The organism is Curvibacter lanceolatus ATCC 14669 (assembly GCF_000381265.1).
GTDB classification, from domain to species: domain Bacteria; phylum Pseudomonadota; class Gammaproteobacteria; order Burkholderiales; family Burkholderiaceae_C; genus Curvibacter; species Curvibacter lanceolatus.
Genome location: NZ_KB906253.1, coordinates 726,598 through 837,822, shown reverse-complemented (window position 1 = coordinate 837,822; position 111,225 = coordinate 726,598). Strand labels below are relative to the sequence as shown.

Annotated in this window: 106 protein-coding genes and 1 pseudogene (2 of these 107 cut by a window edge); 53 read left to right on the top strand and 54 right to left on the bottom strand. The window is 65.3% G+C overall.

Annotation, left to right across the window (positions count from 1 at the left end):
• Positions 1-557, bottom strand: the 5' portion of a protein-coding gene (locus F624_RS0104065) for an aliphatic sulfonate ABC transporter substrate-binding protein (protein WP_019572988.1). 439 nt of this gene lie to the left of the window's left edge; only the first 557 of its 996 coding nucleotides appear in the window; its start codon is at positions 555-557; its stop codon lies off the left edge, out of view.
• Between the two features lie 223 nt (positions 558-780).
• Between F624_RS0104065 and F624_RS0104060 the strand changes: the two genes are divergently transcribed.
• Genes F624_RS0104060 through F624_RS0104050 form a run of 3 tightly spaced genes read left to right on the top strand, consistent with a single transcriptional unit; the run spans position 781 to position 4,030 of the window.
• Entirely contained in the window at positions 781-1,773 is a 993-nt protein-coding gene (locus tag F624_RS0104060) for a sulfonate ABC transporter substrate-binding protein (protein ID WP_019572987.1), read from the top strand.
• A 37-nt stretch (positions 1,774-1,810) separates the two neighbouring features.
• Positions 1,811-2,764: an ABC transporter substrate-binding protein gene (locus tag F624_RS0104055; RefSeq protein WP_019572986.1), complete on the top strand. Its 954-nt coding sequence runs from the start codon at positions 1,811-1,813 to the stop codon at positions 2,762-2,764.
• 51 nt (positions 2,765-2,815) lie between these two features.
• Positions 2,816-4,030, top strand: coding sequence for an acyl-CoA dehydrogenase family protein (locus F624_RS0104050; RefSeq protein WP_019572985.1), 1,215 nt, complete (start codon positions 2,816-2,818; stop codon positions 4,028-4,030).
• Positions 4,031-4,160: 130 nt separating this feature from the next.
• Here F624_RS0104050 and F624_RS0104045 read toward each other — a convergent pair whose 3' ends face one another.
• Together F624_RS0104045 and F624_RS0104040 are read right to left on the bottom strand one after the other, a co-directional pair.
• A complete protein-coding gene (locus F624_RS0104045; RefSeq protein WP_043425471.1) occupies positions 4,161-4,841 on the bottom strand; it encodes a Crp/Fnr family transcriptional regulator in 681 nt (226 codons plus the stop codon).
• A gap of 223 nt (positions 4,842-5,064) precedes the next feature.
• On the bottom strand, positions 5,065-5,763 hold the full coding sequence (locus F624_RS0104040; protein WP_019572983.1) for a response regulator transcription factor: 699 nt from the start codon (positions 5,761-5,763) through the stop codon (positions 5,065-5,067).
• 49 nt (positions 5,764-5,812) lie between these two features.
• Here F624_RS0104040 and F624_RS33240 point away from each other — a divergent pair, with 49 nt between their 5' ends.
• On the top strand, positions 5,813-7,921 hold the full coding sequence (locus F624_RS33240; protein WP_019572982.1) for a sensor histidine kinase: 2,109 nt from the start codon (positions 5,813-5,815) through the stop codon (positions 7,919-7,921).
• Here the strand turns inward: F624_RS33240 and flgL are convergent.
• The 11 genes and pseudogenes from flgL to fliE form a co-directional block, all read right to left on the bottom strand.
• Positions 7,903-8,640, bottom strand: a complete 738-nt coding sequence (gene flgL, locus F624_RS0104030; protein WP_019572981.1) for a flagellar hook-associated protein FlgL — start codon at positions 8,638-8,640, stop codon at positions 7,903-7,905. The genes F624_RS33240 and flgL overlap by 19 nt on opposite strands.
• A gap of 13 nt (positions 8,641-8,653) precedes the next feature.
• Positions 8,654-10,033 carry a flagellar hook-associated protein FlgK gene (gene flgK / locus F624_RS0104025; protein ID WP_019572980.1) on the bottom strand — a complete coding sequence of 460 codons (1,380 nt, stop codon included), beginning with the start codon at positions 10,031-10,033 and terminating at the stop codon, positions 8,654-8,656.
• Positions 10,034-10,091: 58 nt separating this feature from the next.
• A complete protein-coding gene (locus tag F624_RS36450) occupies positions 10,092-10,184 on the bottom strand; it encodes a flagellar basal body rod C-terminal domain-containing protein (protein ID WP_019572979.1) in 93 nt (30 codons plus the stop codon).
• Positions 10,168-11,085: a flagellar hook-basal body complex protein gene (locus F624_RS36445; protein ID WP_051107287.1), complete on the bottom strand. Its 918-nt coding sequence runs from the start codon at positions 11,083-11,085 to the stop codon at positions 10,168-10,170. Before F624_RS36445 ends, F624_RS36450 begins: the two co-directional genes overlap by 17 nt.
• Before the next feature lie 15 nt (positions 11,086-11,100).
• A complete protein-coding gene (locus tag F624_RS0104010; RefSeq protein WP_019572978.1) occupies positions 11,101-11,784 on the bottom strand; it encodes a flagellar hook capping FlgD N-terminal domain-containing protein in 684 nt (227 codons plus the stop codon).
• A gap of 4 nt (positions 11,785-11,788) precedes the next feature.
• Positions 11,789-12,208 carry a flagellar basal body rod protein FlgC gene (flgC, locus tag F624_RS0104005; RefSeq protein WP_019572977.1) on the bottom strand — a complete coding sequence of 140 codons (420 nt, stop codon included), beginning with the start codon at positions 12,206-12,208 and terminating at the stop codon, positions 11,789-11,791.
• A 3-nt stretch (positions 12,209-12,211) separates the two neighbouring features.
• A complete protein-coding gene (flgB, locus tag F624_RS0104000) occupies positions 12,212-12,574 on the bottom strand; it encodes a flagellar basal body rod protein FlgB (RefSeq protein ID WP_019572976.1) in 363 nt (120 codons plus the stop codon).
• A 14-nt stretch (positions 12,575-12,588) separates the two neighbouring features.
• Complete coding sequence (locus tag F624_RS0103995; protein ID WP_019572975.1) at positions 12,589-13,365, bottom strand: flagellar motor protein MotB; 777 nt, start codon at positions 13,363-13,365, stop codon at positions 12,589-12,591.
• Positions 13,362-13,820 (bottom strand): annotated as a pseudogene (locus F624_RS0103990) (MotA/TolQ/ExbB proton channel family protein); the annotation flags it as partial. The pseudogene F624_RS0103990 and the gene F624_RS0103995, both read right to left, overlap by 4 nt.
• Positions 13,821-13,897: 77 nt before the next feature.
• On the bottom strand, positions 13,898-15,610 hold the full coding sequence (gene fliF, locus F624_RS0103980; protein ID WP_019572972.1) for a flagellar basal-body MS-ring/collar protein FliF: 1,713 nt from the start codon (positions 15,608-15,610) through the stop codon (positions 13,898-13,900).
• 34 nt (positions 15,611-15,644) lie between these two features.
• Complete coding sequence (fliE, locus tag F624_RS0103975; protein ID WP_019572971.1) at positions 15,645-15,962, bottom strand: flagellar hook-basal body complex protein FliE; 318 nt, start codon at positions 15,960-15,962, stop codon at positions 15,645-15,647.
• A gap of 431 nt (positions 15,963-16,393) precedes the next feature.
• Between fliE and F624_RS0103970 the strand changes: the two genes are divergently transcribed.
• Positions 16,394-17,584, top strand: coding sequence for a hybrid sensor histidine kinase/response regulator (locus tag F624_RS0103970; protein WP_019572970.1), 1,191 nt, complete (start codon positions 16,394-16,396; stop codon positions 17,582-17,584).
• Positions 17,585-17,591: 7 nt separating this feature from the next.
• Here the strand turns inward: F624_RS0103970 and F624_RS0103965 are convergent, their stop codons facing one another.
• Positions 17,592-18,491 (bottom strand): helix-turn-helix domain-containing protein, encoded by a 900-nt coding sequence (locus F624_RS0103965; protein WP_019572969.1) that lies wholly within the window; start codon positions 18,489-18,491, stop codon positions 17,592-17,594.
• A gap of 319 nt (positions 18,492-18,810) precedes the next feature.
• On the opposite strand from F624_RS0103965, the gene F624_RS0103960 reads away from it, so the two are divergent.
• From F624_RS0103960 to F624_RS0103930, 7 genes are read left to right on the top strand one after another with little or no spacing between them, the layout of a single operon-like run.
• Complete coding sequence (locus tag F624_RS0103960) at positions 18,811-19,647, top strand: FliM/FliN family flagellar motor switch protein (RefSeq protein ID WP_031254000.1); 837 nt, start codon at positions 18,811-18,813, stop codon at positions 19,645-19,647.
• Positions 19,648-19,657: 10 nt separating this feature from the next.
• Positions 19,658-20,026, top strand: coding sequence for a FliM/FliN family flagellar motor switch protein (locus tag F624_RS0103955; protein ID WP_019572967.1), 369 nt, complete (start codon positions 19,658-19,660; stop codon positions 20,024-20,026).
• Between the two features lie 10 nt (positions 20,027-20,036).
• Entirely contained in the window at positions 20,037-20,804 is a 768-nt protein-coding gene (fliP, locus tag F624_RS0103950; protein WP_019572966.1) for a flagellar type III secretion system pore protein FliP, read from the top strand.
• 1 nt (position 20,805) lies between these two features.
• Entirely contained in the window at positions 20,806-21,078 is a 273-nt protein-coding gene (gene fliQ / locus F624_RS0103945; RefSeq protein ID WP_019572965.1) for a flagellar biosynthesis protein FliQ, read from the top strand.
• 18 nt (positions 21,079-21,096) lie between these two features.
• The gene (gene fliR / locus F624_RS0103940) at positions 21,097-21,876 is read left to right on the top strand and encodes a flagellar biosynthetic protein FliR (RefSeq protein WP_019572964.1); all 780 of its coding nucleotides are present in this window, start codon (positions 21,097-21,099) and stop codon (positions 21,874-21,876) included.
• A complete protein-coding gene (gene flhB, locus F624_RS0103935) occupies positions 21,873-22,997 on the top strand; it encodes a flagellar type III secretion system protein FlhB (RefSeq protein WP_019572963.1) in 1,125 nt (374 codons plus the stop codon). The genes fliR and flhB overlap by 4 nt, the downstream gene beginning before the upstream one ends.
• A gap of 33 nt (positions 22,998-23,030) precedes the next feature.
• On the top strand, positions 23,031-25,130 hold the full coding sequence (locus F624_RS0103930; protein ID WP_019572962.1) for a flagellar biosynthesis protein FlhA: 2,100 nt from the start codon (positions 23,031-23,033) through the stop codon (positions 25,128-25,130).
• On the opposite strand, the gene F624_RS32135 is transcribed toward F624_RS0103930, so the two are convergent.
• From F624_RS32135 to F624_RS0103900, 6 genes are all read right to left on the bottom strand, one after another.
• Positions 25,111-26,187 (bottom strand): hypothetical protein, encoded by a 1,077-nt coding sequence (locus tag F624_RS32135; RefSeq protein WP_019572961.1) that lies wholly within the window; start codon positions 26,185-26,187, stop codon positions 25,111-25,113. The two genes, F624_RS0103930 and F624_RS32135, sit on opposite strands and share 20 nt — an antisense overlap.
• Positions 26,188-26,343: 156 nt before the next feature.
• On the bottom strand, positions 26,344-27,231 hold the full coding sequence (locus tag F624_RS0103920; RefSeq protein ID WP_031253997.1) for a flagellin N-terminal helical domain-containing protein: 888 nt from the start codon (positions 27,229-27,231) through the stop codon (positions 26,344-26,346).
• Positions 27,232-27,476: 245 nt separating this feature from the next.
• The gene (locus F624_RS0103915; RefSeq protein ID WP_019572959.1) at positions 27,477-28,142 is read right to left on the bottom strand and encodes a methionine ABC transporter permease; all 666 of its coding nucleotides are present in this window, start codon (positions 28,140-28,142) and stop codon (positions 27,477-27,479) included.
• Complete coding sequence (locus F624_RS0103910) at positions 28,123-29,301, bottom strand: methionine ABC transporter ATP-binding protein (RefSeq protein WP_019572958.1); 1,179 nt, start codon at positions 29,299-29,301, stop codon at positions 28,123-28,125. Before F624_RS0103910 ends, F624_RS0103915 begins: the two co-directional genes overlap by 20 nt.
• Positions 29,298-30,122 (bottom strand): MetQ/NlpA family ABC transporter substrate-binding protein, encoded by an 825-nt coding sequence (locus tag F624_RS0103905; RefSeq protein WP_031253989.1) that lies wholly within the window; start codon positions 30,120-30,122, stop codon positions 29,298-29,300. Before F624_RS0103905 ends, F624_RS0103910 begins: the two co-directional genes overlap by 4 nt.
• A 159-nt stretch (positions 30,123-30,281) precedes the next feature.
• On the bottom strand, positions 30,282-31,283 hold the full coding sequence (locus tag F624_RS0103900) for a TauD/TfdA dioxygenase family protein (protein ID WP_084679398.1): 1,002 nt from the start codon (positions 31,281-31,283) through the stop codon (positions 30,282-30,284).
• 306 nt (positions 31,284-31,589) lie between these two features.
• On the opposite strand from F624_RS0103900, the gene F624_RS0103895 reads away from it, so the two are divergent.
• The 6 genes from F624_RS0103895 (at position 31,590) to F624_RS0103870 (ending at position 39,011) form a co-directional block, all read left to right on the top strand.
• Positions 31,590-32,831, top strand: a complete 1,242-nt coding sequence (locus F624_RS0103895) for an acyl-CoA dehydrogenase family protein (protein WP_019572955.1) — start codon at positions 31,590-31,592, stop codon at positions 32,829-32,831.
• A 50-nt stretch (positions 32,832-32,881) separates the two neighbouring features.
• Entirely contained in the window at positions 32,882-34,213 is a 1,332-nt protein-coding gene (locus tag F624_RS0103890; protein ID WP_169426541.1) for an acyl-CoA dehydrogenase family protein, read from the top strand.
• A gap of 65 nt (positions 34,214-34,278) precedes the next feature.
• The gene (locus F624_RS0103885; protein ID WP_019572953.1) at positions 34,279-35,682 is read left to right on the top strand and encodes an LLM class flavin-dependent oxidoreductase; all 1,404 of its coding nucleotides are present in this window, start codon (positions 34,279-34,281) and stop codon (positions 35,680-35,682) included.
• Positions 35,683-35,971: 289 nt separating this feature from the next.
• Entirely contained in the window at positions 35,972-37,042 is a 1,071-nt protein-coding gene (locus F624_RS0103880) for an ABC transporter substrate-binding protein (protein WP_019572952.1), read from the top strand.
• A gap of 26 nt (positions 37,043-37,068) precedes the next feature.
• A complete protein-coding gene (locus F624_RS0103875) occupies positions 37,069-38,154 on the top strand; it encodes an ABC transporter permease (protein WP_031253984.1) in 1,086 nt (361 codons plus the stop codon).
• Positions 38,148-39,011: an ABC transporter ATP-binding protein gene (locus tag F624_RS0103870; protein ID WP_084679397.1), complete on the top strand. Its 864-nt coding sequence runs from the start codon at positions 38,148-38,150 to the stop codon at positions 39,009-39,011. Before F624_RS0103875 ends, F624_RS0103870 begins: the two co-directional genes overlap by 7 nt.
• 24 nt (positions 39,012-39,035) lie before the next feature.
• Here F624_RS0103870 and F624_RS0103865 read toward each other — a convergent pair whose 3' ends face one another.
• Positions 39,036-40,235, bottom strand: coding sequence for an aminotransferase class V-fold PLP-dependent enzyme (locus F624_RS0103865; protein ID WP_019572949.1), 1,200 nt, complete (start codon positions 40,233-40,235; stop codon positions 39,036-39,038).
• Between the two features lie 168 nt (positions 40,236-40,403).
• Here F624_RS0103865 and F624_RS0103860 point away from each other — a divergent pair, with 168 nt between their 5' ends.
• From F624_RS0103860 to F624_RS35680, 5 genes are all read left to right on the top strand, one after another.
• A complete protein-coding gene (locus F624_RS0103860) occupies positions 40,404-41,453 on the top strand; it encodes an amino acid ABC transporter substrate-binding protein (RefSeq protein WP_019572948.1) in 1,050 nt (349 codons plus the stop codon).
• The gene (locus tag F624_RS0103855) at positions 41,450-43,387 is read left to right on the top strand and encodes an ABC transporter permease subunit (protein WP_019572947.1); all 1,938 of its coding nucleotides are present in this window, start codon (positions 41,450-41,452) and stop codon (positions 43,385-43,387) included. Before F624_RS0103860 ends, F624_RS0103855 begins: the two co-directional genes overlap by 4 nt.
• Positions 43,388-44,060: 673 nt before the next feature.
• Positions 44,061-44,309, top strand: coding sequence for a hypothetical protein (locus tag F624_RS0103850; protein ID WP_031253978.1), 249 nt, complete (start codon positions 44,061-44,063; stop codon positions 44,307-44,309).
• Positions 44,306-45,058 (top strand): ATPase, encoded by a 753-nt coding sequence (locus tag F624_RS0103845; RefSeq protein ID WP_031253977.1) that lies wholly within the window; start codon positions 44,306-44,308, stop codon positions 45,056-45,058. Before F624_RS0103850 ends, F624_RS0103845 begins: the two co-directional genes overlap by 4 nt.
• 68 nt (positions 45,059-45,126) lie before the next feature.
• On the top strand, positions 45,127-45,522 hold the full coding sequence (locus F624_RS35680) for a M48 metallopeptidase family protein (protein ID WP_031253975.1): 396 nt from the start codon (positions 45,127-45,129) through the stop codon (positions 45,520-45,522).
• A 1-nt stretch (position 45,523) separates the two neighbouring features.
• Here the strand turns inward: F624_RS35680 and F624_RS0103835 are convergent, their stop codons facing one another.
• The 6 genes from F624_RS0103835 to F624_RS0103810 all read right to left on the bottom strand — a co-directional run bounded on the left by F624_RS0103835 (position 45,524) and on the right by F624_RS0103810 (position 52,082).
• Positions 45,524-46,531: a fumarylacetoacetate hydrolase family protein gene (locus F624_RS0103835; RefSeq protein WP_019572943.1), complete on the bottom strand. Its 1,008-nt coding sequence runs from the start codon at positions 46,529-46,531 to the stop codon at positions 45,524-45,526.
• Positions 46,532-46,571: 40 nt separating this feature from the next.
• Complete coding sequence (locus F624_RS0103830; RefSeq protein ID WP_019572942.1) at positions 46,572-47,387, bottom strand: SDR family NAD(P)-dependent oxidoreductase; 816 nt, start codon at positions 47,385-47,387, stop codon at positions 46,572-46,574.
• Between the two features lie 4 nt (positions 47,388-47,391).
• On the bottom strand, positions 47,392-48,396 hold the full coding sequence (locus F624_RS0103825) for a Bug family tripartite tricarboxylate transporter substrate binding protein (protein ID WP_019572941.1): 1,005 nt from the start codon (positions 48,394-48,396) through the stop codon (positions 47,392-47,394).
• 218 nt (positions 48,397-48,614) lie between these two features.
• Positions 48,615-49,523 carry a helix-turn-helix domain-containing protein gene (locus F624_RS0103820; RefSeq protein WP_019572940.1) on the bottom strand — a complete coding sequence of 303 codons (909 nt, stop codon included), beginning with the start codon at positions 49,521-49,523 and terminating at the stop codon, positions 48,615-48,617.
• Positions 49,524-49,622: 99 nt separating this feature from the next.
• Positions 49,623-50,987 (bottom strand): type II toxin-antitoxin system HipA family toxin YjjJ, encoded by a 1,365-nt coding sequence (gene yjjJ / locus F624_RS0103815; protein ID WP_019572939.1) that lies wholly within the window; start codon positions 50,985-50,987, stop codon positions 49,623-49,625.
• 75 nt (positions 50,988-51,062) lie between these two features.
• Positions 51,063-52,082 carry a DNA-binding protein gene (locus F624_RS0103810; RefSeq protein ID WP_019572938.1) on the bottom strand — a complete coding sequence of 340 codons (1,020 nt, stop codon included), beginning with the start codon at positions 52,080-52,082 and terminating at the stop codon, positions 51,063-51,065.
• Between the two features lie 108 nt (positions 52,083-52,190).
• Between F624_RS0103810 and F624_RS0103805 the strand changes: the two genes are divergently transcribed.
• From F624_RS0103805 to F624_RS0103795, 3 genes are all read left to right on the top strand, one after another.
• Positions 52,191-53,285, top strand: coding sequence for a site-specific integrase (locus tag F624_RS0103805; RefSeq protein WP_019572937.1), 1,095 nt, complete (start codon positions 52,191-52,193; stop codon positions 53,283-53,285).
• Positions 53,286-53,646: 361 nt separating this feature from the next.
• Positions 53,647-53,949 (top strand): helix-turn-helix domain-containing protein, encoded by a 303-nt coding sequence (locus F624_RS0103800; RefSeq protein WP_019572936.1) that lies wholly within the window; start codon positions 53,647-53,649, stop codon positions 53,947-53,949.
• A 10-nt stretch (positions 53,950-53,959) separates the two neighbouring features.
• Positions 53,960-55,318: a HipA domain-containing protein gene (locus tag F624_RS0103795; RefSeq protein ID WP_019572935.1), complete on the top strand. Its 1,359-nt coding sequence runs from the start codon at positions 53,960-53,962 to the stop codon at positions 55,316-55,318.
• Positions 55,319-55,541: 223 nt separating this feature from the next.
• Here F624_RS0103795 and F624_RS0103790 read toward each other — a convergent pair whose 3' ends face one another.
• From F624_RS0103790 to F624_RS0103770, 5 genes are all read right to left on the bottom strand, one after another.
• The gene (locus tag F624_RS0103790) at positions 55,542-56,543 is read right to left on the bottom strand and encodes a Bug family tripartite tricarboxylate transporter substrate binding protein (protein ID WP_019572934.1); all 1,002 of its coding nucleotides are present in this window, start codon (positions 56,541-56,543) and stop codon (positions 55,542-55,544) included.
• Positions 56,544-56,669: 126 nt separating this feature from the next.
• Positions 56,670-57,833: a porin gene (locus tag F624_RS0103785; RefSeq protein ID WP_019572933.1), complete on the bottom strand. Its 1,164-nt coding sequence runs from the start codon at positions 57,831-57,833 to the stop codon at positions 56,670-56,672.
• A 114-nt stretch (positions 57,834-57,947) separates the two neighbouring features.
• Entirely contained in the window at positions 57,948-58,883 is a 936-nt protein-coding gene (locus F624_RS0103780) for a LysR family transcriptional regulator (RefSeq protein WP_019572932.1), read from the bottom strand.
• Between the two features lie 118 nt (positions 58,884-59,001).
• On the bottom strand, positions 59,002-59,349 hold the full coding sequence (locus F624_RS0103775) for a RidA family protein (RefSeq protein WP_019572931.1): 348 nt from the start codon (positions 59,347-59,349) through the stop codon (positions 59,002-59,004).
• 148 nt (positions 59,350-59,497) lie between these two features.
• Entirely contained in the window at positions 59,498-60,427 is a 930-nt protein-coding gene (locus tag F624_RS0103770) for a delta(1)-pyrroline-2-carboxylate reductase family protein (protein ID WP_019572930.1), read from the bottom strand.
• 263 nt (positions 60,428-60,690) lie between these two features.
• On the opposite strand from F624_RS0103770, the gene F624_RS0103765 reads away from it, so the two are divergent.
• Positions 60,691-62,445, top strand: coding sequence for a DUF1800 domain-containing protein (locus F624_RS0103765; RefSeq protein ID WP_084679396.1), 1,755 nt, complete (start codon positions 60,691-60,693; stop codon positions 62,443-62,445).
• A 12-nt stretch (positions 62,446-62,457) separates the two neighbouring features.
• Positions 62,458-63,852: a DUF1501 domain-containing protein gene (locus F624_RS0103760; protein ID WP_019572928.1), complete on the top strand. Its 1,395-nt coding sequence runs from the start codon at positions 62,458-62,460 to the stop codon at positions 63,850-63,852.
• A 22-nt stretch (positions 63,853-63,874) separates the two neighbouring features.
• Here the strand turns inward: F624_RS0103760 and F624_RS0103755 are convergent, their stop codons facing one another.
• From F624_RS0103755 to F624_RS0103730, 6 genes are all read right to left on the bottom strand, one after another.
• Positions 63,875-64,288, bottom strand: coding sequence for a phage holin family protein (locus F624_RS0103755; RefSeq protein WP_019572927.1), 414 nt, complete (start codon positions 64,286-64,288; stop codon positions 63,875-63,877).
• Between the two features lie 86 nt (positions 64,289-64,374).
• A complete protein-coding gene (locus tag F624_RS0103750) occupies positions 64,375-64,824 on the bottom strand; it encodes a CHRD domain-containing protein (RefSeq protein ID WP_019572926.1) in 450 nt (149 codons plus the stop codon).
• Positions 64,825-64,948: 124 nt separating this feature from the next.
• Entirely contained in the window at positions 64,949-66,283 is a 1,335-nt protein-coding gene (gene gudD / locus F624_RS0103745) for a glucarate dehydratase (RefSeq protein WP_019572925.1), read from the bottom strand.
• Between the two features lie 122 nt (positions 66,284-66,405).
• The gene (locus F624_RS0103740; protein WP_019572924.1) at positions 66,406-67,443 is read right to left on the bottom strand and encodes a LacI family DNA-binding transcriptional regulator; all 1,038 of its coding nucleotides are present in this window, start codon (positions 67,441-67,443) and stop codon (positions 66,406-66,408) included.
• A 64-nt stretch (positions 67,444-67,507) separates the two neighbouring features.
• Positions 67,508-69,262 carry a methyl-accepting chemotaxis protein gene (locus tag F624_RS36205; protein ID WP_031253967.1) on the bottom strand — a complete coding sequence of 585 codons (1,755 nt, stop codon included), beginning with the start codon at positions 69,260-69,262 and terminating at the stop codon, positions 67,508-67,510.
• 163 nt (positions 69,263-69,425) lie between these two features.
• Positions 69,426-70,325: a GGDEF domain-containing protein gene (locus tag F624_RS0103730; protein ID WP_019572922.1), complete on the bottom strand. Its 900-nt coding sequence runs from the start codon at positions 70,323-70,325 to the stop codon at positions 69,426-69,428.
• Positions 70,326-70,546: 221 nt separating this feature from the next.
• Here F624_RS0103730 and F624_RS0103725 point away from each other — a divergent pair, with 221 nt between their 5' ends.
• A complete protein-coding gene (locus F624_RS0103725; protein ID WP_019572921.1) occupies positions 70,547-71,116 on the top strand; it encodes an HD domain-containing protein in 570 nt (189 codons plus the stop codon).
• A 52-nt stretch (positions 71,117-71,168) separates the two neighbouring features.
• Here the strand turns inward: F624_RS0103725 and F624_RS0103720 are convergent, their stop codons facing one another.
• Positions 71,169-71,780: a DUF938 domain-containing protein gene (locus F624_RS0103720; protein WP_031253964.1), complete on the bottom strand. Its 612-nt coding sequence runs from the start codon at positions 71,778-71,780 to the stop codon at positions 71,169-71,171.
• A gap of 337 nt (positions 71,781-72,117) precedes the next feature.
• Here F624_RS0103720 and F624_RS0103715 point away from each other — a divergent pair, with 337 nt between their 5' ends.
• Positions 72,118-72,852, top strand: a complete 735-nt coding sequence (locus F624_RS0103715) for an alpha/beta hydrolase (protein ID WP_245573545.1) — start codon at positions 72,118-72,120, stop codon at positions 72,850-72,852.
• Positions 72,853-72,875: 23 nt separating this feature from the next.
• Here F624_RS0103715 and F624_RS0103710 read toward each other — a convergent pair whose 3' ends face one another.
• The gene (locus F624_RS0103710; RefSeq protein ID WP_157443292.1) at positions 72,876-73,292 is read right to left on the bottom strand and encodes a hypothetical protein; all 417 of its coding nucleotides are present in this window, start codon (positions 73,290-73,292) and stop codon (positions 72,876-72,878) included.
• A gap of 220 nt (positions 73,293-73,512) precedes the next feature.
• Here F624_RS0103710 and F624_RS36200 point away from each other — a divergent pair, with 220 nt between their 5' ends.
• The 4 genes from F624_RS36200 (at position 73,513) to pal (ending at position 75,966) form a co-directional block, all read left to right on the top strand.
• Positions 73,513-73,644, top strand: a complete 132-nt coding sequence (locus F624_RS36200; RefSeq protein WP_019572917.1) for a hypothetical protein — start codon at positions 73,513-73,515, stop codon at positions 73,642-73,644.
• Between the two features lie 235 nt (positions 73,645-73,879).
• Positions 73,880-74,716 (top strand): DODA-type extradiol aromatic ring-opening family dioxygenase, encoded by an 837-nt coding sequence (locus tag F624_RS0103700; protein WP_051107286.1) that lies wholly within the window; start codon positions 73,880-73,882, stop codon positions 74,714-74,716.
• A gap of 105 nt (positions 74,717-74,821) precedes the next feature.
• Positions 74,822-75,280, top strand: coding sequence for a MarR family winged helix-turn-helix transcriptional regulator (locus F624_RS0103695; RefSeq protein ID WP_019572915.1), 459 nt, complete (start codon positions 74,822-74,824; stop codon positions 75,278-75,280).
• Positions 75,281-75,426: 146 nt separating this feature from the next.
• Positions 75,427-75,966 (top strand): peptidoglycan-associated lipoprotein Pal, encoded by a 540-nt coding sequence (pal, locus tag F624_RS0103690; protein WP_031253962.1) that lies wholly within the window; start codon positions 75,427-75,429, stop codon positions 75,964-75,966.
• 207 nt (positions 75,967-76,173) lie between these two features.
• On the opposite strand, the gene map is transcribed toward pal, so the two are convergent.
• On the bottom strand, positions 76,174-76,968 hold the full coding sequence (gene map / locus F624_RS0103685) for a type I methionyl aminopeptidase (RefSeq protein ID WP_019572913.1): 795 nt from the start codon (positions 76,966-76,968) through the stop codon (positions 76,174-76,176).
• Positions 76,965-77,219 carry a ParD-like family protein gene (locus tag F624_RS0103680; protein WP_019572912.1) on the bottom strand — a complete coding sequence of 85 codons (255 nt, stop codon included), beginning with the start codon at positions 77,217-77,219 and terminating at the stop codon, positions 76,965-76,967. Before F624_RS0103680 ends, map begins: the two co-directional genes overlap by 4 nt.
• 451 nt (positions 77,220-77,670) lie before the next feature.
• Here F624_RS0103680 and F624_RS33230 point away from each other — a divergent pair, with 451 nt between their 5' ends.
• A complete protein-coding gene (locus F624_RS33230) occupies positions 77,671-81,039 on the top strand; it encodes a bifunctional diguanylate cyclase/phosphodiesterase (protein WP_019572911.1) in 3,369 nt (1,122 codons plus the stop codon).
• A gap of 31 nt (positions 81,040-81,070) precedes the next feature.
• Here F624_RS33230 and F624_RS0103670 read toward each other — a convergent pair whose 3' ends face one another.
• From F624_RS0103670 to F624_RS0103655, 4 genes are all read right to left on the bottom strand, one after another.
• Positions 81,071-82,162: a GTP pyrophosphokinase gene (locus F624_RS0103670; RefSeq protein WP_019572910.1), complete on the bottom strand. Its 1,092-nt coding sequence runs from the start codon at positions 82,160-82,162 to the stop codon at positions 81,071-81,073.
• 145 nt (positions 82,163-82,307) lie between these two features.
• Complete coding sequence (locus tag F624_RS36195; RefSeq protein ID WP_019572909.1) at positions 82,308-84,020, bottom strand: methyl-accepting chemotaxis protein; 1,713 nt, start codon at positions 84,018-84,020, stop codon at positions 82,308-82,310.
• Positions 84,021-84,184: 164 nt separating this feature from the next.
• Positions 84,185-86,953 carry a diguanylate cyclase domain-containing protein gene (locus tag F624_RS0103660; protein ID WP_019572908.1) on the bottom strand — a complete coding sequence of 923 codons (2,769 nt, stop codon included), beginning with the start codon at positions 86,951-86,953 and terminating at the stop codon, positions 84,185-84,187.
• A 377-nt stretch (positions 86,954-87,330) separates the two neighbouring features.
• Positions 87,331-87,603 carry a hypothetical protein gene (locus F624_RS0103655; RefSeq protein WP_019572907.1) on the bottom strand — a complete coding sequence of 91 codons (273 nt, stop codon included), beginning with the start codon at positions 87,601-87,603 and terminating at the stop codon, positions 87,331-87,333.
• A gap of 294 nt (positions 87,604-87,897) precedes the next feature.
• On the opposite strand from F624_RS0103655, the gene F624_RS32130 reads away from it, so the two are divergent.
• Positions 87,898-88,650, top strand: coding sequence for a restriction endonuclease (locus F624_RS32130; protein ID WP_019572906.1), 753 nt, complete (start codon positions 87,898-87,900; stop codon positions 88,648-88,650).
• Between the two features lie 325 nt (positions 88,651-88,975).
• Positions 88,976-90,052 carry an MBL fold metallo-hydrolase gene (locus F624_RS0103645; RefSeq protein ID WP_019572905.1) on the top strand — a complete coding sequence of 359 codons (1,077 nt, stop codon included), beginning with the start codon at positions 88,976-88,978 and terminating at the stop codon, positions 90,050-90,052.
• A 36-nt stretch (positions 90,053-90,088) separates the two neighbouring features.
• On the opposite strand, the gene F624_RS0103640 is transcribed toward F624_RS0103645, so the two are convergent.
• Complete coding sequence (locus F624_RS0103640) at positions 90,089-90,802, bottom strand: YebC/PmpR family DNA-binding transcriptional regulator (protein ID WP_019572904.1); 714 nt, start codon at positions 90,800-90,802, stop codon at positions 90,089-90,091.
• A gap of 280 nt (positions 90,803-91,082) precedes the next feature.
• Between F624_RS0103640 and F624_RS33225 the strand changes: the two genes are divergently transcribed.
• On the top strand, positions 91,083-91,790 hold the full coding sequence (locus tag F624_RS33225) for an SRPBCC family protein (protein WP_019572903.1): 708 nt from the start codon (positions 91,083-91,085) through the stop codon (positions 91,788-91,790).
• The gene (locus F624_RS0103630) at positions 91,787-92,032 is read left to right on the top strand and encodes a DUF2789 domain-containing protein (protein WP_019572902.1); all 246 of its coding nucleotides are present in this window, start codon (positions 91,787-91,789) and stop codon (positions 92,030-92,032) included. The genes F624_RS33225 and F624_RS0103630 overlap by 4 nt, the downstream gene beginning before the upstream one ends.
• Positions 92,033-92,042: 10 nt before the next feature.
• Here the strand turns inward: F624_RS0103630 and F624_RS0103625 are convergent, their stop codons facing one another.
• Positions 92,043-92,981, bottom strand: coding sequence for a LysR family transcriptional regulator (locus F624_RS0103625; protein WP_019572901.1), 939 nt, complete (start codon positions 92,979-92,981; stop codon positions 92,043-92,045).
• Between the two features lie 194 nt (positions 92,982-93,175).
• Here F624_RS0103625 and F624_RS0103620 point away from each other — a divergent pair, with 194 nt between their 5' ends.
• Positions 93,176-94,315 (top strand): alpha-hydroxy acid oxidase, encoded by a 1,140-nt coding sequence (locus F624_RS0103620; protein WP_420536244.1) that lies wholly within the window; start codon positions 93,176-93,178, stop codon positions 94,313-94,315.
• Positions 94,316-94,384: 69 nt separating this feature from the next.
• Positions 94,385-95,395 carry a tripartite tricarboxylate transporter substrate binding protein BugE gene (locus tag F624_RS0103615; protein WP_084679392.1) on the top strand — a complete coding sequence of 337 codons (1,011 nt, stop codon included), beginning with the start codon at positions 94,385-94,387 and terminating at the stop codon, positions 95,393-95,395.
• A gap of 30 nt (positions 95,396-95,425) precedes the next feature.
• Here F624_RS0103615 and F624_RS0103610 read toward each other — a convergent pair whose 3' ends face one another.
• The gene (locus F624_RS0103610; RefSeq protein WP_019572898.1) at positions 95,426-96,421 is read right to left on the bottom strand and encodes a Bug family tripartite tricarboxylate transporter substrate binding protein; all 996 of its coding nucleotides are present in this window, start codon (positions 96,419-96,421) and stop codon (positions 95,426-95,428) included.
• Positions 96,422-96,447: 26 nt separating this feature from the next.
• Positions 96,448-97,671 carry a M20 aminoacylase family protein gene (locus F624_RS0103605; RefSeq protein WP_019572897.1) on the bottom strand — a complete coding sequence of 408 codons (1,224 nt, stop codon included), beginning with the start codon at positions 97,669-97,671 and terminating at the stop codon, positions 96,448-96,450.
• Between the two features lie 163 nt (positions 97,672-97,834).
• Between F624_RS0103605 and F624_RS0103600 the strand changes: the two genes are divergently transcribed.
• A complete protein-coding gene (locus F624_RS0103600; protein ID WP_019572896.1) occupies positions 97,835-98,809 on the top strand; it encodes a LysR family transcriptional regulator in 975 nt (324 codons plus the stop codon).
• Positions 98,810-98,873: 64 nt separating this feature from the next.
• Here the strand turns inward: F624_RS0103600 and F624_RS0103595 are convergent, their stop codons facing one another.
• Positions 98,874-100,160: a gallate dioxygenase gene (locus tag F624_RS0103595; protein WP_019572895.1), complete on the bottom strand. Its 1,287-nt coding sequence runs from the start codon at positions 100,158-100,160 to the stop codon at positions 98,874-98,876.
• 297 nt (positions 100,161-100,457) lie between these two features.
• Here F624_RS0103595 and mgrA point away from each other — a divergent pair, with 297 nt between their 5' ends.
• The 11 genes from mgrA to F624_RS0103540 all read left to right on the top strand — a co-directional run bounded on the left by mgrA (position 100,458) and on the right by F624_RS0103540 (position 110,611).
• The gene (gene mgrA, locus F624_RS0103590) at positions 100,458-101,501 is read left to right on the top strand and encodes an L-glyceraldehyde 3-phosphate reductase (RefSeq protein ID WP_019572894.1); all 1,044 of its coding nucleotides are present in this window, start codon (positions 100,458-100,460) and stop codon (positions 101,499-101,501) included.
• A gap of 40 nt (positions 101,502-101,541) precedes the next feature.
• The gene (locus F624_RS0103585) at positions 101,542-101,727 is read left to right on the top strand and encodes a hypothetical protein (RefSeq protein ID WP_019572893.1); all 186 of its coding nucleotides are present in this window, start codon (positions 101,542-101,544) and stop codon (positions 101,725-101,727) included.
• A gap of 286 nt (positions 101,728-102,013) precedes the next feature.
• Positions 102,014-102,988 carry a Bug family tripartite tricarboxylate transporter substrate binding protein gene (locus tag F624_RS0103580; protein ID WP_019572892.1) on the top strand — a complete coding sequence of 325 codons (975 nt, stop codon included), beginning with the start codon at positions 102,014-102,016 and terminating at the stop codon, positions 102,986-102,988.
• 155 nt (positions 102,989-103,143) lie between these two features.
• Positions 103,144-103,689 (top strand): ABC transporter ATP-binding protein, encoded by a 546-nt coding sequence (locus tag F624_RS0103575; protein ID WP_157443290.1) that lies wholly within the window; start codon positions 103,144-103,146, stop codon positions 103,687-103,689.
• 161 nt (positions 103,690-103,850) lie between these two features.
• Positions 103,851-104,831, top strand: a complete 981-nt coding sequence (locus tag F624_RS0103570; protein ID WP_245573544.1) for an AraC family transcriptional regulator — start codon at positions 103,851-103,853, stop codon at positions 104,829-104,831.
• A 100-nt stretch (positions 104,832-104,931) separates the two neighbouring features.
• The gene (locus F624_RS0103565; protein WP_019572889.1) at positions 104,932-105,492 is read left to right on the top strand and encodes a carboxymuconolactone decarboxylase family protein; all 561 of its coding nucleotides are present in this window, start codon (positions 104,932-104,934) and stop codon (positions 105,490-105,492) included.
• Positions 105,489-106,625 (top strand): acyl-CoA dehydrogenase family protein, encoded by a 1,137-nt coding sequence (locus tag F624_RS0103560; RefSeq protein WP_019572888.1) that lies wholly within the window; start codon positions 105,489-105,491, stop codon positions 106,623-106,625. Before F624_RS0103565 ends, F624_RS0103560 begins: the two co-directional genes overlap by 4 nt.
• An 8-nt stretch (positions 106,626-106,633) precedes the next feature.
• A complete protein-coding gene (locus F624_RS0103555; protein ID WP_019572887.1) occupies positions 106,634-107,440 on the top strand; it encodes an ABC transporter ATP-binding protein in 807 nt (268 codons plus the stop codon).
• 35 nt (positions 107,441-107,475) lie between these two features.
• The gene (locus tag F624_RS0103550) at positions 107,476-108,717 is read left to right on the top strand and encodes an ABC transporter substrate-binding protein (RefSeq protein ID WP_019572886.1); all 1,242 of its coding nucleotides are present in this window, start codon (positions 107,476-107,478) and stop codon (positions 108,715-108,717) included.
• The gene (locus F624_RS0103545) at positions 108,714-109,484 is read left to right on the top strand and encodes an ABC transporter permease (RefSeq protein WP_019572885.1); all 771 of its coding nucleotides are present in this window, start codon (positions 108,714-108,716) and stop codon (positions 109,482-109,484) included. Before F624_RS0103550 ends, F624_RS0103545 begins: the two co-directional genes overlap by 4 nt.
• Positions 109,485-109,645: 161 nt before the next feature.
• A complete protein-coding gene (locus F624_RS0103540; RefSeq protein WP_019572884.1) occupies positions 109,646-110,611 on the top strand; it encodes an aliphatic sulfonate ABC transporter substrate-binding protein in 966 nt (321 codons plus the stop codon).
• On the opposite strand, the gene F624_RS0103535 is transcribed toward F624_RS0103540, so the two are convergent.
• Together F624_RS0103535 and queE are read right to left on the bottom strand one after the other, a co-directional pair.
• Complete coding sequence (locus tag F624_RS0103535; protein ID WP_019572883.1) at positions 110,612-111,031, bottom strand: 6-pyruvoyl trahydropterin synthase family protein; 420 nt, start codon at positions 111,029-111,031, stop codon at positions 110,612-110,614.
• Positions 111,028-111,225 carry the final stretch of a 7-carboxy-7-deazaguanine synthase gene (gene queE / locus F624_RS0103530; protein WP_031253952.1) on the bottom strand. 435 nt of this gene lie beyond the right edge of the window, so 198 of the gene's 633 nt are visible here — the last part of the coding sequence; the start codon falls outside the window, past its right edge; it ends in the stop codon at positions 111,028-111,030. The genes F624_RS0103535 and queE overlap by 4 nt, the downstream gene beginning before the upstream one ends.

Here is a 111,225-nt window from a genome sequence, read left to right as displayed (position 1 = left end):
GTGAACTCCGAAGGCGCCAGGTAGGCCAATTGCACCGCATCGGCAGCCAAGCCCGCCTTGCTCAGCACCTGCAGCAACAGGTTGTGGCCCGACGAGCCCTTGACCACGGCAATGCGCTTGCCCTTCAGGTCTTCGATGCTTTTGTAGGGCGAGGCCTGCGTCACGATGATGGCGTTGCCCTCGTAGCTGGTGGCAAAAATGGCCTTGGCCTCCAGCCCGCCAGCGGCAACGGCAAAGGTCAGCGGGGCGTCACCCACCGAGCCGGCGTCGATGGCATCGGCGCGCAGCGCCTCCAGCAGCGGGGCCGCATTGGGGAACTCGCTCCAGACGATCTTGTAAGGCACTTGCTGCAATTCGCCCGAGGCCTCCAGAGCGGCCCGGGCATTGCCACGCTGGTCACCCACGCGCAGGGTAACGCCCTCGGCCAGCGCCACTTGCGTCAGGCCCAGGCCCAGTGCCAGGGTCCAGGTCAGGCGTCGCAGCCATCGGGCGGGCTGGTGCCCTGCGGTGTGTCGTGAGGGGCGGTTTGCGACTTGGGCGGCTTGGAAGGCATTCATGGCGGGGTTGGCAAGCTAGTAAAAAGCAAGAAAAGCAAGAAGTGGCCGATTCCATCACCCCAAGCCCCCGGCGCGAAGGACGCATTCGTCACATCGACATGCGCGCTGCGTCTATGTCTGTTTAGTTGGGTTTTGCATAAGTTTTGGCAGGAATGTCATTCGACACCGGGTGTGCTGCTGCCTACGCTGGCGCCTTTACTGACCTCCACAGACGATCACCGCCATGCCCCTCAAGTCACTGAACCGCCGACATTTCGCCGCCACCCTGGCTGCCACCGCCAGCCCCTTGCTGTGGGGCGCTGCCGCATCCGCCAATGCACAGACGCCCAGCGCGGCCCTGCCGAAGGAGGTGCGCCTGGGCTGGCAGAAGGGCTCGGCCATCCAGGTGCTGGCGCGCAAGCAGGGCGTGATCGAACAGCGGCTCAAGGCCTTGGGGGTCGAGTCGGTGAAGTGGGTCGAGTTTCAGTTCGGCCCGCCCATGCTGGAGGCCCTGGGGGCGGGTGCCATTGACGCCGGATCGGTGGGAGACACCCCGCCCATTTTTGCCCAGGCGGGTGGCTCGAACCTGGTGTATGCCGCGGCCACGCCCTCGTCACCCCATGCCGTGCTGGTGCCGCGCAACTCGCCGATCAAGACCCTGGCCGAGCTCAAAGGCAAGAAGGTGGCCTTTGGCAAGGGGTCGAGCGCCCACAACGTGACCATCAAGGCTCTGGCCACCGTGGGCCTCACGCTGCGAGACATCGAGCCCGTGTTCCTGGCCCCGGCCGATGCCACCGCCGCCTTCAATGGCGGCAACATCGACGCCTGGACCGTGTGGGACCCTTACTACGCCATTGCCGAGCAGCGCTATGGCGCCCGCGTGCTGGCCGACACCAGCGACAAACGCCTGACCAGCTCCTCGTACTACATGGCCAACCGCGACTTTGCCAACAAGCATCCCGCGGTGCTGGCCGCGGTGCTCGATGAGATCGGCAAGGTCACGGTCAAGGCGGGCCGCAACCCTGAGGAACTGGCTGCGGTGGCGGCCGAGGCTTCGGGCATCGACGCCAAGATCTGGGTGTCGGTGTTCGGGCGCTCGGAGTTCTCGCTGGGCCCGGTGGGCGAAACACAGATCGCGCAGCAACAGCAGCTGGCCGACACCTTCCAGGCGCTGGGCATCATCCCCCGCAAGATCAATGTCACCGACATCGTCTGGCGCAACCCGGGCCTGCGTTGAAACAACAGACCCACCGAACCCATTGCAAAAAACACCCATGCGTATCTCCAAGCTCCGTCGTCGTCTGCCTGCCCTGCTGGCAGGTCTTCTGTGGGTCGCCTCCTCGTATGCGGCCGATCAGGTCGTCCTCAAGGTGGGCGATCAGAACTACTACAACATCCGTGCCTCGGTTGAATTGTCCAAGGCCCTGGAGGGCGCGCCCTACACCGTGGAGTGGGCCGGCTTTCAGGCTGCGGCTCCGCTGTCTGAGGCCCTCAATGCCGGTGCCATCGACATCGGCTTTCTGGGCGACTCGGGCTTTCTGTTCCTGGCCTCCAAGAGCAGCAATGTGCGCCTCATCGGCGTGACGCGCCAAAACCCCAAGACGGTGGCCCTCCTGGTGCCCAAGAACTCCACCGCCAAGACCATTGCCGACCTCAAGGGCAAGAAGGTGGCCTACTGGCCCGGTGCCTGGAGCCAGCAACTCACCCTCGGTGCGCTCGACAAGGCCGGGCTGCCCGCCGACCACGTGCAGTTCGTCAAGCTGATGCCGCTGGATGCGGCCACCGCCCTGCCTGGGGGCAGCATCGATGCCTTCCCGGTTTGGGAGCCCTATGTATCGCAGCAGATCGTGCAATCGGGCGCCAGGGTGCTGTTCACTGCCGAGGGCGTGATCCCGGCGCTCAGCACCATCGCGGCCTATGCACCCTCGATTGAGGCCAAGCGCTCCGCCATCGCCGATTTTCTGCAACGCCTCAAAAAGGCCCGTGCCTGGGTGGACGCCAACACCGACAGCTATGCCGACGCCTGGGCGCAGCGCGCCAACCTCGACCGCGAGGTGTCGCGCCACTGGCTGCGCCAGGCCAAGCTCACCGTGGGCCCGGTGGACGCACAGGCCGCCAAGGACATCCAAGGCACGGCCGATTTTCTGCGCAAGGTCGAGGTGCTGCCCGCCGCGCTCGACACCCGCAAGGTGATCGACACCTCGTTCAGTGCGGCCCTGAACCCCTGAACGCAGCCACCGGCCGCTCCCTCCAACGCACATCACACCGCAAGGATCACCATGACCCAAGTCCAATCCGCCTGGGGCGCCGCCCCCAGCCCGCAGTACGAAGCCCTGGCCGCGCGCTTTCGCCCTGTCTTCGAACGCATTCGCGCGGGGGCCGTCGAGCGTGATCTGCAGCGGCACCTGCCGCACGAAGAACTGCATTGGCTGCGTGAGGCAGGTTTCACCAAGCTGCGCTTGCCGCAAGAGCTGGGCGGTCTGGGCGCCACGCTGCCCGAGCTGTTCGGCTTGCTGATCGAACTGGGTGCGGCCGACTCGAACGTGGTCAATGCCGTGCGCGCCCACCAGGGCTTCACCGAAGACGTGCTCAACGCCGCCGACCCGGCCTGGCGTCAGCGTTGGCTGGCCCGTGTGGCGGCCGGCGACTTGGTCGGTTCGGGCTTCTCGGAGGCGGGCGACGCCAAGGTGGGCAGCTTTTCGACCCGCCTGCGCCAGACCCCCGAGGGCCTGCGCCTGGAGGGCGAGAAGTTCTACACCACCGGTTCGCTGTTCGGCGACTGGATCAACACCGCTGTGGCCAACGACCGCGAGGAATCCATCCTGGTGCTGGTGCCACGCCGTGGCGCCGGTGTGGAGGTGTTGGACGACTGGGACGGCTTTGGCCAGGCCCTCACCGGCAGTGGCACGGCCCGCTTCAGGGCGGTGGCCATCGAGCCCGAGTGGGTCAACCCCAGCCTGGAGCGCTTCTCTTACAGCACGGGCTACTACCAACTGGTGCACCTGGCCACGCTGGCCGGCATCGGCCGCGCCCTGGCCGACGATGTGGCCCAGCGCGTGCGCGAACGCCAGCGCATCTACAGCCATGGCAATGCCAGCCGGGTGTCGGACGATCCGCAGATCCTGCAGGTGGTAGGTCGTGTGCGCAGCGCGGCCTACGGGGCCGGTGCCATCGTGCTGCAGGCCGCCGCCGCATTGCAGCGCGTGTACGACGCCACGGGTGCCGAGGCCAAGGCCCAGGCCACCGTGCTGGCCAATGTCGAGGTGGACCAGTCGGTGTCGGTGGTGACCCAGTTGGTGCTCGACGCCAGTACCGAGTTGTTCGACGCCCTGGGCGCTTCGGCCGCACGCCGCACCGAGGGCCTGGACCGCTACTGGCGCAACGCCCGCACCATCAGCTCGCACAACCCCCGCGTGTACCGTGAACGGGCCGTGGGCAGCTACGCCGTCAAGGGGGAGGCACCGCCTGCGTTCTATCGGATCGGGGCCGCCTGATCATGGCTTGGCCCGCCCGCGGGGCGTCTGCCCTAGTCCACCGAGGCGAGGGGCTGAACCTTCCGTGATGAAAGGGTGCCCCCCCCACTGACCAGCCCCTCAACCGGGTTGGCCCCACCCGTTGCGTCTGTCACAGAAAATCCTGCATGAAAGGGCCCTGGAGCGTGATCTGGCAAGACGCGTCGGTCTGGGTGTAACCCCGAGCCTCCAAATCCTTCATCACACGGCTGACCATTTCGCGAGAGGCGCCCACCATCTTGGCGATGTCCTGGCGAGAGATTTTTTCGCGGATCACCATCGTTCCATCTGGGCCCTGTTCGGCGTGCTCCAGCAATGACCTTATCACGCGGCCATGGACGTCCAGCAGTGCAAAGGATTCGATCTTGCGATCTGCCTGGCGCAGGCGCTGCACCAGTCGGACCATGACCGCGTGGGCCACGTGGGTGTTTTCCTGCAGGCAGCGCAGGAAATCGGTCCGGCCCAGCGTCAGGACATCGGTGTGGGTTTCCGCCTGCATGGTGGCGGTATGAGGCTCGTTGTCTATCAAACTCATCTCATCGAGCAGGTCGCCACCGCGCAGCTTGCACAGCACGAGCTGGCGTCCGCATTTGTCAGTGGACGTGACCCGCACGCGACCCGTGAGCAAGATGAAAAGCAGGTCCGAATGGGCATGTTGTTGCACCAGAACCTCTCCCCGTCTGAATCGTCGCTTCTCCAGGGCCTCGGCGATTGACTCGGCCTGTGATGGCGTCAGGCGACTGAACACCGGTATGCGCCGCAGCAACTCCAGGTTGGAGACCATCGTGGTCATAAGCTGTGTGTCCTGATTGTTTTGATGAACCGCTTTGTCGGATCTCGACATCCATCTCGTTCAAAGTAGACGTCATGTCACGCCAGACACCTGAACAAGCGAGGTGCCATGCAGGATCAACATCAAAGAGAGCATGGCGAATTTCGGCATACACGGCCCACTGCCGTCGGGCCGCTGAGCTTAAACGGCCGGTCGTTTGCCCCCACCTTTGCGTGCGATGGTCTCACGGCACAAAGACCAGACCCCGGCCAAAGATCGCACGCACGGGCAAAGGGAGGCCTGTTTCGGTCAAGGTCTTGCGACGCAGGCGATTGAGCTGTGACTCGACGCGGTGAAACGCCTCGTCCGCATCCCCTCCGCCGATCGATTCGATCAGGGCCGACTTGCTGACCACTGCGCCAGGAGTGCGGGCCAGACAGCCGAGCAATTGAAGCTCACGGGTGGTCAGCGCAATTTGCTTGTTGTTGGGGGACACCAGCACGGCTTCTGCAATCTGCAGGCGCCAGGACGCCTGCACGACTTCAGCGCCAGGGGAGCGGCCAACGCGCCGCAGCAAAGAGCGGATTCCCGCCACCAGCTCGTTCAGGTCGGTCGGCTTGACAAAGTACTGCAATGCGCCCGACTCCAGGCCGGTGATGCGGCTCGAAAGATCCCCCCGCGCAGTCAAGACCACCACAGCAATACCTTTCTCCGCCAAGCGTTTGACGAGCGACAAGCCATCTTCTCCTGGCAAGCCGAGATCCACCAGCACGAGGTCGGCATGGTCGCGCAGCAGTGCAACGTAAAAGTCCTCGGCCGATGCGGCGCCCCAGGCCCGGAAACCTGACTTGTTCAGGAAACGGCAAACATTGTTTCGAATGTCTTCGTCATCCTCCACGACGGCGATGGAGGTGACGGCTGGAGTGGTGGGTGTCTGAGGCATCATGAAAGCTTATGGTCCCGGATTTTCCAGGTCTTGCACTGGGCACGCCATGCACAAGTACTCACAAAAACTCACATTCAAGGGACTGCTGTTTCTATTGATTTTTCTGGCCAGCGCGTGCTTGCAGGCCGCTGAGTGGCGTGAAAGGCTTGAAGCCGGCAAGCCCATCGACCTGGGCAGCCAGTGGCCCTGGCAACAATGGATGGATGTCTCCGGCAAGGCCACGGTCGAAGAGGTTGCGGCGAAGCCCGAGGGGGATTTTCAGTGGCGCCATGGGCCGGTGAGCGAAGGATATACCCGGAAAGTCGCCTGGATACGCTTGGTGCTGCCTGCGGAGCTGCAAGACAGGCCCGAACTGCTGCTGCAGATCGGGCCACCTTACCTGGATTGGATCACGCTGTACCAGGAGCACCAGGGGCGTTGGGTTGCGCAAAGCGCGGGCGATCTGCGCCCGGCCATCCAGCGCTTGCCAACCCGCCTGTTTCTGTTTCGCCTGCGCCCTCACGAGCCCATTTTGATCCGGGTCGAGAGCAGCAGTGTCATGAGAGTGCAGGCAAGGCTATGGCTTTCCGATGGCCTTCTGGGCCAGCTGGAGCGGGAAGCATGGGGGCTTGGGCTGTATTTCGGTTTGGGCATCTCCTTGCTGTTGGTGGTCGGCGGGAGTGCTTTGATCTTCAAAGAGCGTCGGCTTGGCGCCATCGCAGTTCTGGGGGCCCTGACCCTGATCCACGCCTTCAATCTTCGCGGCTATCACAACATCTGGCTGTTTGAGCGCGACCCCATGTGGGCCAGTCATTTTGTGGGCCTGGGTGTTTTCTTGGTGGCGTCGGCACTGGCCTGGCTGACGATGGAGTTGCTGACCCGAGGGCAGCGTTCATGGCGGGGCGTGCATGAATTTCTGCGGGCTTTGTGTCTGCTGGACCTGGTCGCCGTGCTCAGCATTCCATGGGGTTGGTACCGGGAGGTCGCCTTGCTGGGCATCATCAGCCCGGCATTGAGCGTCTTTGCCGGCACCTGGATTTGCGTTGTTGGCATCCGCCGCAACGGCCTGAATGCCGAGCGCGGCCTGCTGCTGCTGACCTATGCATTCCATTCGGTCAACATGGCGCTGACGCTGGCCGAATTCACCGGGTCACGCGCGTCCAATTTCGACACCTCGGCCGTCTGGCAATTTCAGTTGCTGGCCTTGTTTGCCATCGCGGCCGCAGGCATCGGGGCAGGCCTGCTCCAGAAGTTCAGGCAGGCCCACGAAGCGCGCAGTCAGGCGCATCAGGCGCTGGCTGCCTCCGAGCGGATGCTGGAGACCCGCGTCGAAGAGCGTACCGCAGAGTTGGGGCGGGCACAGCAGTCCCTTCAACTGGCCTTGGATCAGGAGCGCCGAATGTTGCTTGAGCAGCGTCAGTTCTTCAGCATGATCAGCCATGAGTTCCGAACCCCTTTGACGGTCATTGACAGTGCGGCCACCGAGCAGATGAGTTTCCCGGAGCAGGACATTGGGCGCCAGATTGAACATGCCGCTCAGATTCGACGAGCCTGCCGGCGTCTGAGCGCGCTGGTCGACAACAGCTTGTGCAGTGAACGGTTTCGTTCTGGTGGATTGCAGCTTGTACCCGTGGAATTCAGCCTCGCAGACTTGGTGAATGAGGCATCCCAGTTGGTTCACTGGTCGCCCAGGCATTGGCTTGTGCTGTCCCAGAGCCCCGAGCTGACGGTCTGGACGGCCGACCCTACATTGCTCAGGATGGCGCTTTCCAACCTCATCGACAACGCCGTCAAATACGCGCGCCAGGGGCAGGTCAGCGTCCGCACCGAGTTGAACGACAGGGGCTGGCTTCGCATATCGGTCATTGACCAGGGGCCTGGTCTGACCCCTGAGGCTCAATCCCGGCTCTTCGACAAGTTTGAACGTGGCCAATATGGCGACAAGGCACAAGGCTTCGGCTTGGGCCTTTGGATCACCCGTCATGTGGCCCTGCTTCATGGCGGTGAGGTCTTGCTGTATTCAAAGCCCGGTCAGGGCTGTCGCTTCGTCATCGAATTGCCACCGGATCCGGCCCAAGGAAGCGATGACGCACAACAGGCCCATGCATCCGTCACCATGCCGACGTTTCAGACCCCACCGATGTGGATGGCGATGCATCAAGCTGCACAGAAATGACAACTGGCTTGGGTTTGGGAGCGGTGGATCGAGGCCGGCATGAGGGTGCCCCCTGCCGGCACCGACACAACAGGCCTTGCCCAAAGTGCCCGGTGGCTTGATGCAGCCAAGGGGGCATCCAGTGACTGCACGGCACTGTCCAGCCAATTCAGCAACTGGGCCATGCCGGGCAGGGTGCTGTTGGCGCTCTGGGTCACGCCTTCGCCCACCACCACCTGCTGCGTGCCGGTGTTGCCAGTGAAGCTGTAACGTGTGCCCACGGCCGCCGTGGCGTTGTAGCTCACGGTGGCCGTGTCGCTGGCGGTGCCCGAGAACAGGTAGTGGCCCTCCTGGTCGCGCTGGTTGCTGCTGTAGAGCAGGCTGTCGCGCAGTGCGCTCAGCGAGCCCGCCATGGCCGACAGGTCGGCCGGGGTGTTGCCGCCGTTGCCTGCCCACAGCAGCAGGTCGCGGGCACCCAGCATGTCCTGCACCATGCCACCCAGTGCCGTTTCGTTCTGCGTCAGCCGGGTGCTCAGCGCGCCAATGTTGTCGCGGTACTGGTTCAGGGCGGCTTCCTCGCGGTTCAGTCGCGACAGGCGCAGCGTGGCCACGGGGTCGTCCGAGGGCAGCAAGATGCGCTGGCCTGAGGCCATCTGCTCCATCACGTTGGACAGACGCGCGTTGGCGTTCTGCAAGGCATTGACCATGGTGGCCTGGTATTGGGTGCTGGCGATGCGCATCAGGGTCTCCGGGTCAAGGCAGCAGGGCCAGTGTGCTGTCGAACAGCTGGTTGGCCACCGAGATCACCTTCATGTTGGCCTGGTACATCTGCTGGTACTGGACCAGGTTGATGGCTTCCTCGTCCTTGTTCACGCCACTGGTGCTTTGCCAGTTCGACCTGGCATAGGTGCGAACCGTGTTGGCCACGGTGAGTGATGCCTGGTTCTGCTGGCTTTCGGTGCCCAGTCGACTGACCAACTGGGTGTAGGCGTCGCCCATCAGCACCGTGCCCAGCGAAGTCACCGAAATGGCTTGGTTCTTCAGAGCGATGACCTTGAGCAGGTTGCCGCTGTCACCGGGCAGGGTGGCACTGGACGAAAAGCCCAGGTCCTTCGGCTGGACACCCGGGGTGATCTGCAGCATGCCCGACACGCTGCTGGCGTTGTAGACAAACAGCGCCGAACCGGCAGTGCCGGCCTGGGTGAAGCCGGCGGCCAGTTGGGCATTGACCTGGCTGCTGATCTGGCTGGCCATGTCCGAGATCGATTGTGTCAGCGGCGTGAGCACACGGGTTTCGAAATCACCCAGTCCTCCGAGTTGGCCGCCCGCATGGGTGTTGGCCACGTTGAAGGTCTGGCTGGCAAATTTCACGGCCAAGGACTGAACCCCGCTGGCCGAGGTCTGCACCGACATCCGGGCTGCCAGGCTGCCCGCCACCAGCGGCTCGCCGTTGCGCAGCGACACGCTGCGCGAACCATCAGGCTGGTTGACCACCGACACGCCCACCAGGGCAGCCAACGAGTCGATCTTGTTGTCGCGCTCGTCAACCAGACTCGAGGTGCTGGTGCCCGTCGCCGAGGCGCCTGAAATCCGATCGTTGAGCTTGGCGATCTCGGTGGACAGGCTGTTGACCTGGTCCACCAGGGTGCCTCGCTGTTGCTGTACCGAGGCACGTTGAGCCGACAGCACCTGGTTCAGGCTGTTGAAACGCTGGGCCAGCGCATCGGCGGCGCTGATCACCTGCTGGCGCAATGGGCTTGAACTGGGTTCCACGCTGGCTGCGTTGAGCGCACTGAAAAACGCATCCAGCCCGGTGTTGAGGGTGGAGCCATCGTCACCCATGACCTGCTCCAACTGCGTCTGGTAGGGCTGAACCACGCTGTATTGCCCCTGATTGGACGCCGCGTTCCACATCTGCTGGCTTTTGTAGTCGTCGCTGAATCGGAACAGGCTGGGGGTGTTCACCCCGTCGCCTGCCGCCAGTGCCCCGGTGCGCGAGGACGAAGCCGAGGTCAGCAAGATGCCTTGCCGGGTGTAGCCCGGTGTCATCACGTTGGCCACGTTCTGGCTGGTCAGGTTAAGAGCGGCTTGTGCGGCCATGGTGCCCGACAGGGCGTTGTTGATCATGCTCATGGGCGTTGCGGGCTTCCTGCAGGTATGGGCTGGTTCGGGGCGGGTGTGGCGTGGGCGCTTATTCGCGCAGCAGTCGGTTGCCGTTGGCCGCCATCTCGTCGGCGCTCTTGAAGAGCTTCATTTGAAATTCGAAGTCACGGCTCAGGTTCATGGTGGACACCATCTCCTCGACCGCAGACACGTTGCTGCCTTCGAGGTGGCCGCCGCGCACCTGCACCGCAGGGTCGGCGCCCAGGCTGCCGCCGTTGCGCAGTACCAGCAAGCCGGCGCTGTTCTTGCTCACCTTGCACGGCAACATCGAGCTCGCGCCCGGTCTCGACCTGGGTCCCGGCGCGGGTGTTTACCGCGTTGGCTTGCAGCTGGTTCATGTAGCGTGCGTCGTAGCCGTAGCCAGGCACTTTGCGGCTGGTGGCCAGCTCCAGATCGGCGCGAAAGCCGGGGGTTTGCAGGTTGGCCAGGTTGTTGGCGTGCAGCGAGTCATACACGACCGAGACCAGCGAGCTGTTGTAAGACAGCGGGTCTGTGGCTGAAAAGGGGGTCACGCTGGGGGCGGTCCAGTCGGCCGACAGGTTGCCGACATAGCTCAGCTTGGTGCTGGCCTGAGCCGCCACTTGGCCGGAGGGGACCTTGAGGTCACCCAGCGCGCCCAGGCCGGCACCTGCCACCGGCACGCCCGAGGCGTCCAGTACGGCGTTGTAGCCCTGCACCTTGCGGCCATTGCTGTCGACCAGATAGCCGTCCTTGTTGGTCGAGAAGATGCCGACCCGGGTGTATTGCTCGGCCCCGGTGGCGTCCTTCGTGACAAAGAAGCCCCGGCCCTGGATCGAGGCGTCCAGCCCGCGACCGGTGGTTTGCACCCCGCCGCCGATGCTGATGCTCTGGGTCACCGAGCCGATCTGCGCCCCGGTGGGCTGGCTGCCGGCGTACATCGACGAGAAGTTGGCGCGGCTTGACTTGTAGCCATAGGTGCCCGAGTTGGCGATGTTGTTGCTGATGGTGTCCAGCGAAGTGTTGATGGCGTTGATGCCGGAGAGTGCGATTTCAAAGCTCATGGTGTTCCTTCGGGGTCAGTGGGTGGCCGAGGCCGTGGTGGTGGTGTTGGGTTTGCCGTTGAAGCGCGTCAGGGCGGCGCTGCCCAGTTGGCCCACGCCTGTCACGTTGAGCAGTGCGCCCCCTGCGCTGGACAGTTGCACGCTGCTGAGCGTGCCGGTCACTTCAAGGCTGGGGCTCTCCTGGCTGCTGGTCTGCACGGCCAGGGTGTAGCGGCCGGGCGGCAGGCCCAGGGCGGCGGGGTCGATGCTGTAGGCCACATCGCCGGCGTTGTGCGAACCCAGTTCGACACTCTTTTGCCGGCCATCACTGCCGGTGAGCAGCAGGGTGGTTCGCGTGCTGTTGCTGCCCAGGGTGAAGCCGATCCGCACCGGCTCGGTGGCCAGGCTCACCGAGTCGCTCTTGACGGTCACTTGAGAGCCCACCTGGCCGCCCAGAGCCAGGGCCTGCAGGCTACCGAGTGCGGCGGCGTTGCTGCTGCCCTGGTCGCTGAGCTTTTGCAGTGCCTCCATCTGGCTGAGCTGGGTCAGCTGGTTCACGAACTGGCTTGGGTCAGTGGGCTCCAGCGGGTTCTGGTTCTTGATCTGGGCCACCAGCAGGGTGGTGAACATGTTGGAGATCGAGCCATTGCTGCTCACGGCGCTGCTGGTGCCAGTGCTGCTGGCGCCGCTCTGGGCGCTGGGGTTGAGGGTGGCATCCATGGGTTCAGCCTTCTCCGAGTTTCAGGAGGGACTGCTGCATCGACTTGACGCGGCCCAGCACCTCCACATTGGTTTCAAAGGCCCGCGAGGCCGACAGCATGTCGGTCATTTCGGCCACCGGGTTGACGTTGGGGTAGAAGACCTCGCCCTGTTCGTTGGCCAGCGGATTGCCGGGCTCGTAGGTCTTGCGCAGGGGCTCGTCGCTCTGCACCACGTCCAGCACCTGCACGCGCACGCCGCCCTGGCTGGCGTCGCCGCCGAGGGCGCTGAGGGCCGAGAACACGGGCTTGCGGGCCCGGTAGGTGGCGGCATCGCTGCCGGAGGCCGACTGCGCGTTGGCGAGGTTGCTCGAAATGGTGTTCATGCGCACCGTCTGGGCCGTCAAGGCCGAGCCGGCGATTTGGGTGATCTGGCGAAACGACATGGCTTATTGCCCCGCGATGGCCTTGGCCAGGCCCTTGATGTTCATGTTGAGAAAGGCCAGGCTGGCTTGGAAGTCCGAGCTGTTCTGTGAAAACTCGGCCTGCTCCACGCCCAACTCCACGGTGTTGCCATCCTGGGTCGCGTGATTGGGCACCCGGTACAGCAGATCCGGAGCGGCGCTGTCGATCAGACCCGTTGCTGCGCCATCGGCGCTTTGGCGCAGCGAGGCCCCGAAATCGATGTCGCGTGCCTGATAGCCTGGCGTGCTTTCGTTGGCCAGGTTCGAGGCCAGGATCTTGGTACGATCCGCCCGCAGCCTGAGCGTTTCGGCATGCACGCCCATGGCCTTGTCAAATTGAATTCCCATATCGTTCCTCTTTTCTAGATGACCCAAAATTCCGTTCTTGCATGGGCTGCTCGTGCCCTGGTCGGTGTTGGGGCGTCGGCCTGCCTGGCTGCCGTTGCCGCTACCCCCCCGATCGAAGGAGCGGCCCAGATCGAGTCCGCCGCGCGCCAGTTGCTGGCAGAACAGGCTGCGCTCAAAGGCCTGGTGGAGCCCACCTTCGAACTCAGCGTGGTCGGCAGGCGTTTGGCCCGCTCGGTGGGTTGGGCACTGCCGCGTTCAAACATGCCCTGTTGTTCTGTGTCGTGCAGCATCACGCGCAGCCCATAGGGCATCACGATGGTCTGCACATTGCTGTCCAGGCCGGCATCCTGGCTCAGGTTCATCAGGGTGCTGGCCAGCTTGCGCAGTTCGGCCTCCGAGTCGTAGCGCGTGCGCGGGTAGGCTTGGCCGATCAGCTTCTCGGGCCTGCCGGATTCGCCATTGGTGTAGGCGCGGCGGGCGTCCGGCGGGGCATCGCCTTGCGACGGCACCGGCTCGCGAGGGATCAGGCTCCCGGTGGCACTGGTCAGGCTCTTGATATGGCGGCCGGTGCCCTCGTCAAACAGCTTGCCACGGGTGGTTCGCATCGACTCTTCCAGCCGCTCGGTGTTGCGCGCGGCCAGCACCCACAGCACCAGGAACAGGCACATCAAGGCCAGGCAGAAGTCGGCGAACGCCACCTTCCAGGCGCCTCCGTGGCTTTCCTCTTCGTGTTTGCGATTCACCCGCTTGACGACGGTGTCGTGGCCTTTGTCGCGTGCACCCGTGCTCATTTGGGGTCTCCGGCGCGGCGGTTGGGTGTGCGGCGATCGCCGCCATCACCGGCCTGGCTGAGGGCATCGATCCAGCCCTCCAGGGTGGCGAAGCTGGGCTTGATGTTGAGCTGCACCAGGCGACGTCCGGCGTCGATGGCCAGCAGAGGCGGCTTGCCTGACACATGGGTGACCAGCACCACCTTCACGCACTCGAGGGTGGACAGCTCTTGCTTGACCAACTGTTTCATCACGTTGGACAGCGGATCCAGCACGCCGTAGCAGAAAAAGATACCGATGAAGGTGCCGACCATGGCGGCTGCCACTTTTTCGGCGATCTCAGCCGAGCCGGCCCCGGCGCCAATGGTGTTCATGGCCATCACAATGCCCAGTACCGCGGCCAGGATGCCGAAACCCGGCATGGCTTCGGCAATCTTCTGCAGTGACCTGGAGGGCTGGTTGAGCTCTTCATGGATCTTCGCCCATGCACAGCAGCACGATGGCAGCCTGCTCCAGCGGGTTGCTGGGGGCGAGGCCGCCCTGGAGGCTCAGTTCATTCGGTTCGGCCATGTTTTTGTACCCACTGTTTGACGACTTCGGCCACGCGTTCGGGCTCCTTGGCAGCCAGCACCCGGAGGTGGTTGACCATCACATCCACAGGCGAGCCTGCCGGAGGCAGGGCATAGTTCTCCAGCAAGGGCACCACGGGCATTCCGGCCGTGCCCAGCGCTGCCGGGTCGGTGCCGGCGGGGGTGCTGCCATTCGGACCCTCGATGGCACCCAGTGGCGCCAGTTCAGGTTCGCCCTCCAGGCGCGGGGGCTGAGCCATCAGGCCCGGTGCCAGGCGGGCCTGGGCGAGGCGGAGCAGAGGTCGAACCAGCAGGAAGAAGCCCAGCAAGGCACCCAGTAGCCAAGCCACCGGTGTGAGCAGGTCCAGTACGTTGTCGCGTTGTTGCCACCAAGCCGGGAGGTCGGCTCGGGCAGGGAAAGCGAGGGCCGTGACGGCCAGGTGGTCGCCACGCTCTGCATTGATGCCCAGGCCGTTGCGCAGGATCTTTTCAATGTCGGCCAACTCGGACTCACTCCAGTTGCCGCCCTTGGGGGCTGCGGAACTGTTCAGCACCACGGAAACGTGCAGACGGGCCAGGCGGCTGCGGGCACGTTTGATCATCTTGATGCTGCGGTCATAGGCGTACTGGCGGGTGGTCGCGTTCTTGCGCGCCACATTGCCGTCGGAGCCTGGCGTTGGGGGTGTGGTGGCCGCTGCGCCTGGGTTGAGCGGCGCGGTCGTGTTGTTACCCGTGGCGGGCACGCTGTTGACGGGGCGGTTGCTCAGTGAACCGGGTACCCCGATGGCGGCCAGGCTGCGGTCCTGTTCATCGCGCACGGCTTCCGAGGTCACGCGGGGGTCGGCGCCGAAGCGCTCCAGGGTTTCCTCAACACGATCGTCGTCAATGTCTGCTGTGACACTGGCCTTGAAGTTGTCCTCACCCAGCACCGGGGCCAGCAATTCGCGCACGCTGCGCAGGGTGCTTTCCTGGTAGCGTGCGGCAGCTTCGTTGCCATTGATCGCGTCCAGGCCTTGGCTCAGATCCACATGGGCGGACAGCAGGTTGCCCGCTTGGTCGATCAGGCTGACGCGCTGAGGCTCCAGGCTGGCCACGCTACCCGCCACCAGATTGACGATGGCAGCGACCTGCTCGTTGCTCAGGCGTCGGCCGGATTTCAGGGTCAGCACCACCGATGCCGAGCTCTTGCTGCCGTCGCTGACGACAAAAGAACTGGATTTGGCAATCGAGAGGTGCACCCGGGCTGACTCCACTGCGTCCAGTGCCAGGATGCTCTGGGTCAACTCGCCTTCCAGACCGCGCCTAAAGCGCACATCTTGAACGAACTGACTGACGCCCAGAGGGTCGTTGCGGTCCATCAGCTCCAGCCCGGCCGGCAGCTTGGCCGTCACGCCCTTGGCTGCCAGCAGCATGCGGGTCTTTCCCAGCATTTTTTCTGGCACCAGAATCTGGCCGCTGTCAGGGTGCACCCGATAGGCGATGTGTTCAGCCTCCAGCACGGCCATCAGTTCAGCCGCAGGCACTTTTTCCCGGGCGCCGAACACCGGCTTGTAGGCAGCTTGGTCACTCCACATCCACATCAGCACCAAGGCGGTCAGACCGACGGCCAACAGACCCAGGGGCAACAGGCTCTTCAGCAGGGCCGGGGGCAGTCCGGGCAGATCCAGCTTGCGCAGGCGTTGCAATCCCGATTTCATGACAGCATTCACGCTGAGGGCTCCTGGCGGGGGCTCAAAGAGGCAACTTGACGAGTTCCTCAACGGCCCCCATCACCTTGTTGCGCACCTGCATGAGCATTGAGAAAGAGAGCCCCGCCTCCTGGCTGGCCAGCATGGCGCCAACCAGATCGTCACTGGCCCCGGTGTCGACCGCTGCCATTTTTTCGTCCGCAGCACGGTCCTGCTGATTCACTTGGCGCAGCGCATCGGCCATGCGTTGCGCGAAGCCAGGTCCTGAGGACTGAGCGTCGCTCTCGGCGCCGCCGATTCCGTTGCTGGTCCCTTCCAGGGCTTGCGCATGGGCCTTGATCTGCAGCAGATCCTGGGTCATTGCGTTGCCCGAGGTGAGTCCGGTATCTGGGGCCATGTTGTGGTTCCTTGCGTTCCCACCTTGCGAAAGGTGATGAGTAATTCACTCGTTTTGAATAAAACGTTGCGTCAGTAGCATCATCTTAAGTAAAAACGTACATGTGATGAACAAATATCATCAAAAACTTCACAAAATGTTGATGTTTGTACTTTATGTGTACAATAACGCAACAAAGTATGTTTGACTCCGCTATCGCTTTCGGGGTGCGTGCACTCATGGGTCGCGGACGCTTCGAACCTCCGGGGGGCTGGTGGCGTGGTCGATGTGGTGTGAGGTCGTGCCGACTTGACAGTTGATAATTGCGGAATTTTTCGCAACAAAGTAGTAAACCGCCGTTCTGTGGCCGGCCTGTCGGCGCTGCGTTCACCAGAATGGTCTTGCCGAGGCTGACAATGGAGAGCGCAAATCAGATCCTGAACGCCGTGGCATGGGTGGCTGCCGTGGGGCTGGCGGGGTGGGTTGTGGTGTTGCTGCGGCGGGGTCGCGAGGCCCAGGCTGAACTGGCGCAGGCCCGCCGGACGCTCACTTCACGCAATCAGTTCCTGGGCATGATGGCCCATGAGATGCTGACGCCGCTGCAGACCATCATCAGCTCGGTCGAACTGATGGAGATCAGTGGGCGGCTGCCGTCTGACGACCAGACTTTCAGGCGCCTGCGTCGCAGCGCCCAGCAGCTGGAAGCACAAATGAACGACACCGTGGAATTCGCCCGCCTGAGTGCCGGCCGGCTGAAGGTGTCGCCCATGCTGTTCCAGCCCGATCTGATGATGCAGATCATCGTGGCCGAATATGAAGACACCGCGCGCGAGCGAGGTGTGCAACTGGTGGCGCGCTACCACCCGCAGCCTTGTCCCCGGGTCATCACTGATCCCGCGCGGATGCGCCAGATCATTGCCAATCTGATCTCCAATGCCACCAAATACGCCAGTCCTGGCGAAGTGGTGTGCTCGGTTCGCGTGGACCCTGACCCGCCCCGGCTCACGGTCACTGTGATGGACCAGGGCCCGGGATTCGATCCAGACGCGAAGATCTGGGATCCGTTTGTTCGGGACAGCCAGTTGCCGGCGGGCAGTGGTCTGGGGCTGGCGGTGGTTCGGATGATGGCCGAGTTGTTGCAGGGCAGTGCCCAGGTGGTGAGTCAGCCTGGAGAGGGCTCGGCTTTCATCGTGCAGATTCCGGTCGAGGTGGAACCCCTGGCGCAACTGGCGCCGACAGCGCCGCGACAGATTGCGCGGCGCATCCTGGTGGTGGATGACAACGACGACGTGCGGTTCAGCCTGCAGGCCATGCTGATTGCACTGGGCGCGGTGGTCGATGTGGCTGAAAGTGTTGCGCAGGCCGACCTGATGCTGGCCGCAGTGCGATACGACGGGGTGTTTCTGGATTTGCGTTTGAGCGATGGCAGTGGTTACGACGTGGCCCGGCGCATGCGCAGCATCGACGCCTTCAACCGTGAGACGCCCATCGTGGCCTTGTCGGCATACCACGAGCCCAATGCAGCTGTCGATGCGATCTTTGTGTCCAAATTCGAGAAGCCGATCACCGTGGCACGCTTGCGTTCTGCCTTGCAGGCGTTTGCCTGAGGGCAGTTCAGAGTTTTTCGCCGAGCAACTGCCGTACCTGGGAAATCAGCAAAGCCAGGCGAAACGGCTTTTCGATCACCTGGACCCGGTGTTCCATGGCTACCCGCACGATGTCGTCTTCCACCGCATAGCCATTGGCAATGGCCCCCGTGGTCAGGATCAGGGGCACGGTGCTCTGGCTGGCGCGCAGCGCCTGGATCATCGCGGCCGAGGTCTTGCCATTGAGCCACCAATCCACCAGGTAGACATCGAAAGGCTGGGTCGTCGCTCGGTTCAGCAGTTCGTCCGCAGCGGTGAAGAGTTCGACACGGAAGCCGGCGCCCTCAAAGGCTTCCTTGAGATTGGCAGCCAGATCGACCGAGTCTTCAAGTACAGCCACACGTGGCAGTTGCCGGTGTGCGGGGCGGATCAGCAGCTGGATCACCCTGTGGCGAGCAAGGGTGCCTTGCGGACCTGGAAAGGGATGCACCTGCCACTCTGATCCCTGCAGCGTGGCCACCAACTCGCTGAAGTCGTTGGCGCCGAGTTCGTCCCCGATCTCGACCTGGCATGCCAGGTTGCGGCCGCCCAACACGATGCGTGCCGGTGCGGGTGGCAAAGCAGAACTTGGCAGTGCCTGGGCTTGAGGCGCTGCGGTCTGGCTCAACAACAGACTGATGTCGACCTCGAAGTGTTCGGCCAGCGCCTGTAAATCGGCGGCCGAAAAGGCGCCATCCTGGAATTTGCGAAATGCCCCTGACCGGGACAGCCCGAGGATCACGGCCAACTGGGAGGAATGTTTGTGGCGCGGCAGTCCCTGGCGAACGAAGAAGTCGTGCAGGCGGCGTGACACCAGGCTGGCGGGTTGGCTGTCGTGGGGGTCGTCCACGTGTGCGGTGTCAGGGCTTTGGGGGAGGACTTCAGTCATGGATGTAGCCATCGAGAGGAGTTCTTGATCAGGTGAATGTGGCTTCTAACGCGACAAAAATTCAAAAATGCTTAAAAAAAGTAGACAAATATGTGCGGCTACAAATAGCGTTGCGTAAAATGCACTCATTGGGGCCTGGCTTTAGCGCCTCTCCGGGTCGCAGACGTCTGTTGCCACTGTCCATCTATGAAGACCAATATAGCCCACGCCCTCTCTCGTGACGATATAAATGTTGCGATAAGTGCAACTTTTTTGATCCATACCGGTGCCTGCTGACATGTTGTCTGAGCCACAAAGGCCTGTGCCAGAGTCTCACCAGGTGCTGGATCCGCGTACGCTCGGGCGCCCGGTGCACCTGCTGGGGGCCTTTGCCAAGCGCTGCGGAGCCGATTTGACCGAGGCCTTGCGTTTGGGCTTGAACAGGCGCTATGGCACCCGTTTTGAAGTCGTCCATGCAGCCATGAGACCTGAGTGCCCACCAGGCCCCGGGAAGCGCTGGGCGGTGGTTGACCTGCCTGAAGGGCGACTGGCCCTGTCGCTGGACCGCCGATTGGTGTTGCAGGTGCTGGATTGCCGCTATGGCCCCGCCGCGGTCCCGACATCGGATGAAAGGCAGTCCAGGCCGAAGACCAGCACCGAGGAACGCCTTGCTCAGAAGTTGGCGCTGAATTGGCTGGCCCTGTTGGCACAGCGTCTGCGCGATGGGCTGGCGCCGGTCCGGGCTGAACCGGCCCAGGCAGCGCTGGCGCAGCCTCAATGGCTGGGCGAGGCCGGCGAGCCGGTGGGGGCCTGGACTCTGGAGCTGGGCATCCAGGAACCAGGCGATGCGGGTGTGGGATCCGTCCTGCTGCTGAGCCTGGACGAGGCCTGGATGCACCTGCTGCTGGAGCGTCTGCGAGCTCGCCGCCCGCAGGTTCTGGACGAAGCAGATTCCGTTGCGGATCCGCTGGCGAGCCGACTGCCGCTGCAGTTGCAGGTCCGGCTGTTGAGCCGACGCCTGACGCTGGGCGAGGTGTTTGATCTGCGACCGGGATCGGTCATTCCTGTGAGCCTGCAGGGCACCGACGTGTTGGTCAAGGATGTGCGCCTGTTCACGGCCACCGTGGCCGAGCACAAGGGCAAGCTGTGGCTCACCGCATTCAACGACATACCCTGAAAGTGACGCCATGAGTCAAGATTCACTCGCACTCGACCCCTTGCTTGACGATTTCACCGTGGACGCAGAGGCCATTGCGGCGCCGGCCCAGGGCGAGCTGTCTGCGCGCGTGGTAAGGGACCTGCCGCAGATGCTGCGCAAGATCCAGGTCACCCTGACCCTGGAGGTCGGCTCAGCCGAGATCACGCTGGACAAGCTCATGGCCTTGGAGCACGACAGTGTGGTTGAGCTCGATACCCTGGCTGGCACGCCTCTGGTGATCCATGTCAACGGTACGCCGATAGGGCGCGGCGAAGTGGTGGTGGCGGGCGAAAACTACGGCCTGAAAGTGGTTGAGCTGGACGAGCTTGATCTTCTGGCCCTCGACCGGAACCGCTGAGACCGAGCCGATGTGCACCCAATTTTTTGCGGGCCGCTCCGCGGCGGCCTTGGTGTTGCTCGCCTGCGCGCTGTATGTCGCCTTGCCGGCACAGGCCGCCGGCACCCTCTCCGTGCTGGGTTCCCACGCCACGGCGGGCGGCACCGAGTTCACGGTCAAGACCCAGATCCTGGTCATCATGACCCTGCTCGGGCTGTTGCCCGTGCTGATGTTGATGATGACCAGTTTCGTGCGCTTTGTGATCGTGCTGTCTTTGCTGCGCCAGGCGCTGGGGCTGCAGCAAGGCCTGCCCAACCGCATCGTGACGGGGGTGGCTTTGATCCTCACGCTGCTGGTCATGCAGCCGGTGGGTGAGCAGATCTGGGAGCGAGCCTTTCTACCGTATGACCAGGACCGCATCGGCCTGGAGGCTGCGTTGCGTGAGGCGTCCGTGCCCCTGTCGGCCTTCATGCTGGCCCAGACCAGCAAAGCCGCGCTCCAGCAGATATCCACCCTGGCCCATGAGGCACCGGTCAGCGATGCTGCTTCTCACGCCTTCACCGTGAAGCTGGCTGCCTTTGTGCTGAGTGAGCTGAAGACGGCGTTTCAGATCGGTTGCATGTTGTTCATCCCCTTCATGGTGATCGACCTGGTGGTGTCCTCGGTGCTCATGGCCATGGGCATGATGATGTTGTCGCCGCTGGTGATCTCGCTGCCTCTGAAGCTGCTGCTGTTCGTGCTGGTGGACGGTTGGACCCTGACGGTCAACACCTTGGTCACCAGTGTGAGGGCCTACTGAGATGCTGACCCCGGATGTGGCTGTGGATCTCGTGAGCGAAAGCCTGCGCCTGGTGATGCTGCTGGTGGTGGTGCTGGTGCTGCCAGGTCTGTTGATCGGCTTGCTGGTCGGCCTGTTTCAGGCCGCCACCCAGATCAATGAGCAGACCCTGAGCTTTTTGCCTCGTCTGCTTGTGACGCTGCTGGCCCTGATCGTGATGGGCCGCTGGATGGCCGGTCACCTGATGGATTTTTGCGTGCACATCTTCGAGCGCGCCGCTGCGCTGGCGGTGTGAGGACAGGGCCGGCTGCGGATGGAGGCGCTGTTTCCCGACCTGCTGGCCCAGCTCACCGCGCTGTGGTGGCCGTTTTGCCGCATGCTGGCGCTGTTCAGTGCCGCTCCGGTGCTGGGCGATGGCACGGTGCCTGTCACCGTGCGGGTGCTGTTGGCACTCGTGCTGGCCGTTGTGATGCTGCCAGTGGCAACGCCTGTCGCCGCGATCGATCCCCTGTCGCTGCAGGCGGTCGTTGCCACGCTGGAGCAGGCAGCGATCGGTGGGGTGCTGGGTCTGGCACTGCATTTCTGCACCTCCGCCATCATGGTGCTGGGCTATCTGGTTTCTTCGCAGATGGGGTTGTCGATGGCGGTGATGAATGACCCTGTGAGCGGGGTCTCGTCCGATGTGGTGTCCAGCCTGTTGTCTGTGCTGGGCATTCTGGTGTTCTTTTCAATGGATGGCCATCTCATGTTGACCCAGGTGGCTGGCGCCAGCTTTCAGCAATGGCCGGTGGGTTCAGGCCTGCGTGTGCCGACGCTGCAGCTGGTGGTCTACAACGTGTCCTGGGTGTTTTCGGCGGCCTTGCTGCTGGCCCTGCCGATCGTTTTTGCCACCTTGCTGGTGCAAATCGGCTTTGGCTTTCTGGCCCGGGTGGCGCCCACCCTCAACTTGTTTTCGCTGGGTTTTTCGGTGGTCACCCTGCTGGGCCTGTACCTTTTGGCTGGCTTGGCCAGCGCGCTGCCTGAGCACTACCTGAGGCTGACAAGCCAGGTGTTCGAATTGCTTCGGCAGGTGCTGGGAGGGCCGGTGTCATGAGCCAGTCCGGCGCGGGTGACAAGACCGAAAAGGCCTCGCCCCAGAAACTGCGCAAGGCCCGCGAGCAGGGGCAGGTGGCTCGCTCGCGCGAGCTGGCCACCGCATTGGCGCTGCTGAGCAGCCTGTACCTCACAGTCTGGCTGGCACCTGGGTACTTGGCGGAGTTTCGCCAATTGTTTGCCTATGCCTTGGCCGATCTGTCGGGCGATGGCACCCCGGACAACGCCTGGTCGATGCTGTTCCTGACGGCGACCCTGCTGTTGCTGAAAATGGTGCTGCCGCTGTTGCTGGTGCCGCTGGCCGGGGTGCTGGCGTCGCTGGTGCCCGGGGGCTGGGTGTGGTCGGGCTCCCACCTGGCGCCGCAATGGCAGCGCTTGAGCCCAGCCAGCAATCTGGGGCGCCTGTTGACGCCCAAGCACCTGGCTGGGGTAGGGGCCTCGGTTGGCAAGGCGGCCTTGTTGGGCGCGGTGCTCTGGAGCCTGTGTCGGCAGATGCCGGCGCAGTACCTGCGCTTGCAGGCCCTGCCTTTGCCCGAGGCCTTGAGCCAAGGCTTGGACCAGGTGCTGGGGGGCGTTCTGGGCATGGTGCTGGTGTTTCTGCTGTTCGGCCTGATCGACCTGCCGGCCCAGGTGTTCTTCTTTCTGCGCGGGCAGCGCATGAGCAAGCAGGAACAGAAGGATGAACACAAGAACAACGAGGGGCGCCCTGAAGTCAAGAACCGCATCCGCCAACTGCAGCGGCAGCTGGCGCGGCGCAGCGTGCGCACCGCGGTGCCCACCGCCGACGTCGTGATCGTCAACCCCGAGCACTATGCGGTGGCCTTGAAGTACGACGAAAAACGCGCCCAGGCGCCTTACGTGGTGGCCAAGGGCATCGATGAGATGGCCCTTTACATCCGCGAGATCGCCCGTGGTGCAGGCCTTGAGGTGTTGGAACTGCCGCCGCTGGCGCGGGCCATCTACAACACCAGCCAGGTGCAGCAGCAGATTCCCATTCCGCTCTACACCGCCGTGGCGTTGGTGCTGAACTATGTGCTGCAAATGAAGGCCTTTCAAACGGGCCAAAGGCTGCAGGCCCCCATGTTGCCGCAGGACCTGGACGTGCCTGCCCACCTGAGTTGATCGCTCCCCCGACCTGAAGAGAGTCTGACCGCCATGAATCTGCTGCCCCCCCGCGTCGTCGAGCTGTGGCGCCGCCACAGCCACGCCACGCCCCTGATGGTGCTGGCCCTGCTGGCCATGATCATCCTGCCGCTGCCGCCAGCGGTGCTCGATGTGCTGTTCACCTTCAACATCGTGCTTTCGATCATCGTCATTCTGATCAGCGTGTCGGTGAACCGTCCCCTGGAGTTCTCCACCTTCCCGACGGTGATCCTGGCCACCACGCTGATGCGCCTGACCCTGAACGTCGCCTCCACCCGCGTGGTGTTGCTGCATGGTCACGAAGGCACCCACGCCGCGGGGCAGGTGATCGAGGCCTTCGGCAACGTGGTGATCGGCGGGAACTTCGTGGTCGGGTTGGTGGTGTTCGTGATCCTGATGATCATCAATTTTGTGGTGGTCACCAAGGGTTCGGAGCGTATTTCGGAGGTGTCGGCGCGGTTCACTCTGGATGCCCTGCCAGGCAAGCAGATGGCGATCGACGCGGATCTCAATGCCGGCCTGATCAACCAGGACAAGGCGCAGACGCGCCGCCGCGAGGTGGCCATGGAGGCCGACTTCTATGGCGCCATGGACGGCGCCTCGAAGTTTGTGCGCGGCGATGCCGTGGCTGGCATCCTCATTTTGCTGATCAACATGATCGGCGGCGTGGCGATCGGAGCCTTCATGCACGACCTCTCGCTGGGGGACGCCTTTCGCCAATATGCGCTGCTGACCATTGGCGACGGCCTGGTGGCCCAGATCCCGGCCTTGCTGCTGTCCGCGGCGGCGGCCATCATCGTGACCCGGGTAAGCGATTCGGGGGACTTCGAGACCCAGGTCAGCGCCCAGTTGCTGGCTTCGCCGCAGGCGCTGTACAGTGCGGCCGGGGTGATGCTGGTGCTGGGCCTGATTCCGGGCATGCCCTGGGTCAGCTTTGTGGGCTTTGCCCTGGTGTTGGCCTGGGTGGGCTGGCGCATGGCCAGGCGCGCCAGCGCCCCGGCGCCCGGGCTGGATGCGGCCGCACTGGCGCCAGCCCTGCTCAACGCAGAGCCACCTGCCGACATGGATTGGCGCAGCCTGCCGGTGGTTGAGCCGCTGCTGGTCACGCTGGGGTTTCGCCTGGTGGGCCTGATCGACAAAAGCCAGGGTGCACCCCTGATCAAGCGCCTGAAAGGGGTGCGCCAGACCCAGAGCGAGAGCCTTGGCCTGTTGCTGCCAGCGATCCCGGTGCGTGATGACCTGGTCTTGAAGCCTGCTCAGTACGCGATCGCAGTTGGCGGCACGGCGGTCGCTCGCGGCGAGGTGCGCCACGATTGCCTCATGGCCATCCCGTCGCCCCACCTGTATGGCGAGGTGGACGGTGCGCCGGGCACGGACCCTGCCTATGGTCTGCCGGTGACCTGGATCGCCCCTGAGACCAAGGCCCATGCCCTGGGCCTGGGCTACCAGGTGGTGGACGTACCCAGCGTGATTGCGACCCATGTCAGCAAGGTGGTGCGTGAGCACCTGCCCGAGCTGTTCGGGCACGAGGATGCCATCGAGTTGACCGAGCGCCTGGCTGCGTTGGCACCGCGGCTGGCCGAGGCATTGGGCAAGGCCCTCAGCCCCACCCATCTATTGAAGGTGCTGCGCATTCTGTTGGCCGAGAACGTCTCCCTGAAGAACATCGTCCCGATTGCCACCACCTTGCTTGACACGGTTGAGACCACCAAAGATCCAGTGCTGCTGGCGGCGGAGGTCCGTTGCACGCTGCGCCGTCAGATCGTGGAGTCCCTGGCGGGTCCCCGCGCCGAACTGAAGGTCTTCAACCTGACCGGCGAGCTGGAGAACATGTTGCTCGCTGCCCTGAGCCAGGCGCGCCAGGGTGGTGCCAAGGTGGCCTTGGACAACTTCGCCATCGACCCCAACCTGTTGTCCCAACTGCAGGTGCACATGCCGCTGGCCCGCGACCAGATGAAGCAGCAGACGCTGCCTCCGCTGATGTTGGTGATGCCGCAGATCCGCCCGCTGCTGGCACGTTACGCGCGCCTGTTTGCGCCGGGGCTGAACGTGCTTTCCTACAACGAGATCCCGGAGAACCGTGAGATCAGCGTCATCGGAACGGTGGGCTGAGCACCACCAGCACCTCGGCCGCCGCGCGGAACAGGGCCGGTGGCAGCGCCAGCCGCGCCAGGGCCTGGTGGGCGTTGGGCATTGGCGGGGCGAACACGGGCAATGTACTGTGCAACACGTGGCAGCGCATCAGGCGCAGCCCGGCACAGGCGAGCCGGGCGGCCAGCAGGCTCAAACGTCCGCGCAAGCCTGGCACCAGCGGGGCCTGATCGGTGGCCAAGGTGAGGAGCACGCCCGGAGGGCTCAAGGCCAGGTCAACCAGCACCGAGTCCCCCTGGGGATGGCGCATCAACAGTCGCATGCGCAGGCCCAGGTGCGTGTCTGCGGATCGGGCGCCAGGCTCGCCTTTGCCAGGTCGCCACAGGCAGAACGCCAGGGGCAGCCCTTGTGGTGACACGGTTTGCCACAGCAGCAGCGTTTGCTGCGGTCGGGGCAACAAGGCCTCGTCGACGCTGGGCTCAGCGGCGTTTCGCGGGGCGGGCCCGGACCGGAGGAAGGCCATGCCCATAGCCTGCATCGGGGTGTTCGCGAAGGCCTCTGGCTGCGTGCCGCCGTCGAGTGAGTCGGCCCGTCGCTGCTGGAGCAGAGTATGGGTGGCCAGGGCGAGCCAGCGTGTGGCCAGGGTGGCGGCGTCGGGCAAGGGTTGGGCGAACCGGCGCATGGCCGCCTGGTCGGGTTGCAGCGCTGGCGATGGCAGGGTGTCCTGAGTGGCCAGGCCCGCGTCGGGCGTGTTCATATCAGGTGGCAAGGCGTTGCCCAGACGATCGAGCAGGGCCAGTTCCAGTTGGGGGCTGGTGGCCAGGACTTTGACCAGCAGAACCTGGCCCGGCTCCAGCCGCAGCCCGGCCAGGGCGTCTGCGCTGAGGCGCCAGCGTTGGCCTGCTGGGCCGCTCATCAGCAAATCGCCTTCGAGGTCGTGCGCGACTTCCAGTTGCAGCAGGTCTTCCGGGCGGATGGCGTCTGGCGATGCATCGCTCCCCTGCGTCGGGCCCGGCGTGCGTGTCAGCGCAGGCGTCGGCGCCACCGGGCTGGGGCCCATCACGCGTTCGAAGGCCATGGGTCTGCTCCAGGCGGGTTGAAGGGACGGTGCGGGGTATGAGGTGGCCGCTTGCCCCGGAAAAGAGCCAACCGCGTGGTGCGGTTGGCTGGTGGCCTGAGGCGCCGGGCGCACCTGGTGCGCTCGGGCGTCCGCTCAGGTTGCGCCGCCTGGGGCTTATTGCATCAGCGACAGGGCCAACTGCGACATGCTGTTGGACTGCTTGAGCATGCTGGTGCCGGCTTGCATCAACATTTGCTTGGTGGTCATGTTGGCAGTCTCGGATGCATAGTCCACGTCCATGATGCGGCCCTTGGCGGCTTCGGTGTTGGTGCTCATGTTCTGCAGGTTGTTGAAGACGTGGTCCAGGCGGTTGGAAGCCGCGCCGAGAATCGAGCGCATCGAACCCACTTCGTCAAGTGCGGTGTTCAGTGTGGTGATGATGCCGTTGGCGCTGGTGGTGCTGGCCAGTTCGGTGCCGGGGGTGCCCGGGGTTGTGTAGGTGCCGCTGGCATTGCCCAGCGCGGTGGCGACAGCGGTCAGCTGGGTGCCGCTGTCCACGGCCATGGTTTCGCCGGCGCTGGCGCCGATCTGGAAGGTCAGGCTGGTGGTGCTCAGCAGGCCCGAGGCGCCTGTGGTCGTGGTGCCGTTGCTGAACAACTGGGTGCCGCCGAACGAGGTGTTCTTGATGATGTTGGCCATTTCCTTGCCCAGCGAATCGTATTCGGCCTGCATGGCTGTCTGGTCCTTGGTGGTCGAAGAGGCCGTGGCGGCTTCGGTGGCCAGATCCTTCATGCGCTGCAGGATGCTGGTGACTTCGCCGAAGGCGCCTTCGGCGGTCTGCATCATCGAAATGCCGTTTTGGGTGTTGCGTTGTGCCACGGCCATGCCGCGGGTCTGGGCGTCCAGACGGGTGGCGATCTGCAGACCGGCTGCGTCGTCCATGGCCGAGTTGACGCGGTAACCGGTGCTCAGGCGGGTCAGCGAGGTCGACAGTGCCTTGTTGGTGGAGCCCAGGGCGGCTTGGGCGGAGAGAGAGGCAGCGTTGGTGTGCAGGCTAAGCATGATTGATTGCTCCAGGTTGGGTTGCATGCGGGCATGCGTTCTCGATGCCCGTACCTTAGCTGGGCGACCCCCGGCAAGCGAAACTTAAGCCCGCGCCAAAAATTGATGGCACCACCTCAAGAAAACGAAGGCTCACCAGGTGCAGGGCATGCTGCTCGCGTGACCCGCGTCGGTGCGCCGTCGCTGCTGCGACGACCGGCCAGGGGCAGAATCGCCGGTGCTTCGGTTGTGGAGCCTACCGGCCCTCAACGGCTGCGCAGATGCCGCACCCAGCGGTCGCCGGCAAACTGCACGCTGCACACCAGCGCGATCAGCAGCACGATCACCAGCACCATCACCTGGGTGTCGAAACGCTGGTAGCCATAGCGGATGGCGATGTCACCCAGGCCACCGGCCCCCACCGCGCCCGCCATGGCCGAGGCGCCGATCATCGAGACCACGGTGATGGTGAAGCCGGCCACGATGCTGGGCAGGGCCTCAGGCAGCAGCACATGCCAGATGATGTGCCAGCGTCCGCAGCCCATGGCCTGGGCGGCTTCGATCAGGCCTTTGTCGACCTCGTTCAGGCCCACTTCGGAGATGCGGGCAAAAAAGGGCGTGGCGCTGATGGTCAGGGGCACCACGGCGGCCCACACGCCGATGGTGGTGCCCGTCACCCAGCGGGTGAACGGAATCAGCGCGACCAGCAAGATGATGAAGGGCGTGGCCCGAAAGCCATTCACCAGGCTGCCCAGCAGCCGGTTCAGGCGCGGCGAGGCCAGCAGGGCGCCTGGCGCCGACAGCACCAGGAAAACGGCCAGCGGCAGGCCCAGCAACAGCGCCAGACCGGCCGACAGGCCGACCATGGTCAGGGTGTCCGCCAGGCCTTGCAGCAGGCGCTCGATCACGATGTCAGAGATGGCGTTCAACATAGCCCAGGTCCTTGGCTTGGTGGCTCAATTGGTGTTTCAGCACGGCTTGGGCGCCGGGGCCCATGCCTTCGATGGCCAGCACCAGTCGGCCATGGGCGTGCCCTTGCAGTTGCTCGATGCCGCCATGCAGCAGGCGTGGCGCGCCTTGCAGCACCGTGGCCAGGCGCTGCCAGTCGGGCAGCAGGTCGGTCTCGCCGGTGTAGCTCAGTTCGATCAGCCGGTCAAAGCGGGGCGGGGCGCCGGTCAGGGCGTGGGCTGCCGAGGGAGGCTTGAGGTGCAGGCGCTGTTGCAGTTCGACCGGCAGGCCATGGGCCAAGGGGGCCAGCAGGGCGCGGGTAGCCTCGTGGCGCGGTGCACCAAACACCTGCCAGACGGGGCCTTGCTCCACGGGTTGGCCTTGTTCCAAGACCAGCACCTGGTGGCAGATCTCGCGGATGACCGCCATCTCGTGGGTGATCAGCACGATCGTCAGCCCGAGCTGGCGGTGGATGTCCCGCAGCAAGGCCAGGATCGCCTGGGTGCTCTCCGGGTCCAGGGCCGAGGTGGCCTCGTCGCACAGCAGGATCTCGGGACGGTGTACCAGGGCCCGGGCAATGCCCACGCGCTGTTTCTGGCCGCCAGACAGGCGTGAGGGGTAGACGTCGCGCTTGTCGCTCAGGCCCACCAGGGCCAGCAGCTCATCGACCCGCCGGCGGATCTCGGCAGCCGGGTGGCCCGCCACCTTCAGGGGCAGGGCCACGTTTTGCCACACCGTCTTGGCCGACAGCAGGTTGAAGTGCTGAAACACCATGCCGATGCGCCGGCGCAGCGCGACCAGCTGGCGTTCGCCAAATTGGCTGATGTCTTCGCCATCGACCAGCACGCGGCCCGAGCTCACCGATTCCAGCCGGTTGATGGTGCGCAGCAGGCTGGACTTGCCCGCGCCACTGCGCCCGATGATGCCGAAAATCTGACCCGGCTCGATGTGCACATCGATGCCTTGCAGCGCGTCGCGGCCCGAGGCGGCGCCCGGGTAGCGCTTGCTGACCTGTTCGAAGCGCACCGAGCCACGGGCCCGGGTTTCGGCTTGGGCTTGGGGCCCTGCCGCCGGCTCGGTGGTGGGCACCAGGCTTGGGGCGGGCAGCGTGTCGGCCTGGGCCTGGCGCAACACGGCGCTCATGGCTTGCCGACCCAGGGCAGCACGAACAGCTTGCTGTCGCCGCCGTAAGACTTGAGGATGCGGGCACGCACGGCCGGCGAGTCCTGGTACAGCTTCACGAACTGCTTCACGCGCGGGTCATTGGCGTTGTCGTTGCGGGTCACGAAGCGGATCGCAAAGTACAGGTCGTCGATGTCGGAGTAGAGCAGGGCGTGGCTGGCAAATTCAGCCTGGCCCGCGTTCACGAAGTGCGAGGGGTAGCCCTGGGCCAGGTCCACGTCGTCGATGGCGCGCACCAGCTGCGGGCCCTCCACCTCGACGAACTTGAACTTCTTCGGGTTGCCGACCACGTCGTTCAAGGTGCCGCGCCAGCCGGTGCCCGGGCGCAGCTTGATCAGGCCGGCCTTCTCGAGCAGCAGCAGGCCACGGCCCTGGTTGACCGGGTCGCTGGCCACCGCGATGCGGGCGCCCTCCTTGAGGTCATCGAAGCGCTTGACCTTCTTGGAAAACAGGGCCAGGTTGTTCAGCACGCCCAGGCCCACGCTGCTGAACTTGTAGCCGGATTCCTTGATCGCGTTGTCCAGAAAGGCCTGGTGCTGGAAGTAGTTGATGTCGAGGTCACCCGAGGCGAGCGCGGTGTTGGGCGTCGTCCAGTCGGTGAACTCGATGACCTTGACGTCCAGGCCCTTTTGCCGGGCCTCGCCTGCGGCGACTTCGATCGAATCGGCCAGGGCACCGGGGGTGACGCCGATCTTCAGCGGAGCGGCCAGGGCCAGGGTGCTGCACAGCCAGGCACTCAGGGCGAGTGCGGCAGTGGCCAATCGGTGGGTGGATGTTTTCATGGTGTGGGTCGATGGTGATGGGTTTTGGACGAGGGACGGCTTGCGCTTGTGGTCCCGACGCGCGCATTCGAACAAAGCAAGGCCGTGCGATCAAACAAGCATTTCAAATTTGCATAGACGTGAAACGTCGCAGAGCCCGCCCGGCCGCCACCCAGGCCCTCATTGATTGCCGGCGTGGTGGGCCAGCAGTGGGTGGCCTTCGAGAGCGCGCGAGGGCTGGCCGTCCACCCCCACCGGCACCTCGCCTTCGAGCGTGATGCGGTAGAGCTGGCGGTCAAAGTCCAGGTCGAAGATGTCGGTGGGCGCCACATGGGCCGTGGCCCGGTTGTCCCAGAAGGCGAGGCTGCCGGGCTGCCATTTGAAGCGCACGGTGAATTCGGGGCGCACCACGTGCTCCCACAGCAACTCCAGCAGCACGCGACTCTCGCGCGGGCTCAGGCCCACCACCTGCTTGAGAAACGAGGGGCTGACAAACAGTGCGCGCTCGCCGGTGTCGGGGTGCACGCGCACCAGCGGGTGCTCGCTGACCAGGCGGGCCTCGCCGACCAGGCGCTGGTACTCCTCGGTGGCCTGGGCGCCGGGCGGAGCGCTGAACTGGTGGCGCCCCCACAGGGTGTCCACAAAGCCGCGCAGGGGGGCCGACAAGGCCTGGTAGGCCGCGACCAGGTTGGTCCACTGGGTGTCGCCACCGTAGGGCGGAATCACCACGCCGCGCAGCAAGGAGGCGGCCGGCGGGTTGATGGCGGCCGTCACGTCGGTGTGCCAGCCGCTCCAGGGGCGCAGTTCGCTGCTGCCCACAAAGCGGTTGGCCTGGCGGTGCTTGGCGATCGAGTACACCTCGGGGTAACCGGCCACGTGGCCGAACACCGGGTGGCCGATGGTGGGCGCGCCGAACTGGCGGGCCAGTGCAATGTGCTGTTCGTGGCTCAGCGGCTGGTCATGGAAGAACACCACCTTCCACCGCCGCAAGGCGGCCCCGATGCCCGCCACTTCGGCCGGCGACAATGGCTGGCGCAGGTCCACCCCGGTGATCAGGGCGCCCGTGTGGGCCGACTGCGGGTGCACCTGATGGGCCGGGTCAAACCCGCTTGCATGGGGCCGTGCGGGTGGAGCTTGCGTTGCCTCGGGGCGCAGGTCTGGGGGCAGGGTGACATCGTTCATGGGCGGGTTCCTGTTGGAGCTGGGGCTGGGCCTGGGCGAAGAACCGCCTGCAGGCGGCCTCGAAAATTCTGCGGCGGGCCTCCTCTGACGCGTAGCCCGAAATTCATCTATCCATATGTGCAGGCCCTGGGGCGGCGAGGCGGGGCGTGCATGAGCTCATGACCGAAAGTTTTGAGTCTGTTGCCATGCAGTTTTGATCGTGGCCCTGGCGGGGGCACCGCCCTAGCATCAGGCCACGGCGCGCCGCGGGACCTTCCCCCTGAGCGCGCCTTGACTGTGCCTTGCCCCCTGACCTGAAAGAAGCCGATGTCCGAGACCCTGCTGGCCGACGCGCCCGTCCCAACGCAATCCCCTGTGCCGCCTGCTGCCAAGGCGCCCGATCTGGCCGAGCTGAAGCGCCGGGTGGCTGCGCTGTTGCCGGCCGTGCGCGAAGGGGCCGAGGCGCGTGAGCGAGACCATGTGTTGCCTCGCGAGCAGGTGCGCTCGCTGGTGGCGGCCGGCTTGCTGACGCTGCGCATTCCCGTGCGCGATGGCGGCCCGGGCGGCTCGGTGCGTGAGCTGATCGAGCTGGTGATCGACATCGCAGCGGCAGACTCCAACGTGGCCCAGGCCCTGCGCCCGGGCTTTCTGTTTGTTGAAGGGTTGCTGGCCGGCCCCGATGAGGCGGTGCGCCAGCGCTGGTGGCCGCGCTGCCTGCGCGGTGACTTCATTGCCAATGCGGGCTGGGAGATTGGCGGCGCCAATGGCGCCATCGCCACCCGGCTGCGCCGCGAGGGCGATCACTTCCGCGTCAAGGGCAGCAAGTACTACAGCACCGGCGGTCTGTATGCCGACTGGATCAGCACCGTGGCCCTCGACGAGCAGGACAAAGAGGTCCGTTTTGTGCTGCCGCGCCACCGCGAAGGCCTGGAGCTGCTCGATGACTTCGATGCCATGGGCCAGCGCCTGACCGCCAGCGGCACCACCCGGCTGAACGATGTGCGGGTGGAGGCGGCCGACATCGTGCCCCACCCCACGGGCGGCCTGGCCGAAGGGCGGCGCACCGTCGTCACGCCCCTGGCCCAGCTGTTTCTGGGCGCGGTGCTGGCCGGCATTGCCCGCAATGCCTTGCATGACGCCGTGGCCTTCGCCCGGCTGCACGCTCGCCCGATCAAGCACAGCTCGGCCAGCCGCTCGGTGGACGACCCCTATGTGGAGCTGTCGGTGGGCGAGATCTCGGCCCGCGCCCTGGCGGCCGAGGCCGTGGTGCTGCGTGCCGCCGAGCGCATCGACGCTGCCTGGGCCGCCGGGCTGGACCAGGACGCCATCGTGCATGCCTCGATCGACGTGGCCCAGGCCCAGTACCTGGCCTCGGAGTCGGCCCTCAAGGCGGCCGAGCTGCTGTTTGATGTGGGGGGTGCTTCCACCACCTCGCGCCGGCACAACCTGGACCGCCACTGGCGCAATGCCCGCACCGTGAGCAACCACAACCCGCGCCACTGGAAGGCAGCGGTGGTGGGGGCCTGGCAGCTCAAGGATGCCCTGCCGCCGGCCTCGGGCCTGTTCTGAAGCCCGCTGTTTTGACCTGGTCAGGCTTGCCTGGCCTTTTGGAGATGCCCATGCCCCGTGTCGATGTCACCTTGCGCAACCCGCGTGACCATGCCATTGCCGTCTACGCCGACGAGTTGGCAGCCGAAATCGCCAAGACGGCGGCCCAGCACGATGCGGCCGGCAGCTTCCCGCACGACCATTTCGACATCCTGACCGCGCGCGGGGCGCTGCGCCTGACCGTGCCGCAAGCCCACGGTGGCGAGGGCTACTCGCTGTACGAAACCCTGATTTTTCAGGAGCGGCTGGCGCGTGGCAGTGGCTCCACCGCCTTGGCGTTGGGCTGGCATCTGATGGTGTTCGGCTACCTCGGCCACACCCTGCGCTGGCAACCCGAGGCGCTGGCCAGCCTGGCCGCCGATGCGGTGCAGCGCGGACAGCTGATCAATGTGCTGGTCACCGAGCGCGAAGCCGGCAACCTGCTGCGCGGGGCCCGCCCCGGCACGGTGGCGCGCCGCGTGGAGGGGGGGTATGTGCTGAGTGGGCGCAAGGCTTTTTGCTCGTCGGCCCCCCGGCTGCAAAAGATGATCGTCTACGCCTGGGTCGAGGACGAAGGCCGGGTGGCCGAGTTTCTGGTGCCACGCACCGAAGGTGTGCGCGTGATCGAGAACTGGAACACCCTGGGCATGCGCAGCACGGGCAGCCACGACATCGCCTTTGACCAGGTGCAACTGCCGCCCGAAGCCCTGCTGAGCTACATCGAGCTGGGGCAGGTGGGTTCGTTCACCGTGGCCAGCCGCGCCTATGGGCTGCAGCTGTCGGCCGTCTACCTGGGCGTGGCCCGGGCGGCGCGCGACTTTGCGCTGGGCTTTGCCGACCGCTACCACGCCCAGAGCCTGGGCAAATCGGTGCTCGAAGCCCCCCAGGTGCAGCAGCGCCTGGGCGAGATCGAACTGCTGCTGGGCGCCAGCAAGACCCTGCTGTATGGCCTGGTCGAGCGCTGGGAGCGTCACCCGCACCTGCAAGCCGAGTTTGGCGACGAGGTGGCCATCACCAAGGTCACGGTCAGCCGCAACGCCTTGCGGGTGGTGGAGCTGGCCATGGCCATCGTGGGCGGGCATTCGCTGTCGCGCGATCTGCCGCTGGAGCGCTACCTGCGCGATGTGCAGTGCGCCCAGTTCAACCCACCGCAAGAGGACACCGTGGTGGCCTCGCTGGCCAAGGCGGCCATCACCCATTGGCATGCCGACCACCCCGCGCCCGTTGAAGCTGCTGAGCCGGCAGCTCAAGCCGCCCAGGCCCCCGTGACCGTGCCACTGGCCCCTTCCGTGACGGCCGAAGCCGTCGACCCCGCAGAAGCCGCAGAAGTCGCCGACGCTGCTGATGCTGCCGTGGCGGCCTGAGCCCAGGGCCCTGGCGCCCATCCTTTCACATTGAACCCAACCGGAACCCGAATCCCGGAACCCCTATGCCCAAGAAACAACTGCTGCTCAACGCCTTCAACATGAACTGCGTGGGCCACATCCAGCACGGACTGTGGGCCCACCCGCGGGATCGATCCACCGAGTACAACACCTTGTCGTACTGGACCGATCTGGCGCGCACGCTGGAGCGGGGTCTGTTTGACGGCCTGTTCATCGCCGACATCCTGGGCGTGTACGACGTCTACCAGGGCAATGTGGATGTGACGCTGCGCGAGTCGGTGCAGCTGCCCGTGAACGACCCGCTGCTGCTGGTGTCGGCCATGGCGGCCCACACCCGGCACCTGGGCTTTGGCGTGACGGTGAACCCGCTGTCGGAGCTGCCCTACCTGCTGGCCCGGCGCTTTTCGACCCTGGACCAGCTGACCCAGGGGCGTTTTGGCTGGAACATTGTCACAGGCTACCTCGACAGCGCTGCCCGGGCCCTGGGCCTGCCGAACCAGATCGCGCATGACGAGCGCTATGACCGGGCCGATGAGTTTCTCGAGGTGCTCTACAAGCTGCTCGAAGGCAGCTGGGAGGACGGCGCCGTGCGCCGCGACAAGGCAGCCCGCGTGTTTGCCGACCCCGCCCGCGTGCACAAGGTGCGCCACCAGGGCCGCTATTACCAGGTGGAGGGCTACCACCTCAGCGAGCCCTCGCCGCAACGCACACCGGTGCTGTTCCAGGCCGGTACCTCGGGGCGCGGTCAGCTGTTTGCCGCCCGCCACGCCGAGGCGGTGTTTGTCTCAGGGGGCGACAAGGCCCAGGTGCGCCAGTCGGTGCAGTCGCTGCGCGAGGCCGCCGTGCGCGCCGGGCGGCGCCCCGAAGACCTCAAGATCGTGCTGGGCGTGACGGCGGTGACCGGCGCCACCAGCGCCGAGGCCCAAGAGAAGCATGCCGACTACGTGCGCTACGCCAGCCCCGAAGCCGGCCTGGCCCACTTTGCGGCCAGCCTGGGCCTGGACCTGTCGCACTACGACCTGGACGAACCCATCGACTTCAGCCCGCCCACCCAGTCGATCCAGTCGGCCGCGGCGGCTGCGCGGCAAAAGGGCTGGACGCGCCGCCAGCTGCTGCAGCAGTACAAGCTGGGCGGCCGCCACCCGGCCCTGGTGGGCAATGCCTCGCAGGTGGCCGATGCCTTGCAGGCCTGGGTGGATGAGACCGGCGTGGACGGCTTCAACCTCAGCCGCACCGTGGTGCCCGAGAGCTTTGTCGATTTTGTGGACCACGTGGTGCCCGAGCTGCAGAACCGCGGCATTTACAAGACGGCCTACACCGAGGGCACGCTGCGCCACAAGCTGTTCGGCCAGGGTGACCGCCTGCCCGATCACCACGCCGCAGCCCAGTTCCGCCACCGGGTGGAGCCGGCCAGCGCCCAGGCCGACAGCGAAGCCGCCTTGGCCTGAAGCACTCCCCTGCGCCGCTGCCGCAGGCGGCAGGCCGCCCCACGCCCCGGTCGTTGACGCGGGGCGTTGCTGTTTTTGGAGCCGATCTGGCTCAGCACCCCCTGTTGTCCATGTGTTGATATTTATCAACATTTAGCAGATATCCATCCGCCTTTTAAGAGCTTCTCCTCGCAACCCGTGGTTTCTACAGTGGGCTTTGTCCTGGTCGACGCGCCGGGCTCGACACCCTTGAGCCCGGCGGGCCGGCTTTCCCTGTTCAGGCCCTTGTAGGCCAATCCGAGGAATTGCCATGTCTGTGTTGGATCCCCAGTTGTCTTCAAACCCTGCTTCAAGCCCGGCCTCATCGCTGGCTTCATCGCCGGCCTGGAGCCGACGCCGTGCCCTGGGCACCCTGGCCGCAGGCGGCCTGAGCGGTGCCGCCCTGATGGGGGCGCCCTGGGTGCGCGCTGCCGGTGGCAAGAAGCTCACCCTGTCGTGGAGCGGCACGGCCCTGTGCCTGCTGCCCGTGGTGGTGGCCCGTGACCGCGGCTTTTTCGAGAAAAACCAGGTCGATGTGGACGTGATCAACTTTGCCGGCTCCAGCGACCAGGTGCTGGAGTCGCTGGCCACCGGCAAGGCCGATGTGTCGCTGGGCCTGATCCACACCTGGCTCAAGCCGCTGGAGTCGGGCTTTGATGTGAAGGTGGTGGGCGCGGCGCACGCGGGCTGCATCCGCGTGCTGTCGGGGCAAGACTCCAAGCTGAGTTCGGTCGACAAGCTCAAGGGCGCGGTGATCGGTGTGGGCCAGCCCAATGGCTTTGGCCGGCAGTTCATGTCCACCTACCTGGCGCGCAAGGGCATCAACCCCGACACCGAGGTGGAGTGGAAGACCTACCCGCCCGATACGCTGGACGTGGCCTTCAAAAAGGGCGAGATCAACCTGATCGTCGATGCCGACCCCAACCTGTTCCTGATCGAGCGGCGCAACCCAGGCCAGTTTCGCGAGATCGCCAGCATCCTGACCGGTGACTTCAAGGACCGCCTGTGCTGCCTGATCGCCGCGCGGGGCGCCCTGGTGCGCGAGAACCGGCCCCAGGTGGCCGCGGTGGTGCGCTCGCTGACCCAGGCGGCCCTGTTCATCGCGGAGAACCCGGGCGAGGCCGCCAAGGTGGCCCTGACCTACCTGCCGCAAAAGGTGACGGCCGCGGACATCCGCAGCATCCTGACGGCCCAGCTGGATTACCGCCACCACCCGCAGGGCGTGGCGCTGCGCAACGAGATCGAGCAATACGCCGCCGACCTGAAGAACGTGGGCGTGCTCAAGAAGTCGACCGACCCGGCGCGCTTCGCCAACTTCCTGACCGTGGATGTGCTGGCCTGAGGCCGCTGCAAAAGGAGGACCCAACCATGAGTCAAGCATTGAAGGTGCTGCCGCTCCCGGCAGCGGATCTGGACGAAGCCCCGCGCGAACCGGTGGCCCCCGAGGCGTCGGCGCCGGTGCAGGCGGCGGCACCGGGGCCGGCGTCGGCTCGCTTCTGGCGCACCGGCTTTCTGGCCGCGGCGGCCTGGATCATCGAAGGCCTGCTGGTGCGCTTCTGGCCCAACCAGGTGGCGGGTTTCACCGACTGGGCCTTTACCGAAGAGTTCGGGCTGGCCAATGTGGCCGTGGGCGGGGTCATCCTGGCCCTGGCCTTGTCGTATGGAGGGCTGGCTCGGCTGCCACAGTTGCGCGACGGCCTGCGCCTGAGCGGGCGCTGGTTGGTGGCCTTGCCGGTGCTGCTGCTGGTGTGGCAGGTGCTGACGGCCAAGCTGACCGTGCTGCCCGGGCCCTTCTTCGCCCCACCGCAAAGCCTGGTCGAGGTGTTTGCCGAAGACTGGAGCCGCCTGGGCCTGTCGGTGGCGCATTCGGCGCGGCTGCTGCTCAACGGCCTGCTGCTGGGGGCGCTGGTGGGTTTCATCACCGGCGTGGCCATCGGCTGGTCGCGTGAGGTGAACTACTGGGTGCACCCGGTGCTGCGCTTTCTGGGGCCGGTGCCTTCGTCGGCGCTGCTGCCGATTGCGTTCTTTCTGGCCCCTTCGAGCTATGCCGCCGCGGTGTTCCTGGTGGCGCTGGCCACCTTCTTCCCGGTGGCGGTGCTGACCTGGTCGGGCGTGGCCTCGGTCAACAAGTCGTATTACGACGTGGCGCGCACGCTGGGGGCCTCGAACCTGTTCCTGGTTTGGCGGGTGGCCATCCCGGCCGCCCTGCCGCAGGTCTTTGTGGGCCTGTTCATGGGTCTGGGCGCCTCGTTCACCGTGCTGGTCACGGCCGAGATGATGGGCGTGAAAGCCGGCCTGGGCTGGTACCTGCAGTGGGCGCAGGGCTGGGCCGCGTACTCGAACATGTTTGCCGCCTTGTTGGTGATGGCCGTGCTGTGCTCGGGCCTGATCACCTTGTTGTTCACCTTGCGGGACCGTGTGCTGTCCTGGCAGAAAGGAACCGTGAAATGGTAAGCCTCGCCTCCCTCCGACCGACCTTGCGCCGCGTCCCCCAGCCCGCCTCAGAGGCTCCGGCCCCCCAGGCTTCCCAGCCTGCTCCCCAGGCCGTGCGTGGCGTGGGCTCGCGCATTGACATCCGCGATGTCAGCCATGCCTTCGAGACGCCCGGCGGCCTGCTGCCGGTGCTGGACCACGTGAACCTGACGGTCGAGCCCGGCGAGTTTGTGGCCTTGCTGGGGCCCAGCGGCTGCGGCAAATCCACGCTGCTGCGCCTGGTGGCCGGGCTGGAGCCGGCTGCCTCGGGCGACATCACGCAAGACGGTGCCCCCATCACCCGGCCCGACCCCTCGCGCATCGTGGTGTTCCAGGACCCCACGCTGTTCCCCTGGCGCCGCGTGCGCGACAACGTGGCCCTGGGGCCGCAGGCCCGCGGTCTGCTGGCCCAGCAGGGCGAGCGGGTGGATGAGGCCTTGCGCCTGGTGGGCCTGTCGGCGTTTGCCCGCTCTTACCCGCATCAACTGTCGGGTGGCATGGCCCAGCGCGTGGCACTGGCCCGCGCCCTGGTCAATGACCCCGAACTGCTGGTCCTGGACGAGCCCCTGGGCAAGCTCGACTCGCTGACGCGGCTGCAGATGCAAAGCGAGCTGATCAACTTGTGGCAACGCAAAGGCTTTTCGGCCCTGCTGGTGACCCACGACGTGGAAGAGGCGCTGTTTCTGGCCCAGCGCGTGGTGGTGTTCAGCGACCGCCCCGCCCGCATCCAGGCCGAGCTGGTGGTGGACCGCCCCTACCCGCGCCACCGCGGCGACCCCTATTTGGCGGACTTGCGCCACCAGGCCCTGCACCACCTGGGGCTGGACGCCACCTGGTGAGCCAGGCGCCCCAACCCGAGCGCATCAGGGCGCAGGGTAGGGGGTGCTGGACACGGGCTGCTGCAGCAGCCGGCGCAGGCCGGGGTCACGGGCAAAGCGCCCGGTGACGGCCAGGATCAGGTCCACGTCGGCCTCGGTGTTGTAGCCCCCCAGCGAGAAGCGAAGCGCGCCGCTGTCGAGCAGGTTGCACATCACACGCTGCGAGTACAGGTACTTGCGCAGCGCATAGGCCAGCTCGTGGCGCAGGCACACGATGTGGCTGTCTTCGCCCGGCAGCTTGGACGACAGCAGCTGGTAGCCTTGTTGCCGCAGGCCCGCGTCCAGACGCCGGGCCAGGCCCAATGTCCAGGGTGCCAGGCGATCCACCCGGGCCTCTTCGATCAGCAGCAGGGCACGCGCCAGGCCATAGATGGCCGGGTAGTTGATGTTGCCGCCTTCGAGCCTGCGTGCATCGTGCAGGTCGCTGCAGCGCAGGGCCCAGCCCGGCACGCTGCGGTCCACCTGGTTGACGGCTGAGGCGCCCAGGTGGGTTGGGTGCAGGCGCTCCAGCAGCGCGGGTGCCACATACACAAAACCCAGGCCCAGCGGCCCGTGCAAGGCCTTGTAGGCGCCGCATGCCAGCGCGCTGATGCCCCAGGTCTGCACATCCACCGGCAGCAGCCCCACGGTCTGGATGCCATCCACCACCAGGGCGATGCCGGCGTTGCGGCAGCGCTCGCCCAAGGCCTGCAGGTCGATGCGAAAGCCGGTGCCGTACTGCGCGTGCGACACCGCCACGATGCGGGTGCGCGCATCCACGCGCTGCCAGAGGGCCTCCAGCGTGATGCGGTGGTCAACGGTGGCCGCGACGCGCACCTCCACACCGCGGTGGCGCAGGTTGAGCCAGGGCACCACGTTGACAGGGTGCTCCTGGTCGTCGATCACCAGGTTGTCGCCAGGCTGCCAGGGGTAGCCCTGGGCCACCAGGTTCAGGCCCTCGGTGGTGTTCTTGGTGAAGGCGATCTGGCCGGCTTCGGCATGGATGAGCTGGGCCACCTGGCGGCGCACGCTTTGCGCCGCCGCCAGCCACTCGGGCTTGTCGGAGCGCCCATGCGTCAAGCGGTCAAAGAACACCGCCACGGCCTGGCTCACCTCGGGCGACATGGGGCTGCTGTAGGCCTGGCAGGCATAGGCCTTTTGCAGGGCCAGGGGAAAGTAGGCGCGAAAGCGTGTGTGCCAGTCCATGTCGGGCGGCTCCGTGGTGAGGGGGCAGGCGGGGAGGGGTGGGTGCCGATTCTTTCGCACCGGCGGGTGGTCGCAAGGATGTTTTTCTTCTGCCGGTATTCAAAACGATTCGTAGGCGCACACGGGCGCGGGCGCGATGCTGACGGCCTCAACCCAAGGATGCCCCCCATGTCTGTTCGTTCTGTCCTGGCGCGCTGGCGCCAGTCGCTGCTTGTCTTGTCGGCCCTGGGCCTGAGTGCGCTGGCCGCTGCCCCGGCCCAGGCCGGCACCACGGTGGACACGATCCGCAAACGCGGCCAACTGGTCTGTGGCGTGAGCCAGGGCTCGGCCGGCCTGTCGCTGGCCGATGGCCAGGGGCGCTGGAGCGGGCTGGACGTGGACTTTTGCCGCGCCCTGGCCGCGGCCGTGCTGGGCAATGCCGACAAGGTGCGCTATGTGCCGCTGAGTTCGCAGCAGCGTTTTCCGGCCCTGCAGTCGGGCGAGATCGACGTGCTCAACCGCAACACCACGGTCACCTCGGGGCGCGATGCCGGCCTGGGCGTGACGGCGGCGGCCATCGTGTTCTACGACGGCCAGGGCTTCATGGTGCCCAAAAAGTTGGGCGTGAGCTCGGCGCGCCAGCTCGACGGGGCCCAGGTCTGCGTGCAGCCAGGCACCAACAATGAGCAGAATCTGGTGGACTGGTTCAGCACGCACAAGCTCAAGTACCGCTCGGTGGTGATCGAGAACCTGGTCGAGCTGGAAAAAGCCTTTTACAGCGGCCGCTGCGATGTCTACCTGTCGGACGCCTCCACCCTGGCCGCCAGCCGCTCGGCCCGGGCCGGCAACCCCGACGACTACGTGATCCTGCCAGAGCGCGTGAACAAGTCGCCGCTGGCACCCTGGGTGCGCGACAGCGACACCAACTGGATCGACATCGTGCGCTGGACGGTGCACGCTGTGGTGGCGGCCGAAGAGCTGGGCATCAGCTCGGCCAATGTGGACAGCTTTCTGACCAGCAAAGACCCACAGGTGCGCCGCCTGCTGGGCGTGGACCCCGGCATCGGCAAGAGCTTTCAGCTGGATGAACGCTGGGCCTACAACGTGCTCAAGGCGGTGGGCAACTACGGCGAGATCTGGGATCGCAATGTGGGCCCCAAGACCCCGCTGAAACTGGAGCGCGGCCTGAACGCGCTGTGGAACAAGGGGGGCCTGCTGTATGCGCCGCCCTTTCAATGAGTGGGCCTGATTTCGGCTTTTTGGGCCAGCGGGCCGGCTTTCAGATCGCCGAAAGCTGGCTGGCGGCTTCGGCCGATGACTCGTTTGCCTGGCTGATCGCGGCCGGCCTGCTCAACACGCTGACCGTGCTGTTGCTGGCCGGTGTGGGCGCCACCTTGGGGGGCACCGTGCTGGGCCTGGCCCGGCTGTGGCGCCAGCCCCTGGTGCGCCGCCTGCTGGATGGCCTGGTGGAACTGCTGCGCAACACCCCGGTGTTGCTGCAGCTTTTTCTTTGGTACTCGCTGCTGTTGAAGTTGCCGCCGCTGCGTGAGGCCTGGCACCCCTTGCCGGGCCTGTGGTTGTCCAACCGCGGGCTGGCGGTGCCCGCGCTGCACCTTGCCGAGGGCAGCGACTGGGGCCTGGTGCTGGAGTGGCCCCAGTTGCAAGGCCTGGGCCTGAGTGGGGGCTGGTTGCTCAGCCCCGAGCTGGCCGCCCTGGTGTGGGGCCTGGCGGTGTTCCATGCCACCTACCTGTCGGACATCGTGCGCTCGGCCGTGCTGTCGGTGCCCCTGGGGCCGGTGCAGGCCGCTCGCGCCCTGGGCATGCGCCCCGCCACGGTGGCGCGCTGCGTGGTGCTGCCGCTGGCCCTGCGCAGCGCCTGGCCACCCTATGCCAACCAATGCCTGGCCCTGCTGAAAAACAGCACGCTGGCGCTGGCCATCGGCTACCAGGACCTGATGGCCATCCTGAACACCACCATCACCCAGACCGGCCGAGCCCTGGAGGGCATATTGCTGGCCGCTGTCTTCTACCTGGGCCTGAGCGGCCTGCTGGCCGCCACCGTGGCCTGGCACAACCAGCGCGCCAATCGGCACGGCTGGCTGGCCGGCAGCATGGCCCGACTGAGCCAGCTGGACGGGCCGCTGCCACTGAGCGCCCACGCGCTGTGGGGGCGGCCGCTGCAGGCGCTGCTCAACGCCGGTGTGTTGCTGGGCCTGGCCTGCGGCCTGGTGCTGGGCGTGCAGTGGGCAGTGTGGGGCGCCGTGTGGAGCGGGCCGGCCAGCGCCTGCGAAGGTGTCAGTGCGGCCTGCTGGGCCGTGCTGGACGCCAACCACCCCTTGTTGCTGTGGGGCACGGTGCCGGCGCCCCAGCGCCTGCAGGCCGCACTGGCCTGTGCCGGCCTGTTGGGGCTGGCGGCGTTGTGGGTGCTGCCCAGCCCGCACCTGGGCTGGCGGGTGCGGGCCTGCGGCAGTGCCAGCTTGGCCGCCTTGATTGCAGCGGTGCTGTGCGGACTCTGGCCCGGCGGCCAGCCCCTGCCCACGGCCGATTGGGGGGGGCTGCTGGTCACCCTGTTTCTGGCCGAAGCGGCCCTGCTGCTGGCCCTGCCGCTGGCGGGCCTGCTGGCTTGGGCCAGGCGTGGCGGGCGTGGCCCAGCCCGTGTGCTGGCCCTGGCCTTGATCGAAGGCCCACGCGCCATGCCCCTGGTGGTGCAGTTGCTGCTGGTGTCGTTCTGGGGCCCGCTGCTGTGGCCCGAGGCCAGTGGCTCGAACAAGTTCTGGTGGGCGCTGGCGGTGCTGGTGCTGCACACCGCCGCCCAATTGGCCGAAGTGCTGCGTGGCGCCCTGCAGGCCCTGCCGGCCAGCCAGTGGCAGACGGCCCTGGCCCTGGGCCTGCGCCCGCGCCAGGCCTTTGCCAGCATCGTCTGGCCCCAGGCCCGCCGCCTGGCGGCCCCGGCCGCCCTGGGCGTGTTTGTGGGCGCGGTGAAGGACACCTCGCTGGTCATGGTCATCGGCCTGTTCGACGTGCTGCACGCCGCCAAGGCCGTGCTGGCCGACACCGGCTGGCGCGCCCACGACCTGGAGGTGTATGGCGCGGTGGCGGTGCTCTATCTGCTGCTGTGCTGCCCGTTGTCGGCCCTGGCGCGGCGGTTGGCGCGGGATGTGGGGGTGAGGTGAGGGGGGCGCGTGCAGTAGGGCTCGTTACGCCGTACCTAGTTCTCGTTCAGGTGCTGGAGATGTGGTGGTGTTTCTGGCTGATAGGATGTCTGGGAACGGCCAACGTCAGCCATTCATTGTCTATGCAGAATCCGTTGCCAGAATCAGACATTCAAGGCAAACGAGCCTTGAGCAGCACATACCCATATCGATTCCCGGCGCACAAGACCGACACGGCGAGGTCGACGCACATCTATTCGATAACGTCTCAACCGGCGTCCTTCGCGGTTTGCTTTGGAACTTTCTTGCTTGAATTTTGAGCATTTCTCCGATCTGGACGAACTTGCCGCGTGTCAGTCTCAACCACTGCCGCCGTCGTCCACAATCGCCGGTGACGTAAAAAAATCTGCGACGCCTCATGGCAATTAAGAAATCCGAGCTTTACTCTTCTCTCTGGTCATCGTGTGACGAACTGCGCGGTGGCATGGACGGCCGAGGCCCGCGGGATCAAGCAGGGCATGCTGCAGGAGTTGCTGACTGGCCGGATTCGTTTACTATGAATTTCGTAGCTGCTTGCGCTTGATAGATAAGCGCCAGAGGCCGTTTTGACCACAGACATTCGGTGTAGCGCCATCCGTTGCAGTGCATGTGCTGATTCTGGCTGGTATAAGTCTTACCCACCAAGGAGCACCCCATGAAGACCCCTTCTCCGATGAGCGAAGAATCCATGCAACGCATGGAAGCCCGCATTCCCGAGTTGGCCGGCAGTGCCGTCAAGCGGGCCTACTTGCAAGCGCTGACCATCAGCGGAAAGGTGATTGAGGCGCGTAACGGCCAGCTGATTGAAACGACTGCAGAGGGCACGGTGCGAGTGATTCGCTCCATTGCCAAGCCCGTTGCGGTGACGATGGGCACCAAACGGGTTCGGGCACGCCAGGCATGACGGCGCCCGTTCCGCGCCTGCGCATGTTCGCGGGGCCCAATGGCTCGGGCAAAAGCACCATCAAAGACATGCTGCCGCCGCAGTGGCTGGGTGTGTATGTCAACGCGGATGAGATCGAAAAAGCCATCCGCTCCGATGGGTACTTGAACTTGGCCGACTTTGAGGTTTTGGCCGGTGCGGCAGAGCTTCAAGCATTCCTCCAGGCGTCCACCTTGTTGGCAAAGGCGGGGCTGCTGCCACAAGCGCAGCAGTTGACGGTGGTGGATGGCAAGGTGGGTTTTGGCTCAGTCGTCGTCAATTCGTACTGGGCTTCGGTTCTGGCTGACTTCATCCGCCACAAGCTGCTGGCTGCGCAGGTCTCTTTCACGTTTGAAACTGTCATGTCGTCACCCGACAAGGTGGAGTTTTTGCACAAAGCCCAGCAGGCGGGTTATCGCACCTACCTGTACTTTGTGGCGACAGAAGACGCTGAAATCAATGTGGCCCGTGTGCAATACCGCGTAGAGACTGGTGGGCACCCGGTAGCAGAAGACAAGATTCGCAGCCGCTACGTGCGTTCGCTGGAGTTGTTGCCGCAGGCGGTTGCCTATGTCGACCGGGCATACATCTTCGACAACTCGGGATCAGAGCGCGTGTGGATCGCAGAGGTGACGGACGGAGTAGAAATTGAAATGAAGGCAGACGAGATGCCTGCGTGGTTCAAAACGGCGCTGTGGGACAAGTTTGAACCGGAAGATTCGGCGCCATGAACACCGAACAAAACGGCTTTGCAATAGAAGAACTGTGACTCGTATCCGTCATCGTCGATGACAAGGACTTGTTTAAGAAGGTGGAAAACGCCATTGCGGCGTACACCTCGGAAATTGACCACAGCGCGGGTGGCGCTGACCCCGAAGTGATGCTGAAAGATCGGCTGACACTGGACCGGGATCGGCTGGACAGTGCCCTGGAAGCCATGTTCTTGCTGTGCGAGCCAGTGCGGCCACCCAAGGGCGAGTTGGAGCACAGCCGCGCCATCCGCCTGAACACCGGTCTGGCCAAAAAACCACCGGAGTGCCTGGAGTACATCGTGGTGCATGAACTCGCGCACTTGATCGTGCCCAGCCACAACGCCCGGTTTGTGCCGGTGATGAATCTGTTCATGCCCAAGTGGCAGCACTATCGGGATGAGTTGAATAACCTGCCAGTCCGACATGAGGACTGGGATGATTGAACTACCCCACCACCCGCTGCTCAATCACCCCAAACGGCCCAGCCTGCCCCTCACCCTCTGGCCCAGGCCAGCGGGCTTCCATGCGCACGCGGTCGCCAAACTGCATGAAGGGGGTGCGGGGGGCGCCGTGGTCCAGCACCTCGATCACGCGGCGTTCGGCGATGCAGCTGGAGCCGGCCTCGCGTGCGCTGTTGGAGACGGTGCCCGAGCCGATGATCGTGCCGGCGCTCGGGCGGCGGGTGCGGGCGGCGTGGGCGATCAGTTGGTGAAAGCCGAAGTTCATCTCGCCGCCGTGGGGGTGGCCAAACCATTGGCCGTTCCAGTGCACCTGCAGGGGCAGCTGCACGCGGCCGTCGCGCCAGTGTTCGCCCAGTTCGTCGGGGGTGATGGCCACGGGGGCGAAGCTGCTGGAGGGCTTGGCCTGCAGAAAGCCGAAGCCGCTGCGCATTTCACGCGGGCCCAGGGCGCGCAGGCTCCAGTCGTTGATCTGCACCAGCAGGCGCACGTGGGCCAGGGCCTGTTCGGGTGGGGTGGCCATGGGCACGTCGTCGAGTACCACGCCAAACTCGCCTTCAAAGTCGATGCCATCGGCCTCGCTGGGCAGGGGCACGTCGGCCTGCGGGCCGAGAAAATCGTCACTGGCGCCCTGGTACATCACGGGGATGGTGTCGAAATCGGGGATGGGCGGGGTGTTGAAGGCGCGCTCCATGAGGCGGCCGTGGTTCAGAAAGGCGGAGGCATCGCACCACTGCGGGCTGCGCGGCAGCGGGGCCAGGAAGGCGGCGCCGGCCAGGCTGAAGGCGCCGGGGCATGGGCCCGTGTTGAGCGCGTCGTAGCGTTGTTGCAGGGCCGGGGCCACGGCGGCCCAGTGTTGCACGGCGTGCAGCAGGGTGGGGGCGATGTCGCTGGCGTCGGCGCCGTGTTGCAGGTTGCGCGAGACCAGGATCAGGCGGCCGTCGAGGTGGGTGTTCTGGCGAGCGTCGGGGTGGGTGAGGGTGGCGAATTTCATCGGTGGCTCCAGGCTGTGTTCGATCTGTGGGGTGACGGCTTCAGTTGCCGTCGGAGATGGTGGTGCCGCCATCGACGACCAGGTTCTGGCCGGTGATGAAAGCGCCCGCGGCGCTGGCCAGCAGCACGGCGAGGCCGGCCACCTCATGGGGTTCGCCGACACGGCGCAAGGGCGTCTGGGCCAGGCGCCGGCGCATGAAGTCGTCGTTGGCGAGCAGGCCGGCGGCCAGTGGGGTGCGTATCAGGCCGGGCGAGATGGCGTTCACCCGCACGCCGCGCGGGCCCCATTCGACGGCCAGGTTGCGGGCCAGTTGGGCCAGGGCGGCCTTGCTGAGCCCGTACAGGCCGATGTGGGCGTTGCCGCGCAGGCCGGCGATGCTGGCCATCAGCACGATGCTGCCCTGGCCGCTGGCGGCCATGCCGGGCAGCAGGCCGGCGCACAACTGGTGCACGCTTTTCAGGTTGAGGGCCATGACCTGGGCCCAGTCGGCATCGCTGACCTGGTGCAGCGGGCCGGCTGGGCCCTGCAGGCCGGCGTTGGCGACCAGCACCTGGGGCGGGCCGAAGGGGCCTGGCGCGGCCTCGATCAGGGCTTGCACCTGGGCGGGGTCTGACAGGTCGCAGGGCAGGGCGGCCGCGCTGTGCCCTGCGGCCACCAGGGCGCGGCAGAGTTCGTCACAGGCCGAGGCGTCGCGGTCGCTGACCAGCACCTGGGCGCGCTGGCGGGCCATGGCCCAGGCCAGGGCCTGGCCCAGCCCGCCGGTGGCGCCGGTGATCAGCACTGTGCGGCCGCTGAGGTCAAACAAATCGTTGAACCGGGCGGCAGGGGAGGCGTTCAGTGGGGTGGCCTGAGGCATGGGCTCAATCCAGCGTCACGCCCACGGCCTTGATGACCTGGCCCCAGCGCTCGGTTTCTGACTGGATGAAGCGGCTGAACTCGGCGGGGCTCTGGGGGGCCGGGGTGACGGCGAATTCGCCAAAGCGTTCCATCACCTCGGGCGACTGCACGGCCTTGACCACGGCGGCATGCAATTGCGCCACCACGGCGGGTGGGGTGCCCTGGCGCACGACCACACCCGTCCAGCCCGGGGCATTGAGCTTGCCCAGGCCCAGTTCGGCCAGGGTGGGCACCTGGGGCAGTTGGCGCAGGCGCTTGTCACTGCCCACCACGGCCAGGGCGCGCAGCTTGCCCTCGCGTACATAGGGCAGGCTGTTGGCGGCCACGTCCAGCATCAGGTCGATGTGGCCGCCCATCAAATCTTGCAGGGCCGGGGCGGCGCCCTTGTAGGCCACGTGCTCCAGGTTGCCGCCGGTTTCGCGGCGGTACATCTCCATCCAGATGTGAGGCTGGCTGCCGATGCCGAATGAGCCGTAATGCAGGGGCTTGTCGGTCTTGGCCGCCTGTTGCAGCTCGGCCAGCGATTTGATCGGGCTGTTGGCCGGCACGACCAGCACCAGGGCCGAGGTGAGCAGGCGGGTCAGCGGGGTGAAGTCTTTCTGTACGTCGTAGTTCAGGCGCGGGTAAAGGGCCGCGTTCATGGCAAAGGGGCCGATGTCGCCATAGAACAGGGTGTGGCCGTCGGCCGGCAATTGCTTGACGTAGGCGGCCGCGATCTGCCCGCCTGCGCCGGGCTTGTTCTCGACGATGACGGGTTGCTTGAGGCTCAGTGTGAGCTGCTGGGCCAGCACGCGCGACAGGGCATCGCCAAAGCCGCCGGCCGGGTAGGGCACCACCCAGGTGACGGCGCGGCTGGGCAGCCAGGCGCTGCTGGATGCGGTGGCGGCGGTGTTGCTGGCCTGCGACCAGGCGCTGGGGGCCAGGGCGCTGGCGATGGCAGAGAGAAGAAAGTGGCGTTTGCTGTTCACGGTTGTCCCCATGGGTTGGCTGCGGTGCGTGCTGCGGTAGGCCGCCCGGGCCGGGGCCGTGGGCCTGGCCGGGCGTGGTTTGATGCGCAGTGTGCTGCCGGGGAATGGCGCGAAATTGCGGGCGCTGTCGCTTTCTTGCGGTGTGGCGGGCTGGGCCGGGGCGGCTCAGCGCCTCCGCTCAGATCTGCTGCTCAGAGTCCCTGTTCAGGGGGCTGTGTTCAGTGCGCCCTGCGCAGGGCGCTCGGGGTCTGGCCCCAGTGGTTCAAAAAGCGCTTGCTGAAATGCGAGGCGGTGGCAAAGCCCAGCTCGATCGCGATGTCGGCAATGGGCTTGCGGCTGTGGCGCAGGCGCTCCAGGGCGCGTTCCATCTTGCATTGCAGCACGTAGCGGTGCGGCGTCAGGCCGGTGCTGAACTTGAAGCTGCGGCTGAAGTGGTAGGGGCTGAGTTGGCAGGCCTCGGCCATCTCTTGCAGGGTCACGGCGCGATGCAGATGCGCGTTCACCAGCTCGGCCACGGTTTGCAACTGGCGCCGGCTGAGCCCGCTGGGGCGCGGGGCCTGGCTGCCGGGGGCCCGGTAGTGCTCCAGCAGGTGCACGGCCACGCTCATGGCCATGCCATCGGCAAAGCGGGGCTGCAACGAGGAGTTGTCGGCCAGTGAGGTGATCAGGGTGCGGGTGATGTCGGCCAGCAGGCGGTCTTGCACGCCAAAGCAGCTGCGCAGCGCGTCGGGCCCCAGGGGGGCGCCATGAACCCGCTCCAGCCACTGGGGCGACAGATCCAGGTGCAGGTTGTCGCGCGGCAGCTCGGATTGCCAGTAGCTGGGGGTGTTGGCGGGCAGCACCAGCACCTCGCCCGTGCGCCATTCGGCGTCGGAGTTCAGCGTGCCGTGCTGCTGCAGCAGTCGTGTGGGCGGGCCGTTGCGCACGATGATGCAGTGCTTGCCAGCCGGGGGGATGTACAGGTCTGAGGCGTCGGCCACCTGGTGCCACACCGACAGCCCGTGCCAGGGCCGGCCTCGGCTGGATTGGCGGATCTGCTCATCGGGCACCGCCGCCAGGGGCTCGTCCAGGTAGGTCTGCTGGGCCTGGGACCAGCGGCGTTTGTCGAACGTGTGCAGGAGGGGCATGCTTTGTCTCGGCGCGTTTTTCTTTGAGCTTGCATTATTGGCGAGTTGCTGAAGGCCCGCCCGCTCGCAGGGCATGGCGCAACGCCTGGCGGCCTGGGTTCAGGCCAGGTGCGCGATGCGTGTGCGGGCCTGGGCCACATGGGCCTGCAGGGCCGCCAGGCAGGGGGCAAACGAGGCGCTCAAGGGCGCTTGGGCCAGGCGCAGTACAAAGGCTTCGGCCAGGGGCAGGGCCTGCTGCCAGGCCTGGGCGCTCACCTGGTCGGCGATGTGCAGGGCCAGAGGGCGTTGCGGCAGATCGCCCCCGGTGCCGGGGGCAAAGGCCATGGGGGTCATGTCATAGGCCGGGGCCAGGGTGTAGGGGCGGCCCGTGTCGGACATGAACGACAGGTTGCCGGCGTGCATGTCGGTGTTGCCGATCAGGGTGCCGAAGGCCCAGAGCAGGTCGGCGCCCTGCACCGCTGCGGCGGCGATCACCCGTTCGCGCGCCAGGGCGCGGGCCATGTCGGGCCAGCGGCCGGGTCGGCCGGCAAATTCGGCGTCCAGGGCGGCCAGCGAGAACAGGGCATGTCGGCCCCGGGCGCCGACCCGGTCAAAGCGCTGCACCTCCAAAAAGCGCTGGCCGCCGTGGTCGATCACCGTGGAGGCTGCGGCGGGCACGCCGTGTTCGCGCAGCACCTGCAGCGCCAGGTGCTCGGCCCACAGCAGGTCGCGCCAGCGCTGGCTGACGGCGCCCGGCACCGGGGCACTGAACTTGACGATGACGTGCGCAGCCCCGGCGGGGTTGGCCATCTCCGCATAGGCCGTGAATTTGGGTTGCTCGCCTGCCGCCGATGAGCCGGGCAGCTCGCCCTGGGCGGCGGCGGCCGCCAGTTCGGCGTAGCGCCGGGGCTTGTCGGCCAGGCCAATCGCCTGCGGGGTGGGCGCATTGATGAATTGCTGCAGCGCCTCGCTGCCCAGCAGCAGGTTGCCTGGCAGGTCACTGCCTTGCAGCAGCAGGGCCCGCAGCACGTCGGTGTCGGCCCAGTCGCTCAGGCGCTCGGGCAGGCCCAGGCGGGCACCGTGGCGCTGGTTGTAGGCGCGGCCCAGGTAGCCCTGGGGGCGCATGTCGTACACCCACCAGGGCAGGCCGTCGCTGAAGATGGCCGGCGCTTCTGGGGGCTGCATCACATAGGCGTTGGCGTGCACGGGTATCAATAGGCCCTGCGCTTGAACCTGGCCGGCATCGCTCACGCAGTACACCGGTGCCTGCAGTGTGGCCCTTGAGGCATCGCGCAGCACATATTGAATAGATCGGGCCGCCCCGATCTGCACCACCTCGTCGCCCAATGACTTCAGTGTGCGCGACACCGTGGGCTGGCTGGTCTGCAGGGCCTGCATCAACGATCGTGCCGTCTGCGCGCCGCGCAGCAGGCGCTGGCGGGCCTGGTCGATCAAGGGGGCCGTGGTGGCGGTGGTGGTGTTCACCTGTTGAAGACTAACGGATTTGAATGGATAAGTGAATAGATGTGTGAATAGATATTTATGTTTTTGACAGCCCCATCACGGGCGACGGCGCACGCGCACCCCACCGCCGCCCGGGCGTGCCGCCGAACGCAGGGTGGGGCGCTTGGCTTCTTTGGGGGCCGGGTGGGCTGCGCTGCTGGGCGCCTTTGCGCTGGCCGTGGCCGTCTTGAGTGAGGCGGCGGCCCATTGCTCGCGCAGCTGTTGCAGCTCGGTCTGTTGCTGGGCCAGCAGGTCCTGCGCCAGTTTCAGCTGGGCGTTGGCCACACCCAGGCCCTGCTGCAGCTCCACGGCCTGCTGCTGGGCCTGGACCAGGGCGGCCTGGTGGGCCTCGCGTTGCTCTTCCAGCAGTTTTTCCAGGCGTTGGCGGGTGGCGCGTTCGGCCTTGGCCTCCTGGCGGGCGCGGTCGATCTCCAGGGCGGCGCGGGCGGCGGCGCTGTCGGCGCGTTCCTCGGTTTTGCGGCGGTCGTCGTTCAGGGTTTTGAGTTCAGCCTGATGGCGGTCTTCGTCGGCGTGGCGGCGCTCGCGCAGCAGGCGCAGGTCTTCTTGCAGGCCCAGCAAGTGCTGGTGCTGGCCCTGGGCCTCCAGTTCGGCCTGTTCAAGCCTTTGGAGCAAGGCGGTGTTCTGGCTGCGGGCCTCGCTCAGGGCCTGGTCTTGGGCCTGCAGTCGGGCTTGCATCACGGCCTCGCGCTGGGCCAGGGCCTGCGCCCGCTCGGCCATGTCGGCTTCGCGTTGTTTCAAGGTCTCACGTTCGGCCTGCAAGGCGGTGTCGGCCAGCGACGAGGCTTCGGCCTGGGCCTTGGTCCACAGCGTTTCGGCGGCCTGCAGCAGCCAATCGGGCAACTGGTCGCCCCAGCCTTGGGACCCGGCCAGGCCGCGCACCCGTTTGCCCAGGCCGGCAAACCAGATCTCCAGCATGGGCGCGATCGTGTTGGGTGAGCCGTGGCCCAGGTGCAGCCGCACTTTTTCGATGGTGGGCCGCTGGCCCTGGGCCAGCAATTCGTCGGCCGCGACATCGACCTGGTGCTGTTGAACGCCACGGGAAGAACGGGTTTGCATGGGCAGGTTCCGGTGTTAAAGTAACCGTCGATAAATGATGTTTATCGTGATTAAATGCAATATGAAGTGTGTAATCATACTGTGTACGTGTGAATTTAAATAGATGGGATGCGCATGAACCTCACGCTCCGACAGGCCTCTGGTGCCCTCAAACCCAGTGAATTGAGCGCCCACAGCCAAAAAGCCGTGGATGAGCTGATCCACGAAGGTGACTCTGAAAACACCTTGCGCAGCTACCGGTCGGCGCTGCGCTATTGGGCGGCTTGGTTTCTGGTGCGCTATGGTCAGAAGATCGAGTTGCCGGTGCCGCCGAGCGCGGTGTTGCAGTTCATCGTCGACCACGCCCAGCGCACCACGGCCGATGGCCTGGCCCACGAACTGCCCGCGAGTCTGGATGCCGAGCTGGTGGCGGCCGGCTTCAAGGCCCGGCCGGGGCCCATGTCCCTGAACTGGATCGTGCACCGGGCGGCGGTGCTGTCGAAAACCCACCAGCTGGCCGGGGCCAGCAACCCCTGCGAAGACCCCCAGGTGCGGCAACTGCTGTCACGCACCCGGCGCGCCTTTGCCAAACGGGGTGAACTGCCCAACAAGAAAGACGCGCTGACCAAAGACCCTTTGCAGGCCTTGCTGGACACCTGCGACGACTCGCTCAAAGGCTGCCGCGACCGCGCCCTGCTGCTGTTTGCCTGGGCCAGCGGCGGGCGCCGCCGCTCCGAGGTGGCCGGGGCCGACATGAAGTTCTTGAAGCGAGCCGGCCCCCAGAACTATGTCTACAAGCTGGCCCATTCGAAATCAAACCAGAGCGGCGTGGACCGCCCCGAGAACTACAAGCCCATCCAGGGCGTGGCCGCACAGGCCCTGGAAACCTGGCTGGCCCAGGCGGGCATCAGCGAGGGGCCCATCTTCCGCCGGGTGCTCAAGGGCGGACACCTGGGCCCTGCCCTGTCACCGGCCGCCGTGCGCGACATCGTGAAGGCACGCTGCCTGTTGGCGGGCATCGAGGGCGATTTTTCAGCGCATTCGCTGCGTTCAGGCTTTGTGACCGAGGCCGGCGCCCAGGGCATCCCGTTGGCGCAGACCATGGCCATGACCAGCCACCGCAGCGTGGCCACCGTCATGGGCTACACCCGGCATGTGGGCGCTCAGGCCCAGGCGGCGGCCAACCTGATCCGGGAGCCGGCAGGCCCAGGGGCTGCCGATTGATGGCCATCCAGCCCCATACCAGGGGGCTTTCCGAGCCGGCTGTACCCGATTAAAGCTTGCGAGCGACCGCGGTGGTGGCTCGACTTGATCCAAACAGCCTCCTCGAAACCCAGTGCGATTCAGGCTTGCTCGGTCATCTGCTCAGTCTCCCATGGCGCAGTGCTGTTCTCGGACGGGCACCTGCGGCTCAGACAAAATTTCGGAAAATCAGAAAAATCTTCCAACCCTCTGTTCTGGATGTAACTGTTTCTGATTTTCCGAAATTTATCGGAGTAAGTCCCCGGAATCGTCTATTATTTCGGAATAACAGAAACAGCATGCTCGAAGCGTGATTGACCAGTTCATCAACTGAAACTCCGAAATGACCGACTCCGCAAGCCAGCGACCCAAGCGCCTGCAGTCAGCCCCTGATCTGGGCCCGGTCGTGCGCGAGCGTCGCAAGTCGCAATCGCTGCGCATCGATGATGCCGCCGCCCTGCTGGGCGTGTCTGTCGACCTCATGTCGCGACTGGAGAACGGCCAGGGGTCTGTGCGCCTGGACAAAGCGCTGGCGGTACTGGATGGCCTGGGCCTGGCGCTCATGGTGCTTCCCAAGGAACACCCCTGGGCACGCGAGGCAGCGGCGACGGGCGCCGCAAAACCCACCGACGAAAAGAAGGCGTGAGGCGTATGGCATGACGCACACACTGCAGGTCTGGGCCGAGGATGCAAAGGTCGCAGCCATCGAACACGAGGGACGCGATGACCGCTGGAGCCTGCGCTACGCCGAACCCTGGGTCGCAGATGCCCAGTCCTACCCGCTGTCTCCGCCCCTGCCGTTGGCTCGACCGGAGGCTGACGATGCTTCTCCTTCCATCAAGCGCTTCATTGAGCATCTGCTACCCGAAGGGCGTGCCCTGGATGTGGCGGGGGCGTACAACGGTCTGGCCAAGACCAACGTATTCGGCCTGATATGGGCCCTTGGCTCCGAGACGACAGGCGCCCTTCGATTCACCGGCGATGCCGCAGCCGCGCATCCTGAAGGTGAGCCCACGCTGCGAGAAATCCCCCTTCAGGAGCTCGACCAGCGCATCGCTGAGCGCGAGCACGTGCCCCTGACCGTGTGGGATGGCAAGGTGCGCATGTCGGTGGCCGGCCTGCAAGACAAGCTGCTGGTTTACCTCGACCGGCCCCTGCTCGACGGCGGGCGGCTATACCTCGTGGACGGGCAGCGCTTGGCGTCCACCCACATTCTCAAGCCCGACACCGCCACAACCCAGACGCCGCACTTGGCGGTCAACGAGCACTTCTGCATGTCGCTGGCCAGCCGCATGGGCCTACCCGCTGCGGAGGTGGACCTGTTGCGCACACCCCGGCCGGTGCTGGTGGTGCGGCGTTTCGACCGTGCAGTCGAGAACACCGGTGGCCAGCCACAGGTTCACCGCAGGCACATCGTTGACGCCTGCCAGGTCTGTGACCTGCCAGTGGCTTACAAGTACGAACGCAATCTGGGCGGTGGGGAGGCCGTGCGCCACATCCGCGACGGTGTGAGCTTCAAGCGCCTGTTCGGCTGCGCCGACCTGACCGCCAACAAGGCCGTGGCACGGCTGGCCATGCTGCGCTGGGCGCTCTTCCAGTTTTTGATTGGCAACAGCGACGCACACGGCAAGAACTTCTCATTCTTCGTCCGCCCGGGGGGGCTGCTGGAGCCCACTCCTTGGTATGACTTGGTGAGCGTCCTACAGTACGAGGGCTTCGACACCGAGCTGGCCATGGCCTACGGCGACGTCTTCAGCCACGCCGAAGTCTCGGCTTTTGCCCTGGCGGACTTCGCCGCACGCTGCGGCGTCGACCGACAGTTGATGCGCCGCGAGGGCAAGCGTCTGGCCACGCTGGCCGCAGCGCAAGCCGCGAAGCAGGCCCAGGCGCCCGAATACGAGGGCCAGGCCGAACGAGGCTTTGTGCAGAGCATTGCCGATTTCGTGGCCCGCCAAGCAGACAGGCTGACGCAGCTGGTGGCCGATGCGGCGCGCTGGAAGGACGAGGACCTCTAACAGGCTGCTGAAGAACTGGCGCATCGTGCATGGATCGGTGAGGCTGTAGGCCAACGCACGAGCTGGAGGGAAGAAGGATGCGAGGAGCCGACCACTGCAACGAGGCCTTGTTCAGCAAGGTAGAACCTGCAGCGTGCGAGGCTGCAGGTGCGCAAGCACCTGCTGTGCAACTGAGCCCCCGCGCGGCCCGCATCTTGGGAGGGCGGCCCGTTTGGGGCGTTCCTTAATCCAGCGACGAGCGCGTGTTGCGGATCACCTCGGCCATCACGCGCGACTCATCGGCGATGAACTTGTTGAAGGCCGCGCCTGGCAGGTTGAAGGGTTCGTAGCCGAAGGCGGTGAACTTCTCCAGCATGTCGGGTTCGGCCAGTGCTTTCTGCAGGTCGGCGCGCAGGCGGTCGACCAGGGGCTTGGGCAGGCCGGGCGGCGTGGCCAGGGTGGTCCAGCCGGTCACTTCGAGGTCTTTGGGGCCACCGGCTTCGGCCAGCGTGGGCACGTCGGGCAAGGCGCTCAGGCGCTTGCTGGCCACCACGGCCAGGTAGCGCAGCTTGCCGGCGCGGTACAGCGGGCCGGTGCTGCCGCTGGAGCCCAGCGCAAAAGACAGGTCGCCGTTGGCCACCGAGGTGTAGAGCTGGGTGGTTTCCTTGAAGATCAGGTGCTGCATCTCCACGCCCATGGCTGCGGCCAGCCGGGCCGAGCCCAGGTGCACCGGGTTGCCGACCGACCACGAGCCGTAGTTAAGCTGGCCGGGGCGGGCCTTGGCGTCGGCCAGCAGGTCCTTGATGTTTTTGTAGGGGCTGTTCGCGGCCACCGCCACCAGAAAATAGGCCTTGAACAGCGGCGCCAGGGGCTCGAAGTCGCGGGCCGGGTCATAGGGCAGCTTTTTCATCAGGTGCGGGTAGACGCTGAGGTGCACGTTGTCGAGCTGGATCAGGTCGTGGCCATCGGTGGCGCCACGCTTGAAGGCATCGATGGCGACAAAGCCGTTGCCGCCGGGTTTGTTCTCAACCAGCACGCCCTTGCCCCAGGCGCGCGAGAGTTTGTCGGCGACCAAACGGGCCACCCCCTCGGGGCCGCTGCCCACCGGGAACGGCGTGATGATGCGCACGGGGCGGTTCGGAAAATCCTGCGCGAGTGCAGCGCGGCTGAAGCTGCCCAGGCCGCAAGCGCCGGCAGCTGCGGCAATGAGTTGACGGCGTTGCAGGCCGGTTTGGAAGGTGGTCATGTTGTCTCCTGTGGCCAGACGCGGGCTGGCACTGAAAAAAAGGGTGCAAGGCCAGGCCCTGCACCCGTCAAGCCTGATGCTGAATCAGGTCCCCGGAGGAAGCTCCCGAAAGCGCGTGAGCGGGCTTCAGAAACGGTGCAGCACGCCAAGTTGCAGGCCGTTGATGCTGCGGCCATTGACATCGGTGCCGGCAAAGTTGGTGCCCAGTGCGGCCGAGCCGGCTGGCCGGAAGCCCGCAGCGCTGCTGTTGCGCAGGGTTTCGTACAGGGCCGACAAGGTGGTGCGCTTGGACAGCGCGTAATACGCGCCCACAGCGCCGCCGCTGGCGTTGTGGCCGGCACCCGATTGGTCATGGATGCGGCCCCAGAGTGCCCCCACACGCAACGTGTCGGTCACGCGGTAGTCGGCCGAGAGCTGGAAGAGGTCGTAGGTGCGGTTGACCGAGGTCGAGGTCCAGGTCACCACACCACCGGTGTTGCCGAGCACGCTGCCGGCATCGTTGCCATTGGCGTTCGATGCGATGTTGTTCGAGCGCACATAGGCCGCATACACCTTGCCCTTGCCATAGTCGTAGTTGGCATACAGGTAGTGGTAGAACACGGCGGCGTCGATCACCGATTTCTGGGGCGCTTTGGCGCTCAAGCCGGCGTAGCCCACGCGCACCGGGCCGTTGAGGTAGTCGGCTGCAAGCTGCACGATGGGTGTGGTGACTTGAGCGCTTGTGGTGCTGGCCTGTTGTTGGGCGAAGTGCGCCTCCACCTGCACGCCGGCCCAGCGCGGCGAGATGTAGGCGACATCGTTGTCGAAGCGGGCCGGTACGCCGAAGTTGTTGATCACCGAGCCCAGGGTGCGGGCTGTGAAGTCGGTGTAGTCGCCCCGGGTGAAGGCGGCCGAATTTTGTCGCCCGATGCGCAACTCGCCCAGCCCTTCCTGCGACAGGCCGACCCAGCTCTGGCGGTCGAAGGCGCGGTTGGCGTCTGCCGTGGCGCCGGTGTTGGTGCTCAGGCCCAGTTCGAGCTGAAAGCGGGCCTGCAGGCCGGCGCCCAGGTCTTCGTTGCCGCGGAAGCCCAGGCGGCTGCGCAAATCCTTGCCGTCTTGCAGCGCGTTGATGCGGGCGCCGCTGGAGCTGCTCATGTGGTTGAAGTACTGATCGATGCTGCCGTAGATGCTGACGCTGCTGCTTTGGGCGTGGGCGCCGGCGGCGGCCAGGGCCAGTGTGCCCAGTGCAAGGCCGCGGGCCACGGCGTGGACGTGGGTGGACCGGTGTGGAAGGGCGGTGGTCTTTTTCAAGTCTGTCTCCTGTTGAACCTTGGCTAATCCGGAAAAGCGGCTTGGCTGCTTCTCTGGGGCCGGAGTTTGCGCAAGGTCAAACAGGCTGCAAAGATGCCGCTGTGGGCATCGTGATCACGCGAGGTTATAGCGGGGGTCGGACAAGGGCGTGTCACCCCGGTTCACGTGGTAGGCCGCCCGGTGCAGGTGGGCGATCAGGTTGCGCAGCACGGGCGAAGGCACCGAGTCGCTGCGCAGAATGGCACCCACTTCCAGCTCGTAGCCCACCTCGGCCAGCTCGATGATGGAAACGAACTGGGCCACGATGGGCAGGCGGGCGATCTGGATCGGCATCAGGGCCACGTAGTCGCCTGAGGCCACCAGCGACAGCAGCGCCAGTGTCGAGTTGACGATGGCGCCGATCTTGGGCGCGGCCAGGCCGTGGTGCTCGAAGAACAGCTTGGCATAGCCCGATTCGCTGTTCGAGCCGGTGTACACCCAACGGGCCGATTGCAGGTCGGCCAGCTCCTTGGCCTTGAGCCAGGGGCTGCCCTTGCGCACGGTGGCCACCATGGTGGTCTTGAGCAGGGGTTCGACAAAGAACTCGCCGGTGGCCAGGTCGTCGGGAATGCCGCCGATGGTGATGTCGACCTCCCCCGAGCGCAGCTTGTGCAACTGGGCCACGTACAGCTCTTCGGCCACGCGCAGTCGGATGTCGGGGAACTCCTGCACAAAGGTGCGCAGGGTTTCGGGCACCAGCAGCATCACGGCCAGGGGCACCGCGCCCACGCGCAGCTCGCCGATCAGGCGGCCGTCCATCTGGTTGATCTCGTCGACCGCTGAGCGCAGCTCGCGTTGGGCTTTCACGGCACGCTCATACAGCACCTTGCCCTGGGCCGTGGGGGTGACGCCGCGTGAGCTGCGGGTGAGCAAGGTGGTGGCGAGCTCGATCTCGAGTTCGCGGATCATCTTGGTGAGGGCCGGCTGCGAGACACCCGCGCGCCGGGCAGCACTGCGCAGGCTGCCCTCTTCAATGGCCGCCACCAAGGCATTGAGCGTGATCAGTTTCATGCGGTGTCTCCTGGGGTTCTCGTACTGACAAATTGATACGCATCACTTTATCAATTACCCCAGGTTATCGCCGATGGTGTTTTGTGATCACTTCGGGGGGCTCATCGCCCGTGCCGGATCAGGGCAAGGCGGCGGTGACCACCATTTCGATGCGCCAACCCGGGCGGGCCAGTGCGGCTTGCACGGTGGCGCGCGGCGGGGCGTTGCCGGCCGCTACCCAGGCGTCCCAGACGGCGTTCATGCCGGCAAAGTCGTTCAGGTCGGGCAGGAAGATCTGAGCCATCAGGATGCGGCTCTTGTCGGTGCCGGCACGCTCCAGCAGGGCGTCCACGGCGGCCAGCACCTGGGCGGTCTGGCCCTGGATGTCGAGGCTGGCGTCTTCGGGCACCTGGCCGGCCAGGTACACGGTGCCGTTGTGGATGGCCATTTCGGACAGGCGGGCGCCGACGTCAAAACGTTGAATCATGAAAAAAATCCTTGCGATGCGGGTGGTGTGTTGGGGATGTCACCCCAGTCGGGCCGGTTGCCGCACCGTGCGGCGGGCCATGCGCAGACCCGCCAAGCATACGGCTTGCCGAGGGCTCTCTTCGCCAAGTGCAAGTGGGGGCGTTACATCAGTTCAGGTTCATGACGCAGCGCGCCGCCGCCAGGTCCCAGCCAGCCCAGCCGCAGCTCTTGAAGAACACCGGGCCCTGCGGCCGCTGCGCCCTGCCCGACCAGGCAGGCCGGCCCTGAACCAGGTCGGCCAGGGTGGGCAAGTGCGCCACCTCGATGCCCGCCTGCAACAGGTCGCCGGCCTCGTGGTCGGCGTCGCGGGTGTCCACCAGCACGGTGCCCTCGGTGGCCAGGCGGCGGCAGATGTCGGCTTGCCATTCGACCATGCGCGGGGTGAACGCCCCGACCGCCGCCACAAAGGCATCCGGCCGTGGCATGGCGTTCATCACCACCTGTTGGGCCGGGGTGCAACTGACCACCAGGGGGCAATGGGCCAGGGCTTCATTTGGGTCGGTCGCGTGGTGCGCCCTCAGGCCTAGGGTCTGGGCGTGGGCCATCAGGGCACGGGCGCTGCGCTCGCTGCGGGAGTTGACCCAGACCTCTTTCACGCCCAGGCCGGCATGGAAGGCCTCCAGATGGGCCTGGCCTTGCACACCGGCGCCCACGATCAGCAATGGGCCCAGGCGGTTCGGGGCCAATTTCTGCGCGGCCAGCAGAGACACGGCGGCGGTGCGGCGTGCTGTGACGGTGGGCCCGTCGAGCAGTGCCAGGCGGCGCCCATTGACGCAGTCGAACACCACGATGTCGCCCTGAATGGCGGGCAGGCCTCGCAAGGGGTTGCCCGCCACAAAGGTGATGAGCTTGGTGATCGCCAGGCGGGCGTCGCAGGCCGGCATGACGAACAGCGAAGCACCGGCCGGTAGCGGCTGGACGATGCGGGGCGGCACCTGCACCGATAGGTCTTGCAGCAAGGCTTCGATGCTCGCTGCAAGGGCGGGATAGGGCAAAGCCTGGGCCGTGGTGGCGGGGTCGAGCAGCAGGTCAGACATGCGTTGTTGTGCGCAGTGAAGGGCGCGGGCTGTTAGCAAAGATGCACATCTTGTTCCTCAGTCGGACGCAATTCACCGGATGTGATGGTTTGAGATACAAGCAGAAACATTAATACCGGAACTGTGTCCTGTTTGTATCAGGGCTTGAGGCATGATCCAGCCGACTGCCGGTCGTTAATGAGTTTGACAGACCATTTGTGACCTCCGTACCCAGTTGCGCTGGCCATGGGAGCCGGGGCCGCAACCAAGCTACAAGGAACGCCATGCCCGTGTCCCATCCTGATGCGCTGAAAGGCCCTGAGCAGGTGCCGAAGCTGAATTTTTCAGAGTCTTCAGGGCCTGCCGAGGGCGGGGTTTCACAAGGCGCTCAGGCGCTGGCGGGATTGGCCTTGCTGGGCAGCCTGGCGGCTTGCGGCGGTGGTGAAAGCACTGACACCGCACTGAGTGCTCGAGTGGCTGTGGAACCCCTGGCCACACAGGCACCGCCAACGGTGGCTGAAGCCGGGCGTTTTCTGACCCAGGCCACCCCGGGCTACTCGGCGGCGGACCTGTCTGCGGTGGTCGCCATGGGTTACACCGCTTGGTTGAACAAGCAGTTTGCGCTGGCGCGCAGCCAGAGCCATTGCGACTGGTTGAATGCCCATGGTTACAACGCCGCCAGCAACATCTTCAGCACGGCGGGCCTGGACAACACGATCTGGCGCAAGCTGATCAGCTCGGGCGACCCCTTGCGCCAACGCATGGTGCTGGCCTTGTCCGAGATCTGCGTGGTGTCGGTATTGGGCGTGAATTCCTCATGGCGCCAGTACGCCGTGGCGCATTACCTGGACCTGCTGGAGGCCAATGCCTTCGGCAACTACCGCAAGCTGTTGCAGGACATCTCACTGAGCCCCGCGATGGGCTCGTACCTGACTTTTCGGGGCAGTGCCAAAGCCAACCCCAAGACAGGCAGCGAGCCCGATGAAAACTATGCTCGCGAGTTGATGCAGCTGTTCACCATTGGCCTGGTGCAATTGAATGCCGATGGCAGCGTCAAGACCCACGCCAACGGAACGGCGCTTGAGACCTACACCCAGGCCGATGTGAGCGGTCTGGCCCGGGTGTTCACTGGCTGGAACGTCGATGTGACGGGCCTGACCACCCCCTACCCCGCCGATTTTCAGCAGCGGCCCATGGTGTCGGTGGCCTCGCAATACGAAACCGGCAGCAAGACCTTTCTGGGCAAGACCATCGCGGCCGGGACGCCGGCCATGGACGCCTTGAACCAGGCCCTGGACACCTTGTTCCAGCACCCGAACCTGCCACCGTTCATCAGCCGGCAATTGATCCAGCGCCTGGTCACGAGCAACCCCAGCCCCGCCTATGTGGCCCGGGTGAGTGCGGTGTTCGCCAACAATGGTGCGGGCGTGCGCGGCGACCTGCAGGCGGTGCTCAAGGCCATCTTGCTGGACACCGAGGCGCGCAGCGCCACCACCGCAGCCCAGCCCACGTACGGCAAATTGCGGGAGCCGGTGATGCGCTTTCTGGCCTGGGCTCGGGCTTACCGGGCCAGCTCTGCCACAGGCACCTGGGCCGTGGGTGACCTGTCCGACCCTGCCACCCGCCTTGGCCAGAGCCCGATGCGCTCGGGATCGGTGTTCAATTTCTTCCGGCCCGGCTACGTGCCCCCCGGCACGGCACTGGCCAGCCAAGGTTTGGTGGGGCCTGAGTTTCAGATGGCCAACGAATCGTCGGTGGCCGGTTACGTCAATTACATGCAGCGCATGGTGACCGGCAGCGGAGCGGGCGATCTGACCCCCGATTACAGCAGCCTGCTGCGATTGGCCGCCGATGCCGCAGCGCTGGTGGCCGAAATCAACCGGGTGCTGGCCGGTGGGCAGCTGTCGGCGCAGACCCTGAGCCTGATTCAGGCGGCGGTCACCACCCTGCCCTCCAGCAACCAGCCGAATGCCCTCAGGCGCATCCAGGCGGCCCTGACCTTGGTGCTGGCATCCCCTGAATTCATTGTGCAGAAATAAGGCAGGACGGCCATGAACCACTTCTCCAACGTTGCGCCTGACAACGCATCGCGCCGGGCCTTTCTGCAGCGCGGGGCGGCTTTGTCTGTGGCCGCGGGGGCCACGCCTTTCGCCGTGAGCCTGGCTGCCATGGGCGAGGCTGCCGCTGCCACGGCCACCGATTACAAGGCGCTGGTCTGCGTGTTTCTGTACGGCGGCAACGACTATGCCAACACCTTGGTCACCTACGACCCGGCCAGCTACAACGCCATGTTGCAGTTCAGGGCGCCACTGGCGATTGCGCGTGACAGCCTGACCCCGCTGGTGCTCAACCCCACCACGCCCCTGCCCGGCGGGCGGCAGTACGCACTGGCCCCAGGGCTGGATCCGCTGCTGCCCCTTTTCAATGCCGGGCAGATGTCGGTGTTGCTCAATGTGGGCAGCCTGGTCCAGCCCACCACCAAGGCCCAGTATCAGGCCGGCTCGGTGCCCCTGCCGCCCAAGCTGTTCTCGCACAACGATCAGCAGTCGTTCTGGCAATCGTCGTCGCCTGAGGGGGCAGCGTCGGGTTGGGGTGGGCGGCTGGGCGACCTGTTTGCCTCGGGCAACGGCAATGCCACCTTCACCTGCATCGGCGTCGGGGGCAATGCGGTGTACCTGTCAGGCCACAGTGCGGTGCAGTACCAGGTCTCCAGCAGTGGCTCGGTGGCGGTGAATGGTGTGCAGTCGCCCTTGTTCGGGTCTGCCACCTGTTCGCGCGCCTTGCAGCAATTGATGACGGCCAACCGGGTTCACCTGTTTGAGAACGAATACGCCCGGGTGGCATCGCGCTCCATCGCGGCCAACAGCCAATTGAGCAGTGCGTTGACGGGCGTCACGCTGGCCACGCCTTTTCCGACTGGCAACAGCCTGGCCGATCAGCTCAAGCTGGTGGCGCGCATGGTGGCGGCACGCTCCAGCCTCGGCGCGAAGCGTCAAGTGTTCTTCGTCTCCATGGGGGGCTTTGACACCCACGATGGCTTGGTGACCCAGCACCCCGGTCTGATGAAGACGCTGGGCGAAGCGCTGGGGGCTTTCCATCAGGCCACGGTGGAGTTGGGTGTGTCCAGACAGGTCACGGCCTTCACCGCCTCGGATTTCGGCCGCACGCTGGTGGGCAACAACGACGGCAGCGACCATGGCTGGGGCAGCATGCACTTTGTGGTGGGCGACGCCGTGAATGGGCGTTCATTTGTGGGCACACCGCCCGTGGTGGCCAACGGCGGGCCGGATGATGTCGGTCAGGGGCGGTTGTTGCCCAGTCTGTCGGTGGACCAATATGGCGCCACCCTGGCCAACTGGTTTGGCGTGTCGGCCACCGACCTGGCCAGCGTGATGCCCCATCTCGCGAACTACAGCACACGCAATCTCGGCTTCATGGCGGCCTGAGCCGGCCCGATCCGATAGCGCGTCACAGCCACTGGCCGGTGCCCGGGGCGGGCATGGGCACGGGGGCTTGCCACGACCAATCACCGCCTGCCAGCACCATGCTCAGCAGGAAGCTGAGCACACCGATGAACATGCTGGCAAAGAAGGCGGTCCAGAAGCCCGAGAGCTGAAAGCCCTTCACCAGGGCGGACACCAGCATCAGCATCAAGGCGTTGAGCACCAGCACGAAAATGCCCAGTGTGAGCACCGTGAGCGGCAGGGTCAGCACGAACAGCAGCGGGCGCAACACGGCATTGGCAAAACCCAGCAGCAGCGCCGCCACGACCAATGAGCCGGTATCGGCAAAGCGCAGGCCTTTGAACACATGGCTGGCCACCCACAGCGAAAGTGAGGTGATGGCCCATTGGATGAAGAAACTGGGCAGCGAGTCGAGCATGGCAGGGTTCCGGGTCAAGACGAATGTCCATCATACGCAGCCCTGTCGCTTTCGGCCGCCTCACGCGGCCGATCAGCTTGCCCGGTTCAGCGCACGCTGATCTGGGCGCGCACTTCGCCACCCTTGTTGGCGGCGGTGTGCACGTTGGCGTACCACTTGCCTGCCAGCAGGTCGGTGGCCTGGGCCGGTGTCAGGGTGGCGCTGCCTTCGATGGGGCTGGTATTGCCCGCAAACGGGATCACCACGCCGGCATTGCTGCCGGGCGCGGCCGGGCCGTGGAAGTGGGCCGCAGTGGCAGGGCCACTGAGGCCCGTGAAGCTGACCTTCCAGCTCAACACCTGGGTGCTCTTGTCGAAGCGGGCCTCGACGGTGCCGGAGCCGGCGGTGTTCACAGGGGGCACTTCGCTGGCACCGCTGAGGTTGCCGCCCAACACCACGGTGTTGCTGTTGCCTGTGGAAAGCGCGCTGCAACCTGCGAGCGCGAGGGTCAGTCCGGCAGCCAGGGCGGCGATTTTCAGCAGTTGACGGGTTTGCATGGTGGGTCTCCAGAAGGGTTGAGGCCGTTGGGCCCACGGAAACTGCGCAGGCCTGCAACAAACAGTTGCAATCTAGCACGGCGCTGCAACCCCTGGGCCCCAGGGGTTGCTAGGGTTTGAAGGCTCAGCGGTCGAGTGCCGGGCGCTTGGGGTTGAATTGCCAGCCCGGGATCAGGTATTGCATGGCCATGGCGTCGTCGCGCGAGCCCAGCCCGTGCTGCAGGTACAGCTGATGGGCCTTTTCGACCTCGACCATGTCGAGCTCCACGCCCAGCCCCGGCCTTTGCGGCACCTGCACCTTGCCGTCCACGATCTGCAAGGGGTCGCGGGTGAGGCGCTGGCCGTCCTGCCAGATCCAGTGGGTGTCGATGGCAGTGACCTTGCCGGGCGCGGCGGCGCCCACATGGGTGAACATGGCCAGTGACACATCAAAGTGGTTGTTGGAGTGTGAGCCCCAGGTCAGACCCCAGTCACGGCAGGTCTGGGCCACCCGCACGCTGCCGGCCATGGTCCAGAAATGGGGGTCGGCCAGCGGGATGTCGACCGATTGCAGGGCCAGGGCATGGCTCAGCTGGCGCCAATCGGTGGCGATCATGTTGGTGGCGGTGGGCAGGCCGGTGGCGCGGCGGAACTCGGCCATCACCTCGCGCCCCGAGAAGCCATCTTCAGCGCCGCAAGGGTCTTCAGCATAGGCCACCACGCCCCGCGTGTCGCGCATCAGGCGGATGGCATCCTTGAGCAGCCAGCCGCCGTTCGGGTCCAGCGTGACACGGGCCTGTGGGAAGCGCTCATGCAGGGCGCGCACGGCCTCGATCTCTTCATCGCCGCGCAGCACGCCGCCCTTGAGCTTGAAATCGTTGAAACCATAGCGCTCGCGGGCCGCCTCGGCCAGGCGCACGATGGCCTCGGGGGTGAGGGCTTTTTCGTGGCGCAGGCGCGACCAGGCATCGGCTGCGCCCGGCTCGCTCTGGTAGGGCAGATCGGTCTGGGTGCGGTCACCCACGTAGAACAGGTAGCCCAGCATCTCGACCTCTTGCCGTTGCTGGCCTTCGCCCAGCAAGGCGGCGACTGGCACGCCCAGGTGTTGTCCGAGCAGGTCAAGCAGGGCCGACTCGATGGCGGTGACGGCATGGATGGTGGTGCGCAGGTCAAAGGTCTGCAGGCCGCGGCCACCGCTGTCACGGTCGGCAAAACGTTGCTGAACCTCTTGCAGCACGCGTTGTTGCGAGCCCAGGGCCTGGCCGACCACCAGCTCACGTGCGTCTTCCAGGGTCTGACGGATCTTCTCGCCGCCGGGCACCTCACCCACACCGGTGCGGCCCGCACTGTCGGTCAGGATCAGCAGGTTGCGGGTGAAGAATGGGCCATGAGCGCCGCTCAGATTGAGCAGCATGCTGTCGCGCCCGGCCACGGGGATGACGCGCAGTTCGGTGATGGTGGGGGTGGAGTGGAGGGGCATGGTGGGGTCTGGTGATTGGAGGGATGCAGCGCTGCCTGATGTTGTTTGGTAGCGCTACCATTTTTGAATGATAACGCTGTCATTTGCACTCTGCAAGCGCTGGCCCTGTACAGCTGGAGTCGTCAGGTGCTGCTGCGTTCGATCAAAGTGAAGCCGATATCGACCACCGGCAGGGCCACGTCGCGGCCCTCGGCACGATCCATGATGAAGCGCGCTGCCTGCCGCCCCATGGCCGCGCCGTCGATCTGGACGGTGCTGAGCGCAGGCTCGAGGTCAGCCGCGAAATCCAGATCGCCGAAACCCATCACCGCCAGTTGGCCCGGCACGGCCCTGCCCAGCGCTCGGGCCTCGGTCAGCACGCCCAGGGCCAGCAGGTCGGAACTGCAGAACACCGCGTCCACCGCAGGTGCCTCTTGCAGCAGTTGGCGCAGGGCCAGTCGCCCGCTCTTGAGGGAGGTGGGTGCAGGGACCACCCGCACCTGAATCGGCGGCAGGCCGAATGCGAGGGCAGCCTGACCAAAGGCGTGCTGGCGCCGTTGTGAGCGTGGGTCGTCGCCGGCCACAATGGCCCAGCGCTTGAAACCCCTGGCGAGAAAGAACTCTGCCACCGAGCGCCCTACCCCTTCGTGCGAAAACCCGACCAGCATGTCGATGGGCTGTTCGCTGAGGTCCCAGGTCTCGACCACCGGGATGCCGGCGGCCTGCAGCCGTTGGCGGGTCTGCTCAGAATGCAAGGTGCCGGTCAGCACCATGCCATCGGGCCGGCGTCCGATCAGGGCTTCGAGCATCAGGTCTTCGCCGGTTCGTGGGTCGATATAGCCAGTCTGGCCCAGCATCAACTGGTAGCCGTGCTCGGCGAGGGCCTGGGTGAGGGACTGTACGGTCTGCAGGAAAACAGGCCCCGCCATGGTGGGCACCAGCGCGGCGACCAGGCGGCTGCGGGTGGAGGCCAGGCCGCCGGCCAGGCGGTTGGGCACATAGCCCAGGGCCTGCACGGCCTCGGTGACCCGCTGCAGCACATCGACCGAGACCTTGTCGGGGGAATTGAGTGCGCGCGATGCGGTGATGGGGGCGACGCCCGCCTTTTGGGCCACCTCGTGCAGTGTGACCGCGCCACTGCCGCGGCGTGTGCGCTTGGACGGGCTGGGGGCGATGCTCATCGCCCGGATTCTAGTCAGCCCGGCTCAACGGTGCGGCCAGAGGGGGCCGCTTTGGGCCATGCGCTCAGAACGAAGTCCAGTCGTCTTCGTTGCCAGCCTTGGGTGCGGCGCCGGCAGTGGCCGATGGCAGGGCCGCACGCGGGCTGGAGCTGGCAGGTGCCGGTGCCTTGCTGGCGCTCAGGCTGGGGCGCGGAGCACTGCGCAGGGCGGCCGGCGCAGGTGCCGCAGATGCCCTGGGGGCCTGGGCCAGCGATCGCGCGGCCGGGGCATGGCCCTGGCCCAGATTGAACACGGCCACCACCTCGGTCAGGCGCTGAGCCTGGTCGCGCAAGGAGGCGGCTGCTGCGGCGCTTTCCTCGACCAGGGCGGCGTTCTGCTGGGTCATCTGATCGAGCTGGCCGACGGCCGCGTTCACTTGCGAGATGCCCGAGCGTTGCTCGTCTGACGAGGCCGTGATCTCACCGATCAGGTCGGTGACGCGGCGCACGCTGCTGACGATCTCGGACATGGCGGCGCCGGCGTCGGCCACTTGCTGCGAGCCGGATTCGACGTTCTCGACCGAGGCGTTGATCAGGGTCTTGATCTCCTTGGCGGCCTCGGCGCTGCGGCCCGCCAGGCTGCGCACCTCGCCGGCCACCACGGCAAAGCCTCTGCCCTGTTCGCCAGCGCGTGCTGCTTCCACGGCCGCGTTCAGTGCCAGGATGTTGGTTTGGAAGGCAATGCCATCGATCACGCCAATGATGTCGCTGATCTTGCGCGAGCTGTCGGTGATCTGCTGCATGCTGCTCACCACCTGGGCCACCACGTCGCCACCCCGGGTAGCGGCCTGGGCGGCAGTGCCGGCCAACTGATTGGCCTGGCGGGCGGTGTCGGCGGATTGGTTCACGGTGCTGGTCAGCTGTTCCATGCTGGCTGCGGTCTGCTGCAGGTTGCTGGCGGTTTGTTCGGTGCGCGAAGACAGGTCCTGGTTGCCGTTGGCAATCTCGACCGAGGCCACGTTCAACGCATCCATGCCGGTGCGCACCTCGCCGACCACCGAGCGCAGCTGGGTGGCCATGCCCGACATGGCATTGAGCAGCACGCCGAATTCATCCTGGCGTTCAGTGCGGGTGTCATGGGTCAGGTCGCCCTTGGCGATGCTCTGGGCCAGGTCCACGGCCTGTGCCAGGGGCTGGGTGATCGAGCGCACCAGTTGGGCTGCAATGAACAGCACGCCGAAAGCCACGATCAAGCCGGTGACCGTGCTGGTGACGGCGTTTTGACGGCGCGCATCTTGTGCTTCCTGAACGGTGGCGTCGCGGTTCTTCTCGAGCATCTGCACAAAATCGCGCTGGTGCTGCAGGTAGGCCGTGGTCAGGGGCACCAGGTCTTTTTCGGCGGCGTCCTTGGCGCCTGCCATGTCGCCCGCTTTCTTGAGTTCATTGGCCTTGCCCAATGCCGCGAGCACTGGCTTGCGTTCATTGCTCAGGTTGTCGAGTGCTGTCTTTTCATCGGAGCGGGTGATCAGATCCGCCATGGTCTTGAGCATCTTGGTGTTGCGCTCGACCAGGGCCTTGCCGTCGTTGGTGAGGCGCTGGGAGCTTTGCTCGTCGGTGGACAGTACCGCTGCCACCGTGATGGCCAGCGCGGCTGAAGTGCCGTCGTTCCAACGTGTGGCGGCCACCACCTTGACATCGGTGCTGACCACGTCTTCAAGTGCCGCACTCAGGCTGGCGTTGGAGCGGTACTGAGCCCAACCCGACAGCACCATCATCAGGACGACGAGGGTTGTGAACGTCACCCACAGGCGCGTCTTCACACTGATGTTGTTGATCTGCATGGCTGTCTCCTTGGGCATGTCCTGGAAACTGTTCGTCTTCCAGGGTGATATAGATGAAAAAAATGATTTTACAATTTATTTATATATCACTAATGCCTCTGCGGGGATGCCCTGCATCAAATGTTGCTGCGAACACACATCCGATGAGCATCCAGTATCAGCATCAAGATGCAGATTGCCCATAGCGAAACACCTGATTCTTGCCGGCCTTCTTGGCCTGGTAGAGCGCGGAATCAGCCTGCTGGATCAGGGCTTCGAATCCATCTTCGGTGGGTACCGCCGAACTCACCCCTATGCTGATGGTGCAATGCCCATGCACGGGAGATTCGAGGCGCCGAACCGCTGCGAGGAGTTCGTTCGCCATGGTCAAGGCGGTTTCGACGGAGGTGTTGCCCAGCACCAGCATGAATTCTTCGCCGCCCCAGCGCACGGCCAGATCGCTGGGGCGCCGCGCGCAGCGACCGACCAGACTCGCGATCTGTTTCAGGCATTCATCGCCGACCCCATGGCCGTGCTGATCGTTGATGTGTTTGAAATCATCGATATCCAACAAGATCAGGCTGACCGGTGTGCCCTCGCGCCGGTTGCGTTGCCATTCAGCGGTCAGGAATTGCATGAAATGCCGGCGATTGGCCAGGCCCGTGAGCGGGTCGAGTAAAGACAGACGTTCTACCTGCTGCTCCGCCAGTTTCCTTTGCGAGATATTGCTGTGGATGATGACGAACAGGTCTTTGCTGTGTCCGGTCAGCCCCACCACATTCATCAGAAACCAGCGTTTTTCATCGGGGCTATCGCAAGGGTATTCATACGAAAAGTCTTGACGATGCCCGTGGATGACGCCGGCCAGACCCGCGTAGATGTCCTGCGCCGCGGGCTCGTCGCTCAACGCCGCACTGATGCAGATGTCCAGATAATTCGATTGAAGCCAATCGGTCTTGGGCAGCCCGTTGTTGGCGCCAAACCGAACCCAGGCCTCGTTCACATAAACGATTTGACCATCTTTTTGAATGACGGCAATCTCCTGCTCGATGGAGTCCAGAATGGCATAGGAGAATCCCGCCACGCCCGCCAGGTTTCCTGAGAGCGTTCCTTGAGACCCTGTCGATCGATTATTGACTGATATCAAGATTAATCGGCGTGCGAAAAATGCGTGCGCAACTCGTTCAAGAATAATGCAAGGCCGACGTTTTGGCGATGTAAATTCGGTGCCGGTATCGGCACAAGCTGTTGCCAGAGTTTGGATGGAAAAATCCCCAAGTCGCAGCCAACCCGTAAACTGTGCCCATGACTCCGCGATTCACCCAAGCCCTCACGCTCGCTTCCACGGCCCACGAGGGGCAAGTGCGTAAAGGAACGACCATCCCCTACATCACCCACCCTGTCGTGGTGGCTGGCCTCGTGGCTCAGTATGGTGGGGATGAGGATCAGCAGGTTGCTGCTTTGCTGCACGACGTTCTTGAAGATGGCGGCCCGCACTATGCACAACAGATCGGTGATCAATTTGGAGCCAGGGTGTTGGCCATCGTCCAAGCCTGCTCCGACGGCCAAGGCCAGGACCCGGCGCGCAAGTTGACTTGGACAGAACGCAAGCGTGCCTACCTGGCCCATCTGAGGAGGGCTCCCGATGAGGCCTTGTTGGTTTCAGGCTGTGACAAGCTGAGCAACGCCCGGGCCATTTTGGATGACCTTGTCACCATTGGCCCCTCGGTTTTTGACCGTTTCAATGCCAAATTGGAAGGTGCTGTCTGGTATTACGAGGCCTTGTCGCAGTTGTTCACGGACCGCAAGATACCCATGGCCAAGGCGCTGGCAGATACCTTGCAGAAAATCAGGCGTCTGGTGCCCGCTTCCTGAAGCTGTGACGGTGCGTGTTCAACGCACCTCAAACGCAGCCGCACAAGGCAACTCAAACGCGTGTCCAGACCAGCAGAAGATTGTTGACCGGCATGCTGATGCGATCTCTGAGGCGCAGTCCGACCTCACCGGCCACCTTGACCACGTCGTGGAGTTGCCGCAATCCCCAGGCCGGGTTTCGGCTTCGCAGATCCATGTCAAAAGCCAGGTTGCCTGGGGCGGTGGGCGTGGCTTCTTCCAGGTAGGGGCCGTAGGTGATCAGGAGCCCCTGGGCTGACAGGTGCCTTGCGGCTCCCTGCATCAGCGCACCGGTGCAGGCCCATGGGGCGATGTGGATCATGTTGGCGCAGAACATGGCGTCGACCACCTCGGGCAGTTGCGAGGGCCAGGGGCTGCGCAGTACATCCAGTTGCACCGCAGGCCGCACTCTCTCCAGGCCCGCGCACCAGGCGTTGATCGAGGCCAGGGCGCTGGCCTCGTAGTCAGTGGGTTGCCATTGCCAGCCCGGCAGGCCGTGACTGAAGGCCGCGGCGTGCTGACCGGTGCCGCTGGCGATTTCCAGCATCAGGCCTTGGGCCGGTAGCAAGGCCTGCAATTGGGCGAGGATGGGGGCGGTGTTGCGTTCCGCGGCGGGGCTGTGCAAACGTGCGTCTGAGGCGTGCATCGATGGGGTCGTTCGTGGGGGCGTCGGTGGTCGGGGGTGGCTGCCTAGAATACCCGCTGGGCCGCCTTTGGCCGCGCGGAGTGTACGGATGAACGACTGCAATGTGGCCCTGGGAATGAGTTCTTCTTCGCCTCGGTGGGGTCTGCGCCGCAGGCACATCGTGAAAGCTGCGACGGGGGTGGCGCTGGCCCTGGGTCTGACGAGGGCGGCCTCTGCTGGGCCACTGTTGGATCGGCTTCGTGAGCAGCGTCAGGCGGCTGGTCATTCCGGTCCCTCAGGCCGGCATGCCAGTCTGGCCAATGTGGCTTATGGGTCCCATCCTGACCAGGTGTATGACGTGTACCTGCCGAGTGGCGAAGCCTCGACGCATGGGGCTCCGGTGGTATTCATGGTGCATGGCGGCGGCTGGGTGGTGGGCAACAAAGCCATGACCCGGGTCGTGGATGCCAAGGTGTCTCGCTGGACGGCGAGGGGTTTTGTGCTGGTGTCTGTCAACTATCGGATGCTGCCTGAGGTGCCGCCAGACGGCCAGTTGCGCGACGTGGCGCAGGCCTTGACCCATGCCCAGGCGCACGCGCTTGACTGGGGTGCCGACCCGGCGCAGTTCATTCTCATGGGGCATTCGGCCGGCGCACACCTGGTGGCTTTGCTGGCGGGGGCTGTGCCTGCCAGCCTGGGGCGGAGCGGGCCGCCTGTACTGGGCACCGTGGCGCTCGACAGTGCGGCCATGGATGTGCACGCCATCATGAGCCAGCCGCACATGCGCCTGTATGACCGGCCTTTCGGCAAGGACCCCAGCTATTGGCGTGCCATGTCGCCCGTTCAGCAGCTGCGGCCAGGAGCGGCCCCGTTGCTGGCGGTCTGCTCTACACGTCGTGACGATGCCTGTGCCCAGGCACAAGCCTTTGTGGCGCGGGCCGCGCAATTGGGGATACGGGCCCAATGGCTGGGGCAGGATCTGAGCCATGGCGACATCAATGCGCTCCTGGGCCTGGACAATGAATACACCCGAGCAGTCGAAGCCTTCATGGTCACGTTGAGCTCAGGAGTGGCGCAGCGCTTGGGCCGCTGAGCAGGTTTTTGCCGGCGGAAGGCTCAGAGTTCGGACGGATCGCGTTCGGCGTGCAACTCGTGCACCAGCAGCAGCTGGCAGCTGCCTGCCATCTGGTTCAGGTACAGGCGCACGTCATAAGCGCCGGCTGCCCAGGCGGTGGAGGCCTGGGGGGCCTGGGCGTCTCCGTTGGCGACGCCGGTCTGCCCCAGTCGTTGGTTGAGGCGGGTCACCAGCGCCTGATAGCGGCTTCCGGCCTGGCAGCGCACCGGTTCGGCTCGCCAGCGTTCTTCGATGTGCACCACAGCCTGGTTGCGGGTGAAGAACAAGGTGTCCAGGCGGCCCTGGTCCAGTGCCACGCTGGGCAGTGCCCACCAGGCTTTCAGGCCGTGGGGGCCGATCTGGGGCCGGCGCAGGCGCTGGACCTCGGGCACCGCTGCAGGCAATGTGGCTTCGTTCAAACCCAGCCATTGGGCAGCTGGCGTGGAGGGCCAAGATGCAGCCTCTGCCGTGGCTGCGTGCAAAGGCGCAGCCATGACAGTCAGCAGAAGACAGACAGCGGGCAGCAAAAAGGCCAGCCTTTGGCAGGTGAGCCGGGTGATGGAGCTGGGGTTGGTTTGCATGTGCTGCGCAGTCTAGCGAATTGCCTTCACCTGAAGGGGGGACCGTCGGCCCCTGCGGATGCAGTTGCAGTTGCAGTTGCAGTTGCAGTTGCAGTTGCAGTTGCAGTTGCAGTTGCAGTTGCATGTTTCTGAGGCGATCGGCTTTGGCGGCGAATGGGTAAACGCCAAGCCAAACCTTGTTTTGTTGTGAATTCAAAGACAGTGAAACCTGAAATGGTGGATTTATCGCAGGATTCGAAGCCATTAAAGTGGCTGTTCAGTTCCCCATTTCTTGGGCAGGTTCAGCATCAGGTGTGAGTTTGGACGGCTGCATTCCTACCTGCGGTACAACCAGCTCGGTGTTCTGGACGCAACCGGCTTTACCTGAGGCGGCCCACACCGTGGGCTGCTGCCCCGCCCAAGGCCCACCCTTTCTGGAGACCCAGATGTCTGACGCAAACCCTGTTTCTACCGCTGTGCCTGCGGCACGCATGCCCACCTGGTTCATCCCGCATGGGGGCGGCCCGTGCTTCTTCATGGACTGGAACCCGCCGGAGGCCTGGGACAAGATGGCGGCCTTTCTGAAGGGGCAGGCGGCCACCCTGCCAGCGGCGCCGAAGGCCATCCTGCTGGTCTCGGCCCATTGGTTGGAGCCTCAGTTCAGCGTCACTTCGGGGGCTCAGCCGGCCTTGATCTACGACTACTACGGCTTTCCCCCGCACACCTATGAGCTCAAGTACCCCGCGCCCGGCGAGCCCGCTCTGGCCGATCGCGTGACCCGGCTGCTGGGCCAGGCCGGGGTGGCAGCCCAGGGCAACCCCAGCCGAGGCTTTGACCATGGCATGTTCATCCCGTTGATGCTGATGTTTCCTCAGGCCAATATCCCGGTGGTGCAGCTGTCTTTGACCAGCGATCTTGACCCCGAGGCGCATCTGCGTGCGGGGCAGGCTCTGGCGCCACTGCGCGACGAAGGTGTGCTGATCGTGGGCAGTGGCATGAGCTTTCACAACATGCGTGGCTACGGCGATCCGCGTTTCGGCCCGGTGTCGGATGCCTTTGACGCGTGGCTGGGCCAGGCCGTGGAGGCGGCCCCTGCACAGCGCCATCAAGCACTGGCCGATTGGGCGCAGGCCCCGGGCGCCCGCCTGTGCCACCCGCCCCGTGCTGAAGAGCATTTGCTGCCTTTGATGGTGGTGGCCGGTGCGGCCGGGCAAGACCTGGGGCGGCGTGTGTTCTCCGATCGGGTGATGGAGACCACCTTGTCGGCGTTCAATTTCGGTTGATCGGCGCAAGCGAGCGGGGCCTGTGGGTGGCCCCGCTATCATCGCGCGATGCCCAAGACCGAGATCACAGCACCCCCTGCAAGCGCGCCCCCTCAGCCAACCGACATGGAAAAGACCACCCTGGTCTTGCGCCGCTTTCGGGTGGTCTTCAATGCGGTGCGCACCCATTTCCAGCAGGTCGAGAGCCAGGCGGGGCTGGGTGGCGCCCAGATCTGGGCCTTGAGTGTGGTGCGTGATCGGCCCGGTATCGGCGTTTCGGGGCTGGCGGCGGCCATGGACATTCACCAATCCACGGCCAGCAACCTGGTGCGGGCCATGCTCAAGCGGCAGTTGATCCAGGCGGTGAAAGGACTGACGGATCGGCGCAGCATTGAGCTGTCCATCCTGCCGGCAGGTCTGGAGGTGCTGGGGCGCGTCTCCGGCCCATTCGAAGGGGTGCTGCCAACCGCCCTGGCCCAACTGCCGCCGCAGACCTTGGACCGCCTGGAACAGGATTTGCGGGCCCTCATCGCCGTGCTGCATGCAGACGAGACCGTGGAGCAGACACCCTTGGCTCATCTCTAGGCTTGGGCATGTCCAGACGGTGCTCAGGCCGCGGTTTGCGATTCTTTACATTGTGTTTGGATGTAAATACATTTGTGCAAATGTTATGATTTCGGCTTGGACCTGGAGCCTCTTCTGCGGGGCCAGGCTTTTGACGGAGTCATGCCATGAAATCTCTTTCTTCCCTCGCTGCGCTGAGCGCAGTCGTGGTCCTGCTCTCGGCGTGCAGCAGCGCGCCCAAGGCGACGGCACCGGTCTCAACCCCGGTTGCAAGCACCCCGGCACCCGCCCCGGCGGCGCCCGCTGCCCAGCCGCAGTCTGCCGTGGCCCAGGTGGTGGTGCCCGATTACCTGGACCCGAACAACCCCTTGTCCAAAGACCGCAGCGTGTTTTTCGCCTACGACGATTTCAGCGTGGCGTCCAAATACCAGCCCGTGGTGGAACGCCATGGCAAGTACCTGGCGCAGCACGCCAGTGTGCAGATCCGTGTTGAAGGCAATGCCGACGAGCGCGGCAGTTCCGAATACAACTTGGCGCTGGGCCAGAAGCGTGCCGAAGCCACGGTGCGTGCCCTGCGTGTGTACGGCGTGAAAGACAGCCAACTGGAAGCCGTGAGCTGGGGCAAGGAAAAGCCCCGAGCCCAAGGCCATGACGAAGCCGCATGGGCCGAAAATCGGCGCGTCGACCTGGCTTACCCAAGCCGCTGAACAAGGTCGGATTGCTCCGACCCGATCCCGTCGCGCGGCCCGCCCCGGCAATTGTCATGGGCGGGCTTTTGCTCGTCTAGAAGCATCGGCTGGGGCACACCGCTCAAGGGTGCCCAGCAGCAGCCGAATCTTTTGTGAGCGCCGCGGACTGAGCAACGTCGCGCAAGCCGTCTTTGGGCCGGTCTGCCAGCCTCTGGCTCAGACAACTCAGTCGAAGCCCGGGTAGCCGCCCGTGCCTTCGGGCCAGGGAGTCAAGACTTCAAAGCCGGTTTCGGTCACGGCCACCATGTGCTCCCACTGGGCGGACAGGGATTTGTCGCGGGTGATGACGGTCCAACCATCGGCCAACTCGCGGGTTTCACGTTTTCCGGCATTCAGCATGGGTTCGATGGTGAAAATCATGCCGGGCTCCAGGCGCAGGCCTTGGCCACGTTGACCATAGTGCAGCACCTGTGGTTCGTCGTGGTACACCTGCCCGATGCCATGGCCGCAGTATTCGCGCACGACACTGAAACGCTCCCGGTGCGCGACGGTCTGGATGGCATGGCCCACATCACCCAGCGTGGCTCCAGGGCGCACCTGCAGAATGCCGGCGCGCATGGCTTCGTAGGTGGTGTCCACCAGGCGCCGCGCCAAAGGGCTGGTTTTGCCCACGCAGTACATTCGGCTGCAGTCGCCAAACCAGCCATCTTTGATCACGGCCACATCGATGTTGACAATATCGCCTTCCTTGAGCACCTGTTGTTCCGAGGGGATGCCATGGCACACCACATGGTTGATCGAGGCGCAGATCGTCTTGGGAAAGCCGTGGTAGCCCACATTGGCCGGGATGGCGTTCTGCACGTTCACGATGTGGTCGTGGCAGAGGCGGTCCAGGGTCTCGGTGCTGACGCCGGCCTGCACGTGGGGCGTGATCATGTGCAGCAGTTCGGCTGCCAGCGCACCGGCCACGCGGGCCTGTGCCAGTTCGGAGGCGTTGCGGATGGGGGCTTTTCGGTTCATGGTGCTACCGCGCTGTGGGTTTTGGGCATGAATGCCTCGGGGTGTTTCAGCATCGCCAGGCCTTGCTCGCCAGTCTGAGCGGCGCGCAGCAGCGCTTGGCAAATGTCGCCATAGCGAAGATCGGGGTGCAGTTCAGACAACATCCCGATGCGAATCCAGTGTTCTGCCTGGGCGTTGATGGAACGGCTGAGGGCATCGCTGGCGATGCGCAACTCCTCGTGAAGTGTGTCTGAGATCTTGACCAGGCCCATGATGGCACCTTTATACGTTTTATATATAGATCGTATCTTACCAAGGGTTTGAATCCCTCGCTGATCGGTGGGTAAGGAGCCCATCAGACGCCCTTGTCCGCTTTTCAGAGGCTGGGGCGGAAGCCTTGTTCAAATGACACTTCTATCATTTGCATAAATGTAATGTGCATCATGGTTTGAAACCTTCAAACCAAGCGGTTTGAAAGCTCATGGGTGTGCCCACAGGGGCCGGGGCGAAATTCCAGCGGCACTTTTTGACACATGAGTTGATTCACGATTTCCCCAATCGTTGACGCCGCCTGGGCCGGCGGCCCATTTTGCGGAGCTATATTCATGTTTTGCCAAATCGCTAATGCGGCAGATCCCCTTAATGTCAAAAATGACACCCCTCAGACGACTCAGACTCCTGCTGATCACAGGGCTTGCGCTCAGCAATGGGTTGGTTGTGCTCATGTCCGTGTATTCACTGCAGCAGACCTGGCAGCAAACGCAGATTCGGGTGGAGGTGCAGACCCAGAATGTGGCCAACGCGATCGACCAAAGCGTTTCGGACAGCATCGACAAGATCGACCTGGTGCTGCGAGGTTTTGTAGATGATGCAGAGGCCCAACTGCAACGTGGCCATCTGGATGAGGACGCCATGCGAGCCACCATGACCCGCTACGAGCAACGCATGCCCGAGGTGGAGTACTTTCGAATCACGGATCGGGAGGGCTTCGTCGTGGTTGGCAACCAGGTCAACAAACACGAAAAAATCAGCGCCGCGGATCGTGACTACTTCAAGGCGCTGAGCGAACAACCCGACATGGGGCTTTATGTTTCCAAGCCCCTGGCCGGCAAGATCATCAAGATACCCATGATTGTGTTTGCCCGTGCCCTCAAGGACCCGGCGGGTCGTTTCGCAGGCCTGGTCTACGGCATCATCAGCGTGGAGCATTTCAGACACCTGCTCTCCCGGTTCCAGATGGGACCGCATGGCAGCGTGATCCTGCGCGACCAGGACCTGGGCTTGATCGCCCGGGCCCCTGCCATTGCCGACGACCCCGCAGGAGAGATCGGCAATCAACAGGTCTCGCCGGAATTGCGATCGCACGTGGTTTCAGGCATTCGGGCGGCGACCATCCTCAACTCGGGTGGCAGCGATGGCATCCAGCGCACAATCACCTTTCATCGACTCGCCAAGGCTCCGATGGTCGTCATTGCAGGGCTGGCCACCCGTGACTACCTGGAAACCTGGCACCGGGAGGTGTTCAAAGCCGTCACGGTTGTGCTGGGTTTCCTGGCACTGTCTGTCTTGTTTGCCTATTTTCTGCTGCGCATGATCCTGCGGGGCAAGGACCTGGAGCTGGCCCACGAGGCCGCCCTGAACCGTCTGCTGAAGATCGCCAGCCGCTTGCCCGGCATGGTGTTTGAGTTTCAGATGAAGCCCGACGGGACGTTCAGCTTTCCTTATGCGAGTGATGCCATCCGAGAGATTTATCGACTCGATCCCGAGGCGGTTCGTTGCGATGCGAACGCCGTGTTCGACGTGTTTCATCCAGACGATGTGGCATCCATCCGCAGCTCTTTCATGCAGTCAGCAGCCGAACTCACGCTTTGGCAGCATGAATATCGGGTGCGCTACGCTGACGGTACCGAACGTTGGTTGCTGGGCAATGCCAAGCCTGAGCACAGCGTGGACGGAGCGGTCACCTGGCACGGCTTCATCACCGACATCACCAAGCGCAAACAGGTGGAATCCGCGCTGGTGGAAAGCGAGGCCCTGTTCCGGCTGATCTTCAACCACAACCTGGATGCAGCTTTGCTGACCCGTCCGAACGGGAGCATCGTGTCGGCCAACCTGGAAGCCCAACGCATGTTTGGCTACAGCGAGGATGATTTCAGGCGACTGGGCCGCGACGGTTTGGTGGACACCTGTGATCCCCGGCTACCCGCAGCCCTGGCTCAGCGTGCCAAGGAGGGCTGGTTCCGGGGTGAACTGACCATGGTCGCCCGCGATGGCCGCCGATTTCCTGCCGAATTGTCGTCATCGGTCTTTCGCAGCAGCGACGGCAGCGAAATGACCAGCTTGCTGATTCGCGACATCACCGAACTGAAGCGCCTTGAACAACAACTGCGCATCGATGCCACCGTGTTCGAGTCCCAGGAAGGCATGTTGGTCACCGATGCCCAGGGCACCATTCTGCGAGTCAACAAGGCATTTTGCGCGATCACTGGGTACAGCGCTGACGAAGTCATGGGGCGGACAAGCCACATTCTCAAATCCGGCCGCCACGACGCGGCCTTCTACATCGACCTGTGGCGCAAGCTCAAAAAACATGGCTACTGGGAGGGCGAGATTTGGAATCGCCGCAAGAACAACAGCATCTACCCGGAGTGGCTGACCATCACGGCGGTCAAGGGCCGGGATGATCAAGTGATGAACTACGTGGGCACCCTGACCGACATCACGGTGCGCAAGCAGGCCGAGGAGGAAATCAAGACCCTCGCCTTCTACGACCCGTTGACGCAGTTGCCCAATCGACGGCTGTTGCTGGATCGGCTGCACCATGCGATGGCCGCCAGTTCCAGAAGCGGTCAGTCGTGCGCCCTGTTGTTCATCGATCTGGACAACTTCAAAACGCTCAATGACACCCGTGGGCATGACGTGGGAGACATGCTGCTGCAACAGGTGGCGCAGCGCCTGCGTGGCTGCCTGCGCGAGGGTGACACCGTGTCGCGCATTGGTGGGGACGAATTTGTGGTGATTCTGGAAGGCCTGCCAGCCAGCCCCCTGGACGCAGCCAGCCTTGCCGAACAGGTCGGTGAAGAGATTCGCCGCGAGCTGGGTCAGCCTTACATGCTGGGAGGCCACAGCCACCACAGCAGCCCCAGCATCGGTGCAGCCATGTTCAGTGGGCATCAGTTCTCCAGTGACGAACTGCTGAAACGAGGTGACCTGGCCATGTATGAGGCCAAGGCCGCCGGGCGCAACACCCTGCGCTTTTTCGACCCCCAGATGCAGGCCCAGGTCAGTGAACGGGCACGCCTGGAGGCAGAGCTTCGCCAGGGCTTGCGCGATCAGCAGATGCTGTTGCACTACCAGCCTCAGGTGGATTGGCGCGGACAGATCTTTGGTGTGGAAGCCCTGGTGCGCTGGCAGCACCCCAGCCGTGGCCTGGTCTTGCCGGGGGCCTTCATCGGCCTGGCCGAAGAAACACGGCTGATCCTTGAACTGGGCGAATGGGTGCTGGAAACAGCATGCCGGCAATTGGCGGCTTGGGCACCGATACCGGGGCACTGTGCGTTGAGTATCGCCGTCAATGTCAGTGCGCAGCAGTTCCACCAGCGCGACTTCGTGCAGCGTGTGCAGGGCAGCCTGGAGCGCACCGGCGCCGAGCCGAGTCGACTGAAGCTGGAATTGACGGAGAGCCTGCTGGTGCAAGACCTGCCTGATGTGGTGCGCAAGATGAGCCAGTTGCAGGCGCTGGGGGTTCGTTTTTCGCTGGACGATTTCGGCACGGGGTACTCATCGCTGGCTTACCTCAAGCAATTGCCGCTGGACCAATTGAAAATCGACCAGTCCTTTGTGCGTGACGTGCTGGTGGATGCCAATGCCGCCACGCTGGCGCGAACCATCGTCAGCTTGGCCGACAGCCTGGAGCTGCAGGTGATTGCAGAAGGGGTGGAAACGGTGGAGCAGCGTGATTTCCTGGAGCGCAGCGGTTGCCGATATTTCCAGGGGTACTACTTCAGTCGTCCCTTGCCTCTGGCTGCATTGGAAGCCCTGCTGAGCGACCTTTCAGGCGGCGTGGATGGCACCACCACCGCGTCAGACTGACGCTTGCAATATGCTGGCGCTGTCTGTGGGCTCAAGCCTCACTGCCCGGCTTGCTCTGCGGCGGGTTCTGAGACAGCCAGGCGTCAAAGGCTTCCTTGGCGTTGCGCCGCAGTGCGGGTTTGAAGGTCTCTTTGTCACCCAGGTACAGGCAATGCCGGATCACGGTGTACGGATTGAATTTGAGGCCCTCATTGCGCTCCTCAAAATACTGCTTGTAGCGCTTCACGGTCCCGATCTGGTGGCGAACCATGGAGTTGAAGTCACTTCGGCCGATGTTGGGCGACCAGGATTTGATGCTTTCAACAAATCCGTCCACCTTGTCGGGCTCGAAGGCAAAGTCCTTGAAGAAATGGTTCACGATCTTCAGGAACGTGAAGGCATTGAGCTCGCTGGACGCATGACCGTCGCGCGTGGCAAGGCGGCTGTCGGGCGGGGCGTCCTGCAGGGCCGACTCATCCAGTGCCGACTGCAGGCCAGCCTCGGTTTCATCGCGAATCTGTCGAAACTCCCGGTCAGCCAATTCGAACAGAGCCGCCAGCACGTTGATTCGGCGCTTGAGCGGGCTGGGGATTGATTTCTTGTATTTGATCTGATGGTCCAGCACGCTCCAGGAGTCCTGGATGATGGTGCGCACCTGCAACTCGAACTGTTCGGCAGGCAGCGGAAAACCAGGCTCCAGGCCGACATCCTCGGCGCGATAGGCCAGATCCAGGTGCAGACCCTTGTAGCCAAAGGAGTCATCCGTGCCTTCGACTTTGGCAATCTTGTCGGTGATCTCGATGACATTGAAACGGGGCCTGATCAACTCGGCCACTTTCCATATCTCATCTTCGTAGAGGCAAACCACCCGTAGCCCGATCAGATCGGTCAGGTGATCGCGTATGGCGTAAGGTTGATTGGCCTCTTCCAGTGCGTAGCGGTATTTGCTGGAGAATTTGCGCAAGCACTCGTCCAGATCTTTCACCCGCCCTTCAACCTTCACGCCCGCAATGCCGTTGCCTCGCCCCAGTAACTCAGCAATGTGTTTCTGAAGCCCTTCGCAAAGGGTGCGGAGAAGGGGAATCTGGCTGGTGTAGAACGCTGCGAAAAGTTGTTCTTCCTGTTCAAAATGCAGGGACGCCATGGGGAATACGGGATGAAGGAATCGTGATCGAGACAGCTGTGGGGAGCCTGGCAGGGCCAGAGGGACAGACCTGGGAGCTCGGACCTGTACAAGCCCAGCTGCCCCCGAGGGGCCTTACTTTACACGGGCTGCCCGGCTCCCCGCCTCAGAACGATGCCCAGTCCGCTTCTCCTGAAGCGGATGAGCTGGCCGCCGCAGGGCCAGGCCGCGCTGAAGCGCGGCGCTCAGGGCCCGGGTAGGGTTTGTTGGGCGGAAGGGGCGAACGGGTGGCCCTGGGCGTGGTGACTTCGACGGTAAGCCCGGACGCGCTTTGTGATCCATGCGCTAGCTTGAAGACCGCGACCGATTGAACCAGGCGTTCGGCCTGGTTGCGAAGGCTGATGGCGGCGGCGGCCGACTCTTCGACCAGCGCGGCATTCTGCTGTGTGGCGTGGTCCATCTGCGCAACAGCCTCGCCCACCTGCCCCAAACCCGCACTCTGCTCGGTACTGGCAGAACTGATTTCACCCATCAGTCGGGCCAAATCACGAATGGCGGCAACCACCTCGTCCATGGTGTGGCCTGCGCGGTCCACCAAGGTACTGCCCTGCTCGACGCGCTCAACGCTGGCACTGATCAGGGTTTTGATTTCGCGCGCGGCTTCCGCGCTGCGGCTTGCCAGGCTACGCACTTCGCCAGCCACCACGGCAAAACCCCTGCCCTGCTCTCCGGCACGGGCCGCTTCGACAGCTGCGTTGAGCGCGAGGATGTTGGTCTGGAAGGCAATGCTGTCGATGACCGCGATGATTTCGCTGATTCTTTGCGAGCTCTCGTTGATGCCCTTCATGGTCTGCACCACCTCGTGGACCACCACGCCCCCCCGTTCGGCAACCAGAGAGGCGGCTCGGGCCCGTTCGTTGGCATTGCGAGCGGTCTCGGCGTTCTGCTTCACCGTGGATCCCAATTGCTCCATCGATGCGGCTGTCTGTTGCAGCGCCGAGGCCTGCTGTTCTGTTCTTGAAGAAAGGTCGTTGTTGCCCTGGGCGATTTCGGCGCTGGTGTTGGATACCCCATCGGCGTTGTGGCGCACCTCCCGGACAATGCCGGCCAGGTGCGCCTGCATGTCAGCCAACGAGCGCAGCAAGATGCCCGATTCATCCTTGGCCGTGCTTTCAATGGTCTGGGCCAGGTCCCCCTTGGCAATGGCCTGGGCCACCTTCACGGCCTGCCCCACCGGCTGAGTGACCGATCGGGTGATGCGCCAGGTCAGCCAGATGCCCACCAGCACGGCCGCCAGGGCGGCGCCTCCCAGCCAATAAAGGCTGCGCTCAGCCAAGGCCAAGTTGTCCTGGGTCTCTGCGTTGACCCGCTGCGTGACAGCTTGCTTGAGCTGGGTCAGGCGTTGTTCATAGGCCTTGAAGAGGGGTTGCAGGCGCTGGTCGACTTGCTCTGCCACATTCTGCCCGGCGTCTTGTTGTTTCTGGAGATCGCTTCGGGTCACCCGGTAGGCCTCACGGGCCTCCAAAGCCTGTGCGAAAGACTGCTGCTCGGGGCCGGGCAGCATCAACGTACGAGTGCGCTCAATGCGCTGGCTTTGCGCATTGACGACAGAGGCCATCTCACGCCGGGTCTTTTCGAGGTAGGCCGCGTTGTCCGCCTTGAAACTGGCTTCTGTGCGCAACCAGTTCATCTGCAGGTCATTGAACCATTCTTGCACCAGGGCCTGTCGCTCCATCTCGACGGTGGCCAGCGCCTGGTTGGCTTGTCTCAGCACCTGGATCCGGGACATGCCCAGTGCTGTGATCGACAGCGCCATCAGCAGCAACAGGCCGAAGGCAAATGTCAGACGAGCACCCAGTTTCCAATCGTTCCAGCGCATGCAAACCCCCTGTACACAACGAGTTGTATCTGCGTTCAATGTAACTTCATTACGCTTTATCAGTCGTTCTTTTTCCTGCCATTGGCCGTGTGCTGTTGTGCGCATGCCTGCGCCACCGCCCAGGCTCGCCAGAAACGATCTGCAGCCGGGCCCTGTGCCCCGATTCAAGGGCTGATGTAGAGGCCTTGACCACCCGAGTTTTTGGCCTCGTACATGGCGGCATCGGCCAGGGCCAGCAGTTGCGAGGGCTGGCGGCCATGCTTGGGATAAAGCACAACGCCCATGCTGGTGCTGACCTGAACCACCTCTCCTGAAGGCAGCCGGATCGGCTCGCGCACGCTGGCGAGGGCCCGGCGCAAAATCGGCTCGCACTCCGCCAGGTTCATGATGGGTGTGATCAACATCACAAACTCATCGCCTCCCAAGCGGGCCACGGTGTCGTTGGCCCTGACGGCGGCCTGAAGGCGCCGTGCCACCTCCTTGAGCAGGAAGTCGCCTGCACCGTGCCCGTGGGCGTCATTGACCGGCTTGAACCCGTCCAGATCCAGGTAGCAGACCACCCCCAGGCCCCCCATGCGGTCATCCAGTGCAAACGCCTGTCGCATGCGATCAGACAGGAGCAGGCGGTTGGGCAGTCCGGTCAGCGGGTCATGGAAGGCGATGTGCTCGACCTGCTCCTGGTATTGCTTCATTTCCGAGATGTCCTGCATCAGCCACAGCGAAACGCCTTCGGCCTCGGAAAACTGCAGACTGTTCATATCGATCCAGATGGCATCGCCATTCTTGCGAGCCATCTGCACCTGTTTGCGGAAATGGGCACCGCTGCGGATCAGAGGATAGGCCTCCCGGCCCAACTCTTCGTAAGAGGTGTCATCGAGGTACAGGCAGCGGGCGGGCTGGTCCAGCAACTCATCCGGGCCGTAGCCGAAGATGCGCTCCAAGGCCTTGTTTTTCCAGACCAGTTGACGGTCCTTGAACTTGGCAAGGCCCACCAGGTCGTTGTCCAGCATGGCCTTTTGCTCATGAACCAACGCTCGCAACTGCGTGCGGACGTCATAGAGCTCGGTGATATCGTGCATCACCGATCGGCTCATCAAAAAACGGCCCTGGCCATCTCGCAAGGCGGTCGACGATACGCTGACGCGACGTTTCACGCCGGTCGCGCTGATCAGGTCGCACTCAATGGCGCGACTCTGCTCCTCAAGCTTGAAACGTTCATAGTGGTAACTGAATTTGCTTCGGTCGTCTTCGCGAAAGAAATCCGTCGGGCCCAGGCGATGCAGCACCTGCTCGGCTGGGCAATCCAGCCAGGACAAAGCGACCCGATTGAGTGCAATGAAACGGCCCTGCTCGTCCAATGAGCAGTAGCCGCAAGGCGCATGGTCATACAGGTCTTGCAGGCGCTCAGCCGTGGCGCTCAACTCCTGCTCCAGCAATTTCTGAGCTGTGATGTCGCGCCCCACAGTCAACACTTCAAGCAACTGCCCTTGCGCATCGAAGGTGGCACGGTTGTTGAACTGGCCCCAGCGGACCGCCCCCTGTCCGTCCAGAATTCGGTTCTCGATGGTCACGGTGAGACAGTCAGGACTCAGCTTGGCCAGCGCGGCTTTGACGAGAGACAGATCTTCCGGGAACACCACGGGGGACCAGCCGGTATTCAGCACCTCCTCAGCAGTGACCCCAAAAAGCCGGCAGTAGGCCTGATTCACATAGGTCAGGCGATGATCATGGGTGTATCGGCAAATGATTTCCGTCTGATCTTCCAGGATGGAGCGGTAGTGCTGTTCGCTGAGGTAAAGCTGCTGGGTGCGATCTGCAATCTTCTGCTCCAGCGTGGCATTGGCCTGCTGCAGTTCACGGCGGCGCTCCATCAAGGTGTTTGTCATGCTGCGCAAAGACCAGCTCAGGCGCTGCAGCTCGGCGCTCGAGGTGTTCATCTCGAGCTTGACGTCTTCCTCACCCGCCTCGATCCGATGCGCTGCTTCTGCCAACACCTCGATCGGACGGCTGAAACGCCGCGCCAGCACATACACCAGACCCATCACCAACAGCAGCAAAGCCCCGGCACCGAGCAGAAGGCGTTGGCGAGCATCTTCGACCGGAGCGAGTGCGATGGAAAGCGGTTGGCGCAACACCACTCGCCAGCCGAGGTCTGTTTCAGTGCGGCTGCGCACACGCAATGCACTGGTCAGGTAGTACTGGTCTGTACCGCCCCACTGGGTCACGGCATAGGGCTGCTCATCCACAAGCAGTGAAAACGGCGCCAGCGCTGCGCCAATGGCACTGTAGGGATGCAGAATTTCTCCTCGGCCATCCAGAATGAACACCTCGCTGCCATTCAGTTGATCCGCGCCGCCTTGGGCGGACCGGATCACTTCCTTGATCCAGCTCAGGGTCACGTGGGCGGCGATCACGCCGCGTACATGGCCATCACGAGCCCGCAATGGAGAAGCAAAATCCAGAAAACGCAGTGGCTCGGAACTCTCCTGCGGCGCAAGCAGGCGCTCCAACATGACGGCCTGGTGCGCATCCCCCACATAGCGACCTTGCTGTCCACCGCTGAACCAGGGGCGTTGCCGCACATCAGCCCCTCGCAACAGGCCGGCTGTTGAAGCCTGCACCTGCCCTTGGGCATCAGTTACGCCGATCCACGAGTAACTTGGAAAGGAGCGTTGAATCTCGTCCAGGTAGGGTTCGACCCAGTCGGCACCCAAAAGCCCGGCCTGGAAATCGGGAAGGCGAGACAGCATCGCAATCTCGCGGTCACGCTCGTGCAGACTCTCAGCCAGGGCGTTGGCGACGGCTTGTGATCGTTGGTGCAGGGCTTCACCTTGGTCCTGGGTGATGCGTTCTGTGAGGTACTGGCCCATGTAGAACTCACCCAGGCCCACCACCACAAAGTAAAGTGCGCCAAAAATCAGCGATAGCTGCATCCAGAAAGAGCCAAACCAAGAACGGGGGCCCGTCAACAACGGGGTGTTTGTACCCGGTTCTTTTAGTTTGACCATTTGTAGATTTTCGCTTGATCTTTCTGGTTACAACAGATTAGCACCCAGAACCCTCAAGTGACATCGAGAAAACCACCCCGTCTGGATGGGTAGCAATTGCGGCAAAGGACAGATTCAAGGACTTGGCGTGCGGTCCGCCTTGTCAGACGGTCTTTCCTATCCATGCACATTACATTTAACCCAAAACAGAGATCGTAGGCTCTTTTGCTTGGGACAGACAAGGCTCCCTCGGCGCTGGCTATCGTCGCCGTCGTTCATTGCAAACCCGGGCACATGTCTATGCCGCAGAACCCGGGTTTGGCTTATTTCAGGTTTTCTGCAGACATCAAAACCACTTTGTCGACCGCAAAGTTCACGCGGATGCTGCGATTCGAGTCCCCCCATTGGCAGGATCGAATCCCCAACGTCTCATCACAGTGTGCCGGGTCACCCACCATCTGGCGAACCTCATCGTAGCTCTGCCCCACCTTGATACGGTTGTAGTTCTCAAGGCTCACCTTGTTGCCACAGGCGCTCAGCAGAGCCACCCCCAACATCACGCAGGCCAGCTTGGCGCCTTTGGAAAATCCAGACATCACATCTCCATGTTGAGCAGATCAACGGGCATGCGCTCCGGAAGAAGCGAATGCATCCATCCGAGGCCTCGACCTCATTGCCCGCCTTATTGTGCCCCCCGGTCTGTGCACCCCTGCGATCCAGCGGCTCATGATCCGCCAAATTGAACACGCCGGAGCCCGATTTCTCTGCCCCACATCCAAACTCAGATATGGACTTATGGATACATATTGGTATGCTTGTATCAATATCCAAAAATTTACGGTGTGCACTGTCTGACATGCGGCCAACCGAAAAATGGGAGTGTCATTCACATGATTCGCGCGCGAGAATTCGCTCTCAGTGACCGCCTGCTGGACTGGAGTGCCACGCTGCCCTGGTGGCTGGATTGCATCGTGGCCGTGCTTTTGTTTGCTCTGCTTCAGGCATTGAGCCAGAACACACGCGGAGCCCTTGAGCCTGCCACCCATGGGGTGCTGGCGGATTGGGTGCTTTATGGCCGGTATGTGGTACCCGGCCTGTTTCTGATCATGGCCGCAGCCTCATTCTGGCGCCGGCATCAGCGCTTGCACCTGCTGCAACAGGCCGCGATCAACCCGGCGGCCGACGTGCTGGACCAACTCAACCGGCGAGACTTCGAACTTCTGGTGGCCGAAGCCTTCCGACTTCAGGGCTACGAAGTCGATGAAATGGGCGGTCATGCTCCAGATGAGGGCATGGATCTGGTGCTCTGGAAGGACGGCCACAAATCCCTGGTCCAGTGCAAACCATGGAAATCTTATCGCGTGGGTGTTGAAGTGGTTCGCGAACTGACCGGCATCATGCACGGGATGGCGGCCGATTCAGCGTTTCTGGTGACTTCAGGCCACTTCACCCGTGCGGCTCGCCACTTTGCGGCAGGGCGACCTCTCACGCTCCTTGATGGCCAGGCACTGCGCCAATGGATCGCCCAGGTGCGTTCAACGCCACAGACCCAACAGATCAAGAAAACCCCGACCACACCGCCCCCCGTCAAGGACCGGTTTGCTTGTCGTGCGCCATGGGGAGGTTCAACCACCACTGGATGAAACCGCCTTGCTCGCTCTGGCGCAGGCCCGAGAAGCGGTGATTCCATCCTGTCCACGATGTGGAAAGCCCATGCAGCGCCAGATCGCCAGAACCGATTCGCCTGGAGGGCCATCCTTCTGGGGCTGCACGGCCTTTCCCGCCTGCAGAGGTGTGAGAGGCCTGCTGCAAGAGCCGCCCCACTGAAGCGATTGCCGTCACTTTGGCACAGTGGCGACAGGGACGCGCTCCCACCCGTCTGCAAGCCCCCTGGCGCCGGGACATACTTGGCGGACTGGAGGGGCCATCTGGAGCCCCTCCCAACCGCTTTGAAAATGCGAGGTCCGCTTGCAAGAACAACCCCCACCCAAACCCAAAGACCCCCTCGACTACCCCTTTGAAACGGTGCCACCCCGCGGCACCACCCTGGAGGTCGCCCCCGGCGTGCACTGGATCCGCATGCCCCTGCCCTATGCGCTGGACCACATCAACCTCTGGGCACTCGACGACGAAGCCGGCTGGGCCATCGTCGACACCGGCACCCGCACGGACGAAAACGCCCAGGTCTGGCGTGAACTCTTTGCCCATGCGCCCGACCAGCGCGGCATCACCCGCATCTTTGTCACCCACATGCACCCCGACCACGTGGGCATGGCGGGCTGGCTGACGCGCAAGTTCAACGCCCGGCTCTGGATGACCCGGCTCGAGTACATGAGCTGCCGCGTGATGGTGTCCGACACCGGGCGCGAGGCCCCGCCCGAGGCCATCGAGTTCTTCCGCCAGGCCGGCTGGGGCGAGGCCGCCATCGAACGCTACCGCCTGCGCTTTGGCAATTTCGGCAAGCACATCCACGCCTTGCCGGAGAGTTTCAAGCGCCTGCGCGATGGCGAAATCATCCGCATCGGCCGGCACGACTGGCGCGTCATCGTCGGCACCGGCCACTCGCCCGAGCATGCCTGCCTGTACTGCGCCGACCTGAAGGTGCTGATCTCGGGCGACCAGGTGCTGCCGCGCATTTCGTCCAATGTCTCGGTGCACCCGACCGAACCCGACGCCGACCCCATGAGCGAATGGATGGCCTCGATCGAGAAGCTGCGCCGCGAGGTGCCCGACGACGTGCTGGTGCTGCCCTCGCACAACGAGCCCTTCCGCGGCTTGCACCTGCGGCTGGACCGCTTGGCTGAAAGCCAGCACAAGGCCTTCAACCGCCTGCGCGAGACGCTGGGCAGCGAGCCGCGCCGGGTGGTGGATGTGTTCGGTGCCCTGTTCTCACGCCCCATTACGGAGAGCGACACCGGGCTGCTCGGCATGGCCACGGGCGAGACCCTGGCCTGCCTGAACTACCTGATCGCCCGCGGCGAAGCCACCCGCACCTTGAAGGATGGGGTTCACTGGTATGCGCTGACGCCCAGCACGCCCGCCTGAGGCCTGGGGCCTCAGGGAGTCAGTGAGCGGGCTTGATCAGTCGACCAGACCGACGTAGACGTTCTGCACGTCGTCGTTGGCGTCGATGGCCGACAGGAAGGATTCAACCTCTTCCAGTTGCTCGGCGCTCAACTCCGAGGCCTTCACCGGGTTCTTGGGCTTGTAGCCCAGCTTGGCGCTCAGCACGGTGAAGCCATGTGCCGGCAGCGCACGGCTCACCAGGTCCAGATCGGTGGGGTCGGTCAGGAACACGGTCACGCCGTCTTCATCGGCGGGCTCAAAATCCTGGGCACCGGCTTCGATGGCAGCCAGTTCGGCATCCGCACCGGCGGCTGCGGGTTCGGCCTCAATCAGGCCCAGGTGGTTGAAATCCCACGACACCGAGCCCGAGGTCCCCAGTTGGCCCTTGCGGAACAACACACGCATCTCAGGGGCAGTGCGGTTCACGTTGTCGGTCAGGCACTCGACCATCACCGGCACGCGCTGCGGGCCGTAGCCCTCGTACATCACATGCTCGAAGCTGACGTTCTCACCCGTCAGCCCGGCGCCCTTCTTGATGGCCCGCTCCAGCGTGTCCTTGGGCATGGACACCTTGCGCGCCTGTTCCACCACCAGGCGCAGGCGCGAGTTGGCGGCCGGATCGGGGCCACCGCGTGCGGCCACCATGATTTCCTTGGCCAGCTTGCCGAACAGCTTGCCTTTGGCATCCGCAACCTGTGCCTTGCCTTTTGCTTTCCACTGCGCGCCCATGTCTGAAATTCCTTGTGTTGGCGGGCACACCCGGTGCCCATTGGGGTCAAGCCTGTGTTTTGTACGGACAGCACACAGGCCCTGAAGGGGGTCGGTTATACACCGAGCCGGTCGCCTGGCGGGCCTGAGCGGCCTGAGCTGGCGCAAATTCCAGCGTCCAGAGGCCAACCCCTCCAAGCACGCGCCAACGCGATTCGACCTACAATTTTGCAGCTGACTACCGTCTCTGGGGTCACCGACGCAGTCCCTGCCTCCCTTGCCTCGACCCGCTCCAGCCTCCATGCCCCACCCTCCAACCCCTGGTCTGCCCTCGCGCCAAGCTGCATCTGGCTGCCTGGCCGTGGCCTGCCTCGTCATCGGCCTGCTGGCCGGCGGGAGCGCCTGGGCCCAGGCCGAATTCCGCGACATCAAGCCCGACGACGTCACCGTGGTGTTCGGCAGCGAGCTGATCGAGATCAGCCTGGACACCCTGGCCCCCGTCACACCCGCCCAGGCCTGGGCCGTGCTGACCGACTACGAGCACATGAGCCAGTTCCTGCCCGGGCTGGAGCTCAGTGAGGTCTCCACCCGGCAGGGCAACACGCTGCGGGTGCACCAGCGCGGCAGCACACGCGCCGGTCTGCTGCACTTCGACTACGAGAACGTGCGCGATGTCAGCCTCTCACCCCAGCGCCTGATCACCACCCACGGTGTGTCGGGTGATGCGAAGCGCCTGGACAGCAGCACGGAACTGCGCCCGCGCGAAGGCGGCGTGCAACTGCACTACCACGTGGCTTTCGAGCCTGCCCGCCCCTTGCCTTCGTTTTTGGGCAACTCGGCGCTGAAACGCCAAACGGCCGACAATTTCAACGCTTTCATCCGTGAGATGATCCGCCGCCAAGATATCGCCCCCCGCCGCAGTACCGCAGGCGCCCCCACACCCAACAACACAGGCCTGCCCGACAACCGGGCCATGGCCTCCGAAGGCACGCCAGGATCCGCACCATGAACAGCCCCATCCACAACGAACTGTTTCACCGCTTCACCGATCTGTTCGCCCAACTGGGCCTGCCGTCCGATCCCCACGCCATCGCGACCTTCATTGGCCTGCATGCACCGCTGGCCGATGACCTGGAGTTGGCCGATGCCCCGTTCTGGACCCCATCTCAGGCCACTTTTCTGCGCGAACAACGCTTGCAGGATGCAGATTGGGCCGAACTGGTCGACCAGCTGAACCTGGCGCTGCGCTGAGCGCGCCGCATCAAGCTGGCGGGCGGGCCTGGCCCGCAATGCAGGGCAGCAAAGAGAAGTCAATCACCGCGCTCACCAAGCCCTGCATGGCGGGCACCAGGCTGCGCGCGTCGCCCCGCCGCCACTGAAACGCATATTGCAAGGCCGCCAACTCGGGCTGCGCCTGCAGGCGCAGCAGGCCCAGGCCCTCAATCCAGCCCTCGGGCAGAAAGCCCACCCCCACGCCCTCGCGCAACATGCCGGCCACCGCGGCCCAGCTGTTGCACAGGATGCGCTCCTGCCGGTCGCCCAGGCCCTGGGCCAACAGCCAGTCGTCCAGCAGCCGCGTCGTGCCGGCCTGGGGTGGCAAGGTGATCAAGGGGTGGCGCTGCAACAAGCCCGCCACCGACGCCGACGCCACCACCGACGACTCTTGCGCGCCGACCAGATGAGGGGCCACCGCCCAGGCAAAACGCGCCGCCCCCACCGATTGGGACACCAGGGCGCTGCGTGACGAACGCCCCGCGATCACCGCAAAATCCAACTCGCCTTCGGCCAAGCGGTGCTCCAGCACACCGCCCACATCCACACAGGCTTCCAGCGTGAGGCCGGGGTGCTGCCGCCGGGTGGCCGCCACCAGCGCGGGCAGCCAGGTCAGGGCCGACAAGTCGCCCACGCCAAAACGGCAGTGGCCTGACAGCGAGCCGGCCTCTGCCAGGCTGCGCCCCAGATCCGCGACGGCATTGAGCACCCCCAAAGCCGCCGGCAGCAGGCGCCGCCCCGCCTCGGTCAACACGGCCTTGTGACCGCTGCGATCGAACAGCGCCTGGCCCAACACCCCCTCCAGCTCACTGATGCGCTTGGACAGCGAGGACACCGACAAATGCAGGCGTTCGGCGGCGGTGCTGAAGTTGCTGCAGGTGGCGGCCCACCAGAAGGCCTCCAGTTGTTTGACGGAAGGTGTGGCCATCTATTTTCAATTTGGTGAACAAACTTCTTCTGAATATATCGCTTTCTTTCGCCAAGAGGGGCTCCTACAGTGCGCTTCATTCCTTTGTTCAGAAGGCCCCCATGAACGCCACGCCTGCCCCCATCAGCCCAGCCGCCCCAGCCAGCGCTGCATCCTCGATCCCATCTGTCACGCCGCCGCGGGTTCTGCGCCGCATGCTGTCCTTGCAGGATTTCGAGGCCGCGGCCCGCCGGCGCCTGCCCCGCCCCATCTTTGGCTACATCGCTGGCGCGGCCGAAGACAACGCCTCCTTGCACGACAACCGCGCGGTGTTCGACGAGTACGCCTTTGTCACCCGGGTGCTGCGCGACGTGTCACAGCGCAGCCAGGCCGTGGACCTGTGGGGCAAGCGCTACCGCTCGCCGTTTGCGATCGCCCCCATGGGCATCAATGCCCTGTCCACCTACCGCGGCGATGTGGTGCTGGCCCGGGCGGCCCAGGCCGAGGGCATTGCCTCGATCATGAGCGGCACCTCGCTGATCCCCATGGAGACCGTGGCCCAGGCCTGCCCTGGCACCTGGTTCCAGGCCTACCTGCCGGGCGATCAGGCCCGCATCGATGCACTGATCGACCGGGTGAGCCGTGCCGGCTTCGACACCCTGGTGATCACGGTCGACATCCCCATCTCCGCCAACCGCGAGAACAACATCCGCACCGGCTTCTCCACCCCACTGCGCCCCAGCCTGCGCCTGGCGCTCGATGGCGCGCTGCGCCCGGGCTGGGTGCTGGGCACCTTCGCCCGCACCCTGCTGCGCCATGGCATGCCGCATTTCGAGAACTCGTTTGCCACCCGCGGGGCACCCATCGTGTCGTCCACAGTGCTGCGCGACTTTTCGGCGCGTGACCACCTCAGCTGGCAGCACCTGCAAAGCATCCGCCAGCGCTGGCCCGGCCGCCTGGTGGTCAAGGGCGTGCTCAGCGTGGCCGATGCCCTGGCGGCGCGCGATGCGGGCGCCGATGGCGTCATCCTGTCCAACCACGGCGGGCGCCAACTCGACGGCGCGGCCTCGGCCATGCGGGTGCTGGAGGCCGTGGTCCAGGCCCTGGGGCCCGACTACCCGGTGCTGATCGATGGCGGCTTTCGCCGCGGCTCCGACGTGCTCAAGGCCCTGGCCCTGGGCGCACGCATGGTGCTGGTGGGCCGGCCCTTCAACTACGCCGCGGCCGTGGCGGGCGAGGCGGGCGTGCGCCACGCCATCGGCCTGCTGCGCGACGAGGTGGACCGCAACCTGGCCATGCTGGGCGTGAACCAGCTGAGCGAGCTGGGCCCGCACACCCTGGTCCGCAAACGCTGAACCACAAACGCTGATCCTCAACCGCTGAGCCAGCCTGCCCCCCATTCAACAATCACGGAGACCTGAATCATGCCCCCTTCCCACACTACCTCCCACACCACTTCCGACACAGTGACTCGACGCACCAGCACCACCTTGCTCGCTGCCTTGCTGCTGGCCGCCCCCGCCTTCGCAGCCGAGCCCTACCCCAGCAAGCCCGTGCGCCTGATCGTGCCCTTTGCCCCTGGCGGCACCACCGACCTGGTGGCCCGCGCCATCTCGCAGCGCACGGGCGAAGCCCTGGGCCAGCCCCTGGTGATCGACAACAAAGGCGGCGGCGGCGGCTCCATCGGGGCCCATGAGGCCGCCCGCGCCCTGCCCGACGGCTACACCCTGGGCGTGGCCACGGTGTCCACCACCGCCACCAATCCGGCCATCAACCCGCGCCTGCCCTACAACCCGCTGACCGATTTCACGCCCATCACCAACATCGCGGCCACCCCCAACGTGCTGGTGGTCAGCCCCGGCTTCAAGGCGCAGAACTTTGCCAGCTTTGTCGAAGAGGTCAAAAAGAACCCGAACCGGTACAGCTACGGCACGGCCGGCACCGGCTCGATCGGCCACCTGTTGATGGAGCTGATGGCCAGCAAGAGCGGCCTCACGCTCACCCACGTGCCTTACCGGGGCTCGGGCCCGGCGCTCAACGACGCGATTGCCGGGCAGATCCCCATCGTGTTCGACAACCTGCCCTCTGCCCTGCCCTTCATCAAGAGCGGCCGACTGACCGCCCTGGCCGTGGCCGCCCCCAAGCGACTGCCCCAATTGCCCCAGGTGCCCACGTTTGCCGAGCTCAAGCTCGACGAAGTGAACCGCACGGCCTTCTATGGCCTGGTGGGCCCCAAGGGCCTGCCGCCCGAGATCGTCAAGCGGGTGCACGCCGCCGTGCAAAAAGCCCTGGCGGCCCCCGAGGTGCGCCGCCAGATCGAAGACACCGGCTCGCAGGTGGTGGGCAACCGCCCGGATGAATTCGGCCAGGAGATCGCGCTCGAGAACGCGGTCTACAAGAAGATCGCGGCCGAGCGCCACATCAGCGCCGATTGAGCGCGGCAGACCACCACCGGTGCTGGCGCCTCAATCCCGCATGTGGGCGTAGTCCACCAGCCCCGCGTACTGCCGGGTCTCGCGGGCCATCAGCGCGGCCAGGTCTTCGCGGCCAGTGGCCGTCACATTGCCGCCATCCTCCAGCTTGCGGCGCACCGCCGGGTCTTGCAGCACCTCTTGCAGGGCCTGGCTCAACCGCTGGGCGATGGCTGGCGGCAGGTGGGCCGGGCCCATCAGCGCAAACCAGCCGCTGAGCTCATAACCCTTCAAGGCCGGCACCTCGCCCACCGTGGGCACCTTGGGCAGGGCCGCCAGGCGCTGCGCCCCGGTGCAGGCCAGGGCCGTGATGCGGCCGCTTTGCAGAAACGGCAGCGCCGCCGGCACCGACAGCATGGCCAGGTCCAGATTGCCACCGGCCAGATCGCTGGTCAGCGAGGCCACGCCCCGGTAAGGGATGTGGGTCATGAAAATGCCCGCACGCTGCTTGAGCAACTCGCCGGCAAAGTGCAGCGTCGAGCCCACGCCCGAGCTGCCATAGCTGAGCTGGCCAGGCTTGCGCCGCGCCAACTCGATCAGCTCAGGCAGCGTCTTGACCGCAGCACGCGGCCCGGCCACCAGCAGCACCGGCGCGGTGGCGATCAGGCCCAACGGGGTCATGTCCTTCTGGGCGTCGTAACGCTGGGCGGGGTTGACCAGGCGGGTGGCCACCAGCTCGTTGCTGGAGCCCACCAACAGGGTGTAACCGTCGGCCGGACTGCTGACCACGCGCTGGGCGGCGATAGCACCTGCGGCGCCGCCCTGGTTGTCGATCACCACCGGGGTTTTCAGGCGTTGCCCCAGGGCCTCGCCCACCAGGCGGCCGACATAGTCGACCGAACCCCCAGGCGGGTAGCCGATCACGATCTTGATGGGTTTGTCCGGGTAGGCCGGCTGGGCCAGCGCCGACAGTCCGGGGGCCAGCAGGCTGCCGGCCAGCAGGCGGCCCAGCGTGCGGCGATTCAGGGAGATGGGCGAATTCATGGTCATGGTGGTGCCTCTGGTACAGAGCAGACTCAGGCTGCGGTGGCCAAAAAGCGCTCGGCCAGGCGCACCCAGTAGGTGGCCGCCAGCGGCAAGATCGCGTCGTTGAAGTCGTAGCCCGGGTTGTGCACCATGCAGCCACCGCTGCCGTGGTGATCCCCCACCCCGTTGCCCACGATGAAGTAGCTGCCCGGGCAACGCTCCAGCATGAAAGAGAAATCTTCGCTGCCCGTCAGCGCCTGCACGTTCTCCATCACGCCCTGCGGGCCCAGCCAGTCCAGCGCCACCTGGCGGGCGAACTCAGTGCTGGCCGGGTCGTTCACCAGGGCCGGGTAGCGCCAGTGGTAATCCACCTCGGCCACGCAGCCCAGGGCCGCCGCCTGGGCCTGGGCCAGCTCGGTGATGCGCTCGCGCAGTTGCGCCCGCACCTCGGGCCGGTAGGCCCGCACCGACAGCTTGAGCGCGACCGATTCGGGGATCACGTTCGGGGCATCGCCCGCATGGATGGCGCCCACGCTCACCACCGCCATGTCACGCGGGTCCACATTGCGCGCCACCACGGTCTGCAAGGCCAGGATCAGGGTGGCCGCCGCCACCACCGGGTCGCGCGACTGATGGGGCGCCGAACCATGGCCGCCCTGCCCCTTCACGGTGATCAGCACGGTGTCGGACGAGGCCATGAACGAGCCCGCCTTGAAGCCGAACTGCCCCACCGGAAAGCCCGGCATGTTGTGCAGCGCAAAGATCGCATCACACGGAAACAGCTCGAACAGGCCGTCTTCGATCATGCGGCGCCCGCCCCCCAGGCCCTCTTCGGCCGGTTGGAAGATCAGGTTCAGCGTGCCGTCGAACACGCCCTCTGCGGCCATGTGGCGCGCCGCCGCCAGCAGCGTGGCCGTGTGGCCGTCATGGCCGCAGGCGTGCATCTTGCCGGCATGGCGGCTGGCATAGGGCAGCCCCGTGTTCTCGTTGATCGGCAGCGCGTCCATGTCGGCCCGCAAGCCCAGGCGGCGCCCGCCAGCGCCTCGGCGCAGGGTGCCCACCACCCCGGTGCCGCCCAGGCCACGGTGCACCTCATAGCCCCACTCGTCCAGGCGCTCGGCCACCAGATCGCTGGTGGCCAGTTCTTCAAAAGCCAACTCGGGGTGGGCATGCAGGTGGTGGCGCAAGGCCACCATCTCGGACTCGATGGCACGGATGCCGGGGGCGACAGGGTCGGCTGCAGCCGACGCTGCGAGAGTGGGGACAGTGCTCATGGGGGTTTTCTGTTCAGGCCGGAGCCGGGAGGGGAAAGGTCGCAGTCTAGAAACCCGCTCCAGTCGCCATAAGACAGGTCTGACCTGCTGTGAAAGGCCATATCTGTCGGCTGAACGGCTGGCCCAGGCACAATCCCTGCTGCCCTGCGCCGAGGTCTTCGCCGTGAAACTGCACCAAATCCGCTACCTGATTGCCGTTGCCAGCCAAGGCAGCATCCGCGCCGCGGCGCGCTCCCTGGGCCTCACCCAGGCCACCCTCACCCAGGCCCTGCGTGAACTCGAAGAGGGCCAGCAGATGCCCTTGTTCGTGCGCCAGAGCTCGGGCCTCGCCCTGACCGAAGCCGGCGCCGCCCTGCTGCGCCATGCCCGCCTGATCGCCGATCAACTGGACCACGCCGAGGCCGAGATGGCCAGCCTGCGCCAGGCCGGCAGCGTGCAGCGCCTGAGCGTGGGCGTCACGCCCTGGATTGCCCAGAGCATCCTGCCCGGGGTGGTGCAAGCCTTCACCCAGGACCAGCCCCAGGTGCGGCTGGAGCTGTTCGATGGGCTTTCTGCCGTGTCGCTGCCCCGCTTGCGCGAGGGCGCCCTCGACCTGCTGCTGGGCCGCCTGCCCGAGCCCGGTGCCGCCTACGATCTGCATGTCACGCCCTTGTTCCGCTACGAGGTGACCGTGGGCGCCCGCGCCGGCCACCCGCTGGCCCAGGCCCGCTCGATGCAGGCCCTGCGCGAGGCCCGCTGGCTGCTGAACTACGCCCCGCAAGAAGAAGCAGCGATGTTCCACACCCTGTTCGAGCAGCATGGCCTGCCGGTACCGCACGGGCGCATCCACCTGGCCCAGTCGGCCGCCCTGATGCTCAAGCTGGTGGCCAGCACCGACATGCTCACCCTGCTGCCCTGGCCCTTGATCGAATGCGAGGGCGCCCACGGCCTGCTGGTGCCGCTGAACCTGGACACCCGCTTCGCCCCCCGCGAGATCGGCGTGCTGCGGCGCCGCCAGGCCCCCTTGAGCGCCCCGGCCGAGCGCTTTCTGCACCACCTGATGGCCCAGGTGCGCCAATGCCAGGACTCATCCGACGGCATGCTGCAGCGGGTGTTCCGTTCGATTGATCTGCTGGACGGCGCATCGCTCGCCCCATGACCTCGGGGGGCTGAGCGGGCGCATGAAGTCTCCGTGTTCTTGTTCAGGCTTGAATCGGCCGGGCTCAGGTGTTCCAGCTCAGCGTCTTGCTGTCCTGGCCGGCCACCGAGTACAGGGCGCCGGGGGCGTTGCGCGTTTTCTGGAAGTCTTCAAGCGACTCGCCCCGCATGGCGGCATAGATGTGCAGGTTGGACACCCCGATCACCGCGCCCAGCTTCTCCAGCATGAAGAAGATCACGCCGTAATGGATCAGGCCGCGCCAATGGCGCTCGCGCACCAGCGTGCGCTCCTCGTCGGTCAGGCCGGCCTGCTCAAAGGCCGCCTCGGGGTCAGCCATGAAGGCCTGGCGGTGTGCCGGCACGATCAGCTCGTGCAGAAAGCGGTTCAGACGGTAAGCCTTGACGCTGCGCGCCAGGTCAAAGGGGTAGGTGCCCGTCAGACCGTCGGCCCCAGCCAGCTCCTTGGCCATGTGGGCGCGATGCCGCTCCACCTCGCCGGCCACCGGGCCGGGTGAGGCCTGGTTTTCATAGATGGCGGTGGCAATGCCCGTCATCGAGGGCAGGTAGTAGCTCTGGTGAATCTTGCGCACATGGGCCGACAAGGCGCCGCGCATGATCAGCCACATGATGACCTCAGCCCCCTCCAGGCCGCCCAGGCTGGCAAACTCGGCCTGCGTCATGCCGGCCAGGCGTTCCGGGTCTTGCTCGATCAGGTCCAGAAAGCGCTGGTCCCAGGCCGGGTTGTTGAAGCCGGCCCGCTCACCATGCACCTGGTGCGACAAGCCGCCCGTGGCCACCACCGCCACCTTCAGGTCCTCCGGGTAGCTTTCAATGGCTCGGCGCAGGGCCTGGCCCAGCTTGTAACAACGCCGGGCCGAGGGCACCGGGAACTGCAGCACCCCCACCTGCAAGGGCACGATCTGCACCGGCCAGGCCGGCTCGTGCGGGCACAGCATCGACAGGGGGGAGAAGCAGCCGTGGTCCAGCGGCTTGTCCTGGAAGAACGACATGTCGAACTCATCGGCCACCAGCGACTGGCCCACGTGGCGGGCCAGGGCCGAATGCCCGCCCACCGGGGGCAGATCCCGCGCGCCGCCGCCTTCGTCGGCCACCTCATAGCGCTCGCCCACGCCCAGGGCAAAGGCCGAGTAGTGGTCGAAGAAGAACGAGGTGACGTGGTCGTTGTAGATCACAAACAGCACATCGGGCTGGCGATCTTTGATCCATTGCTGCACCGGCTTGAAGGCCTCGAAGATGGGGGCCCACACCGGGTCGTGCTGCTTGTCGCGGTCAAAGGCAAAGCCGATGGTGGGGGTGTGCGAGGTGGCGATGGCGCCGATGATCTGTGCCATGTTCTGCTTTCGGAAGACGGTCCTGGGGCAGGCCACCTGCCAGGGCGACCCGAGTTGAGGGCCGGATTCTCGACAAGCCCGCCCCAGCCGAAAAGATGCCGGGGGCCAAGGCGCGATACCCGGCGGTTATCGGTGTGCCCGGCCACTGCGCCAGTTCGACCGCTCGGGCACTCCCGTCCCGCTGCGGGCTTCATGCATTCAGCGACTATCCATGCGCCCAAATATTCGCCCCATCCCAGGCCAGGCTTTCTATATTGGGCACCCAGGCGGTTCGACCGCCACCAACCCAGAACCCCCATGACCCGCTACCTTGCCGAGCCCGATCGCTACACCCGCATTCCCTACCGCCGCACCGGCCGCAGTGGCCTGCAACTGCCTGCCCTCTCCTTGGGCCTGTGGCACAACTTCGGCGACACCACGCCGCTGAGCACCCAGCGCGAGTTGCTGCGCACCGCCTTCGACCTGGGCATCAACCACTTCGACCTGGCCAACAACTACGGCCCGCCCTATGGCAGCGCCGAGACCAACTTCGGCCGCCTGTTGCGTGAAGATTTCAAACCCTACCGCGACGAGCTGATCATTTCCAGCAAGGCCGGCTGGGACATGTGGCCCGGCCCCTATGGCCAGGGCGGCGGCAGCCGCAAGCACGTGCTGGCGAGCCTGGATCAGAGCCTGCAGCGCCTGGGCCTGGACTACGTGGACATCTTCTACTCGCACCGTTTCGACCAGCACACCCCCCTCGAAGAAACCGCCTCGGCCCTGGCCCAGGCCGTGCAACAGGGCAAGGCCTTGTATGTGGGCGTGTCGTCCTACTCAGCCAGCAAGACCCGCGAGATCGCCGCCCTGCTGCAAAGCTGGAAGGTGCCGCTGCTGATCCACCAACCGGCCTACAACCTCTTCAACCGCTGGATCGAGAAAGACCTGCTGGCCGCCACCGATGACCTCGGCGCCGGCGTGATCGCCTTCACGCCGCTGGCCCAAGGCCTGCTGACCGACAAGTACCTCGACGGCACGCCGGCCAATGCCCGCATCAACCGCCCGGGCGGGCAGTCGCTCAAGGCGGCCCACCTTTCGGAAGCCAACCTGGCCCGCGCCCGCGCCCTGCGCGAGATCGCCCGCCGACGCGGCCAAAGCCTGGCCCAGCTGGCCCTGAGCTGGACGCTGCGCGACCCGCGGGTCACCTCGGCCCTGATCGGCGCCAGCACCGCCGAACAAGTGCGCGAGAACGTGGCCGCCCTGAGCCACGCCCCGCTGAGCCCGGCCGAACTGGCCGAGATCGACCAACACGCGGTGGAAGGCGGCATCAACCTCTGGGAAAAGCCCTCGACCGACTGGGCTTGAAACCACCGCCACACTGCCAGCCCCATCACAGACCACGACCATGACCCAGACCCTCCACGCCGTGACGGCACCCCACTTGCCCCTGCACGACGAACCCGCCCTCAGCCATGACGACGCCAGCCTCTGGCTCGACCTGGCTCAGGCCCTGGGCATTGCGGTGCTGCTGGTCAGCGCCCTGTTTCTGATCATGGGCTTCCTGATCATGCCGGGCGCGCCCGGGGGGTGATGCGAGTGATCTCTGACTATCGTTATGCAAGCTCCTTCGTTCACGCAAGCCCAGCTTGATGCGACAGTAGAACCCAAGCAACGATGAGTTGAACCCCACGGACCAGCCAACCGGGTTTCACCTCTTCAGCACCGAATGGCTCGCGGGGGTGAGCTATGTCCGGCCCACAGACCGGACCTTCCTGATGGCCGCCAGAAGTCTCTTTCTGGCGGCCTATTTTTGTGTTCAGGCGTCGCCTGGCATGCTGGCTAGAATCTCGGCCAGCCCCCTCAGAAGGAAACACTCCGTGCCCATCCCCCGCAGAACTGCACTGACCCTGCTCGCCCTGGCGGCCGCCAGCGCACCAGCCCTGGCGCAAGACAGCAAGTACCCCAGCAAGCCCGTGACCCTGGTCGTGCCTCAGGTGGCTGGCGGGGCCAACGACGCGATCGCCCGCATCGTGGCGCAGAAACTGTCGGAGACACTGGGCCAGCAGTTCATTGTCGACAACCGCCCCGGCGCCGGGGGCAATATCGGCACCGCGGCCACCGCCCGGGCCAAGCCCGATGGTTACACCTTGCTGCTGACGGCCGACAGCGCCTACGTGATCAACCCGGCGCTGTACAAGTCCACCGGCTTTGACCCCTTGAAAGACTTCGAACCCGTGGGTACCGTGGCCTCGTCGGGCTATGTGGTGGTGGCCAACAACCATTTCGCGCCCAACAACATCGCCGAGCTGATCACGGCCGCCAAGGCCGCGCCCGGCAAGATCAACATCGCCTCGGCGGGCAATGGCACCGTCAACCACCTGTTCGGCGAAATGCTGGGCAAGGCCGCCGGCATCGACATGACCCATGTGCCCTACAAGGGCGCTTCGGCGGCGGTAACCGATCTGGTGGGGGGCACGGTGCAGGTCTCGGTGCAAAGCCTGCCCTCGTCGATCGCCTTCATCAAGGGCGGCAAACTCAAGGTGCTGGCCGTGGTCAACGAAAAACGCATTGCCGCCCTGCCCGAGGTGCCCACCGTGGGTGAGACCGTGAAAAACCTGGGCTACACCCCTTGGTACGGGGTCTTTGCACCGGCTGGCACGCCCAAGGCCATCGTGGCCCAGTTGCAGGCCGCCATCGGCCAGGTGCTGGACGCGCCCGATGTGCGCGAGAAACTGGCCGGCATCGGCTGCGAGCCCCTGAAGATCGGGCCCGAGCCCCTCGCCGCCCTGATCCGCAAGGAGCTGCCGCGTTGGGCCAAAGTGGTCAAAGAGGCAGACGTCACCCTCGATTGATGCTACAAGTTCACCGACTTCTCACAGAACTTTACCGTCGCATTGCCAGGGTGGCCGCCTGCCGGACCCGAAGGAGCCCAGGCCACCGATACACTCGACCAGCCCCTTTTCAGGGGCTTTTTTCTTTGCTGCCCGCAAGCTTGCGGGCCCCGGCCATGTCTGTCTCACTTCCAACAACCTGTCGCCTGCGGGCTCAAATCTGGGCCTGCACCGTGGCCTGGGCGCTCACCCTCGCGGGCACGGCCGCCGCTCAATCCGGCCAACCCGCCGCCGAACCTGCACCAGCCGCCAGAGTGCAGCCCGGCCAGTGGACGCTGAGCCTATCGCCCTTCACCCAGCACTGGCACGACGACCCCGCCCACCGCCACGTCTACCTGGCCGGCCTGGAGCGCTCTGGGCCCGAGGGCAGCTTCACGGGCGTGAGCCTGTTCCGCAATTCCTTTGGCCAGCCCGCCGCCTATGCCTACCGGGGCTGGCAGTGGGAGCCCTGGGCAGCGCACCCGGCCCTCTACGCCAAGCTCAGCGTGGGCGTGATCTATGGCTACCTGCCGCCTTACAACGACAAGGTGCCGCTCAACTACCACGGCTTTTCGCCGGGCCTGATCCCGGCACTGGGCTACCGCCTGGGCAACCGCGATGCGATCCAGATCAACCTGTTGGGCACGGCGGGCTTCATGCTGGCCTACAACCACGACCTGTAAAGAGCGGGCGATGGGGCCTGGACATGGGTCGGGCCATTTTTCGTGCTTGCTTATGCGTTTTTTGAACAACGCAGGCAGCCTGGGCTGCTGACAATCGCGGGCATGCCGCCCGCGCAGCAGCCAGGAATAGCTTCTGGCCTGCGCCTCGGCGCACGCGCCCCATGCCCCACACTGCCCCTCACGCCCCCGTCACACGCACCGGCACGTCCATGCTGGACCAAAGCGTGGAGCAATTGCTCAGCGGCCTGGAGTGGCAGGGTTTCGATCTGCATGTGGGCCAGTACTGCGGGCCCTGGACGGCCTCCACCGCAGGCCACCAGCGGGCCAGCTTTCACCTGGTGCTGCACGGCCACTGCCACCTGCACCGGCCCGGCCTGCCCAGCTTGCACCTGGGGCCCCGCGACGGGGTGTTTCTGCTGCAGGACCAGGCCCACCACCTGTCACCCAACCCCACGCCGGACACCCCCCGTCAGCCCTCGCCCGCCATGCAGAGCCTGCGCGATGCGACCGAAGCCGGTACCGGCCTGGCCTGCGGCTTTTTTGAATTCAAGGGCGCCTACAGCCAGTTGTTGCTCGGCACCCTGCCGGCCCAACTGGTGGTGCGCGCCGACAGTGCCCCCGCCAACCAGCTCGATGCCTTGTTCACCCTGCTGCTGGCCGAGGCCCACCAGGCGCCCCACCCGGCGCTGCAGGGCGACTCGCCGGTGGCACGGCGGCTGATCGAGCTGATCTTCTTCCAGGTGCTGCGCCAGCATGCGCGCAGCCAGGCGGCCCAGGGCCTGTGGTCGCTGGTCAGCGAACCCGCCCTGCTGCCTCTGCTCGACGCCCTGATGCGCCAGCCCGAGCTGGACTGGACGGCCGACACCATGGCCCGCCACGTGCACATGTCGCGCGCCCGGTTCTTCCGGGTGTTCACCCAGGCCTGCGGGCAAAGCCCGGCCCAGTTCCTGGCCAGCCTGCGCATGCAACTGGCAGCGCGCCAGATCGACCGGGGGGCCAACCTGGCCCGCACGGCCCAGGCCGTGGGCTACCAGTCGTATGCGGCGTTTTCGCGTGCCTTCAAAAAGGTGATGGGCCAACACCCCGGCGGCTACCAACGGCGCGACCAGGGCCGCCTGCTGGCCGCCATCCGAGACGCTTGAGCATCAAAGCTGGACGCCTGAAGGGACGATGGAGGTAACAAACGGTAGACAATTCGGTATCGGCATAACAGCCCTCATCCCTCTCGACCTCCTTCAAGCCATGACCCGTCTGCCCCTGCACACCCTCGAAACCGCCCCCGAAGCCAGCCGCCCGTGGGTGCAACAAGCCCTGAACAACAACGGCTTTCTGCCCAACCTGATCGGGGTGCTGGCCAATGCACCCGCAGCCCTCGAGACCTACTTCACCGTGTCGGGCCTGAACGCCCGCGCCAGCCTGAGCCTGGCCGAGCGCGAGGTGGTGCAGATCACCGCCGCGCGCCTGCATGGCTGCGAGTTCTGCGTGGCCGGTCACACCGCTGTGGCGCTCAAGAAGGCGCAGTTGGACAAGGCCACCGTGCAGCAACTGCAGCTGGGCGGCAGCACCGGCAACACCCGCCTGGACGCCGTGGCCCGTTTCACCGCCGAGGTGATCGCCTCGCGTGGCAATGTGGGCGATGGCGCCCTGGCCGACTTCGTGGCCGCCGGCTTCGAACCGGCCCAGGCCCTGGAAGTGGTCCTGGGGGTCAGCCTGGCCACGCTGTGCAACTTTGCCAACAACCTGGGCCGCTCGCCAATCAACCCCGAGCTGCAAGCCTTCCGACCCAGAGCCCTGAACGCATGAGCACCCAACGCCTGCTGGCCGAACCCTTGCTGAACTGGCTGCAACAACACGCCGATGCGCTCGACCAGGGCCAAGGCCCGGCCGATGAGCTGCTGCCCCGCCTGGGTCAGGCCGGCCTGCTGCGCCTGGGCGTGCCCAGCGCCATCGGTGGAGCCGATGGCACCATCGGCGACGCCATCGAGGCCATCGCCCAGGTGGCCGAACACTCGCTGACCGCCGCCTTTGTGTTCTGGGGCCAGCGCACCTTCATCGATTACGTGGTGAACAGCGACAGCCCGGCCCCGCGCGAGCGCTGGCTGCCCGCCTTGCTGACGGGCGAGTTGGCCGGTGCCACCGGGCTGTCGAATGCGATGAAGTTCCTGTCGCAGATCGAGCAGTTGCAGATCCAGGCCAAACCCGACACTGACACCGACCCCGAGCAGCCCGGCAGCCTGCGCCTGAACGGCGGCCTGCCCTGGGTGACCAATTTGCAACCCCGTGGCTTTGTGGTGGCCGCCGCCGTGGACATGGGCGCGGGCCAGCCCCCGGCCGTGGTGGCCATCGAAAGCGGGCGCACCGGCGTGCAACGCACGCCCGATCTCGGTCTGGTGGCCTTGCGCGACAGCCGCACGGCCGCGCTCAAGCTGCAGGATGTGGTCTTGCCGGCCGATCAGGTGTTGGCCCGCCATGGCCCTGACTACCTGCGCCGCATCCGCCCTCACTTCCTGGGCATGCAATGCGGCATGTCGATCGGGCTGGCCCGTGCGGCCCTGGCCGCCAGCCGCGCGGCCTGTGGCCCGCGCACCAGCTTGCAGGCCCCCTTGCAGGCGCTGGAGCACGAACTGAACCAGGCCACCGCGGCCCTGCAGGCGGGCGTGGCCTCAGGCCAGTACGCCACCCAGGCCGCGCCCCTGTTCGAGCTGCGCATCGCCCTGGCCGGCCTGGTGCAGACCGCCGTGCAGCTGGAGCTGCAGGCCACCGGGGGCCGCGCCTACCTGCAAGGCCAGGCCCCGGGCTTTGCCCGCCGCTGGCTCGAAGCCGCCTTTGTGCCCGTGGTCACGCCCAGCCTGACCCAGTTGCAGGCCGAACTGGCGCGCCAACGTGCCCAGGCCGCACCGAACACACCGGCGGCACCCGCCGTGGCGACCGCGTGACACCCGCCATGAGCACCGCTGTCCAACCCAGTGCCGCCACCGCCGAAACCGCCCTCCGCGCCCAGGGCCTGAGTCGCCGCTGGCCCGGCCGGCCCGTGCCGGTGTTCGGCCCGCTGGACTTGCAGATCGCCCCGCGTGAAATCGTCTGCCTGCTGGGCGGCAGCGGCTGCGGCAAATCCACCTTGCTGCGCGCCATCGCAGGCCTGGAGCCGCCGCATGAAGGGCGCGTCGAGTTCATGGGCCAGCCCCTGACCCAACCGCACCCCAGGGCGGTGGTGGTGTTCCAGCAGCCCAGCCTGCTGCCCTGGCTGAATGTGCAGGCCAATGTGGGCTTCGGGCTTGATTTCAAACACCAGCCCGCCACCAGCCGGCCCGAACGCGAACGCCGCATCAGCGATGCGCTGGCCGCCGTCGGCCTGGCCGGCAAAGGCGGGCTGTACCCCAACCAGCTGTCGGGTGGCATGGCGCAGCGCGTGGCGCTGGCCCGCGCCCTGGCGCGCGAGCCAGCCCTGCTGCTGGCCGACGAGCCCTTCTCGGCGGTCGACGCCATCACCCGCACCGAGTTGCAAGACCTGCTGGTCGAGGTGGTGCACCGCTGGCACAGCGCCGCCTTGCTGGTCACCCACGACATCGACGAGGCCCTGCTGGTGGCCGACCGCATCGTGCTGATGGGCGGCCACCCCGGTGAACCGGCCCGCCTGGTGCGCGAATGGGCCGTGGGCCTGAGCCGCCCGCGCCTGCAACACCCTGCCGAACTGACCCGGCTGCGCCTGGACATCCTGGCCGCCCTGCAAGACCTGCGGGCCGCGCACTGACGCGCCCCGCCCACCCACTTCCACACTGATTGACCATGAACCTCGACCCACGCCCGAACTACCAGCACCTGTGCGCCAGCGCCGACTGCGGCTGCGGCATGACCCGACGCGACCTGTTGCGCCTGGGCGCGCTGACCAGCGCCAGTGTGGTCGCCCCCTTGTTGAGCGCCGGTGACGCCCGGGCCCAGGCCTTCAAGGGCGACGACCAGCCGGTGCGCATCGGCTACCTGCCCATCACCGATGCCACCCCGCTGCTGGTGGCCCACCAGCGCCGCCTGTTCGAGGCCGAAGGCCTGCGCACCGAGGCGCCGCGCCTGTTCCGCTCGTGGGCCCAGCTGGTGGAGGCCTTCATTGCGGGGCAGGTGAACGTGGTGCACCTGCTGTCGCCCACCACCCTGTGGGTGCGCTACGGGAGCAAGTTCCCGGCCCGCGTGGTGGCCTGGAACCACGTCAACGGCTCGGCCCTGACGGTGGCCAACGATATCCAGTCGGTGGCCCAGCTCGAGGGCAAGACGGTGGCGATCCCGTTCTGGTATTCGATCCACAACATCGTGCTGCAGCAGCTGCTGCGCCAGCATGGCCTGACCGCCGTCAACCGCCCGCGCGGCGAGGCGCTCAAGCCAGGCCAGGTGAACCTGGTGGTGCTGCCGCCCGCCGAGATGGTGTCGGCCCTGGCCGCACGTTCGGTGGCGGGCTTCATCGTGGCCGAGCCCTTCAATGCCGCGGCCGAGAACCTCAAGGTGGGCCATGTGCTGCGCTTTGTGGGCGATGTCTGGAAGAACCACGCCTGCTGCCTGGTGACGCTGGCCGAGCGTGATCTGGTCGAACGCCCCGAGTGGGCCCAGCGCGTGACCAACGCCCTGGTCAAGGCCCAGCTCTGGACGCGCAACAACCAGTTGGAGACGGCCAAGCTGCTGTCCAACACCGGCGAGGGCAAGTACACACCGCACGCCCTGCCCGTGCTGTCCAAAGTGCTGGCGGCCACCGACTACAGCGAGTACGAGAAGGCCGGCATCGTCAAGAACAAGGGCTGGAACCAGCGCCGCATCGACTTTCAGCCCTACCCCTATCCGTCGTACACCGAGCAGCTGGTGCGCTCGCTGCGCGAGACCACGGTGGAAGGCGACACCCGCTTCCTGCAGGCGCTCGACCCCAGCTTTGTGGCCCGCGACCTGGTGGACGACCGCTTTGTGCGCCAGGCGCTGCAAAGCGTGGGCGGCCTGCCCGCCTTCGGCCTGAGTGCCGACTTCACCCGCCGTGAGATGCTGGGCGCATGAAGGCCTGGTTGACGCGCTTGGGCTGGCCCTTGCTGGGCTTTGCCGGGGCGGGCGTGCTGTGGCAAGTCGGGGCTGGCCATCTGTCGGATGTCGAGGCCATCAACCAGGCGTTTTCGCCGCAGGCCGGCCTGAGCACCCTGGTGGCCCTTCTGGGCGAGGCCAGCTTCTGGGGCCACATCGGCACCAGCCTGCAGCGCATCGGCATGGCCTTGGCGGGCGCTTTGCTGATCGGGCTGCCGCTGGGCCTGCTGAGTGGGCTCTCGCCCCGCTTTGCCCGCATCACGGGCACGCTGTTCCAGTTTCTGCGCATGGTGTCGCCCCTGTCGTGGATGCCGCTGGCCGTGATGGCGCTGGGCCTGGGCAATGGCGCGGTGGTGTTTTTGCTGGTGTTCGCCGGGGTCTGGCCCATTGTGCTGAACACCGCCGCCGGTGTGGCCGCCCTCGACCGGCACTGGCTGCAACTGGCTGCCAGCCTCTCGGCCACCCGCTGGGAGCTGATCAGCCGCGTGGTGCTGCCGGGCATCCTGGCCCATGTGCTCACGGGCTTTCGCCTGGCCCTGGGGGTGGCCTGGATCGTGTTGGTGCCGGCCGAGATGCTGGGGGTCTCGTCAGGCCTGGGCTACTTCATTCTCGATGCCCGCGATCGCCTGGCCTACCAGGAGCTGACGGCCGCCATCGTCGTGATCGGCGCGCTGGGCTTTGCCCTCGACACCCTGGCCCGCACCCTGATCGGGCGCTGGACCCACGCCGGACCGGCGCAACAGTGACGCAGGCCGGGCCAGGCGCGCTGCGCTTATGCGCGCAGCGCGCTTGCAATGGCGAAATGGGCGCATGCAGGAGGCCCCCAGGCGGCTAGGCTAGCCTCACAAGCCAGCGTGGCAGAACCTCTGCCACAGCCTGCCCCCACCGCCCACACGCCTCTTTGCCCATGACCGACACCCCGACCCGACGCCGCCTCTTGCAGGCTGGCCTGGCCTTGCCCGGCGCCTTGTTGCTGAACCCTTTGCAGGCCGCTGAAGCCGATCGCCTGCGCATCGGCTACCAGAAGTCATCCACCCTGATGATCTACCTGAAGTCCAAGGGCGTGTTGGAGAAGGCACTGGCGCCCTGGAATGTGAGCGTGCAATGGCATGAGTTCAACTCGGGCCTGCCCCTGCTGGAGGCCTTGAATGTGGGCGCCATCGACCTGAGTGCCGACGTGGCCGATGCCGTGCCGGCGTTTGCACTGGCCGCCGGCGCACAGCTGACCTACTACGCGATCGAGACCCCCTCGCCCCAGGCCCAGGCCATCGTGGTGCGCAAGGACTCGCCCGTGACCAGCGTGGCCCAGCTCAAGGGCCAGAAGGTGGCCTTTGCCAAAGGCGCAGGGGCCCATTACCTGCTGCTGGAGGCGCTGGCGCGCAACGGCCTGAGCATCCAGGACATCGAGCCGGCCTACCTCAGCCCGGCCGACGCCCGCGCCGCCTTCGAGACCGGCAAGGTGGCAGCCTGGGTGATCTGGGACCCCTTCCTGGCGGCCGTGCAGCGCCAGTCGGGCGCCCGCATCCTGGTCGACGGCACCCGGCTGTCGGCCTACCGGCGCTTCTACCTGGCGGCCACACCCTACGCCCAGCGCCGCCCCGATGTGCTGGGGCTGGTGTATGGCGAGCTGCAGCGCGCCGGCAACTGGATCAAGCACAACCCCAATCAGGCGGCCGAATGGCATGCCCCGGTGATCGGTCTGGACGCGGCCACCGTCGAGGTGGCCAACCAGCGCCGCAGCTACCAGGTGCAGCCACCCGACGCCGAAGCCCTGGCCGAGCAGCAGCGCATTGCCGATGCCTTCAGCCAGGCCCAGATCATTCCGCGCAAGGTGCGTATCGCCGATTCGCCGGTGTGGCGGCCGGCCAGCTGATCAGGCGGCTGCCCAGCGCAGGGTGCAACGGTCACCCACCGCCTGGCGCTCCACCGTGATGGCGCTGAGCTGGGGCAGCACCGGGGCAAGTTGGCGGCCGATGAACAGGCACAGGTTTTCCAGCGTGGCAGGGCCCAGACCGGGCACCTCGTCAAGAAAGTGGTGGTCGAGTTGCTCGCGCAGGCGGGCGATCTCGGCCCGCACCAAGCCCAGATCCACCACCATGCCGGTGGCCGGGTCGGGGGCGCCGCTCACATGCACCTCGGCGTGGTAGGTGTGGCCATGGATGCGGCGGCTGCCTTCGGCCTCGATCTGGCGTTGCAGGGTGTGGGCCGCGTCAAAGAAAAAGCGCTGCGACAACTCGAACACCGCGCCCGTGCGTGGGAAGGGGGTGGCAGGGCTTGCAGGGGTGGGGCTCATCGGATGTCCAGAACTTTGTGGGTTTGCACCGACAGGCGCCAGCGGGGCTGGGCCTGGCAGTAGGCGATGCAGGCGCGGGTGTTGGCGCGCTGCTCGGGGTTGTCCATGGGCTGCAGCAGAAAATGCTCGAAGTCCAGCGCCTGCAGCTCGGCCGGGTCGAGGCCGGGCTGCGGGTAGACCAGCTTGAGCTCGTG

Excerpts from the sequence above, each read along its gene's own strand:
- F624_RS0104060 (WP_019572987.1), top strand. The coding sequence starts at position 781 with ATGCCCCTCAAGTCACTGAACCGCCGACATTTCGCCGCCACCCTGGCT.
- F624_RS0104055 (WP_019572986.1), top strand. The coding sequence starts at position 1,811 with ATGCGTATCTCCAAGCTCCGTCGTCGTCTGCCTGCCCTGCTGGCAGGT.
- F624_RS0104050 (WP_019572985.1), top strand. The coding sequence starts at position 2,816 with ATGACCCAAGTCCAATCCGCCTGGGGCGCCGCCCCCAGCCCGCAGTAC.
- F624_RS0104045 (WP_043425471.1), bottom strand. The coding sequence starts at position 4,841 with ATGACCACGATGGTCTCCAACCTGGAGTTGCTGCGGCGCATACCGGTG.
- F624_RS0104040 (WP_019572983.1), bottom strand. The coding sequence starts at position 5,763 with ATGCCTCAGACACCCACCACTCCAGCCGTCACCTCCATCGCCGTCGTG.
- F624_RS33240 (WP_019572982.1), top strand. The coding sequence starts at position 5,813 with ATGCACAAGTACTCACAAAAACTCACATTCAAGGGACTGCTGTTTCTA.
- flgL (WP_019572981.1), bottom strand. The coding sequence starts at position 8,640 with ATGCGCATCGCCAGCACCCAATACCAGGCCACCATGGTCAATGCCTTG.
- flgK (WP_019572980.1), bottom strand. The coding sequence starts at position 10,033 with ATGAGCATGATCAACAACGCCCTGTCGGGCACCATGGCCGCACAAGCC.
- F624_RS36450 (WP_019572979.1), bottom strand. The coding sequence starts at position 10,184 with ATGAACCTGAGCCGTGACTTCGAATTTCAAATGAAGCTCTTCAAGAGC.
- F624_RS36445 (WP_051107287.1), bottom strand. The coding sequence starts at position 11,085 with ATGAGCTTTGAAATCGCACTCTCCGGCATCAACGCCATCAACACTTCG.
- F624_RS0104010 (WP_019572978.1), bottom strand. The coding sequence starts at position 11,784 with ATGGATGCCACCCTCAACCCCAGCGCCCAGAGCGGCGCCAGCAGCACT.
- flgC (WP_019572977.1), bottom strand. The coding sequence starts at position 12,208 with ATGTCGTTTCGCCAGATCACCCAAATCGCCGGCTCGGCCTTGACGGCC.
- flgB (WP_019572976.1), bottom strand. The coding sequence starts at position 12,574 with ATGGGAATTCAATTTGACAAGGCCATGGGCGTGCATGCCGAAACGCTC.
- F624_RS0103995 (WP_019572975.1), bottom strand. The coding sequence starts at position 13,365 with ATGAGCACGGGTGCACGCGACAAAGGCCACGACACCGTCGTCAAGCGG.
- fliF (WP_019572972.1), bottom strand. The coding sequence starts at position 15,610 with ATGAAATCGGGATTGCAACGCCTGCGCAAGCTGGATCTGCCCGGACTG.
- fliE (WP_019572971.1), bottom strand. The coding sequence starts at position 15,962 with ATGACCCAGGATCTGCTGCAGATCAAGGCCCATGCGCAAGCCCTGGAA.
- F624_RS0103970 (WP_019572970.1), top strand. The coding sequence starts at position 16,394 with ATGGAGAGCGCAAATCAGATCCTGAACGCCGTGGCATGGGTGGCTGCC.
- F624_RS0103965 (WP_019572969.1), bottom strand. The coding sequence starts at position 18,491 with ATGACTGAAGTCCTCCCCCAAAGCCCTGACACCGCACACGTGGACGAC.
- F624_RS0103955 (WP_019572967.1), top strand. The coding sequence starts at position 19,658 with ATGAGTCAAGATTCACTCGCACTCGACCCCTTGCTTGACGATTTCACC.
- fliP (WP_019572966.1), top strand. The coding sequence starts at position 20,037 with ATGTGCACCCAATTTTTTGCGGGCCGCTCCGCGGCGGCCTTGGTGTTG.
- fliQ (WP_019572965.1), top strand. The coding sequence starts at position 20,806 with ATGCTGACCCCGGATGTGGCTGTGGATCTCGTGAGCGAAAGCCTGCGC.
- fliR (WP_019572964.1), top strand. The coding sequence starts at position 21,097 with ATGGAGGCGCTGTTTCCCGACCTGCTGGCCCAGCTCACCGCGCTGTGG.
- flhB (WP_019572963.1), top strand. The coding sequence starts at position 21,873 with ATGAGCCAGTCCGGCGCGGGTGACAAGACCGAAAAGGCCTCGCCCCAG.
- F624_RS0103930 (WP_019572962.1), top strand. The coding sequence starts at position 23,031 with ATGAATCTGCTGCCCCCCCGCGTCGTCGAGCTGTGGCGCCGCCACAGC.
- F624_RS32135 (WP_019572961.1), bottom strand. The coding sequence starts at position 26,187 with ATGGCCTTCGAACGCGTGATGGGCCCCAGCCCGGTGGCGCCGACGCCT.
- F624_RS0103920 (WP_031253997.1), bottom strand. The coding sequence starts at position 27,231 with ATGCTTAGCCTGCACACCAACGCTGCCTCTCTCTCCGCCCAAGCCGCC.
- F624_RS0103915 (WP_019572959.1), bottom strand. The coding sequence starts at position 28,142 with ATGTTGAACGCCATCTCTGACATCGTGATCGAGCGCCTGCTGCAAGGC.
- F624_RS0103910 (WP_019572958.1), bottom strand. The coding sequence starts at position 29,301 with ATGAGCGCCGTGTTGCGCCAGGCCCAGGCCGACACGCTGCCCGCCCCA.
- F624_RS0103905 (WP_031253989.1), bottom strand. The coding sequence starts at position 30,122 with ATGAAAACATCCACCCACCGATTGGCCACTGCCGCACTCGCCCTGAGT.
- F624_RS0103900 (WP_084679398.1), bottom strand. The coding sequence starts at position 31,283 with ATGAACGATGTCACCCTGCCCCCAGACCTGCGCCCCGAGGCAACGCAA.
- F624_RS0103895 (WP_019572955.1), top strand. The coding sequence starts at position 31,590 with ATGTCCGAGACCCTGCTGGCCGACGCGCCCGTCCCAACGCAATCCCCT.
- F624_RS0103890 (WP_169426541.1), top strand. The coding sequence starts at position 32,882 with ATGCCCCGTGTCGATGTCACCTTGCGCAACCCGCGTGACCATGCCATT.
- F624_RS0103885 (WP_019572953.1), top strand. The coding sequence starts at position 34,279 with ATGCCCAAGAAACAACTGCTGCTCAACGCCTTCAACATGAACTGCGTG.
- F624_RS0103880 (WP_019572952.1), top strand. The coding sequence starts at position 35,972 with ATGTCTGTGTTGGATCCCCAGTTGTCTTCAAACCCTGCTTCAAGCCCG.
- F624_RS0103875 (WP_031253984.1), top strand. The coding sequence starts at position 37,069 with ATGAGTCAAGCATTGAAGGTGCTGCCGCTCCCGGCAGCGGATCTGGAC.
- F624_RS0103870 (WP_084679397.1), top strand. The coding sequence starts at position 38,148 with ATGGTAAGCCTCGCCTCCCTCCGACCGACCTTGCGCCGCGTCCCCCAG.
- F624_RS0103865 (WP_019572949.1), bottom strand. The coding sequence starts at position 40,235 with ATGGACTGGCACACACGCTTTCGCGCCTACTTTCCCCTGGCCCTGCAA.
- F624_RS0103860 (WP_019572948.1), top strand. The coding sequence starts at position 40,404 with ATGTCTGTTCGTTCTGTCCTGGCGCGCTGGCGCCAGTCGCTGCTTGTC.
- F624_RS0103855 (WP_019572947.1), top strand. The coding sequence starts at position 41,450 with ATGAGTGGGCCTGATTTCGGCTTTTTGGGCCAGCGGGCCGGCTTTCAG.
- F624_RS0103850 (WP_031253978.1), top strand. The coding sequence starts at position 44,061 with ATGAAGACCCCTTCTCCGATGAGCGAAGAATCCATGCAACGCATGGAA.
- F624_RS0103845 (WP_031253977.1), top strand. The coding sequence starts at position 44,306 with ATGACGGCGCCCGTTCCGCGCCTGCGCATGTTCGCGGGGCCCAATGGC.
- F624_RS0103835 (WP_019572943.1), bottom strand. The coding sequence starts at position 46,531 with ATGAAATTCGCCACCCTCACCCACCCCGACGCTCGCCAGAACACCCAC.
- F624_RS0103830 (WP_019572942.1), bottom strand. The coding sequence starts at position 47,387 with ATGCCTCAGGCCACCCCACTGAACGCCTCCCCTGCCGCCCGGTTCAAC.
- F624_RS0103820 (WP_019572940.1), bottom strand. The coding sequence starts at position 49,523 with ATGCCCCTCCTGCACACGTTCGACAAACGCCGCTGGTCCCAGGCCCAG.
- F624_RS0103810 (WP_019572938.1), bottom strand. The coding sequence starts at position 52,082 with ATGCAAACCCGTTCTTCCCGTGGCGTTCAACAGCACCAGGTCGATGTC.
- F624_RS0103805 (WP_019572937.1), top strand. The coding sequence starts at position 52,191 with ATGCGCATGAACCTCACGCTCCGACAGGCCTCTGGTGCCCTCAAACCC.
- F624_RS0103800 (WP_019572936.1), top strand. The coding sequence starts at position 53,647 with ATGACCGACTCCGCAAGCCAGCGACCCAAGCGCCTGCAGTCAGCCCCT.
- F624_RS0103795 (WP_019572935.1), top strand. The coding sequence starts at position 53,960 with ATGACGCACACACTGCAGGTCTGGGCCGAGGATGCAAAGGTCGCAGCC.
- F624_RS0103790 (WP_019572934.1), bottom strand. The coding sequence starts at position 56,543 with ATGACCACCTTCCAAACCGGCCTGCAACGCCGTCAACTCATTGCCGCA.
- F624_RS0103780 (WP_019572932.1), bottom strand. The coding sequence starts at position 58,883 with ATGAAACTGATCACGCTCAATGCCTTGGTGGCGGCCATTGAAGAGGGC.
- F624_RS0103775 (WP_019572931.1), bottom strand. The coding sequence starts at position 59,349 with ATGATTCAACGTTTTGACGTCGGCGCCCGCCTGTCCGAAATGGCCATC.
- F624_RS0103770 (WP_019572930.1), bottom strand. The coding sequence starts at position 60,427 with ATGTCTGACCTGCTGCTCGACCCCGCCACCACGGCCCAGGCTTTGCCC.
- F624_RS0103765 (WP_084679396.1), top strand. The coding sequence starts at position 60,691 with ATGCCCGTGTCCCATCCTGATGCGCTGAAAGGCCCTGAGCAGGTGCCG.
- F624_RS0103760 (WP_019572928.1), top strand. The coding sequence starts at position 62,458 with ATGAACCACTTCTCCAACGTTGCGCCTGACAACGCATCGCGCCGGGCC.
- F624_RS0103755 (WP_019572927.1), bottom strand. The coding sequence starts at position 64,288 with ATGCTCGACTCGCTGCCCAGTTTCTTCATCCAATGGGCCATCACCTCA.
- F624_RS0103750 (WP_019572926.1), bottom strand. The coding sequence starts at position 64,824 with ATGCAAACCCGTCAACTGCTGAAAATCGCCGCCCTGGCTGCCGGACTG.
- gudD (WP_019572925.1), bottom strand. The coding sequence starts at position 66,283 with ATGCCCCTCCACTCCACCCCCACCATCACCGAACTGCGCGTCATCCCC.
- F624_RS0103740 (WP_019572924.1), bottom strand. The coding sequence starts at position 67,443 with ATGAGCATCGCCCCCAGCCCGTCCAAGCGCACACGCCGCGGCAGTGGC.
- F624_RS36205 (WP_031253967.1), bottom strand. The coding sequence starts at position 69,262 with ATGCAGATCAACAACATCAGTGTGAAGACGCGCCTGTGGGTGACGTTC.
- F624_RS0103725 (WP_019572921.1), top strand. The coding sequence starts at position 70,547 with ATGACTCCGCGATTCACCCAAGCCCTCACGCTCGCTTCCACGGCCCAC.
- F624_RS0103720 (WP_031253964.1), bottom strand. The coding sequence starts at position 71,780 with ATGCACGCCTCAGACGCACGTTTGCACAGCCCCGCCGCGGAACGCAAC.
- F624_RS36200 (WP_019572917.1), top strand. The coding sequence starts at position 73,513 with ATGCAGTTGCAGTTGCAGTTGCAGTTGCAGTTGCAGTTGCAGTTGCAG.
- F624_RS0103700 (WP_051107286.1), top strand. The coding sequence starts at position 73,880 with ATGTCTGACGCAAACCCTGTTTCTACCGCTGTGCCTGCGGCACGCATG.
- F624_RS0103695 (WP_019572915.1), top strand. The coding sequence starts at position 74,822 with ATGGAAAAGACCACCCTGGTCTTGCGCCGCTTTCGGGTGGTCTTCAAT.
- pal (WP_031253962.1), top strand. The coding sequence starts at position 75,427 with ATGAAATCTCTTTCTTCCCTCGCTGCGCTGAGCGCAGTCGTGGTCCTG.
- map (WP_019572913.1), bottom strand. The coding sequence starts at position 76,968 with ATGAACCGAAAAGCCCCCATCCGCAACGCCTCCGAACTGGCACAGGCC.
- F624_RS0103680 (WP_019572912.1), bottom strand. The coding sequence starts at position 77,219 with ATGGGCCTGGTCAAGATCTCAGACACACTTCACGAGGAGTTGCGCATC.
- F624_RS33230 (WP_019572911.1), top strand. The coding sequence starts at position 77,671 with ATGTCCGTGTATTCACTGCAGCAGACCTGGCAGCAAACGCAGATTCGG.
- F624_RS0103670 (WP_019572910.1), bottom strand. The coding sequence starts at position 82,162 with ATGGCGTCCCTGCATTTTGAACAGGAAGAACAACTTTTCGCAGCGTTC.
- F624_RS36195 (WP_019572909.1), bottom strand. The coding sequence starts at position 84,020 with ATGCGCTGGAACGATTGGAAACTGGGTGCTCGTCTGACATTTGCCTTC.
- F624_RS0103660 (WP_019572908.1), bottom strand. The coding sequence starts at position 86,953 with ATGCAGCTATCGCTGATTTTTGGCGCACTTTACTTTGTGGTGGTGGGC.
- F624_RS0103655 (WP_019572907.1), bottom strand. The coding sequence starts at position 87,603 with ATGTCTGGATTTTCCAAAGGCGCCAAGCTGGCCTGCGTGATGTTGGGG.
- F624_RS32130 (WP_019572906.1), top strand. The coding sequence starts at position 87,898 with ATGATTCGCGCGCGAGAATTCGCTCTCAGTGACCGCCTGCTGGACTGG.
- F624_RS0103640 (WP_019572904.1), bottom strand. The coding sequence starts at position 90,802 with ATGGGCGCGCAGTGGAAAGCAAAAGGCAAGGCACAGGTTGCGGATGCC.
- F624_RS33225 (WP_019572903.1), top strand. The coding sequence starts at position 91,083 with ATGCCCCACCCTCCAACCCCTGGTCTGCCCTCGCGCCAAGCTGCATCT.
- F624_RS0103630 (WP_019572902.1), top strand. The coding sequence starts at position 91,787 with ATGAACAGCCCCATCCACAACGAACTGTTTCACCGCTTCACCGATCTG.
- F624_RS0103625 (WP_019572901.1), bottom strand. The coding sequence starts at position 92,981 with ATGGCCACACCTTCCGTCAAACAACTGGAGGCCTTCTGGTGGGCCGCC.
- F624_RS0103620 (WP_420536244.1), top strand. The coding sequence starts at position 93,176 with ATGCTGTCCTTGCAGGATTTCGAGGCCGCGGCCCGCCGGCGCCTGCCC.
- F624_RS0103615 (WP_084679392.1), top strand. The coding sequence starts at position 94,385 with ATGCCCCCTTCCCACACTACCTCCCACACCACTTCCGACACAGTGACT.
- F624_RS0103610 (WP_019572898.1), bottom strand. The coding sequence starts at position 96,421 with ATGACCATGAATTCGCCCATCTCCCTGAATCGCCGCACGCTGGGCCGC.
- F624_RS0103605 (WP_019572897.1), bottom strand. The coding sequence starts at position 97,671 with ATGAGCACTGTCCCCACTCTCGCAGCGTCGGCTGCAGCCGACCCTGTC.
- F624_RS0103595 (WP_019572895.1), bottom strand. The coding sequence starts at position 100,160 with ATGGCACAGATCATCGGCGCCATCGCCACCTCGCACACCCCCACCATC.
- mgrA (WP_019572894.1), top strand. The coding sequence starts at position 100,458 with ATGACCCGCTACCTTGCCGAGCCCGATCGCTACACCCGCATTCCCTAC.
- F624_RS0103585 (WP_019572893.1), top strand. The coding sequence starts at position 101,542 with ATGACCCAGACCCTCCACGCCGTGACGGCACCCCACTTGCCCCTGCAC.
- F624_RS0103575 (WP_157443290.1), top strand. The coding sequence starts at position 103,144 with ATGTCTGTCTCACTTCCAACAACCTGTCGCCTGCGGGCTCAAATCTGG.
- F624_RS0103570 (WP_245573544.1), top strand. The coding sequence starts at position 103,851 with ATGCCCCACACTGCCCCTCACGCCCCCGTCACACGCACCGGCACGTCC.
- F624_RS0103565 (WP_019572889.1), top strand. The coding sequence starts at position 104,932 with ATGACCCGTCTGCCCCTGCACACCCTCGAAACCGCCCCCGAAGCCAGC.
- F624_RS0103560 (WP_019572888.1), top strand. The coding sequence starts at position 105,489 with ATGAGCACCCAACGCCTGCTGGCCGAACCCTTGCTGAACTGGCTGCAA.
- F624_RS0103555 (WP_019572887.1), top strand. The coding sequence starts at position 106,634 with ATGAGCACCGCTGTCCAACCCAGTGCCGCCACCGCCGAAACCGCCCTC.
- F624_RS0103550 (WP_019572886.1), top strand. The coding sequence starts at position 107,476 with ATGAACCTCGACCCACGCCCGAACTACCAGCACCTGTGCGCCAGCGCC.
- F624_RS0103545 (WP_019572885.1), top strand. The coding sequence starts at position 108,714 with ATGAAGGCCTGGTTGACGCGCTTGGGCTGGCCCTTGCTGGGCTTTGCC.
- F624_RS0103540 (WP_019572884.1), top strand. The coding sequence starts at position 109,646 with ATGACCGACACCCCGACCCGACGCCGCCTCTTGCAGGCTGGCCTGGCC.
- F624_RS0103535 (WP_019572883.1), bottom strand. The coding sequence starts at position 111,031 with ATGAGCCCCACCCCTGCAAGCCCTGCCACCCCCTTCCCACGCACGGGC.